We start from the raw sequence: 99,077 nt of genomic DNA on the forward strand, positions 1-99,077 counted from the left end.
AGAGGGCAGTCGTGCTGCCATGTCCCGTGCACCGTTGTTAAGGAAAACCATACCCTCTACCTCTGAATATACAAGGGCTAGGGAGGGGGAAGAATGCAGTGGAGCTAAGCAAACTGCACAATCTGGTTCAGAAGGGTGCAGACCTCGGAAAACTGAAGATCCGGCAGGCGTTTGAGCGGGTGAGGCGATGCTTTGCGGCAGCGCCAGTCAAAGGATTTGGGCTGATGGCAGAGAACGTAGCTGGTTTTTTCAGATTTTTTGCCCCGCGCATTTCCGACAGCAACAGCAAAAGGGTTGTCGGCATTGTATTCCGCGGTTGTCATGGGTAGTCCAATAACCAATGATGTGCGTTCGTTAAATATACGCGGAGACAGCACAAGAAACGGATGCAAATCGCGCATTTCATTACCTGCTTGGGGGTTGCAGTTGATCCAGATGATCTCCTGTCGCTCCGGAACCCAGGCCCGCTTGTCTATAATAGACGGTTTTGCAGGCGCTACCATTTTTCAGCCCCCAACGGTTCGTCGGTTACCATTACTTCGCCGCCATGTTTTACGGGATCAAACCGGGCAAGACGCTGTTCAAGCGTTAGAGGAGTATCGACAAGCGGAGTAATGACCACATGTCCTTCCTCTACGGCAACACGAACCCGTTGATCGATGTGCAGGTGAGCTGCACGAGCGACGTTAACCGGCAGGCGTACCCCCAGATTATTGCCCCATTGTTTCAGATCAAGAATTGCTTCTACTTGTGCCATATTTGTACTCCTTCTTTCACTTTGTTTAGACATAGTTTAAACAAGTGCAACGTTCCAGTCAAATTAAAACCCTTAGTAGTTTTACTCCTGGGTGCCAACCAGGCTGTTCAACCTCCATTTAAAACCCAGTCTCTGAAACAAAAAGATCTGCTATAATTCTTCAATGCCAGAAAATAACGAGAATAATCTGACTCTGCTTGAAAAACTCTTCGAGAACGCTCCGGATGCCACGGTGGTGGTGGACAAACATGGGGTGATCCGCAAAGTGAACAGGCAGACTGAAATGTTTTTCGATTACCGGCGTGATGAACTGATCGGCCGGCATGTCGAAGTGCTGATTCCGAAAAGATTCCGCAAACATCACCGGAACTACCGGCGGGGATATTTCGATGATCCCCGTACGCGTCACATGGGGGTGGGACTGGATCTCTTCGGTCGTACCCGTCAAGGTGTCGAAATCCCGGTGGATATCATGCTCAGCTTTATTGAGATCAATGAAGAGACTCTTGCATTTGCCGTGATCAGGGATGTAACCCAGGCCAAGCTGGGGGAGGCCCGGATCAAAGAACTTAACGTGACACTGCTGCAGCACGCAGACCAGATGGGTGTGATCAACCGGGAGCTGGAATCCTTCTCGTATTCGGTGTCCCATGACCTGCGCGCACCTTTACGTGCCATGGATGGATTCAGCCAGGCCCTGCTCGAAGATTATGGCAGTCAGCTTGACCAGGAGGGGCAAAATTATCTGCAGCGGATTCGTGCAGCATCCCAGAACATGGGTGCGCTTATCGACCAGTTGCTGATGTTGTCACGCCTGTCTCGCACAGAAATGCACCTGGGCGCGGTGAATCTCACGGAGTTGGCGGAAAAAATAGTCGATGAGCTCAGGGAACAGGATCCGGACATCAGGGCGGAGTTCATCATCAGGCCCGGCATGATCGGGTTCGGCGATGCTCCCCTTTTAAAAGTTGCACTTGCCAATCTGCTGGGCAATGCCTGTAAATTTTCCTCAAAGCGGGAATCACCCCGTATCGAGTTTGGCTCCGAGTCGGGTCAGAATGGGGAAACAGTCTACTTTGTCAAAGACAACGGAGCAGGTTTCAACCCCGATTATGCGGACAATCTGTTCCAACCGTTCCAGCGTCTGCATGGCGCTCATGAGTTTTCGGGAACCGGCATCGGCCTGGCAACCGTTCTGCGCGTTATCAATCGCCATGGCGGTAGAATATGGGCCACAGGAGAGCCGGATGTGGGAGCGATCTTTCATTTCACTCTGGGGACGGGCCAACCTTGACAGGTTGTTTGGAGTTGTTATGAGCGAACGAAGAGTTCTTTTGGTTGAAGATAATCCCGACGATGAATTGCTGGTAATGCGAGCCTTCAAAAAAGCCGAGTTCAAGAACGAAATGATCGTCATGCGGGATGGCGCGGCGGCGCTGGATTATCTGTTCGGTACGGGAGAGCATCTTGGCCGTGATGTGAACGATGTGCCGGCAGTGGTGCTGCTGGATCTCAAACTTCCCAAGATTGATGGATTGGGGGTGCTGCGGCGCATCAGGGGAGATGAAAGGCTTAAACATCTGCCGGTCGTGATACTGACATCTTCCCGCGAGCAGGAAGATGTGATCAGAAGTTATGATCTGGGCGCCAACAGTTATGTGCGCAAACCGGTTTCATTCGACAGCTTTGCAGACGCAGTACGGCAGTTGGGGCTCTACTGGCTGGTGCTCAATGAAGCTTATCCATGACATCCGGCACAATCATCGTTTTGCAGGGCATGCGACGATCGACTCCGGCATCCCTTGCGTTCCAGCGCTCTGGCGTTACGGATTCAGGTAGTATCAAGAGGCTGATGAAACTCAGGTTGTTCAAAAATAACGACCTACGCCCCCTTCGGGGCCGATTTTTCGCAGAGTAACTTCAGTAGTGCCGCTTATGTGATTTCAGTAGGTTATGTTGAAGTTACTCAGAAGTCAGATCGTCGCACCCGCAGGAAGCCCCGCGGAGACGTAGCAGCGCTACGTCGCACAAGGTGGCTTTCGAGGATGGCGGCGAGATGGCTGTTTTTCAACAGCCTGTTAAAGCAGTGAGGAGCAGGTTACTTCCATGGTTTCTGTCATCCGTATTCTGAATCTTGAAGATGTTCCCACCGATACCGAACTGATCCTGCTGGAGCTGCGCCGCGAAGGGATAAAGTGCCAGCTTGAGAGGGTGGACAGCAGGACGGCATTCATAGACGCCATCGCCGCCTTCAAGCCCGACCTGATTCTTTCCGATTATGCGCTGCCTGCCTTCAATGGGCTGGAGGCGCTGCGGATTGCGCAGAACCAGGCACCGGATATTCCGTTTGTGTTCATCAGTGGCACTTTGGGAGAGGAACATGCCATTGAGACACTGAAACTGGGAGCAACCGATTATGTGCTGAAACATCGTCTTTCCCGACTTGGTCCGGTGATTCGCAGGGCGTTTGAAGAGTCGGGTGAGCGGGCTGCACGCAGGCAGGCTCAGGAGGCTCTGGCAAAAAGTGAAGAAATGCATCGTCAGATCGTTGAGACGACCCAGGAAGGTATCCTGACGATTGATCTGGAAGGTGCCACTATGTTCGTCAATCGTAGAATGGCAGAGATGCTGGGCTACGGTGTCATCGAAATGATGAATGAGCCCTTTCTTGAATTTCTCGACGAAGACTCTCGGGAGACGGCATCAACGCTGCTGCGGCAGGAATCTTCAACTGCCGGCACTTCCGAAATCATTTTCAAGCACAGGGACGGCTCACCCCGATGGGCCACCATGGCTACCCGCCAACTTTTCGATGACAATGGGGATCATGTCGGCGCCCTGGTGATGATCAACGATATTACGGCACGAAGACAGGCCGAAGATGAGCGGAACAAGCTGTGGGCCGCGGTTGAGACCGGGGAGGACTGGGTACTGATTACCGACGTCGCGGGGAATATCGAGTACGTCAACAGCGCTGTGCAGGAGATATCCGGTTATGGCCGCCAGGAAATTCTGGGCAACAATCCGAGGATGTTCAGGTCAGACAAACAGGATGCCGGCTTCTTCCGGGAAATGTGGAACACGATCCTGTCCGGTCAGGTGTTTCGCTCCATCATCATCAACAGGAAAAAAGATGGTACCTTTTTCTACCTGGACCAAACCATTACCCCTCTTTTGAACGATAAGGACGCAATTGCGAGTTTTGTGGCAACAGGCAAGGACATCAGCGAACGACGGCGGATGGAGGAGCGTCTGGATTACCTCGCTTACAATGACGTCCTTACCGGTCTTGCCAACCGGACACTTTTCTTCGACCGTCTCCACCAGACCCTTTCCATTCCCACTTCGGGTAGCAGGCAAGTAGTGGTGGCAATCGTCGACCCTCAGCGGTTCAAGTACATCAATGAGACCTATGGGGTGCTGGTTGGGGATGAAATGCTGCAGGAGATGGCCAAGAGGCTGAGCACGACGGTTCGGCCCGGTGACACGGTCGCCAGGTATGGCGGGAATTCATTCAGTCTGCTTTTAAATGAAATCGATGCCATGCGGGATGCCATACTTGTCATCGAACGGGTGTTCACCGTACTCTCCACTCCCTACCTGTGCAACGATGAAGAGATCATCATCGGCTTCAGCATGGGGATTGCAGTCAGTCCTTCGGACAGCAATGATTCAAAACGCCTCATGCAGTGTGCAGAGTCGGCTTTGTTCAAGGCCAAGGAACAACGCGGAAACAGCTACCGCTTTTATACATCTGATATGAACATCATGGCTGGGGATTTTCTGGCCATGGAACGGGATTTGTACCATGCCGTGGCCAATAAGGAATTCGTACTTCACTACCAGCGTTATTTCGACATCAAGACCGGTCTGTTAAAAGGGATGGAGGCGCTGATCAGGTGGAACAGGCCCGGAAAAGGTCTTCTGCCGCCTGGAGATTTCATTCATGTACTTGAGGAAACAGGTCTGATTGTAAAGGTGGGTGACTGGGTCATCCAGACAGCCTGCCGTCAGCTTGCGGAATGGCGTGAGGCGGGATTTGATATTGTGCCGGTATCGGTCAATCTCTCTCCCTCCCAGTTCCGACAGGAAAACCTGGTGGAGCGGATCAAGGGGCACCTGGAACAGTCAAAAATTGAAACAGATCTCCTGACGATTGAAATTACTGAGAACATCTTTGTCAGCGACGTAGAGTATACCAGGCGAATTTTTGAACAGCTGCGCGCACTTGGCCTTCGACTCTCCATCGATGATTTCGGCACCGGCTATTCCTCTCTCAGCTATCTGGCTCGCCTGCCGCTTAATAACCTGAAGATAGATGTCTCCTTTATCAGGGATATCGCCCGTGACCCCAAGTCCTATTCGATAGTGAAGGTTATCATATCAATGGCCCGCGAGCTGGGCATGCAGACTATTGCTGAAGGTGTCGAGCATTCTGATCAACTCGCCATTCTTGAAGAGCTGGGCTGCGATCTGGTGCAGGGATACTGTTGCGGTCGCGGGCTGCCGGGAGATGAAACGAAAACTATTTTCAAGCCGGGCCACTTTTAGCAGGTTGTTGAAAAACAGCCATCTCGCCGCCGTCCTCGGTCGCCCTCTTGTGCGACGTAGCGCTGCGGCCCTCACCCAATCCCTCTCCCACAGGGAGAGGGCAAGGCATGCTCTCCCCCAGCGGGGGAGAGATAGAGAGGGGGCTGTCTCCGCGGGGCTTCCTGCGGGTGCGACGATCTGACTATTTTTGAACAACCTGAGTTTTTCAAACAGCCTTCTAATCCTCCGAAAACGGCAAATCCCCCCATCTCCCTTCAAAGGCCCAAAAGGCCTAAAGGGGACCTTTCTAATAAACCTCTTTTACCGCTCTTCTTTCCACCTCTTCATATGCAACGGTTCCGTTGCATTCGATGGCCGTTTTTAACGGCTTTCTCCCCAAACTTAAATACCTGTTGAAGCAAATATCTATAAAGCAAGGTCTTTGGCTCCCCACGCTGATCTTACCTTTCTGGCATGATTGTTGGAACTACCTTGGGTGGACATATCAGGAACTGTCCGAATGAATAGTTCTGTTGCTAAAGGGGGTGATTCCATGCTGTGGACAATAGCTGTAATCCTGATCGTGCTGTGGTTGCTGGGAATGGTTACATCCTATACGGTTGGAGGTCTTATCCACATTTTGCTCGTAATCGCCATAATCATGGTGCTGGTACGCATCATCCAGGGACGTAATCCATTATGAGAGAGGTGCAGGAATGAATGTACTCATGATAAGTGCTGACAACTTTGAAGATACGGAATTGCTGGTTCCTTACTATCGATTCAAGGAAGCAGGATGTACCGTTCATGTCGCTTCAATGAAACATGGGCGCATAACAGGAAAACATGGCTATGAGGTAGCCGTGGACAGGCATCTGAGCGAGATCAGCGGTGACAATTATGATCTGCTGGTGCTCCCGGGAGGCAAGGCGCCGGAGAGCGTGCGCAAAGAGGCAAAGGCTTTGGAAATCGCACGCAGCTTTATGGAGCAAAACCGTCCGGTAGCAGCCATTTGTCATGGTCCGCAAATTCTTGTGAGCGCAGGGCTCCTCAAGGGACGCCATGCCACATGCTACGGCAGCGTGGCGGAAGAACTGAAAGGTGCCGGAGCGCTCTATGAAGATACTGAAGTTGTGGTTGACCGAAACCTGGTCACATCCCGCGAACCAGGCGATCTGCCTGCATTTATGCGCGAGACGATGAAAATGATCAGGAACCCGGAGCTGCGGGCCTCATAATAAATTTACAGGAGAGTGATGCATGGAGAATCAAAAGCAATATGTACTGCCTGAACTTGAATATGGCTATGGAGAATTGGCGCCGTTCATTTCCGAGGATTTACTGAAGTTGCATCACGACAAGCACCATGCCTCTTATGTGAATGGCGCCAATGCCATTCTTCAGAAACTGGATAAAATGAAAGCCGAACCCCGGGAGTTCGATACCAAGGCTACCTATAAGGAGCTTTCTTTCCACATTGGTGGGCATCTGCTTCATTCGCTGTTCTGGAAAAATCTGGCTCCGACTTCCAAGGGGGGCGGTAATCCGTCGGGAGCAGCGGCAGCTCTTATTGATCAGGAGTTTGGTTCATTCGACAATTTCAAGAAGCAGTTCTCCCAGACCGCCATCAGCGCCGAGGGCTCGGGTTGGGCAGCGCTCACCTACTGCAAGCTGACCCGGAGACCGCTTGTCATGCAGGTGGAGAAACACAACACCAATGTGTATCCCATGTTCGGCATTCTGCTGGTCATCGATGTCTGGGAACATGCCTACTACCTTGATTATAAAAATGAAAGGCCCAAATTCGTCGAGGCATTCTGGAATAATGTGAACTGGCAGGAAGTTAACAGGAGGCTTGAGAAAATCAGCAGTGAATAGCAGGAAAAACGGGTGTAATTTTTTGCCGTGGCAAAAAAACGACAATCTATAAGTAGCTGTTATTACAGCTTAAATTTTAAGAGTTTCAGCGGAGGTTAAAATAGTTGTTTCAACTCCTAGTCACTGTTTTGGATCAAGTTACTGTTTTTTTAAGGAAAACTTTGATTCAAAAAGTCGGCATGCTTGCTGCTAAGGACTTTATATTAATGTGGCTGGGGGTTGATTCGCCTTCTTCAGGCTCCCGGCCTTTTTTTTAGCTCGGCCGTGTGCGCCACCATGAAAGGAGAATCCCATGCTGAAATTAAATTCCATTGTAAAACTTATGGTCTGCCTGACTCTCGCAACAGGTTTTGTTGGATGTGCGTCTACTCCAAAGAATGAACCTGCAAAAGATCGAACCGCAGGGGAGGTTCTTGATGACTCGGTTATTACCACCAAGGTTAAATCCGCAATATTTGAGGAGCCGACCCTGAAGGTTTTTCAGATTGCCGTCAAAACGTACCAGGGTCAGGTGCAGCTGAGCGGTTTTGTTGATTCCCAGCAGACTGTTCAGAAAGCGGGAGAAGTCGCCCGTTCAGTACCTGGTGTTGTTTCGGTTGCGAACTCACTTGTCGTTAAATAGTCAGCAACTGCACAATTTCCCTCGCTTTTAAGGGAGGGAAATCCACAGATCAAAAGGGACGGCCTCATGTCGAGAAGAATATCCATATGTGCAGTCATGTTCGTCGGAGCGGTGCTGCTCTCCGTTACGACGCAGGGCAGGGCACAGCAACAGGACCCGACAAAACGTCCGGCGGAAGTCATAAAGGAAGATGCTGATAACACCAAGGTGAATCGCAGGGAAAGCTCCAGAGGAGAGGCTACTGCCGACAAACAGCGGGAGAAGCCTGCGGACCGTATGGTCAGCCAGAGGATCAGGCGGGCAGTGACCAGGAATCCCGAACTTTCAAGCTATGCCCGCAATGTGAAGATTGTTACTCAGGATGGCACGGTGACTCTCAAAGGTCCGGTCAGGTCCGAGAAGGAAAGAAATGCCATCGAGGCGATAGCGGTACAGATGGCCGGCAAAGACAGGGTGACCAATGAAATTCAGATAGCCCCTGAGAAAAATTAATGGAGAAACAACACATGAAAAATATAGCCGTGTACGGAATTTATACAGATCGCAGAATGCTGGAAACAGCAGTGGACACACTCAAGGATGCTGGATTCAGGAACTCCGATATTTCGGTGCTGTTTCCCGATACCCAGGGAACAAAGGAATTCGCTCATCAAAAAGAGACTAAGGCTCCTGAAGGAGCTACGGCCGGGGCAGGAACCGGTGCAATACTTGGTGGCGGCTTAGGCTGGCTGGCCGGCATCGGCATGCTGGCAATCCCCGGTGCAGGCCCATTCATTGCCGCTGGCCCTATCATGGCAGCACTGGCAGGGGCCGGAGCAGGCGGAGTGGTTGGTGGAGTGGCAGGAGCGCTGATCGGAATGGGAATGCCCGAATATGAAGCCAAACGTTATGAGGGGCGGCTCAAAGAGGGTGGCATCCTGCTTTCCGTTCATTCAGACGATTCCGAATGGAAGAAAAAAGCCAAAGAGATAATGGAGCGTACGGGCGCGCGTGATATTGGCGCACAGAGTGAGGAAAAAGTTACCTGAGGACAAATCCAACTCACAGAGGAGATTTCTATGAGTCTAAACCCATTCAAGGAACGCGGCATTCCGATTGACAAGCAGCTTCGACCCTGGTCTGAGCTGAATGTGAAGCCTTATAATAAGAATGAAGTTCATCCCTATACCAGGGCGCGAATAATTCTGATGAATGGCATCGAGGTGGAGGGAGCTATTTTTTCCCATCAGTTTGCCCGTAATCTTTCGGATCAAAAACTGAAGCAGCAGCTAGCCATGACAAGGAGAGTGGAGCAGCAGCAGCAGAAGGCCATCAACTGGCTTTCACCCGGTGATGAGACTCCTCTTGAAACAACCATCGGCTATGAGCAGGTTGCTGTCGATCTGACCGCATTTCTGGCAGCGCATGTTCCTGACCAATACGTTAAGCAGGTTTTTGATTTTGGCCTGCTGGAAGATTTTGACCATCTCTACCGTTATTCAAATCTCCTTCAAATGACCCAGGGACTAAAAGCGGAACAGCTGGTAGGGCGATATACGGAAATAACGCCGGGTCGTCCAACTATCAAGGAGCACCGCCATCCCTTTGACGATGTCCGCAAGCCGACCAGCCGCCATACCTCCGATCCGTTGACCAAGCTCTACATTCTGACACTCATGGCTGGTGAACAACAGACCATGAATTTTTACATGAACCTTGGCAATACGCAGAAAGACGAGGTGGGCAGGGGGCTGTACCAGGAAATCGGCATGATCGAGGAGCAGCATGTCACCCAGTATGAATCGCTGCTCGATCCGAGCACCTCATGGATTGAGAGTGCGCTTCTGCATGAATACAACGAGTGCTGGTTGTATTGGTCGTTCCTCAACGAGGAACGGGACAATAAGGTGAAACAGATCTGGGAATTGCATCTTGGCATGGAGTTAACCCATCTTCAGTCAATCGCCGAGGTTTCCCGAACAATGGGAGTCGAACCCGAACAGGTGGTTCCGGCCAAGTTTCCTGAACCGCTGAAATTTTCATCACAGATCGAGTACGTGCGTCAGATTTTGGAAACGCAGGTTACCTGGAACGCCTTTGAAACCCAGATCGGGTCGCCTGACAAGCTTCCGGAAAATCCGCGCTATGCAGCCTGCCAGCAGATACTTAACAGCGGTGAGGTGCCGAGCGAGGATGTCATCAGCCGCAACCGTAAAGTAAACGGCAGCGAGTATCGGCAGGAAATCGCCGGGGAGCATCCGGTTATGGAGCTTCGTAAAAAATGAACGGCCACTACCAACCGCAGCCGCGATCTCCATGCCGATTTAACTTGTTTTTGTTGTTGAATTTCAGATCTGGGGGTGAGCTATGGAAACAGAGAATGTGAGGCTGGGCAGCGGCAGCACCATTGATGCCGCGATTGGCGAGACACCGTGCAAGCTGGACAAAATCCGGGATGTCATTGCAGACACGCTGCATACCACAGCAGTCAAACTGGATGAAAAGGCTTTTGCCCCGGACGCGCAACCAGGAATGGCCCGCTATGCGAAGAAGGCTTCCGACTGGCTGGAAAATTCTTCGGAACGTGTGCGTGAATATGACTGTGCCAAGACCGATATCAAAATCAGGGACTACGTCAGCCAGAATCCGGGTCGCAGCCTGCTTATGGCAGGAGCTGCCGGACTTTTTGTCGGTATTCTACTGAGGCGCAGGTAAACAGACCGCCAATCGCATACATCTTTAAAATTGATGTTCAGGTTGAAGAACCTGCAAAGGGGATTGCGATGCAACGGGAATCGATAAGCGAATTGCTGACCCAGGTAGCTCATAACTCGGCCACTCTGGTGAGGAATGAGATTGAACTGGCTAAACAGGAAGTGCGTGAAGCTCTTAAGTCAATTAGCACTGGAGTAATGTTGATGGCGATAGGGGGCCTGATTGCCTTTATCGCGCTCCTGGCCTTCTGTGCCGCAATTATTATCGGGCTTGCATCGGTAATGTCACCCGCCATAGCGGCACTTGTCACCGGCATTGCACTTGTTGTCATCGCAGCCATTATTGCCTTCGTGGGCTTGGGGCTGCTTAAAAAATCGCACCTTGCGCCTCAACAGACAATCGAGACGCTGAAGGAGACCAAGAAATGGCTGAAAGAGATGACATGAACGTAAAAAATAATACCCATCGCAGTGCCGAGGAAATACGTCAGGATATTATTGCGGAGCGTGAGGTACTTGCCGATACCGTTGATCAGATCGGAGACCTCATTCATCAGAAACTGGAATGGCGTGGGTACATAAGGCGGTCGCCCTATCTCGCTCTGGGGGCCGCCGCTGGTGCCGGTTTTCTGGTTTCCGGAATGTACAAGCAGCGTACACCCCCTTTGCAGAAGCTTTTGGATGCGGCAGCCGGATCGGTTGCCAAAACCGGAAACCAGGGGGTTGTCAAAATGGCCATGCTTGCCCTTGCCAGTAAGATGGCAACACGCTGGCTTCAAAATGCAGTCACCGAAGGGGTGTTGAACGAACCGGGTCTCGTGGAATCGCCACAACCACGAGCCAAAGTCTCGGAATACAATACACCTTCATCCTTCTCACCAGGCACACTGGGGAGTCATCAACCACTATGAACGGAGGAAAACATGGAAACAGATCAGTTTAAAAATCCGAAACAGACAATGCCGGGTGAATCTGTCAGTAGCTCCAGTCAGCAGGACCTCAGCGAGCGCAGTTCTCAGCTCTACGGCAAGACAAAACAGGCGGTAAGCCAGGCTTATCAGAAGACATCAACCGAGTTGAGCGGTACGTATGACAAGGCCCTTAACTACAGCCGCGAAAATCCCGGCAAAGTGGCATTGATTGCCGCCGGGGCCGGTCTTGGTATCGGGCTTACAATTGCCTCCATGACCAAGAGCCGCAGTCAGCCGAGCCGCTATGCACAGCCTATTGTCAATGCGCTCAGTGATGTGGCACGCGAATATTTCCGCTGATTGACACCATCCCAAGTCCCTCTCCCCTCGTGGGAGAGGGATAGCTGCAATACTTGACTTCGCTGTGATGCCAATGTCCTTTCAATTTTCTGCAGGTCAAACCTCTACTCAAACTCAAATCGGTTCGGCCTCAGCTTATAAGGAGCATGCAATGGACTTCGATTACACGGACCATGAGTATCTTCCCGAATGCACAGATGGCTGCGGTGCATTAACAGATTGGCTTCAAAGCAAGCTCGTGGCGGATCAGGCTGGAAAAAACCACGAACATGAAAAGGGGCATGCCTGCGTTACTCGTGTTCGAATGAGAGCTGAAGAAGGGAGTGCATAATTTCTTTTCTTCTGCTGCTCCACTGTATGTGACGGATTCTGTTGAATATGGCGGATACCGTGGCGGCTTCTGATGGCGAATTAATGCTTCGGTTAGAAATCAACGTAATTTCAGGTCTATGGAGGCATGCGCGTGACTGGCTGCTCTGGCATGGTACTTGGAATTATCAATTTCATCAGAAACCTTCTCTTTCCGGAGATATCTCACGCACAAGGAGAAACCATGAAAACGACACGTATTATTTCAGCAGTCTCACTTATTTTTTCTGCGGCACTGATAGGCATTGTGCCGACAGTATCTTTGGCTCAGGAATATCAGGCGGATGAGGTAATCATCGATTCCCCTTCCGCATATCCGCAGGATCCCTCGATCAATATGTCCCCGGGCATTAATACGAGTCCGGGCGCAGTAGATACTACTCCAGGTGTAATTGATACGACCCCGGGCACTGACACAGCCCCAGGGGCTCCACTGTACAATGACCTCGAAAACCAGAATGATATGGACGATATGGACAACATGGACGATATGGAGCACCTGGACGATACCGATCGTCAGTCCGGGACATCCCGGGATGTCGCTCCGGGTGGTTCGGCCGGCATCTGGAAAGACAGGACCGGCAGCTACATAATGATCAAGGGCGGTATCTACTCTCCCAGCACCAAGGGCGATCTGGACGATATCGACTTCGGGAAAAAGGCCGGTTTTACCGGTGAGGTTGCGGTCGGCCACTACTTCTTCCCTTTCATGGCAGTTGAACTGGGTGCCGGGTACTTCCAGAGCAAGAACTCTCCTGTTCTTCCTGCCGGAACCGATGCAATGCTGCGGGTCGTTCCCCTGGTGGCAACCGGTAAATTACTCCTGCCCCTGGGCGTTTTCGAACCTTACGGCCTGTTCGGTATAGGAGCCTACATATCTGATGCGGATGTCCGCAGAACCAGCTCAGCTTTCAAGGGAGAAACGGATGTCACCTTTGGTTATCATGCGGGTGCCGGCTTTAATATCAACTTCACCGACGTCACTTTCGTTGGTCTGGAAGGAAAATACCTCTGGGCAGAACCTGAATTTGGCGGCAAAGATTTAAAGCTGAACGGATACATCACGACAATTGATGTTGGTTTCAGATTCTGATTTTTTCCAGTATTAGTTGAATCTTATCGGGGAGAGGGCTTCTGATTGCCTCTCCCCGTTATTTCATGGTAGCGTCAATCCCACTTTGAGGGATGCAGATACCATGGAGATCCTATGAAAAAAATCTTTGCCTTTACCAGTTTATTTATTTTTCTGACTCTCTCCCTACAGATGGTCTGGGCCCAGGGTTTGAATGACGAAACAGCCGGAAATGTTCTTTACTCAGTCGGCGAGATTGAAGATTTGGTGGCACCGATCGCCCTTTATCCGGATCCGTTGATCGCCCAGATCCTGCCGGCAGCAACATTTATTGAGCAGTTACATGAAGCCGCGATTCTGGTCAGGCAGTACGGAGGTGGCGCGGCCATAGATGGTCAGGCATGGGATGTAAGCGTCAAGGCGATCGCCCACTATCCTGATGTGCTGTACATGCTGGATCAACAGGAAGAGTGGACAGTTTCTCTGGGCGAGGCATTTGCCAACCAGCAAGCCGAAGTGATGGTTGCAATCCAGACCCTGCGGACAGAAGCACGTGATGCCGGTAACCTGGTTTCTTCCTCTCAGCTCCAGGTGGTCGATGATGGAGGGTATGTCAGGATCTACCCCGCTGAGCCGGAAAGAATCTACATCCCTGTCTATGATCCACAAGTTGTATATTACGAGCCGGCCTATCCATCATATAGCCTGATCAGTTTTGGTATCGGGTTTTCGATTGGTTCCTGGCTGAATCGCGATTGTGACTGGTACGGACGCCGCATCTATTATCACGGCTGGAATGGGGGAGGGTGGGTCCGCCGTTCCAGTCCTTATGTCATCAGGAACACCACCTATGTCAATAACAGGTACCGTACTATCACCATCAACCGGCGTATGCTGCATGACGGTGGACACCGGATCGGTCAGGCCCCCCGTAATCGCCGCCAGCTTCCGGGGCGTCCTGTTCCGCGGGCAACTGGATCGGGAGGCTCACGGGCTCAAGCGCCGCGAACCAAAGCACCCCGCAACAATATTCACAGAAATCAGCCTGATCAGCGTTCCGGTTCTACCACCAGAGGCAGGGATGGGGCCAGCGGGCAAAGAAATGCTCCGGTGTCGCCAGCTACCCCTTCCGTTCCCGCCTTGCCATCTAAATCATTGCCCCATCAGGTTCCTTTGCCGCGACAGGCACCGTTGCCCAGACAGGAGCCGTTGGAACCACCACCGGTTTCAGTTTCTCCGCCGTCTGTCCCTGATGGAGGTTCACCCGGCAGGGGTGGTGGGGAAGTGCGCAGGCGCTAGAAGGTTGTTGAAAAACAGCCATCTCGCCGCCGTCCTCGAAAGCCACCTTGTGCGGCGTAGCGCTGCGGCCCTCACCCAATCCCTCTCCCACAGGGAGAGGGCAAGGCATGCTCTCCCCCAGCGGGGGAGAGATAGAGAGGGGGCTGCCTCCGCGGGGCGTTCTCCGGTTGCGACGATCTGACTATTTTTGAACAACCTGGATTTTTCAACAGCCTCCTAAAGGCTGGAGAACAAAAAACCTGAGTTCATAACTCAAACCTAAATTCGGAGAGACTGACCGTGGAGGGAGTTCATCATATGAAAATTCTTCTGGTTTATCCCTGGTATCCCGATACTTTCTGGAGTTTTCGCCACGCACTCAAATTTATCTCACGCAAGGCAAGCTTTCCACCTCTGGGGCTTCTTACCGTTGCGGCGATGCTTCCTGATGAATGGGAGAAAAAAGTTGTTGATTTGAATGTCAACCCCCTGGAGGATGCTGATATCGCCTGGGCCGACTATGTCTTCATCAGCGCCATGAGTGTCCAGCAGGAATCGGCGCGCCAGGTGATCGAACGCTGCCACACGGCAGATGTCAGGATTGTTGCGGGAGGGCCCCTCTTCACTGCTTATCATGACCAGTTCCCCGGGGTAGATCATCTGGTGCTGGGAGAGGCGGAGGTGAATCTCAAGCCCTTTCTTGATGATCTGCGGCAAGATCAGGCGCGTCGTATCTACAATGATCCTCGTCGCGCCAACCTGGCTGAAACTCCGCTTCCGCTCTGGGAGCTGGTGGATCCACGTCACTATGCTGCCATGAATATTCAGTATGGCCGGGGCTGCCCCTTTGACTGCGAGTTCTGCGACATTACCGTGCTTTTCGGACGCGCTCCCCGGACCAAATTGCTGTCTCAACTGATTGCCGAACTTGATAGTCTTCATCAGCGGGGATGGTGCGGGGCCGTTTTTTTCGTGGATGATAATTTCATCGGGGACCGGAACCGCCTTAAGGAAAAAACGCTGCCGGCACTCATCGACTGGATGGAACAGAATGATTATCCCTTCTACTTTTACACCGAAGCATCCATTGATCTGGCTGATGACGACGAGCTCATGCAGCTGATGGTTCGAGCCGGGTTTGAAGAGGTTTTCATCGGTATCGAAACACCTCATGAGGATGGACTGGCGGAGAGCGGCAAGTCCCCCAACAAAAACCGTGATCTGCTCGCCTCGGTGAAGCATATTCAGCAGGCTGGCCTTCAGGTACATGGAGGATTCATTGTCGGATTTGACAGCGATCCCCCTTCCATTTTCGAGAAACAGATACGGTTTATTCAAGAGAGCGGAATTGTGACCGCCATGGTCGGGGTTCTTTCCGCCATGCGCGGAACCAGGCTGTACGAGCGGCTGGGAAAGGAAGGGCGTTTGATCGGCGAAGGGGGTGGGAGCAATACCTCGGCAGATCTCAATTTCGTGCCGCGCATGGCGCCCGAGCGGCTTATCAACGGGTACCAGGCAATTCTGGATAACATCTATTCACCCGGACAGTTCTACCGGCGGGTAATTCAGCTGCTTAAGGAGTACCGGCCCCAGCCCAAGGGACCTTTTCGCGTGCAGCACGGTTACCTTGGGGCTTTTTTCAAATCAATGCTGTTTCTTGGGATCATCGGCCGGGAACGAGTTCACTTCTGGAAGCTGCTCGCCTGGACTCTTATTCGCAAGCCGCGCCTTTTCCCCCTTTCCATCACCTACGCCATTTACGGTTTCCATTTCCGAAAAGTATCCGAGCAGCTCAAAAGATGTCCTACTTGCTGAAATAGTTGAGATAGGGGTTTAGAATCAGGCGCTACTTTGAGTAACATCTAAAACCCCCTCCCTAGCCCTCCCCCTCCAGGGGAGGGAACACGCTCCTCCCCCAAGCGGGGGGAGGTTGGGAGGGGGGAAGCCCTGTGCGAAAAGGAGTTACAGCGCACTTGCCCGACAAGGAGATGTCATGTCCATATCAGACCGTATAGCACGCATTTTTCCGGCTGCGGATGCTGTTCCTTCCGATGCGAGGCCAACAGCCGTTCCGCTGCATCAGACCGATTATCTTTTGAATGGAGAAATACTTGCCTGGAAGGGAGAGGTGCAGGAGGTGCTGTCTCCTGTCTGTTTTGCCACTTCAGGGGGCGCGGTTCGCCAGGTTTTAGGAAGTTTTCCGCTGATGGGAGAAAAGGAGGCAATGGCGGCTCTGGATGCTGCGGTGACAGCCTATGACAGTGGACGCGGACTCTGGCCGACCATGTCTGTGGCCGACCGCATCACACATGTTCAGGAGTTTATCTGGCGAATGAAGGAAACGCGGGACGAGGTCGTCAAGCTTCTCATGTGGGAGATTGGCAAGCCGCTTGTGGAATCACGGAAGGAATTCGATCGGACGATCGATTACATGGTCGATACTATCGACGCTCTCAAGGAGCTTGATCGTGTCTCCTCGCGTTTTGTGATCGAGCAGGGCATCATTGGACAAATCCGCAGGGCTCCCCTGGGGGTGGCACTCAGCATGGGACCGTACAATTACCCGCTCAATGAAACCTTTACTACACTGCTTCCGGCGCTGATCATGGGTAATACCACCATCGTGAAGCCTCCACGCCATGGGGTACTGCTCTTTCAGCCGCTCTTGCGAGCATTCAGGGATTCCTTCCCGCCGGGTGTTGTCAATACTCTTTATGGCGCCGGTCGGCAGATAACTCCTCCGCTGATGGCCTCGGGCAAAGTGGATGTCCTGGCTTTCATCGGCAGCAGCAAAGCGGCTGATACGCTTCAGAAGGCTCATCCGCGGCCGCACCGTTTGCGGGTCTCGCTGGGGCTGGAAGCAAAAAATCCGGCAATTGTTTTGCCCGATGCACATCTGAGGCTGGCTGTAGATGAATGTATTGCCGGTTCACTTGCTTTTAATGGCCAACGCTGTACTGGGATTAAAATTATTTTTGTGCATGAAAACGTGGTGGATGAATTTCTGAAACTATTCAGCCGGGCCATCGGCAATCTTGGATTCGGCATGCCTTGGGAATGCGCTGTCTCCCTGACGCCGCTGCCGGAAACGGATAAGACCGGTTATCTGACGGAGCTGGTCAAAGACGCGGAGCGTGAAGGTGCCGAGGTGATCAACGAGGCGGGGGGCATGGTCAATGGCACCTTCTTCTATCCTGCGTTATTGTACCCGGTGAACGAACGGATGCGGGTGTATCACGAAGAACAGTTTGGCCCTGTAATCCCTGTGGTCCCGTTTAAAAATATTGAAGATCCCATTCGCTATATGGTTGAATCACCCTACGGACAGCAGGTAAGCCTGTTCGGCCGCGATCGAAAGCAGCTTTCTGCGCTGATCGATCCGCTTGTCAACCAGGTCTGTAGGGTCAACATCAACAGTCAGTGCCAGCGCGGCCCCGATATTTTTCCTTTTACCGGAAGAAAGGATTCTGCCGTGGGGACTCTTTCCGTCTCCGACGCGCTGCGTGCCTTTTCCATACGTACCCTTGTAGCGGCCAAGGATCAGCCTGAGAACAAGGATATGATCGGTGCCATTGTGCGTGAACGTCGTTCCAACTTCTTATCTACAGATTATATTTTATAATGTATAACTTGTTCCCATCCCATCCAGGCCCTCCCCTTGAAAGGGGAGGGTGAGTTCACTTCCACAGGATTGCAATGATACAATCATACTCTTCTCGTGCCCCACGCCTGCTTCTGATCTACCCTGCTACCCATAGATTGGGATGGGAGCGCAACTTTCAGCTTCCCTACCATTCTCTCCAACAAGTTGCAGCAGCGACTCCTTCCCACTGGGAGGTAACGCTTGTGGACGAGCTGCAGGACGAGGTTCCCTATGGCCGCGATTATGACTTGATCGGCATTACGGCCATGACCCACCAGGCCACCCATGCCTATGAAATAGCTGATCGTTACAGAGCCGAAGGGGTACCGGTTATCATGGGGGGCATGCACCCCACGGTTCTTCCTGAAGAAGCGCTGCTTCATGCCGATGCTGTTGTTGTCGGCGAAGCGGAGCCGGTTATGGCTGGATTGCTCGACGATTTTCTGGCAGGCCGGCTGGGCCGCATCTACCACGCCGCACTACCCACCGACGACCTGCTTCGGGTTCCCTGGGCACGACGCGATATCCTGGAAGGCAAACGCTATCTCACCACCCAGACCATCCAGGCCAGCAGAGGGTGCCCCTATGATTGCGACTTCTGCACGGTCACCCCTTATTTCGGCAATCGTTTCCGCTATCGGGATCCGGCAGACATTCTGGCTCAGATCCGTTCGTTCCCTCGCAAGCTGGTGGTGTTTTTAGATGATAACTTGTTGGGAGACACTGCCAAGGCGCGTCCCATTCTTGAAGGAATGGCTGAAATGGGTATCCGTTGGGGTTCGCAAACCTCCCTTCGGTTTGCAGAGGATCCCGAACTTCTCAAGCTGGTGGCTCGTTCCGGCTGCATCGGGCTTTTCGTGGGAATCGAGTCGGTTTCCGGAAAATATTCCAATTTTTCCAAAGCTTCCGGCAGCTCAACCGAGGCTGATCTGATCAAGCGTGTCAGGGATGCAGGCATCATTCTGGAAGCTTCGTTTATTTTCGGTTTTGACGATCATGACGAGAGTGTTTTTGAAAATACGCTCCGCTTTGTACGTGAAGTCTCACCGGGAGTGCCGACTTTCAATCTGCTTACTCCCTATCCCGGCACCGCCTTCTTTCGTCGGTTTCAGCAAGAAGGCCGTCTGCTGCATACGGACTGGAGCCGCTACAACCATTCCGAAGTCGTTTTCCAGCCGAAACTGATGACTGCGGAGCGGCTGCAGCGCGGCTGGCAGGAAGCACGCAGGGAAACCTACACTTGGCCATCCATCTTCTCCAGGGTGTTCAGCATGCCCACCCATCGATTGAATTGCCTTGCCTACAACTTCCTGCGCAAAGGGCCGAATACCCGTCGCGCCAAGGCAGGATCTCCCACCATTTTCGCTGAATCCATTCAGGGACAGGGACAAAATCTGTCTTCGGATCCTTCCTTATGAACACGCCAGACGCTGATGCAATAAACATCCGATTTTACGATCACCTCTGGTCTCGTACCCGCCTGGAAACTCCGGAACGCTTCAATACCTGGCCGTTGATCTCAAGCCTGGTGCAGAATGGATCTCAGCGACTGGAGGTTGGACCAGGTCTGCGTCCCAGGCTGCCGGTTCGTGATTCGCATTTCGTCGATAAAAGTATTGCTGCCGTGGGCCGTTTGCAGGAACAGGGGGGCAGTGCGCAATGTGGTGATGTGTGTGCGCTTCCCTTTGATGAAGGCAGCTTTGATCTGGTTTGCGCCTTTGATGTCATCGAGCATGTGGACAATAGCAGGCTGGCTTTCGCCGAGCTAAGCCGGGTTCTGAAGAAGGGAGGAACCCTGGTGTTTTCCGTACCTCTGCACAAGAGCAGATGGTGTGAATTTGACGCCTTTGTCGGCCACGTCCATCGTTTTGATCCTCAGGAAGTGCTGGCCTTCGTGGCGGAGAATCGCCTTGTTCTGGAGCAAAGTGCGCCTTTTGGAATGCAGCCTGGAAATCCCTGGCTGCTTAAATGTGGCATGTGGTTTTTGCGCCATCAGAGCAGGCAGGCCATTTTCTGGTATAATCGGATTCTAATGCCTCTCGGGCTGTTTTTTCAGAAACCGTTGAATTTTTCCGACGGATTGGGAGATGCCGCCCTGGTCGACGAAATTGTCTGTGTCTGCAGGCGCGGAGGATGACGAACCCTCAACTGCAGGACGCGTTGTGGGGAATGAATGAATGAAGATATAACGGCACAATCGCCGCGTAGAGCCTATATTCCTTCAGAAAGAAAGAGCAGCGAGCAACCGTCATCGCGAACCCATGCCGGCGGCCAGCTTTTTCAGGATGCTTCGCCCCATGAGGGTGCTCTGCAGATGCAGCACGAAGAGCTGGACACGGTAACCGACGGATTCACCTCCCTCCATATTTCTACCGATTTGTTCGATTCCGCGCCAATTGGCTATTTCACCTTTGACACCCTGGGCCGTGTTCGCGGCGCCACTCACACCGCGGCCCATATGTTGGGCACAGATATCAACCCCTTGTTGAACAAGCCGTTCGTGGAGTTTGTGGCGGACCAGGCGGGTCGGGAGATTTTCGTCAACCACCTGAATTGGGTTCTTCATAAGCAGAGCACGCTGAAATGCGAGATAAATCTTACCGGACAGGATGGTTCGATAATCTGCGGCCAATTGCAGAGTGTTGCCATAAACGCCGGCAATAGAAATGGTATTGCGGTCCTTACTTCGATAGTGGATGTGACGGTTCGCAGGCAGTTGGAAGAAAGGCTGCAGAAGGCTAATGACGAACTGGATCTGCGGGTGCGGGAACGAAATGAAGAGTTGTCCCAGGCTAACGAGCGACTTTCCCGGGAAATCGAGGAGCGCAGGAAGGCGGAGGAATCGCTTTCAAATGCCTATGCCGAGATAAAAGAGCTCAAAGATCGACTCCAGGCTGAAAATATCTACCTCCAGCAGGATATTGATCGGGAATATAATTTTGGTGAAATCATCGGCCGCAGTTCGGCTCTGGATTACATCTTCTTCAGAGTGGAGCAGGTAGCGCCCCAGGATACGACCGTGCTTCTGCTGGGAGAAACCGGCACCGGCAAGGGGGTTGTGGCCAGGGCGCTCCATAGCCGAAGTACCCGCAAAGACCGTCCCATGGTCACGGTTCATTGCACCTCGCTCCCGGCGAATCTGATAGAAAGCGAACTTTTTGGCCGTGAAAAAGGGGCCTTTACCGGCTCAAACGACCGCCAGATGGGGCGCTTTGAGTTGGCGGATGGTGGCACCATTTTTTTGGACGAGATCGGAGAAATGCCGATGGAGCTGCAGACAAAGCTGCTCCGTGTCATCCAGGATGGGGAGTTCGAGCGTTTGGGAAGTCCTCGTACCATCAAGGTCAATGTCCGCATAATCGCTGCTACCAACCGAAATCTGGAGGAAGAAATACGTCATGGCCGCTTCCGGGAAGACCTCTTCTACCGCCTGAATGTGTTTCCCATTACTGTCCCGCCGCTACGCAAGCGCAAGGAGGATATACCGCTTCTTGTGAATTACTTTGTTTCCAAGTTCTGCAAGAAAACGGGAAAGACGATCGAGACCGTTTCAAAGGATGTTTTAAACAATCTCGAGGGTTATCACTGGCCTGGCAATGTGCGTGAACTGGAGAGTGTCATCGAAAGGGCGGTTATCACCAGTCCCGGAACAGCTCTTCATCTGCTTGACCGCTTCGAGAATCCTCCGCGGCGGGAAGCCATTGATGAGGTGCAGGGTGTCAAGGCGCTGGATGAGCTGGAGCAGGAGCATATCATCCAGGTGCTTAAAAAAACCAATTGGCGTATCGAAGGGGAGCGGGGGGCAGCGCTTATTTTAGGTCTCAATCCCAGCACACTGCGCGGCCGGATGCGTAAGTTCGGTATCCGGCGGAGTTAAGGATTAGAGCCCATCGCACGCGGAATCTAAAGACTAATTAGCCTCGTGGAAAATCTCGAAAAGGCCGGATTAAATGCTGATTAAAGTCGATCTCACGCAGCCGGAAGTAGGTGCCTCTAGGCAAGGCGCTGAGTATCGCAGAGAAAGGCATGAAGCAAAAACATTAGCCTCACGAAAATTCCTCGAAAAAGCCGGATTAAAGGCCTTGATTCTAATCGATAAATCATTTTTTAAGATTATCCACGGCAAGTTGGCCTCGGGCGGTCGCAGCGGGGCGAGCTGAAAAAACCGTTTTTTAAAAATCCGGCTTTTTCGGGGACGTTTCGTGAGGCAAAATGTTTGTATTTTTCGCCTTTCTCTGCGTGACTCTGCGCCTCTGCGAGAGATTGCCTTTAGCCTGCTCCAACATTTTTGCTGGGACTTCGAAAAGGAGATGCCATGCTTTCCCGCCGTCAATTGCTGCTGATGACAGGGGAAGTCTCGTTGGCTTTGGCCTGTGCCGGGTGCGCGTCAAGTCCTCCCTTGAGAAAGGATGTCTTCGCCGACTTTGGCGATAGCCAGCGTCCTTATCTCGGGATGGCTACTTCGCTGCATGAAGAGCACAGCTACGAAGCAAGGGTCGTGGGAGATATCCCCGCCGCAGTGCGCGGAACCCTTTACCGCAACGGGCCGGGGCTCTTTGACAGGGGTGGATTGCGCAAACGCAACCTTCTGGATGGCGATGGTATGGTGCAGGCTTTTCGCTTTCATGACAATGGGGTCCATTACCAGAACAGGTTTGTTGCCACCGAAAAGTTCACTGACGAAGAGCGGGCCGGCAAATTTCTCTATCCAAGCTGGAGCACCCAGGCTCCCGGCGGAATCTGGAACAACTTTCCCGGAGGGAGTGATCTCAAGCCCCAGGCCGGCATAACGGTCTTCCCCTGGCATGGTCGCCTGTACGCCTTCGATGAATGCTCCTACCCCTACGAGCTTGATCCCGATACCCTGGAAACGAACGGGCTCTCCTACCTTGGCCTCCCCAAGGACCTGACCATCTACGCAGCCCACGCTAAATTTGATCCCCTCACCGGAGAATGGCTCCATTTCGGCATCGCCTACGGTCCCAAGCCGAAGCTGCATGTAACGGTTTTCAACGCCGACGGCCGTTTAAGAACGCATCGTACGATCCCCATGCCGCGCAACATCTACATGCACGACTGGTCCGTTTCGGGTCGATACCTGATCTTCACCCTTCATCCTGTGGACATCGCCTTCTGGGGATTTTTGTTGGGTCAGCGAAGCCTGGCGGAGTCGCTGCGCTGGAAGCCGGAGCAGGGCAATCTGATCATGGTGCTGGAGCGAGACGGCACCCAGCCACCAGTTATGCTGCAGAGTCAGGCTTGTTATATGTGGCATTCATTCAATGCCCATGAACGTGGAGGCCTGATCGAGGTAGATTTCATCGGCTATGACAACCCGGATCATTTTGTGGGAAGCGATCCCGTGGTAACGGCGGTCATGACCGGTCGCGGGGGAAACCATGGGCATCCGGGCAAGGTGCGTCGCTATCTGATAGATCCTGCCCGCAGGACCTTGCGGGAAGAGGTAGTATGCAACGATAATTTTGAATGGCCACGGGTAAATGAACGGCACCGCGGCTATCCCTACCGTTTCGGTTATATGGTCAGAACCAGGCCTGAAGAGTTTTTCTGGACATATGTCTGCCGTATCGACATGTCAACGGGGCGCATTGAAAGTTATGATTTCGGTGCCGGTTCCTACTGCAGTGAGCCGGTGTTCGTACCTCTGCCCGGCTACGACTATCGTCCTGGTGATCCGATAGAGCCGGGCTACCTGATGACGGAAGTCTATGACAGTTCAACCCTTAAAAGTTATTTGGCCCTGTTCAGGGCTGACAGGATCACTGAAGGTCCGGTGGCGGAAATTCACCTGAAACATCATGTTCCTTTCAGCTACCACGGCTGGTGGTGCGCCGCTTCCTGATTCAATTACTTACTCTCCACCTCATCTCCCATTCTCCCTTCTACTGTTTCAGTCAAATGTGAAAGTCCCGTCACATATGAAGAATTATTTAACAGTTTTAATTATATCTTGTTTTTTAGACTGATTTTTTCGGTTTGTTTTCAGCTTATTAAGTCTATTCCGCATATAAACTGCTTTCGGTATGAAAGATGTATTAGTCATGGAAAGTTCAGGATAATCCAAGGAGTTTCCATGCCAGGTGCCCCTTCAGGCAGCGAAGATCTGCTGCGAATCCGGGAGATGACCATTGATGACATTTCCGAGGTGTTTCATATCGGGGAGGAAGTCTTTACCGCAGCCGATGCCCAGAGTCTTTACCGTACCTGGGATGAGTATGAAGTAACCACACTCTTTAATACCGATAGCGATCTATGCCTGGTAGCTGAGGCTGGGGAGAAGATTCTTGGTTTTGCTCTCGGGACGACGGTCAAGAAGCATCACTCCTCCTGGAAGTACGGCTATCTGATCTGGCTTGGGGTGCGCAGGGACCTTCAGAAGGGACAGGTCGGCAGCAAACTGTTCAAGGAGATCAAGCGTCGCATGAAAGAGCAGGGAGTGCGGATGGTTATCGTGGATACCTCTGCCGACAACAGACCGGCGATTCGTTTCTTCGAAAAACAGGGATTCGGCAATGTTCAGGAGCATGTCTACATGACCCATAACATGACGCTCAAAAGTAGAAAGAAACAGGACAAGAAGGCATGAACGCCCGTCTGGATAGAGTCTGGCAGGCGATTAACGCGGAACGCCTGCACAAGATACTCCTTGAGCTGCTGGATATCTATTCTCCCTCCGGAAAAGAAGAGGATATCCTCCTTTATCTGGAAGAACTTTTGAGTCGTGCAGGATGCAAGGTCGAACGGCAGGAAGTGGAGGACCAGCGCTACAATCTGCGCGTTACAATGGGACAAGGTGAGCCGCTTCTATATCTGGTCGGCCATGTGGATACCGTTCCAGCCCGGGATCTGGAGGGTTTTGGCGCCCAAGTGGACAACGGTATTATTCGTGGACTGGGAAGTGCCGACATGAAAGGGGGGTGCGCTTCAATGGTTGAGGCATGGCTGGCCTTGATTGATGCGCTGGAGTCGGCGGAGCTTCCGGCAGTAGGGCTGTTGCTGGTGGTGGGAGAAGAAGAAAACGGCGATGGCAGCATGACTTTTCTTCAGACGTGTCGTGTCCCCTGGGTGGTGATCGGGGAGCCGACAGGGCTTGCGGCCTGTTTCGCCCATTATGGTTATCTGGAAGCAGGTTTTGTTACCAAGGGTCAGACGATACATTCTTCCCTTCCGGAATTGGGACATAATGCCGTGGAATCAATGCTGCGTGTGTTGCTGCATGTGGGCAAAGACTCTTTGTTCGACCGGAAATCTTCGGAAATTGTGTATTCCATTCGTGAGATGAGCTCATCCCAGGGGGGCTTTGTCGTGCCGGACCGATGTGAAACATGGATCGATCTTCACCTTCCTCCAGATATTGATCCGGCAGATGTACAGGAATCACTCAGACGGATTGTTTCCGGTGCTGATCGTTATATTCCGGGCCTCGACCTGAAGATCGCCTTCAATTTCGTGTCCCGTGGTTACAATCTTGGAACTGACAACGAATTGGCCAGACTGCTGGAGGAGGTATACCCAAGGATCAATCTGCCTCTTCGCCTGGATGCTTTCCGTTCCCATTCTGACGGCAACCTCTTTTTTGCGGCCGGTATCAAGCCATTGATACTTGGCCCGGGAATACTTGAAACCGCACACATGCCTGATGAACAGGTAAGTTTTGGCGAGGTACTGGCAGCTGCGCGTATTTATGCAGCATTATGTTTGGGGATGGAAGATGTGGAAACCAAGTCTTGACTGCTACATTTTGATACAAAATGATTATTTGTGATATCGATTGATGCTATTTGTGGGTACGCCTCCAACGGCACATTTGACGGATCGGTCGTATTAGACGGATCCGTCAAATGTCCTGTGGCCACCATCGATTTGACACCGGTTAAATATTGTTTATAATACCAGGACTTGCAGTACAAATGTCCCATGGTGGTCACTGGCATGTTAGTTGTACAAATGACCTTCAGCGGTCATATATAAATTTCAAGGAGGATGCGTAATGAAAAAACTGATGGTACTGGCCTGCATGGCTGCAACAGTCTCCCTGGCAACCGGTTCGGCAATGGCCGACAGTATCAAGGGAAGAGCCGGTGCAACTCTGAGAATCGGCTTCACTGCTCCCAATGACAGTGATTTTGAAAACCTGAGGATCAAACCGGATATCGGCATCATAGGCGGTGGCGGACTCATTTACGGAGTGAACGACACCACGGCAGTAGAGTTTGACATTACCCATTCATCGTACGGCTCGGACTATCCTAATGGAGGAAACGCCGGCGATTTTGATGTGACCAATTTTTCACTTGGCGGACAGTACCGCTTCACTCCTGCAAACAAGCTGGTCCCCTATATTGGTGCCGGCCTTGACATTCTGGTCAGCGACTATAAATCACATGATGTGGATACAACCGTAGGCGTTCATGTCAGTGGCGGCGTTGATTATTTCCTGATGAAATCCCTGGCCGTGACGGCCGAAGTAAAAGCTGTCATAGCTCCTGAGACAGACATCAAGAGCTCAGCTGGTCACGGGAATTTTGATCCCAGCAGCTTGAATACAACTTTTGGCGTGCGCTACTTCTTTTTCTGAGAAAGCAATTGTTTAATTGATGCATCCAGCCGGGCGCTTTTAAAGCTCCCGGCTTTTTAATGTGTGATATGGTTCTAGGCTGTTTTTCAACAACCTGCGGGGGCTAAAATGGATAAAAAAATATATCTGACCATTATTGCTGCCCTGGCCACACTGGCTTTTGCCTGGCTGGTCATTTTGTTGGCGACTCCGGTACTCAAGCCACTTGCCTGGGCACTCATCATCGGCATTGCGACCATTCCCCTTTATGATCGCCTGGCGAAGCGATTTCCGGACCGTCCCGGCACATCTGCCGGAGTGATGGTGCTTATCGTAATAGTTTGCTTTATCCTCCCCGTGGTGGGCCTGATAGTTTCCATTGCCAACAATGCCCCGCAATGGTTTGCTGACGCCAGTAATCTGGTGCAGGAGGTTACCCGGAGCGGAATGGGGGCAATCAGTAAAATTCCTTACCTCAACCGGCTGCTCGAGCTTGCGGAGAGAAACGGCATCAACGTTGCCAAGCATACCGAAGCGATTGTGGCCAATGCCTCAGCCGTTCTGCTTAACGCAGCGGCTACAACTGCCAAGGGGCTGGCCTCGATATTGTTTACTCTGGCCGTAGCACTGTTTATCCTGTTTTTCATATACCGTGACGGACAACGGGTTCTTGCCACTGCGGTCCGGCGGTTTGCAAGTAACGAACAGCGCGTGCGGAGATTCCTCTCCAGAGTTCAGTCCACTGTCTCCGCGGTTTTTTTAGGAACGATTTATACCTGCATAGCACAGGGAACCACTGCGGGAATCGGGTATTATGTTGCCGATGTACCTGCTCCCATCCTTTGGGGAGCACTGACCGCTATTGCCGCTGTTGTTCCTGTTGTGGGCACAGGTGTTATCTGGGTTCCCCTGACTGTTTTTCTTGTTTTGAAGGGGGCTTATCTGACTGCAGGTCTTCTGGCGCTCTGGTGTCTTCTTTTTGTAGGACTTGCGGATAATGCCATCCGACCCCTGGCTGTGGGTGCGCAGGCTGATGTCTCCGCCCTGGCGATCCTGTTGGGAGCAATAGGTGGTGCTACCACAATGGGCATTCTCGGTTTGATTATGGGTCCGGTTGTATTTGCCAGTCTTGTGACCATCTGGCATGAACTGACAGATGAAGAAAATGCGGGTATCATAGTCGCCGAATAGCCAAATTCAAGTCATTCATGGTTGGATAGGACCCATAAGATCTATACGTTTCATAATTCAAAACCAATGTTAAAAACCTTGCCTTTTATAATAGCCTGCCTGCTCTTCTGTCTTGCACTTCCTGTTCATGCCGCTCAGCCGGTGGAACTGGTCGTGGAGGGAGTGGAGGGTCCTGCATTGGATAATGTGCGACTTGCGCTTGCATTGCCCCCCGGCCTGGTGCACGAAGGGAAGGCTAACCGGCTCTGGTTGCAGCGGTTCAGCGGACAGGCCGATGAAAAGGTACGTGCTGCCCTCGAACCTTTTGGCTACTACAACGCAAACGTCACAGTCGTAATGGAACCGCTCGAAAAGGAGCGTTACCGTCTACGTGTGGCAGTGGTTCCGGGTGAGCCGGTGCGGGTGGCGGATGTGCAGGTTGAACTACATGGTTCCGGTTCCGGCCAGAGTTCATTGCAGGGATTGGCAGCTGCTTTCCCGCTGCAAAAAGGCAGCATTCTGCTGCAGCAGGAGTATGAAAAAGCCAAAGCCGTGTTTAAAACCAGAGCAGAGGCATTGGGATATCTCGATGCCGATTTTCCCCAACATGAGATTCGCATCGCACCCGGTGAGACAAGCGCTCGGATCAAGCTGGTCATGGAAACAGGCGAACGATACCTGTTCAACGGCACCAGAATCGAGGGGGCGCCGGATTATCCCGAACCTTTTCTCAAGCGCTATATCTCCTTTGCTCCGGGTGATGTCTTTTCCTATGCTTCACTGGGTGAGACACAGCTCAACTTGACTAACTCCGAACGCTTTAAAGAGGTGGTTGTACTGCCCGAAAAAGCCGAAGCCACAGATTTCAGGGTGCCGGTACTGGTGCAGTTGAAACAGGCGCCCCGTAGAACCCTGCGACCCGGGGTCGGTTACGGTACCGATACCGGAGCGCGCTTCTCGCTTCGTTACCGGGACCTCAACATGTTTCACAAAGGGCATGAACTCAACGCACAATTGTATGTTGCAGAACGCCTGCAGGGGCTGGCCGCCGGCTACATCGTGCCGGATTACCGGGATATCAGAAGCTCCACTACCTTTCAGCTCAACCTGCAGCAGGAGGATGTAACGGCCTATATCAGCAGGTTGGTCGCAGTGGAGGTCGCCAGAAATCACAGTTTCGGCAAGGGTGAACTGGGAACGGTCTACCTCAGGGTTCAGCAGGAAGATTTTACCATAGGCACCCAGGAATCCAGCAGCCGCCTGGTTTTGCCAGGTATCCGGTTCAGTAAGGACAGCTATGACAATCTGATTCATCCCACCTCCGGATTCAGGTTCTCCGTTGATGTGCGCGGCACTCATCAGTTTATCGGCTCTGATACCAGCCTGTTGCAATGTATCGGTGAAGGCAGCCATCTGCTGCCGCTTCCCTGGCGGCTTTCACTCCACTCCCGTGTGAGGGTCGGAACTACCCTGTTCTCCGATCCGTTGGTCGACATTCCGCCAACACTGAGGTTTTTTGCCGGAGGTGACCAGAGCGTGCGGGGGTATTCCTACAAGTCTCTGGGGCCAACCGATTCCAGCGGTAAGGTTGCAGGTGGGAAACAGTTGCTGACCGGCAGTATCGAGCTGGAGCGGGCGCTTTTCCAGAACTGGGGCATCTCGGCTTTTCATGATGCCGGTAATGCTTTTAATACACTTTCCGATGTCACACTTTTTCAGGGAGCCGGCATTGGTCTGCATTACTACAGCCAGGTAGGCGCGATCAACCTTTCCGTGGCCCGACAAATAGGTGTGGATCATCCCGGTTATCGCATCCATTTTACTGTCGGCTTTCAGTTGTAAGGGACCCAGTAGGGCGTATGGCATACGTCCTTGTTTCAATATCCGTTTAAGGCGGGCGCGGTTCGCCCCTCCAACCAATTAGTAAGTTGACAATTGTATCCTCAAGAAGTCTGCATGACTGTTTTTAGACCTTCTCCGTGTCCTCTGTGACTCTGTGGTGAATAAACTTTCTTTGGCCTTTCATGAAAAAGCTGCTGAAACTCATACCGATCACTCTCCTTCTGGCTCTTCTGCTCTGCACGGCAATTTTGGGGTGGATAGTTGGCACCACGAATGGTGCCCGCTGGCTGTTGCGTACCGCTTCCAGTTACAGCGGTATCGGCATTTCCTCCGGGGATGTGCAAGGGCGGCTTGTTGACCGTCTGCATCTTTCAGCCGTGCGTATCGTGATGCCCAAGCTGCAAGTGGAGATGGATAGTCTCGATCTTCGCTGGAAGCCGCTGCTGCTCATGTCAGGTACCCTTGGCATCAATGATCTCATCCTTGCCGGTGTGCGTGTTCAGGACGACAGTCCACCCGGCACCACGCCTCCTGATCTCACCTGGCCAACACCTCCCCATATTGCGGAACTATTTGATGCGACAGTCAACCATCTGCGTATCGACCGGCTCAGCTACCGCCATGATCATGGTGAACCTCTTATCCTGAACAGCATGTCCGGTTCGGTGTCATGGCAGGAAATGCTTCTATCCATTTCAAATCTCGCAATAGTTTCCCCTTCCGGTTCTGTTTCAGGTTCTCTTCAGGCAGGCATGAAAAAACCATCTTTGTCGGCCTCCCTTGCAGCGATGACACCTAAGCCAATTGGCAACTTGAATCGTTTTAACCTGCAGACGCGGCTACTGCCTGCCAGGACGCCGGAGCAGGTTGCAGGCAGCCTTACGGTGACCGCCGTCGGGAAGCAAGAGGGAAAAGAGCAGGCCGTGGCATTGACCGGTGAACTTGGTATGACCCGCAGCTCGTTCAATCTGCGCAAACTGAATCTTGTCAGCAAAGGCCTGGCCGGCACCATAACGGGGGAGGGGAGTCTCAGTCTTGCTGCCAAAGAGCCCCTTCTCAAACTGCAACTGGCCACAGCGGGGCTTGACCTGAAGCCGCTGGTTGATCTGCCGACCGATCTGAATGGAACAGTAACAATCAGTGGTACCGTTGATACCTACAAAGGCAGGTTTGACCTGGCTAACCGGGTGAAAGGCTGGCAAGGGGCACGTCTTGCTGCCGAATTCCAGGGTAACCGGAATGGCCTGACCCTTTCTCCCCTGACCGGTGCCTTGCTGGATGGCTCGCTGCAGGGGAATCTTAAGGCAACCTGGAACGACGGCGTCAAGGTTCACGGTGATCTCAGGGCCAGAAACATCAATCCGGCCCGCCTTGCCAAGGATTGGTCGGGTGTGGCGAATTTCAACCTCGCAGGGGACATGACCTGGCCGAGCAAAGGCGCACCATATGGTGCATTGCACGCCACCATTCTCGAAAGCCGTCTGCACGGGCAGCCTTTGACCGGGGCAATGAAGGCTGAATTTGCAGACGACAATCTGCTTCTCAACAGGCTTGATCTGCAGGGCAAGGGTTTCGACCTGCATGCTGATGGAGAGCTGAAACGACGCCTGAACGTGACCGCCCGGGTGCAGGAGCTATCTAACCTGGTTCCGGGAGCTTCCGGTGCAGTGCGGGCCAACGGCTGGCTGGCGTGGAGAGATGGTCGTGCTGCCGGGGAATTCAGTGCCAGTGGCCGTTCGCTGTCATTGAATGACCTGAAAGTAGCGGGGCTGGATCTTTCCGGACAATTGGGGGCGGGCACCGGCCAGCCGCTTCATCTGACGGCAGATGCCCGTCAGCTGACCTATGGAAATTTCCAGGCAGGGGTTGTAAGGCTGGGGGCAGACGGAACAGTGGCGCAGCACAAGGTGACGTTGGCCATGACTTCTGCCGCAGCCAGAGCCCAGCTTGCCCTGAACGGCGCCTACGGCAGCGGTACCTGGCAAGGTGAGATCACGCGCTTTTCGGGTAGCGACAGCTTCGGAGCCTGGGCCCTTGAGGCGCCTGTTGCCCTTACCATGGGGCAGAAAAATATAACTATTTCCCCACTGGTTATCACGAGTGCCGGATTAGAACGAATCGAGCTTGACGCTAACCTGACCCGTAACCCCCTGCAGGGGGGGATTCGGACGAAATGGCTGGGGGTAAAGCTTTCCCGGGCAGACGCCTGGCTGAAAGATGTGCAATTAAAAGGCTCCAGCAGTGGAAATCTGCGGGTTCACCTTTTGCCTCAAAAGCGCATTAATGTTGCCGGCAATGCTTCTGCCCAGGGTTCAATCACTTCGCAGGGGCACACCATACAATTCAGGCGCAGCGATCTGACACTAACCGGTGACGAGCATGGCCTAAAGGGTGGAATAGAGCTGCAGCTGGATAAAGGAGGTCTGCTCAAGGGGAATCTTGCCTCCTCAACGCCGGCACGCCTGGAGCTTCCTGGGGAGGGAAATATCTCTCTGGAGATGAAGGAGCTCGACCTGGCTCTGCTAAGACCCTGGCTGCCGGAAACAGCTTCTCTGACTGGACGAATCAATGGCCGCGCAACAGGAAAGATGTTGCCGGGGCAGCGTTTCGAGCTGCAGGGGGAAAGCGGGCTGAGCGCGTCAACCGTGCGCTGGAAGCGACCGGAAGGGGAGATGACTGCTGCAGTGCGAACAGCCACTGCTAGGTGGTCGTGGCGCGACGAAGCGCTCTCCGGGGCCTTTAACCTGGCGTTGACAGATGTGGGTCAAGCCAAGGGTGATTTCAATCTGCCACTTCCGGCGCGCCTCCCGATTGCGTTCAAGCCCAATGGGCCACTGCAGGCTTCTTTGAACGGCCAGCTTCGGGAAAAAGGCATCATAACGGCGATGTTCCCGGCGTTAGTTCAGGAAAGCAGCGGTGATGTGGATCTGAACCTGAAAGTTGCCGGGCAATGGGAAAAGCCTTTGATAAACGGCACGGTGCAACTGGCGCGGGCCGCCGCATATCTGCCCAGCGCCGGCATCCATGTAAAGGATGTCCAGCTTGCTGCCCGTGTGGAGAAAGACCTGATCCGCATTGATTCCTTCCGTGCCCGGTCCGGTTCGGGGGCCATCACCGGAAATGCTCTTCTCCAACTCACCGGGTGGCAGCTCTCTTCATACCGCGGCAGCATAAACGGAGACTCGTTTCAGACGGTGTACTTTCCCGAACTCCAGATCCAGAGCTCACCCCAGCTCACTTTTGAAGGAACTCCCAAGACCCTGAAAGTTCGCGGGGAAGTACGTTTGCCGGAGTTCCGCATTACCGGGTCGCCTACCAAGGCCCCCATCGCACCCAGCAGTGATGTGATCCTGGAAGGCAGGAGCAAGCCGGTCGCACCAGAGTCCCCCCTTGAACTGGATGTCCAGGTGCGTCTGGTGCTTGGCGACCGGGTCCTGGTCAAGCTTGAAGGCATTGATGCCCAGCTTGGCGGGAGCATGGATATCGCCATGCACAGCTTGGATAACATCACCAGCAGAGGCGAGATCAAGGTCGTCAAGGGACGTTATCAGACCTACGGAGTAAATTTGAACATCGAGCGCGGTCGGCTCTTTTATGCCGGCGGATCGATCAGCCGGCCGACGCTTGATTTTCTCGCCTTGCGCACGGTTGGGGATGTGAAAGCAGGCGTCACGGTGGGGGGCACATTGCTGGCGCCGGTAATCAAGCTTTATTCCGATCCCGCCATGCCGGATGTGGATATTCTGGCCTATGTGGTTCTGGGACATCCGCTTGGCAGCAGCAGTGGAGAGCAGGCCGGTCTGATGACCAAGGCTGCCGGTGTACTACTCTCTTCGGGACAGTCGGCTGTCCTGCAGGATCAGATCAAGAGTCGTCTCGGATTGAGTACGCTGGAGATTCAGACAGCCGGCAAGGAGAAGTCCGGCCTGATGGGATACAAGCCGATTGAGGTTGCTCCCCCCGGTACTGCGCCGACCACTCAGACCGCCGGCATTTCCCAGACCATGGTAACTGTGGGAAAATACCTGACCCCCAAACTGTATATCAGCTATGGCAGGTCAATTTTTGCAGGAAGCAATCTCTTTCTGCTGCGTTACGATATCTACAAAAACTGGCAGATCGAAACCCAGACCGGCACCGAAAGCGGTGCTGATCTTTACTATAAGATTGAGTTTAAATGAACGGCGGGACAACTTAAAGATGAACACCCTTCCATGAAAATAATCATTATTCCCTTGCGGGATTTTGCTGTTCCTTCACCTCTCACCGGAAGCATCGACACCCATTCGGGGCTTGGCCAGGCCGCAGCCGATGGCCGTGAAATCCACCAACGTGTTCAGAAAAGACGTGCCAAGGCTGATCCGCTCTACCAGGCCGAAGTCCCTATCACCAGTTTATTCGATCGGGATCAGTACTGTTTTCGGGTTGACGGACGCATGGACGGCATCTTTCGTCACGACCCGCCACACATTGAAGAAATCAAAAGCGCTTTCAACCTCGCTGACCTCCAACGCCGATTGTCCGGCAACCCGCTGGAACATCCCTATTCTCTGCAGCTTCTGACATACGGTTATCTGTACTGGCGGGAGCACAGGGTGATTCCTCTGTTGACCCTGCATCTGGTCTCGTCGCGCAGCGGGCAATCTTCCGACCTGGCAGTGGTGCTCGATATTTCCCTGTATGAAGAATGGCTTGAGCGCCGATTGACCGAGTTGACTGCCGAAGCACGGCGTGTCGAGAAACGCACTGCTCGCAGGCGTAAAACTGCGGGTGAGACTATCTTTCCCTTTGCCAACCCACGGCCGGGCCAGGTTGAGCTGATGCAGGAAATCGAGCAGGGGATGAACGAGGGGAGGCCGATGCTTATTCAGGCCCCCACCGGTCTCGGCAAGACGATGGCCGTGCTGTATCCGGTTCTGAAAGAGGCTTTGGAGCGGGGTCAGCAGGTAATCTACGTGACGCCTAAAAACAGTCAGCATGCTGTGGCGGAAGATGCAGTTGTCCGCCTTCAGAAGGCGGGCGTCAAGCTCACCTCCCTGACCATTACCGCCAAGGGAAAAATCTGTTTTAAAAGCGAGCCGCTGTGCAACCCTGAATTCTGCGAATTTGCACGGGATTACTACACCAAGGTTCAGCAGGGGGGGATTCGCGAGCTCCTGTCACGCAAGCGGAAACTGAAAGCACGTCTGTTTCGTACCCTGGGCGAACAGTACCAGGTCTGCCCTTTTGAACTGCAACTGGAGAGCGCGAGGGATGCGGATCTGGTTATCTGCGATTACAACTATGTCTTTGCACCGCGTTCAGCGCTGGGGCGTCTGAATACGCTGGTTGTGGATCAGAGCGGTAAGCCTGACCTAGTGATTGATGAGGCTCATAATCTTCCCGGACGGGCCATGGAGTATTACTCTCCGGAACTTTCCTCCCTGGTGCTGGAAAAGATGCGCGAGGAAATCCACCTGTTGGCGCCCCGTTTCAGGCAAGAAGCCGAGGAACTACTGGATGGCTGCCTCCGCACCATTGCAGCCTGCCGCGCAAAAGAAGCACATGCGGTTCGAATCGATCCACCGGTCGGTGGTTTTCTTGAACAGGATGCTCGCCTAAGGGCGTTTCTGTCACGCTATCTGGAGTCCGATACGGAACTGCGTCATCGGGATGTCATCCTGCGGCTCTGCTTTTATTGGGCCGAGTTCAGTGAGACCCTGGAGTATGCGGCAGATCCTGAGCAGCAGGAGTTCTTCACTACTTACCATTCCCATCCTGCAGGGGGCATGGTGCGCATTACCTGCTGCGATGCATCTGCCATGCTGAAGGATTGCTATGCGGAATTTCAGCAGGTTGTTGGTTTCTCCGCTACACTCAAGCCTTTCGAATACTACGTGCAGTTGTCCGGACTTGATCTGGAAAAAACACGGACAGCCGAGTTCCTCTCTCCCTTTCCAGCATCGAACCGTAAACTTCTGATCATCCCCCAGGTTTCCACTCGCTATGGTTTGAGGGAGCGGAATTACCCGCGCATTGCCGATGCCATACAGCGTATCGTTGCCCTGGCTGCCGGCAATTATCTTGTTTTCCTTCCCAGCTTTCAGTTTCTTGAACGGGTGACAGCATTGTTTCAACCACCGGAAGGATTTACGGTGCTGCGTCAGGAACGGGGAATGAAAGGCGACCAGTTGGAGGCTGTGCTGGATCATCTGCGCGCTGAAGGTACTCCGACCATTGTCTTTGCCGTTCAGGGAGGTTCTTTTTCCGAGGGTGTCGATTATGCTGGTAAGATGATTATCGGCGCCTTTGTGGTCGGGCCGCCTCTGCCGACCTTTGATCTTGAACGAGAACAGATGCGGGAGTGTTACCAGCGACGTTTCGGTGCAGGATTCGAATATGCCTATTCGATCCCGGCCATGGCCAAAGCCATTCAGGCTGCCGGCAGGGTAATCCGTTCCGAGCATGATCGCGGGCTGATTGTGCTCATGGACAGCAGATTCACTGAAGCAAGTTATAGTCGCGCCATGCCGGCCGACTGGTTTGAAACCGATGTGAAGGAATTGATCTCTACCAGTATTCTCAAGGATGTGGCCGAATTCTGGGCGGATCCCGAAGAAAGTAGGTAGGTGTCATTTTAGCTCCTTTCAGCTTTCCATAATTGCAGTAGACTTTACATTGACCTCGTGGTCACACTACCAACTACAGGAGATCATCATGGGAATTATGGATGAAGTTACCAGCAGACTGGGTGGCCAGCAGCAAGGCAGTGACAACAAGACTACATCGCTTCTGGGCGGGGTTATGGAAATGTTTTCCGATCCTCAGTCAGGTGGATTACAGGGACTGGTTCAGTCGTTCCAGCAAAAGGGTCTTGGCGGGATTGTTTCTTCATGGGTCGGCACCGGCCAGAATCAGGCTATTTCTCCGGATCAAATCAGGGAAGGGCTGGGCAGCGAAAGGTTACAAAATCTGGCTGACAAGGCGGGAATCCCCCAGGAAGAGGTTACCTCCAAGCTTTCCGAACACCTGCCCGGTTTTGTAGACAAGTTGACCCCCAACGGTTCTGTTCCGGAAGAGGGAGGAATGCTCTCAAAGGCCATGGACATGCTCAAGGGCAGATAGTCTTAAAAATCTAACCCCCCTCGGTCCCCCCTTATTTAAGGTGAAGTCTCCTCTTCGATAAGGGGCGATTTAGAGGGGGTTATGATTAGTGCCAGCGAAATATCTAAACCCCTTCCCAGGGTTGGGAGGGGGAATGGTGCGAAAAAGAAGAGTACAGAGCTGGCCTGAAGTGGAGGCTAAAATGGAAATTGGTCTGGAAGAGCTGGACAAGGTTGTCGATACATATGCTGAAGCCCGGAAGGTGAGTGGACCGGAACGGGCGCTGGAAGCGCTGAGATTTGCAGTGTATAGCAGGGTTGATCGTTCACAGGTTGGAGAAACCTTTCGCCAGATCGGTTGCGTGGCGAAAAGCTACGCCAAAGTCTGCAGGTTGATGAGCAATCCCCGCTGCGGCATTGAGGTGCCCCTGGCGCTCAGCACGGTCTGTTTCTGTATTGCCAGCATCTTTTTCTCCTACCGCGTCGTCGGGCAGGATAACTACAGGCATTTCAATACAGTCTGGGCCATCATGGCAGCAAACGGCTTTTTTCTCGTCATGTACATCATCAAAGAGATAGCCCGCAAATGGTGCGATTTCATGGTTCTGGCTGCCATTTACGATGAGTTGGCAGAATATGCCTGTCGTGAAACCTGCTGCTAAAACCACTCCGGAACAGGCTTCACAGCATTATTGATACACCACTTCCACCAGCGGGGCCAGAAACTCCCTGTCTGCACTCAGCGTGTCATTGATCACAATCAGACCAGGAGACACGTCAACCGGGTCCCGAGATATCCTGAGCTGAAAATTAACCAGCCCAAGTCGTTGCGCTTCCTGCATAAGTGCAGTTACATCCGTCGCCACATGCTGCTGACGATCCGCCTCTGAAATTGGAGGAGTGATAAGAGTGGCAATCAGAGTGGGAAGCTGGGTGCGGTCAAAATCAGTAGCAATTAACGGTGGCTCGTAAGAGACTAGTTCGATACGAATTGGTATGTTGTTATTCAGCGGCAGGGGAATGATATCTTCAAGGAATAAGTCAAGTTTGGCTGAAACGATAACGGCATTATCCGGAATTCCGCTGGCATTTCTCAATGGAAAATTAAGGAAGGTGCGGTATTCATCGCCTGTGTCAGGGTGGATTCCGGCAAATAGTATTTCTGCATTTCCTTGAACAAGGGTTGGTTGTCCCTGCAAGCTGAGCGCAATATCCCCATCAAGGGCTGGATTGCTCAGGATTTGTGTGGTAGAGGTCGCCGCCACACCGCCTCCGCCACCACCATTGCCCGTGTCGCCCCCGGCTGTTCCATCACTACCGCCGCCTCCGCCACAGGCGGTGAGTGCAAAGATCATGCAGAGTAGTATTCCGACAAAAAGATTCCTTTTCATAAAATCCTCCCGGGTCAACTGCTGGCGACCTCCAATCATTCCGGAACGGTAGCCGGCAGCAGTTCCAGCACTTCATCCCCTGTCAGACTTTTCCGTTCCAGCAGCGCTTCAGCTACTTTCACAATCTGTTCCCAGATACCATTGTCAAAGTAATGTTTCAGCGCGCTGCCAATATCGATAACGACATTCTGAATTTCAGCGCTTGAAAGCCCTTCCGAAGTCAGCAGGGCCTGAAAGCGATCGATGTCATGGGCAGCCTGCTCCCGTAACTTTGGCAGGAGCGGTTCTAGTTCCAGTCCGCTACGAAAGATGTTTTCGCACTCGGCAAAAAATCCGCTGTAGGCGATAAGGCCGTTCTCGAATACCGTGGTCTGCATCTTGTGAAAGCGAACGCCTCCTGTCAGACCTTCCATGGAGGTATTGAGTTCATCGCACATCTCATCGATTTCGGTTATGGCCACTGCAGTTTCACTTATAAATACCTCTTGAACGATGCCGCGACGAATCAAGGTAGCCATAGCCGTATGAGCGGCTTCATGGATGGCGCTTTGCCTCAGTTTCAAAGGGAAATCATCATCCTCGCCATATTGGGAGAAAAACAGGTTCCCGTCGTTACGGGTTATCCTGTTGAGGGTGCTGCTCAAAGCCACTGAAGTGGTGAAAATTCCAGATGCAGTTGTGTCCGGCGTCATATGTGTTCCTTTCCCGGCAGATGCCGGGCAGATTTATAACTTTATTCGTCTTCCTCGGGCCGTGGAACAAAATAGCGCTTGAAAACATCTGCAGGATCACCATCCAGCTCTTGTGTGTTCCTGTTGCTGACAGCCAGAAAGAACATGACCGAAACAAGCATTTCCATGCCGTGCTCCTGGATGATGCTTTCAATTACCGAGCGTTTCGCTTCACTGAAGGCGCTGAGCATGAAGGCCATCGACTCGGGATTGGCATCCATTTGTGAGCCCATGTAGACACCGCCCCCCTTCATTCCGACAAAGACGGCAACTGAGCCGATTTCTGCGTCTTGAGGCACGCCGGCCAGCAGCTTTGCCATGGGAATTGAACAGGTAAGATCCCCTTTTTTCATGTGCCTCCCTTAGCAGGTTGTTGAAAAACAGCCATCTCACCGCTGTCCTCGAAAGCCACCTTGTGCGACGTAGCGCTGCTGCGCCTCCGCGGGTCTTTCTCCGGGTGCGATGATCTGACTATTTTTGAACAACCTGAACAGCCTCTTAATTGTCTTGTCTGTAAGTATAGTTGGAGATAGAGGATCTGCAATGCGAGAGGTATATCATTGTCCAGCTGATTGGTGATAAATTGCTAACGAACAGGTTTTGAATCAATTGTTCTCAAAAGATACGCGCTGGATGACCAGTAACCCCCTGTTCTTTGCCGGGAAGCCTGCTAAATTATAAGGATGAATTCCGTCATCAAACAACGACATGTGAAATAAATAGAGGAGGCTGGCCGTGAATAAAGCTCTCAAGATCGCAGGGATAACGGGAGGCGTGATTGTGGCACTGCTTGCCGGAGTCCTTCTCCTGGCAAAGATGATAATCACACCCGAGCGGGTAAAAAAAACGGTGATTCCCCTGGCGCAGAAGGCGCTGCATCGGCCGGTGCGTCTTGGAGACATAAAAGTAAGTATCTTTTCCGGCATTGTACTCAACAATGTGGTGATTATGGAAAAGGAGGGAGAAGAGACTTTTGTGGCTGTCGATCTGGTCAAGCTGCGTTATCAGTTCTGGCCGCTGCTTTCAAAACGGATCGTAGTTGATGAGATCAGCATGGAAACACCCCGCATCAGGATCGTCAAACTGCCGGATGGAAGTTTCAACTTTTCAGATATCATGAAGAAAGAAAAGACTGCACCGGTAGAACAGCCTAAAGAGAAGGCAGATATTGATCTGCTGGTATCCACCGTGGCGGTTTCAAAGGGTGAACTTGTGTATGAAGACAAGTCGAAACAGGCTGCTGCTCCATCTCGCTACACATTGAGCGCAGTAGAGTTTACATCCAATGACATTTCCCCCAAAAAGCCGATTCCCTTCAAGGCAAAAGCATCATTCTCCGGTGCTTCGCTGGAAGTTGAGGGCAAGATAGCCGATGCTACTGAAAAGCCGGCTCTGGATGCTGTCTTCCGGGTAGTTGATGCTGATCTGAAGAAGTTAATGGCCGGCATGCCGGCTGAGTTGGCTGCAAAAGCAAAAGCATATGACCCTGCCGGCATCATAAATGTGAGTCTGACCCTGGCGGGACCAGTGGCGGCACCAAAAGAACTGCTGAAGAGTGGCGAGGTGCGCATGAAGGATGTCAGCTTTAGCGTTTCAGGGCAGCGCCCGGTCCTGTCAGGAAAACTTGTTCTGAAGGGGGATACAGTCACTTCGGAAGATCTTGTGCTCAGCCTGGGAAAAGAGCGGCTTACCATCGCGCTTGCTGCTGCCAATCTGTTTGGAAAACCGGTTTCGATAACAAGCACGGTCAAGGCTGACAAATTTGACCTGGCGCCCTTTATAAGTAAGAAGGAATCGGCTGAAGGGACTGCAGGAGCCGCAAAGCCGGAGCCGGCGCCCATGAAGCTTCCCGTGAAGGCAACCGGTTCGGTCAGTCTGGGACAGACCTCCTACAAAGGGCTGCCGGTTAGCCAGCTTCTCTTGAAATATCGTCTGGCCAATAATGTCCTGGATATTGACCAGTTCAGCGGTCAGGTGGCGGGCGGCACGTTCAGCGATACTGCCCGCATTGACCTGGGCCGTCAGGGCTATGTTTATTCGACCCGCCTCACGGTGCAGGGGGTGCAAGCCGACCCTGTGGTCACCGCATTTTCTCCGAAAGCAGCCGGAACGATTTTCGGAACAATGGCCTTGAATGCACAGCTCAATGGCAGTGGGATCCGGGATGCTTCGCTTAAAAAGAATCTCGCCGGGCAGGGAGATTTTGCTGTTACCAATGGAAAGTTGACCGGGGCCGGTATGGTGCAGAAACTTGCCACGTTCCTGAATCTCGAACAGCTGCGGGTGATACGCTTCAACAAGTTTGCCGGCACCTTCCGGGTTTCCGGTGGCAAGGCCGTCCTGGACAGCGACGTTGCCGGCAGTGATGTGAGACTCACCCCCACAGGCACAGTGGGGCTCGACAAGAGTCTCGATATGTCCCTGGTCACACGCATCTCTCCCGAGCTGACCGGCAAGGTGGCGCGGGGTAACATTGGTGGCAACATTGGTCAGTTTCTCACCGATGAAAAAGGGTGGGGCGTCCTTCCGGTCAAGGTCGGAGGAACAACCTCAGCGCCGAAATTCCGCCTCGACGCAAGCATGGTGGGAGGGCAGTTGAGGACAAAAGCACGGGAAAAGCTGCAGCAGACGATCGAGCAGAAGCTGATGAAACGAAAGGAAGGGGAGCCGAAAGCTCCCGAGCAGGAGCTTATCGAGCGCGGCTTGAAAGGGATCTTTGGTCGGTAGGATCTTAAGGTAAATCTAAATCAAGTAAATATAAGTAAGTTTAGGGGACATTCCTAAGGGGTGTCCCTTTTTATATGTGCTCAGGTCCTCATGATGTTTCTTAACTACCTTGCAAGGTGATTATATTCCACCAAACAGAGCAGGTATTGGGAAAGCGTGCTATGCAGCCTTCAAAAGTGGCTGTACTTGTTGCACCCTCTGTACCATTGCTTTTTGAGCGATCTTAAGGTCAAAGCTGGTTTGCAAGTTCATCCAGTAGGTCGGTGTCTGGCCGAATATTTTGCCGAAAAGAACTGCCAGCTCTGCTGTAACAGGACGCGAGCCTTTGATAACATAAGATATTCGCATGGGTGAGACGCCAATTGCATGAGCAAAAGCATTCTGCGACATGCCAAGTTCATCAAGAATTTCCTTCAGGAAGACCCCTGGATGTATGGGGGGGAGTCCGTTTTTGATAGCCATAAAGTTTCTCCTAGCCCAGATAAACTGGATAAGTGCGTTAACGAAATCTTTTTCTGTTTAAAATCACAGAAAAAGATTTCTAACTAATAATGGTAGTCGGTTATTTCGACTTCTGATGCTTCACCGTTGATAAACCGAAAGCATATTCGCCACTGGTCATTAATCCTGATACTCCACTGCCCCGCCCTGTCGCCGGAGAGGGTCTCAAGGCGGTTTGACGGGGGTAATAGCAAATCAGTAATTTCGCATGCACTGTCTAGTTGCGTCAAGCGCATGATCGAACGGGTGATGATTTCCGGAGGAAGTTTTTTGGACTTCCCCGTTGTAAAGAGTTTTTCCGTTTCTTTGTTCGCGAATGACGAAATCATGAACACAATATAAACAATTTGTTTATATGAGTCAAGTCCCAGAGAAAATGAATAGGACACAGTAGGTGTCAGCTACACGCTACACAGAATAAGAAACACTTCGTACATAAAGGGACATTCCTAAGGGGTGTCCCTTTTTTGATGGTGTGCGGGCCTCTGCCCTATCTTCGCTTTACTCTACATCTTTTAATTAGCTTTAGTTTCAGCTTGCTCTTGCAAGCAACTGGTCGAACAGCTATTCTGTCGCCTCGTTACCTGCGGGAGGAATACACGCATTGATCAAGCATGTGGTTAACGCGGTAGTTGAAGCATGAGATAAGGTGAGCGGAGAAATGTTCCGTTTGGGAAGATGAGCGATTCACGCGCGCGCGTGAACCGCTCAATTATGAGTTGGTCAAAGGCAAAATAAAGCTGAAAAACCCTAGTTAGCGGAAGAGCCGAAGGTGGCGTAATGAGGCGGTACCATAATGGCGGCAGAGAAATATATGGTTGTAACCGCCGGGGAAAACCGAATGAAAACCAAATGAAAGGATCGTTACACAGATCGGTTTAGTAGCGACAAACATCTTATGACCACTGAAATTCCCACAGTAACTATTCAACGAAGAGCAATAATGGGGTCAGCCCTTGAATATGTGAATATAAGAGCAATAATGGGGTCAGCCCTTGAATATGGAATAAGGGAAGAGTTGTCCTAACCAGCTCCATGGACGCTGACCATCCGAAAAATCTGGTCTGGCAGGTCATGGGGGCACTCCGTTGGCTCTGAACAACAACCTGCTACATTGCAAAGGAAAATTTTCGATTGGAAGATCTGGTTAAAATTATGCTGGCATCCGGCAAGGCTGGTCTGGATCTCGCATTTTACGTACTGTTGCCGGTACTGGTAATTATGATGGCCATCATGAAAGTGATGGAGGCTCGCGGCATTTTGGCTCTGGTTGCCCGGACCGTACAGCCGTTGTTGAGGCTTTTCGGTATTCCGGGAGCCGGAGCCTTTGCCATCGTGCAGATGCTGCTGGTCAGTTTTGCTGCTCCGCTCGCAACATTCTCGATTATGGAAAAAGATGGCACATCGAAACGGCAGATTGCGGCTACCCTGGCCATGGTTCTGACTCTCTCCCAGGCCAATGTGGTATTCCCCATGGTGGCTGTCGGACTGAACCTGGGGGTAATTATGTTGACCTCTATTGTCGGGGGATTGGCAGCGGCTGCGGCGACATACTATCTATTTGCCCGATCCGTAGATGATACGGGCCACACTGAGGTTGCCCTCCAACCGGTTCAGGAAAAGGCGCGCAAGACAACGATACTGAACCTCATGATAGTTGGTGGTCAGGAAGCGGTGAAGGTCATTCTCGACACTATTCCGATGCTGATTCTGGCGATCTTTCTGGTCAATATTCTCAAGACCACTGGCGCCATTGCTCTGCTGGAGACAATACTGACCCCGCTGTTCCATCTAATCGGCTTCCCGGCGGTTGCCGTCTTACCTCTTGCCACGAAATATCTGGCAGGTGGTACAGCAATGATGGGGGTTACCATCAATCTGCTTAAGGAGGGTGCCATAACTACCCAGGAACTAAACAGGATGGCTGGTTTTATGACAAACCCCTGTGATCTTGTCGGTGTTGCTGTTCTGATCTCGGCGGGTCAACGTTGCGCTTCAGTGGCAAGGCCGGCAATTGCCGGTTTCGTGGTAGGATTACTCATTCGCGGGGTACTGCATTTACTGTTATTTTGATAAGCCCGTAGGAAGATTTTTCAAACCGATACCAACTTTTCATACATTACTGAACGGTCGTTCCCCTTCCTCCGCGAATTTTTCCGATAACCCCGCGAAAATATCTGACAGTCTTGGGCAGTACAATCAGCGAAATTATAAGGCCGATCACAACCACCACGACCAGCAGTAGCGGATTGAATGCCGCAAGCAGTATCGATCCGACAGCAACGACGTCCTCCATCAGACTTGCAATCATATTGGTCGCCGGTTCCGGGGAGGTATTGATAACAGCCCGTGTAGAAGCTTTTGTGCCATGGGAGCTTAACGCCAAACCTCCTCCAAGCAGAAATGCAACAGCTTGCACCCCCTGGTTAAAATCTCCGAATGCAGCCATAGCAAGTACTGCCCCGGCAGGAATTCTGATGAAGGTGTGGATCAGGTCCCAACTGGTGTCCACCAATGGAACCTTGTCGGCTATAAACTCGATCAGATACAGGAACAGTGCGACTCCGATAACCCACCAATTGGTCAGTACCGCCAGTTCGCCGGGCAGCGTAAGATTGGCAAATCTGCCAAGTAGCCCCAGGGTGGCCACGGAGGCATACAAGTTAATTCCCGAGACCCATGAACTGCCCATTGCAAGAGCGAGTGTGCTGAGTAATGACATGGCTTTATTCCCTCGTATTAGTACTCTTCCTGATAGGCAGGTATTTCAACCGAAAACCCGGAATCCAGGGGGCCTGTTGCGGGCTGCGTGCTTCACTGGGAAACGAAAAATCGGCTCCACATAGTTGTGGCTTGTATCAGATTTTAATGCACGACTTCGGTGATGCAACAATTGACTTTCTGAAAATTATAACTCGGTGATTCTTGCCATGTGGGATAAAATTAACGCGCTCCTATACAAAACTATAAAACAAAAATAAAACTGGACAGTTGATTAGATATTAAAGGAGATAGTCTATGTCGGAAATTTTTGCCCGACCCGATAAAAAATCTGCGGAAAGCTGATATTCACCTAAAGGGCATAACCGCTTATCTTTCCCAGGCAGAAAGTCATCAGATCATTTTCATGGAGTTTGATGAGGATGTCGAACTGCAGGAACATTCGCATGAAAGTCAGTGGGGAGTGGTTCTGGAAGGTGGAATTGACCTGGTGATCGATGGAGTAAAGCAGTCATATGCCAAGGGTGACCGTTATTTTATTCCGCAGGGGGTTCGGCATTCCGGCAGGATCTATGCCGGCTATGCCGACATGACTTTTTTCAATCAGCCGGATCGGTATTAGCTGATTGAATTTTGAATTCCCTCTGACCGTTTCGGAAACCAGGCTGCCGTCAAGGCGATGCCTCCCGCATCATGAATAATACAAAAAATGAATAAAAGGAAATCAACATGATCACAGCACTTGTCATGATTGACATTCAAAATGACTATTTCCCCGGCGGCAATATGGAGCTTGTGGGAGCTGAGGCTGCCGGCCAACGGGCTAAAGAGGTACTCGACTGCTTCCGCAACCACAACCTGCCGGTTATTCACATTCGGCACATCTCGAGCCGCCCCGACGCAACATTTTTCCTTCCCGGGACACCCGGCAGCGAAATCCATCCAAGTGTGGCGCCGTTGGCGGGGGAGATTGTTTTCGTCAAGAATTTCCCCAACAGTTTTCGCGAGACGCCGCTGCTGGAGTATCTGCGCGGTTTGGGCATCGAAAAGTTAGTGCTGGCCGGAATGATGACTTCGATGTGTGTGGACGCCACAGCCCGCGCCTCCTTCGATCTTGGCTTTCAAAATATCTTGCTGCATGACGCCATGGCGACCCGCAATCTGAGTTTTAATGGCGCAACCATCCCGGCAGCCGAGGTGCATGGCGCTTTTCTGGCTGCTTTGGGTAGTGTGTATGGGCGGGTAATCGGCGTGACGGAGTTTTTGGAAGCCAGTCCCGTAAACCGGAATTAGAAACTGTCTTGGAATTGCAGTAGATATAGGAGATCAGCATGTCCAAAACCGACCTGAAAAAGGATCTGAAACACCTCTACTCCGCCTCCGTCAAGGACCACGAGATCTACCTGAGCGACCCCCGCCGAACGGCGCCTGAAAAATTGAAGACCATCATCAGGCAGCCGGTAAGTTAAGGCTGGACCATCAGGGAGGCCGCTGAGAGAAGGTTATTGAAGTCTGGCGTGAAGAGTTCTAATAGCATCAATACAATGTTTAAACATTTATTGACAGTACATACTATTGTGCATACAATTCAATTATGAAAATCACCTGGGACTCAACAAAGGCTGCATCAAACCCCAAGAATCATGACGGTGTGACCTTTGATGAGGCCCAACATGTTCTCCTTGATCCTTTTGCGTTGACACGCGAGGACAGCGACTCAGGAAATGAGCAACGGTACGTTACTTTAGGAGTCTGTCGAACTTAGGGTAAATCTACTGCAAATCCGTCTGGACGGACCATATTTAGTCGCTTTATTGGTCAATAGAACAACTATTGACCTGCAAAATCGTCAAAATCTGTCCTCGCCCAGCCGAATTTTCGTTACGACTTCCTAAGTCCGACAAACTCCTAGGTATTGGAAGCAAAACCCGAATCCTGATGGTCGTCTACACTTACAGGGAAGAAACAATTCGAATCATCTCGGCTTGGAAAGCGAATGAGCCGCAACGGAGGCGCTATGAAAGCCAGTTCTGACAAAATGTACGACAAATACAAAGATTTTGATTTTTCCGATGCCAATCCGGTTGCCGATACGCCACACCTTGCAAAGCTTCAGGCTGAGGCTGGCGGCAAATCCCGGATAACCATGAGGGTTGACAACGATGTGCTGGCGACCTTCAAGGCACGGGCAGAGATGCTCGGCGGCAACTACCAGACACTTATGAATGATGCTCTGAAACAGTTCGCCCAAGGTTTGAGACTATCGGACGTGGTACGCGAAGCAATCCATGAAACGTGGGAAACATGCCTAACCACGCGCTCAACCGGGCGCACCAAAAAACAGCGCGTCGATTAGCGCTGAAGCCGTTTGAACGGGAAAGAATGAAGATAGGAGATCTTCAGGGAACCCAACCAAAGCCGTTACGGTATGGAGCGGGGGCAATTCTTGAAAAATCAGCAGCCGGTAGGTAGGCCCCTGAAAATATTTTTGAACAAATAAACCTTTTCCCACTCCAAGCCTATAGTAGCCCCGGCAGCCAAACAGGTTGCCGGGGCTATTGTTTTTACAGGCTGGCTTGCTGATTAAAACAAGCAACCGCCGCTGCGTTAATTCTTGACACTGACCAATCAAGAGAATATTGTTCTGTTATTATGAGTATGCCAAGAACAATAGACGAAATAGACCTCCAGATACTGCACATTCTTCAGGAAAAAGCGCGCATCCCCAATGCGGAGGTCTCCCGCCAGGTCGGGATGGCGCCATCGGCTGTGCTGGAACGCATTCGCAAGCTGGAGGAGCACGGCATCATTGAAGGGTATGAGGTGCGTCTTAACCCGGTGGCCTTTGCTCAGGGACTGGCAGCTTTCCTGTTTATCGAGGTCGATCCCGCCGGCAACGGCCAGCTTGGCGAGCGTCTCTCACTGGTGGCTGGAGTGCAGGAGGTCCACCAGGTGGCTGGTCCTGACGGCTATCTGGTCAAGCTTCGCGCCGCTGACACGGGAGAACTCGGCCGGATTCTGCGCGAAGAGATTCAGCATTTTCCCGGAGTCCGCGCCACCCGCACCCAAATCGTTCTTAACACGGTGAAGGAGACGCGTCGGATCGATCTGGATGTACAAGATGAGGCTGAGCCTTAAATCGAGTTTTCACCCCTGCAATTACATTTTCGATATCCCATAACATACAAGGAGAACTGCCATGCCCATGTCCCAATCTTTCAAAGACCGTCTTTTTCCAATCCTGCCGCAACTTGCCGCACATTACGGCACTCCCTTTCACATCTACGACGAGGCCGGAATACGTGCCACCGGCGAAGAGCTTAATAAGGCTTTTTCCGGCATCCCCGGTTTCCGTGAATATTATGCGGTCAAGGCGCTTCCCAACCGCAGCATTCTTGAGATCATGTACGACCTCGGTTTCGGCTTCGACTGCTCCTCGATCCCCGAGTTAATCCTCTCTCGCCAGGTTGGAGCGCGCGGAGAGGACATCATGTTCACCTCGAACAATACCAGCCTGGAGGAATACAATTTTGCCGAAGCTGATGGTGGTTGTGTGCTCAATCTTGACGACATCAGCCTGATTGCCAAAGTACCGCAATTTCCTGACCTGATCAGTTTCCGCTACAATCCCGGCCCGCGCCGGACCGGCAATATCATCATCGGTAACCCTGTCGAGGCCAAGTACGGTGTTGCCCATGAACAGCTGGTTGATGCTTATCGCTTATCCCGCGAGCGCGGGACCACACGTTTTGGTCTGCACACCATGGTCGCATCCAACGAGCGGGACTACACCTACATCGTCGAAACCGCGCGAATGCTCCTCGACCTGACCGCCCTGGTTAAAGCAGAACTCGGTATTGAGCTGGAGTTCGTCAACATCGGCGGCGGACTCGGCATTCCCTACCGTCCGGAGCAGGAAGCTCTCAATCTCGCAGCAATGGCCAAGGAGATCACCGCGCTCTTTGACGAATTCCGCAGCGCCAACGGCTTTGCGCCGAAGATGTTGATGGAGAGCGGACGCTTTATTACCGGCCCCCACGGTTGTCTGGTCACGACGGCAATCAACGCCAAGCAGACTTACCGCAACTACGTCGGTGTTGACGCCTGCATGTCGTCCTTGATGCGGCCGGCTCTTTATGACGCCTACCATCACATCGATGTGCTCGGAAAAGAGAACCTGCCCAAGAGCGAAACCTACGATGTGGTCGGCTCTCTCTGTGAGAACAATGATAAATTCGCGGTGCAGCGAGAATTGCCGCCGATTGTAGATGGCGATATCCTGGTCATCCACGACACCGGCGCCCACGGTCATGCCATGGGCTTCCAGTATAATGGCCGGTTGCGCCCCATGGAACTGCTGCTGCGCACTGACGGCACGGTCGAGCTGATCCGGCGCGCCGAAACGGTTGAGGATTACTTTGTCACCTATAACTTCACGCCTGATCTTTTTGTGCCGAGTGGGGAATAATATAGGGGCGAGGGGGCGGTGGAGAGATAACTGCTGATTCAACTTTCAAACAATGGCCGATTCCTATGGGATCGGCCATTGTTGCTTAAAAAACATTTCCTTCGGCGACTGGTTATCCCTTCATTGCTCTTACCAATAGCTCGTAATCCTCCAGTAGTGACTGCAGATCCTCTTCATGCTCTACTTCCTGCTGAAGAATGGTCAGCACCATGTTGTAGGTAACCGGGTCCTTGTCTCTGGTTATGTCCATCAGCCGCTTGTAAACTCCGATGGCACACTGTTCGCCTTTGATGTTCTGCTCCAGCAATACCTTGACGTAGGGATCATCCGGGGCATCGTAACCGCAGTTGGAATGCTGGTACCACTCTTCCGGTTTGGTGACCGGCGTGCCACCAAGCTGGATGATGCGCATGGCCACCATGTCCGCATGCATCAGCTCTTCAGTAGCGTGCTGCAAAAGTTCAGCCCCTACGGCATCCTTCATCGGCCCTTTGACAAGTTTTGCGCCCAGCCAGTACTGATAGTAGGCCAGCCACTCGTCGGAATATGCGCGGCGCAGTAGCCCCAGCAATTCCTCTACATCCATCCCAATAATTTCGCGTCCTTTCGATCCCATCCGTTTCTCCTTTCAATGATGTGTTGGCTGTCCTTACCCGGAAAAGGCGTGGTGGTGAGTCAAAACCTGCTGAACAGGCACGGGCGACTATGGCCAAGTCTTGCATAGCTGTGGATTTATAGCATGGAACATTTGAACAAAACAATTTTAATGATGGGCCCTGCATCTGTGAGCTCTCGAGGGCGCGGGTCCAGTAAGGGAATTTCTTTTTTCTCCCTGGACATGCTTGATGCTTACTTGCATAATACAACTAAATTTGGCGTCAATTGGGAGAAGGCAATGGAATCGGTCCGGGAAAAGCTGCAGATATTTGTACGCCGCTTCGGTTTATTGAATGCAGCCTGCTGTGATGAATGCTGCGGAGAGCAGGTCACCATGGCCCAAAGCCATATACTCTTCGAGATCAGGAGAAAGGTCGCTCCATCCATGCAACAAATAGCGGAAGAACTGGGTATGGATGTGACCACCTTCAGCCGCCAGGTCAAAGGACTAGAAGGGAGAGGGCTGGTTGTGCGCACGGTTTCTCCCGGGGATCGTCGGGTGAGTATTCTTGGTTTGACCGCAGCCGGGGCAGATGTTTTGGCACGGATCGACACCTATATGGCGGGAAGAATAGAAGACATTTTTTCGTTCATGACCCCTTTCGAACGGAAGACTGTGATCAGATCGCTGGGGCTGTTGAATGAGGCGGTGGCCAAGGCAGGAGAACAGAAAGGAGTAATTGCATGTCGCAACTAAACGATGGACCGAAAGCCCCCTTCAAGATCAAGAGCATCAGAAAGCTGGAAACCAAAGCTGCAGCTGGTGCCTGTTCCATTGAGGCCGGCGACGGGACCGACAAGCCACCCTGCTGAGGCCCACCTACCTCCGCCGGTGGCGGGGAAATTACCGACAAGGTACCCGGTTTTATCGATTGGATGGAGACTCCGGCAGGCCGTGTGGCACGAATCTCTTCCGTGCTCGGTCCGGGCGATCACTTAGGCGCCTGCCTGGCGCGCTGGGGCATTGGTCGCATGAGCTATATGGTGCCTGCTGGTCTCTATGCCCTGGGGAACCCGGCAGCGGCTGATCCGATACTGGTGACCGCCAACTACAAGATGAGCTACGACAGCGTCCGCCAAGCCCTGGTCGGGCGCAATTGCTGGCTGCTGGTGCTGGAGACCTATGGCATCAACGTCTGGTGCGCAGCCGGCAAGGGTACTTTTGGCACCGGAGAGCTGGTGAACAGGATCACGTCGAGCAGGTTGGCGAATATTGTCAGCCATCGCCGGGTGATCCTGCCGATCCTGGGCGCGCCGGGAGTGTCGGCCCACGAGGTTGCCCGGCGCAGCGGCTTTAGTGTCAGCTATGCAGCCATTCGGGCCAATGATTTACCGGAGTACCTGGATAAGGGCCTGACCACCACTCCGGCGATGCAGAGCCTCAACTTTAATTTCTACGATCGTCTGGTGTTGATACCGGTTGAACTGGTGCTGGCGCTAAAGTCGATTGCTGTGGCAGGTGGAGGATTGTTTGTGTCGTTTGCAGTGACAAGCGGCCTTGGAGCGGGATTGACTGCTTTTTTAGGCTGGCTGGGGGCCTGTCTGGCCGGGATTGTCGTTGGGCCGCTGCTGCTGCCCTGGCTCCCGGGGCGGAGTTTTGCCGTGAAGGGGGCCGTGGCCGGGTTGGTCTGGAGCGTGTTGTTTTTTCTACTCGTTGGAGGCCAAGCCTGGGGAGCGGGGCCGACGATAGCGGCATTTCTGGCCCTGCCGGCAGTCAGCGCCTTCCATACGCTCAACTTTACCGGCTGTTCCCCCTATACTTCGCGATCCGGTGTAAAGAAGGAGATGCGTATGGCCATACCGGCAATGGGAGGCGCTGTTGTGGTGAGCCTGCTTGTACTGCTGGTGGGGCGTTTTTTGTAACTCATTGAACGGAGTGAGTATGAAAGGTTTTCGATATCTGAAAGATGTAGCTACCCTGAACCTGGACCAGCCGACCTGCATCGGCTGTGGACGCTGCCTGGAGGTATGTCCGCACCAGGTTTTCTCTTTGGTCGGGAAGCAAGCCTCCATAGTTGATCGGGATGCCTGCATGGAGTGTGGTGCCTGCGCCCTTAATTGTCCGGTCAAGGCCATCACGGTTGATTGCGGAGTTGGCTGTGCTTCGGGAATGATCAACGAATGGCTGCAGGAGCGCAAATTGGGCAAGCTGGGGGGCGGGAACTGCTGCTCCTGACACTCCCTATTAGATCAAAACTCTGACGTTATTTGCCGCTGCTGCTGATGTTCAATTTGTCGGTGATATTGTTCTTGATCCATGAAGGATCCCACCATTCGACCGGGCTTACCTCCTGCCCTGAAACCAGCACGCCGAAATGGAGATGATCGCCGGCAGCCATGCCGGTGGCACCGGTATTCCCGATTATCTGACCTTTTTCCACATTGTCCCCTGCCTTGACCGCCATACGGCTCAGATGTCCATACAGTGTCTGCAACCCCAGGCCGTGATCGATGATTATGCACTGCCCATAGATGCCGAGATCACCTGCAAAGACTATGGTGCCGTTGTTGGCGGCCGGCACCGGAGCATGAACAACCGAAGCAAGGTCAAAACCGAGATGATCCTGCTGATCAACTTTCTGCTTGTTGTGGAGGTAGATGCGGGTCTGGGCAAAACCGCCCAAGGGGGCAGCATTGGGCATGCGCAGAAATGTCCCCTGCCAGAGCGGCTTGGGCGAGGTCTGCCCCCCGTATTCATACAGGGATTTTACATTCTGGGCTCGTAGCTCACCGTTTGCCTTCAAAAATATCTCCAGCGGTGTCTGTGCCTGGGGAAATTTGGTTTTAAATTCCGCAGCTACTTTCTCAAGGAAGGGTTCGGTAAGGTTTATGCGATCAATGGAAAATGGTTTGACGAGCAGATGGAAGTTAATCCCTGCCAGGCGCTCGTTGCCCGCCTTGTCGACCGCGATTACCCGGGGCACGTAGCTGTTCTGATCAATGTTGTAGGGGAAGGGAAAGAGGCAGACAAAAAGCTCTCCCTGCTGACGATAGCCGGGAACAAAACGATCACCGAAGACCACACCCGTTCGTTCCACATCTTCTGAAACCGTATAGGTTACAAGCCCTGCACCTCCCTTGATGATATTGTGCGCTGTAGTCAGCACTGCCACAACCGGCGGCTTGGTATCCATGATAAAGGAATGGCTTTGGGAGGTGCTCCTGCCACTGTAACCCTGGGTTGATGCCTTTGTTTCTATCTGCAGGTTGAAAGGGCCATCCTGAAGTCCCGCTTTCTGGAGATCAACATTTTCCCGGGCTGTGCGTGTATCGCCGGAATAACGCTTCGTCAGCACGGTAACCTTTTTATCCCCCTGATTAACGGAGACCGTCAGCATCCTCAGACCACCCCGGGGCGCCTGTAGTGTCAGTGCCAGAGGCCGTGCGGTGGATACCGGCCCCGAATCAGGGGTCAGGGTAAGCGCAGGTCCGGAAGTGCTCCAGAAGAAAATGAATACTGCCGCTAGAATTGCGATGATAACTGCGAGTATTGAAAAGAAAGCTTTCATTGTAACCTCCGGCTGAATAATCCATTTCAAACCGTATTACTGCGGCAAATTAAAAACAAGGCAGGGGCTTCCTGGTCCAAACGGACACGGCGAGCCGTGACCCTACATCTGTGTTTATATATTTAATTGCCGGAGTAATAGTGAAGCTGATATTGACAAGTGTATCAGAGCGGCGTCAGTTGTCAGATGCGCGGGGCAGGCCGTTGAATGAGCGGAAAATCTTCTGCGGAGGGGGACTATTTTAAAAATCTTGTAATCATTTAATATTGCTGTATATTTATGGTGTTTGATGGAATTCTAATCCAAGGAGGTTCGTATGCTGAAAGAATTCAAAGAATTTGCATTGAAAGGGAATGTAGTCGATCTTGCAGTTGCCGTGATCATCGGTGGTGCGTTCGGCAAAATTATCACTTCTTTTGTCAGTGATATCCTCATGCCCCCCCTGGGGATGGTCCTCGGCAAGGTTGATTTCACCAATCTCTTCATCAACCTGTCCGGCACCCCCTTCGCGACACTCAAAGAGGCCAAGGCTGCCGGAGCGCCGGTCATCAGCTACGGCGTTTTCATCAACACGGTAATTGACTTCACTCTGGTGGCCTTTGCCATTTTCATTGCCCTCAAATGGCTTTCAAAATTGAAAAAAGAGCCGCTTCCCGCGCCTCCTAACACCAAGGAATGCGGTTTCTGCTACTCGAGCATTCCCGTTAAGGCTAGTCGGTGTCCTCAATGCACCTCGGAGCTCAAAGCATAACCCGCAAATGAAACTAGAAAGTGTGATGATATACTAATGGTCAGAAACAGGTCAGCGTCAAGCTGGCCTGTTTTTTTGACGAATCCTTTGTGGGCGGACCGACCATGAATCAACTTGAAAAGGAAGCGATCAGGAAACGCATGAGGCGCCTGGCCTGGCTGATGGACAGCTCCATCACTGTTCCCGGTACAAACACAACGATCGGTGTGGATCCCCTGCTGGGGCTTTTTCCCTGGTTTGGGGATACGGTTGGGGCGGTACTGTCCAGCTTTATCATGGCCGAGGCTGCGCGACTGGGAGCCCCGAAATCTGTGCTTTTAAAGATGGCATTTAATGTTGCTGTTGATGCGCTGGTTGGTGCCGTGCCACTCGCAGGAGATATGTTCGATTTTGTCTGGAAAGCCAACCAGCGCAATGTTCAGATACTTGACGATTATCTTGAAAGGCCGCATCATACGGCAGTCACCAGCAGACTGTTCGTGATAGTGCTTATTCTCCTTTTGGGTGGATTCGTTATTTTTGTCGGATTAATGGGATTCCTTGCGTTGCGCGCACTGTGGATCGCAGTCAGCGGCTTCTGATGGACTTCAGCAGTTCCTCTGCACGTGGCACGTCTTCCTCGGCCACATGAACCTGCATGGGTCCAATGCCTCTATCAGGCACGCGGTGCAAAAAATACTCTATTCCCCCTGACTTCAGAACCGCTTCCACTCGCTCCATGTCAGTTGCGTCCTTCGGATCGTAGAATTTCATGGTGACCCCCTTCATGATTGTTTTCCACCATTATCAATTGTACCACCGTGCCCCCTGTCTGCATCCGATACATGGCAGGTTATTGAAAAACAGCCATCTCGCCGCCATCCTCGAAAGCCACCTTGTGCGGCGTAGCGCTGCTACGCCTTTGCGGGGCGTTCTCCGGTTGCGACGATCCGACTATTTTTGAACAACCTGAGTTTTTCAACAGCCTGTTAGTCGCAGCCGTCATGCGGTATTTTTTTGAACGTTGTTCAAGAATATCACAGATAATGTCAGTCCATTCGTCAAGCCCATTGGCTAACATATCGTGAAATGTTAAAATGCAGACCTCGACAGAAAGGGGCTCACAATGTTTCCCGTAAAATTATCCGGCGCACTGCCTCAGGATCAAAACGCTTCCCTCGAACCCGCCCTTTATGAGGCTATCATCTCGGCAATAGGTACTGGTGTGACGGTACAGGATCGTGGTTTCCGCGTTATCTATCAAAACAATGTCCTTCGAGAGCTTTTTGGTGATTGCGTAGGAAGTTACTGCTACCAGGCCTATAAAGATTGCAGTTCTGTCTGCGCCGACTGTCCGGTTGCGAAATGCTTTGCGGATGGTGCTATTCACACCTCGGAACGACGTCTTTCTATCAAAGGGCAGCTGTGCATATTTGAAAACACGGCGTCACCGATCAGGGATGCAAACGGCAATATTGTCGCGGCGGTTGAAGTATTGCACGACGTTACCCGTAACAAGAAAACCGAAGAGCGACTGACGTGCTTCATGGATATGTATGCGGCTCTGAACCAGACCAATAAAGCCATTATGGAGAGCGCTTCCCGGGAGGAGATGTTCAACCGGGTCTGCAATACGGCTGTAGAGTTCGGTAAATTCACCCTGGCAGTCATAGGGCTGACTGATTCAGATGGTGTAATACGATCGGTAGCTCATTGCGGAGTTGCTTCACGGTATCTTGATACCCTTGTCATTCATGCGGATGCCCGCAAAGAGGAGGGACGCGGCCCCACCGGAAAAGCCATTCGGGAGGGTGTGCCCTACGTCTGTAATGACTTTCACAGCGATCCGCTCACTACCCAGTGGCGCATTGCTGCCCAGGATCATGGTATCCACGCATCGGCTGCATTTCCACTCAAGCTCCAGGGAGCGGTAATCGGTGTCTTGAAGGTGTACTCTGATTATGCTGGGTACTTTGATGAACAAATCGTCGACCTGCTAACGGAAATGGCGGCCAACATTTCCTTTGGTCTTGAGAACTTCTTACGGGAAGAGCAGCGCAGGCAGTCTGAAGAAGCTCTTCGCGTCAGTGAAAAACAGTTGAAGATGGTTCTGGAGGGAAGTAACGACGGCTTCTGTGACTGGCACATACCTACATCCACGGTGCGAATGAGTGTACGGTATCTTGAAATGCTCGGTTATGCCCAGGGGGAGCTTGAACAGACACCCGAAACGGTGAAAAATCTGGTGCACCCGGAAGACTGGTGGCGGGTAGAGGAGCTTCTGGACGAAGAACTGGCCAGCAGGCATCCTTATTTCGAGATTGAGACCCGGATGCAGACGAAAAGTGGAGAGTGGAAATGGGTGCTTCACCGCGGTAAGGTTGTTGAATGGAATGAAAACAATATGCCTGAACGTGTGGCAGGCACCTGCACGGATATAACCCAGAAGAAAATGTACGAAGAACAGCTCAAGTATGCCAGCACCCATGATCAGCTGACAGGCCTCTATAATCGAGCTTTTTTCGACGCGGAATTTGCCCGCATCAAAGTAGGGCGCAGTTTTCCAGTGAGCCTTGTCATTGCCGATATTGATGGCCTTAAGCTGGTTAATGATAGTTTCGGCCATGCCGAAGGTGATCGATTGATACAGATGGCAGCTCAGGCGATGAAGGAATCTTTCCGCGCTGAGGATGTGGTCGCACGAATCGGAGGGGACGAATTTGCGGTTATTCTTCCAAATGCCGATGCGGAGGTCGTCAGGGAAGCTTTCAAACGGGTCCATTCCTATCAGGCAGACAGCGATCCTGCCGAGAATTACGTATTGAGCATTTCAATCGGGGCGGCCACCGCTGACAATCCAGAACAGCTTAATGAGGCGCTTAAGCAGGCGGATTCCAGAATGTACTATTACAAATTTCGTAAGAAATCGGGGCAGACAGCACGAAACTCTGAATCGTGATGAAGCAGTTCCTGGCATTGGCGCATGCGTGCCGATTTCGAAGGGAGAATAATCAGTTATAAACGAACATACCGTTCCGGTTCGATCTGCTTTCGAAATATCCACAGGAACTCTCCCCTGCGTGATGGCCATGTCTCGGCGTCTGCCTTTTTGAACATTTCAATGGGGAACAACAATCACAAACAGACCCAGGAACAATCCATCCAAAAGGCTAAAAATGCGAGTAGCTTCTTTGCTGTCTCTTTCATGATGTTTTCGTGATACAGCGCCTGATTTCCTCGTTCAGCACCCTGAATTCCAGAGGTTTGGATACATACCCGTCAAAGCCATGGTTAAGGAACTTTTCCTGGTCGTCGTGCATTGCGTGTGCAGTAAGAGCGATGATCGGTATGTGGCGCCCGGTCTCAATTTCACGCTTCCTGATAATGTGTGTGGCTTCGAGGCCATCCATTTCGGGCATCTGTATGTCCATCAGTATAATGTCAAAATCCTTCTGTTCGCATTTCGTCAGAACTTCCCTGCCGTTATTGGCAGTTTCCAGCGTATGACCGATTTTGTTCAGAAATTGCACGAACACGCTCCGGTTTACTTCGTTATCTTCAGCCAGCAGAATGTGTAGAGGTTTCCCATTCCAGGCGATGGATTGAACACATGTGCTGCTGCGGTCCCGGCGTTCGAGCTGGACATCACTTACTATAAAAGGGATCACGACATGGAATGTGCTGCCGACACCTTCAAAGCTGTCAACGTCAAATTGCCCCCCCATCAGATTCGTGAGTCTCGTACATATGGAAAGACCCAGACCGGTTCCGCCGAAATTCCTGGTGGTTGAGGCATCAGCCTGGATGAAGGGAGCAAATATCTTCTCCTTAACCGCCGGCTTTATGCCGATACCGGTATCGGCAACGCTGAAACGAAGCAGAGCCGCATCATTCTCACGTTCATCAATGGTCACGGATACGATAATACTTCCCTTTTCAGTGAACTTGATCGCGTTGCTTATGAGGTTGAGCAGAATCTGTTTCAGGCGCAGTTGATCGCCGGTGAGAGTGTCCGGCACCTGAACAGGTATCTCCATCCTGATAATAAGCCCTTTGCCATGGATCACGGATAACTGGGGTTTGATGAGATCTCCGATACTTCTTCTCAAGCTGAATGTTGTTCGTTCCAGTTCGATCTTGCCCGCCTCGATCTTCGACAGGTCGAGTACATCACTAATCAGGGTCAGCAGATTCTCCGCAGAAGCCTGGATCGCTCCAAGGCATTCCCTCTGTTTTGTTGAAAGATCGGTGAGTTCCATAAGCTGCACCATACCCATGATTCCGTTCATGGGGGTGCGGATTTCATGGCTCATGTTGGCAAGAAACTCGCTTTTGGCACGATTGGCAAGCTCAGCGGCCTCTTTGGCGGTGGCAAGCTCGGCTTCGTTCCGTTTCTGCTCGGTGACATCGCGTGCCACGCCATATATGAGATGTACATCTTCATTGTAAAAAGCATTCCAGGATAGCCATCGGAAAGAACCGTCTTTGCAGAGGTAGCGATTTTCAAATCGAGTTGTAACAAGTGCCCCGCTAAGTTGTTTGGCTATTTCATCATACGTCCGTTTGCGATCATCAGGGTGGATGAATTCGATGATTGGCTTCGCCAGTAACTCCTTTCCGGTATAGCCCAGCGTATGGGAAAAAAATGGATTAACTTTTTTGAAGTAGCCGTCGGTCCCAGCGATACACATCACTTCTGAGGAGGTGGAGAAAAATTTGAAATACTGCTCGCGTTCCAATTCAATCAGTTTGCGCTCAGTGATGTCGGTGATCATGGCTTGTTTTGAGATGGTGCCGTTGGCATTATGGATGGGAGTATTTGAAATGGCATACCAACGATCGTCTTTAGGGCTTTTTATTTCCCAGTTGATGGTTTTGCCGGCAAACACTTTTTCGTTAGGGCACCAGGAACAGACAGCATCCAACCCGTGGATGACTTTGAAACAAAACTCTCCTGTGGCATCGTAGCCGGTGCGCTCCATGAACCGCTTGTTCATGTATTCAATGCGGTAATCGGCTGAGCAGATGTAGACGAATCCTACAAAAGCCTCGATCATTGCCCGGTACCGCTCTTTGCTTAAGCGCAGAGCCGCATCCAGTTTTTTACGTTCTGGGAGATCACATCCTGTTGCTCCCAGGCAGGATGCTGCAATGTCAGTGTTAAATTCTGAAATATGGTCCAACATCTGCTGATCGCTTACAGAATCCATATCATCTCCTCAACCTCAATGGATTAAACGCAAAATCAATTACATGCACATCTTCGACAATTATCAATCCATATCACATTAACTAATACTCAATAAAGATTTTTATCTTAGGCCTTTGGTTCCTTTATCGTCGTTTCTGAGATGTCAGCTGGCTTGACTGGTGGTAGGCATCAAGGGAGCATTTATGGGTGATTGAAATCAAAGGGATGGGGGGACTTGATGGATAGGGAGGGTGATGAGTGGACAGATACCAGTATATTGCAGGGAACTTTTTACTGTCGGCCAGGGTGCCCTAAAGGTTTTGGAATCAGGGACCCTGGCCTGAGCTTGATATCAAGAGTTACACGATTCTAGACCGTGCTTACGGAGAAGTTCCTGAAAACTTTGATGCATGACCGGCTTGGTGAGGTAGTCATCACAGCCGCCTGACATCAGTGCTTCGATCATATCATCCGGGGAGCTGCTTGCTGTTACCATGAAAACTTTGGCAACCGAGCCCGGGTGAGCGGCTTCCAGGCTGCGAATATTTTTGAGGGTTTCATGGCCATCCATTCCGGGCATGGAAATATCCAGGCAGATCAGGTCAAAATTGCCCCCCTTTTGCAACGCTTCTTCGACCATCCCGAGCGCCTGCTCGCCACTTTCTGCAAAAGTAACCAACGCTATTCCTTCAAGATGAATTGCCAGCAGTTCGCGATTCATTTCAACATCATCAACTATCAGAGCCTTCATTTATCCTCCGCTGTGGCTATCAATCTTTATGTTGTTCCAGAAGCTTTGCCTGGATAAAGGTTTTTTCAATCGCCTGAGCCTTGAACGAGAGTGCTGTCATACCCAGGAAGCGAAAGCCTCCGTCGATGGTGTTCTCGATCATCGAGAGTGGTCCTTTGCGTTCTTCACGAATGTTATCGCTCAGCATGCCAAGTGTTATGTTGACGCCTTCATACAGATTTTTGCGGACATTGATTTTGGGGTTGCATATTTCATAGGTGCGTGTGCGCACCTCCTGGATCCGTTCAGTGATCAAAGTGCGATTCTTGGCAAATTGTTGGGGATCAGTTTCCCCTTTGGGGGCAGCGCTGAAATCAGCAATTAGTTGTTTAAGCTCGTTGAACAGCTGATTGAGCTCCTCCAGATCATTGTAGTTAACACCGGCAATCACGCGTGTACGCAAAGAAGATACGTTGCCGATGCTACCGCTCTCAATGCCTGCCAATGCGATGCATTCGCCTCCCGCCAGTCCTCCTTTATTGATATATACCGCTCCCAGACATCGGATCTGGCAATTCCTTACCTCAACTTCCACAGAGATGTTACCCGAACATTCAATCGCAGTCTCGTAGATGAAATTGGCGCCAAGCGATCCTGCACACTTGATTTTAGCTTTTCCCTGACCGTTCATGCCGCTGAAGAAGATATCTCCACCGGATTCAATGGTACAGACGCCGATGTTGCCGTGAATCTTGATTCCCTTGGTCGCTTTGATCGTGAAGCCGTCCAAGACATCGCCTTTGACCTCGACAAAGCCCTTAAAGGTAATGTTACCGACCTTGAAATCCACATCACCGGAAATGACGTAAAGATCTTCAACTGAAATTTCGTTGCCACGACAATATACGCGTCCCATTGCTTCGGCATAGATAGTTGCTCCGTCTTCACTCAGACGAATGTTTTGCCCCAGCAGAAGTTTGACCGGTGTGCCTCCCTGCGGTGGAATTACTTTGCCGTAGATCGTCATGCCGGCAAGTCCTTCCCCTGGCAGGTGTATCGTAGCCACCAGATCGTCGGCCTCCACATTCAAAAACGATTGGACATGACGCAGGTCTACAGTGCCGCCATCATCGTCGGATGGAGGTTCTCCCTCCAGATCATCGTTAACGGCCAACGCAATATAGCCATCATTACCGGGAACCATCGCCTCGCCATGGGCCAGCAAGAGGCCGGTCAAGGCTCTGCCGCTGGCAGCTGCATTCAAGAGGGCAGCGGTGGCCTCGGGAATAAGTCCGGTGGTGATTTTGAACTGTGCAAGAAAACCCTGCAATTCGATTTCTGTAAGTGGTGTTCCTCCAGTCGTGGTCGGTGTATAGGAACAATGGCACTCCACACAATCAGCGCTGACCAGAAACTCAAGCAGATACCCATAGCGCTTGATTTCCAGGCTGGTTTCCTTTTCCGTGGCTTTTATAAAAGTATTCTCGGCCATTTCAGTTACCTGTTGATTGCTACAAGATAGTCAAATTGATGCCACGTTAGCACGACAGCTTGGAATATTAAACCAAGATTAAAATAAATGGTCAGGGACAAACTTAAACTGCAATTCCCAAAGCGCTGATAGTCTCTGTAAAGGTGCGGTATTCCTGGTGTAACATTGCAAGCCGCTGAGGCACTTCTGTAAGATCACCCTCTTTGGCCGTTGTTTCCATTGTTGCAGCTAGCTGCTGTATCCGCAGAGCGGAGATATTTGCCGCCGCACCTTTGATAGCGTGAGCGTGCCGCCGCACTCCGTCTGCATCTTCTGCTGCCAGCGCCGTAACTAACCCTTCCAGCTGGGGCAGGACACCTTTGCAAAAGAGTCCCACGAAGCGGGGAATCATCTCTGGTCGTCCGCCAAGCCGTTCCAGTAAATCGTCTTGATCAAAAACTGCAATTGCTCCGTTCAATTCATTTGCTGCCGCCGCTGTTGCTAAACCGCCACCTGTTAATTCCACAGCAGAGCCTGTGGGACCGGCACAATATTTATTCAACAGCTGCACCAACTGGAGCGGTTTGATCGGTTTGGTCAGGTAGTCATTCATTCCAGCATCAATGCAGACCTGACGATCCTCATTCCCTGCAAAAGCAGTCATGGCCAGGATTGGTGCTGGAACCTCACGGCCGTACTCGCGCTCGAATTCCCGAATTGCTCGGCTCGCTTGCAGTCCATCCATCTCCGGCATCTGAATATCCATTAAAACAACATCAAAAGCCCTGGATGTATAGGCCTCAAGTGCTTTCCTGCCATTCTCGGCACATATGACCACGTGCCCATGGGGCTCCAGAATGGCCTGAACCAGGGTCCGGTTTATTTCCACATCTTCAGCAAGAAGAATCGTCAGGGGAGTCTGTCTGGCGGAGCTGGAGTCGGTTATAGCCTCTTCATCGATCAGCAGCTTTTCGTCCCCCAGCAGGAATTGTGAGGTGAAATGAAAACAGCTTCCCGTTCCCACCTGGCTCTCTACCCAGATTTCTCCATCCATCAGCTCCACCAGCTTTTTGCAGATGGCCAGGCCAAGTCCGGTTCCTCCGAATTTTCGTGTGGTGGAACTGTCCGCTTGCTCAAACTGATTAAAGATTCGCTGGCAGGCCTCTTCCGGAATGCCGATGCCGGTATCGTTCACCCGGATATGCAGAACGACCTTGTCTGCATTGTTGGATTTCAGACCCACTTCGACGGAAATATTGCCGTGCTGGCAGAACTTGATCGCATTGCCCACCAGGTTGGTCAAAACCTGGCGCAGCCGCCCCTGGTCGCCCACCAGGCAGGCCGGCACCGCCGAATCAACCTGGTGAAACATCTGGAGTCCCTTTTCCTCGGCCCTCACGGAAAGTATCCCCAGGCAGCGTTTCACCGCATCACGTGGACAGAAGGGTTTGTTCTCCAGTGTAAATTTGCCGGCTTCGATCTTTGAAAAATCAAGGATGTCATTGATGATCAGCATAAGACTGTCAGCTGAATCCTTGATTGCATTCAAGTACTGTTTTTCCTTCTGTGGAGTGAGCCCCCCCTGCAGCATCAGCTCGGTCATCCCGATCACCCCGTTCATGGGAGTGCGGATCTCATGGCTCATGTTGGCAAGAAAATCACTCTTGGCCAGGCTGGCTGCCTCGGCTTGCAGGCGGGCTTCTTCCAGATCACGGGTCCTCAACTGTACCCGCTCTTCCAGGTGCTGGGTATGATCATGCAGCATGCCGTACAAAACGGTACTCTCCAAGGCATAGGCGCAGGTGTGCAACACGATGGTAAGGGCATTTAAGGAAGGAGCATCCAGTGCCGCCGAGTTACCAGGCAGCGTAGCGACAAACATTCCCCTGACACGGGACTGGGTGGCCACAACCTGTAATATCAGGGTTTCTCCCGTTTCAGTCGGAACCAGTACGGCCTGGTTACGGTTGAGCGCCCACGCAAAGGTACCATCCATCATGCGTGTATCAATCAAAGATTGCAGGGTATCCTGGGCAATGGCGGGATCAGCCGCCAGCAGTTCAAAGCTGCCGTCTGATTCGCAGGAAAGAAAACCGATCGATTGGAACGGAAAAAGCCGTCGCAGCTGGCAGATAGTGGCCCTGTAAATCGCTTCTTCGTCTTTAGCCCGACTGAGATCGCCTTGATATTCACTGCTGGAGGCGAGCATCTCAAAGATCGATATGAAGCGCAGGTTGGATTCCTCGAGATAGCTGATTCTTTCCTGGAGGAATTCGGGGGACCTGGAGATGTTCTGGTCAGACATCCATCCCTCCCGAAAGAATCGAAAAAGTCTCGCTGATCTGGGGCTCCGACTGTTTCAGGACGGTTTCCAATACATGGGCCGACAATCCCAACCGTTCCCAGGCGCGCTCATCAAGCGGCGGTACCCCCCTCTCGGCTCCCTGTCCCATCTCCATGGCCTCGCACATTATATCCGCAAGGTGAATCAGAGCTGTTTCAAGGTGGAACTGCTCGGCAGCCCCAGGGGTATGATGACACGCTACCGGCTCAACGATACTGGCAGGGATTTTCCATTTTTTCAGGAGCGCTCCGCCTAGTTCGGCGTGATCAAAGCCAAGTCGTTCCCGTTCCAGCTCCAGATAAAACCTGCCGTTATCTTGCTGTGTTTCCAGAAGTTCACGGCTCATCTCGGGCCGTGATGCAGCCAGAACAATCTGGCCCACATCGTGAAGCATGCCGGCGACAAACATCCGCTCCACGTTTGACTCGCGCAGATAGATTGCCAGACTGCGGGCAATGATGCCGCAAGCGACACAGTGTCGCCAGAACGAAGTCATGTTCAGCAGGTTTTCCGGAATGCCTTTGAAAACTCCCATTATCGAGGCAGCCAATGCCAGATCCCGTAACTGCTGGGTTCCGATGATGGTCACCGCCTTTGTGATCGAATCGACCTTCGCATAACAGCCAAACATCGGGCTGTTGGAGAGCCGCAGCAGTCGTGCAGTGAGTCCCTGATCCTCGGTGATGATTTTGGAGATGTCATCAACGGAGCTGCGAGGATGATTTATCGTCTCATTCAAACGTTCATAGAACAAAGGGAGCGAATAAACCGTGCCGGTTTCTTCCACCAGCCGGTCAAGGGTGGTGACCGGATAATTAGACAAAGCCATGGTGCACCTTTCGTAACGCCGCAACCCGTATGAGCTCTATGATCGCAGGATGTTCCCGATTGGTATGCCTGAAAAGCGGGTCCAAAGCCTGTTCGGCAGCCGCAAGTTCCTGGGGATCAACGTCCGCTGGTATCAGATCCGCGGCTTCATCAGCCCCCTGGCCGACAATATCGGCTTCCAACACTCCCCACGTCCGGAAAATGACAAGATGTTTCGGAGTTAATTCCGCTCCGGCTCCCAATAGCATGCGCCCGGAGCGATCAAGAACATCAGCGGCCAGCACCATGCCGGTTTCAATGTTTTCTATAGCAATCTTTCCCACATGCCCCCCAAAGGTTTGACATGGCGTGACGGAGTAGAGTCGAACCAGCCAGTGAAGCCGACTCATTATTAATGAAAAGAGGGAATTTTACCACTACTAACAGCATGGTAGAGGGTAGGAGGGATGCTACGGTAAGATGGGAATTAAGGGGTTTGAGGTGGTTTGTAAAATGAAAGTGCTCAGACTCGAAAGAAAGCTCAGTATCCTCCAAATAACGGCCCTGCGGGCGAGGCGGGACAACTCCCGCATCGCCCGCTGCCAACTATGCTCGCAGGAACTCAAGCAGCGCCTTGTTCACCTCTTCCGGATGGGTCCAGTTCAGGCCATGGGGGCCTCCCGGCACGACGACCAGACGGCTGGTCTCGGCAAAGCGGCTCATCCGCTCTCCTGTGACCGCCAACGGCAGTGTCCGGTCATTGTCCCCATGGATGACCAGGGTGGGGATGCGGATCTTCCGCAGATCGGCGCGGAAGTCGGTCAGCCATGACCTGACGCAGTCATGGGTGGCCACAGGCGAAGCTGCGGCGGCAATGTTCCAGCTGAGCCGGAGCGCTTCCTCGCTGATCCGCTTTCCTTTCAATGCTTCTGCGCTGTAAAACTTGTCGAGAAATGCCGTGAGAAAAGCCGGACGGTCTTCGAAAACAGCCTTCTGAATTCCGGTGAACACACTTTCTTCTATCCCTTCAGGGTTGTCGGAGGTCTTCAGCAGGAAAGGTGTGACGGCCGCCATGAAGACTGCCCGCTTCACTCGCTCGGAGCCGTGAGTCCCGAGGTAGCGGGCAACTTCGCCTCCTCCCATGGAAAATCCGACCAGCGTGGCGTCCCGGATGTCCAGCTTTTCCATCAGCGTGTGAAGGTCGCTGGTGAGGGTGTCATAGTCGTAGCCAGTGGTCGGTTTGGAAGAATGGCCGAAGCCCCTGCGGTCATAGGTTATCACCCGATAGCCGGATTTCACCAGGACCGGTACCTGCTTCTCCCACGACGCGCTGGAGAGCGGCCAGCCATGGATCAGTATTACCGGTTCTCCTGAACCGTGGTCTTCGTAGTAGAGATCGATGTTGCCGGAATTTTCCCGGCCGACGGTAATGAAGTTCATAGAGCATCTCCTTGTTCGCATCCGACGTGTCCTGCTCTTGAAGCGTACCACCTCCTGAGGCAAGGTCAAAAAAAGGTGGTGGAGCCACATTTCCCGCTTCACCGCAAGTATGCAACCTGCGTTGTCAGATTGATGGAGGCGGAAGGTTACGGCGCTGGAACTGCATCGGTGAGAAGCGGCGGGATTGCGGGGGAAGGGGGAGTGACTATGCTGTCCTCTTGTTCTGCTTCGGTTTCCTTGTGGCGCATCTGCTCAATTCTTGCTTCAGAGACACCCGCATTCAGCAGATCATCATCGTTGGCAGCACCCAGACGATACATCTTGCACAGGATGACCCGCAGGTATTCCTGCCACCCACGGCCTACCTTCGAAAGGGGATCCGTGGGCCAGTTTTTCGGACGAGCTATTATGGAAGCGAGAAACGCCGACTCCACTGGTGACAGTTTTGCGGGGCTCTTGCCGAAATAGTAGCGCGAAGCGGGACCAATGCCGTAGATGCCGTCTCCCCATTCGATAATGTTCAGGTAGATCTCCATCATCCGCTTTTTGTCCAGGTTCTGCTCGAGCGCCACGGTGATGAGGACCTCCTCAAGTTTTCGACTTAACGTACGTTCAGGGGACAGGAAAAGATTCTTTGCCAATTGCATGGAGATCGTACTGGCACCACGGACAACTCTGCCGGCTTTCAGGTTGTCTACCAACGCGCCCCTGATGTGCCTTGTGCTGAATCCCCTGTGAGAGAAAAAGCGAGGATCCTCCGCCGCCATCACTGCGCTTTTGAGAGAAAAGGGTATCTTTGCATAAGGGATGAAATCAGGGTTTTCGGGGCTGAGCAGGATCGGAATTTCTTTTTCCGGCTTCATCCTTACCTTGTGGAGAAACTCACCCTTCAGGCGTTTTATGTCGATCTCCCCGCCCAGGTTCAGGATCCCCAGCCGGTCTGTGTGGCCGGTGAAGCGGTAGTCCAGGCTATCCGGTTCCGCCATGTCCAGATGAATTCTGAATATCCCCGTCATGCTGCCGGAGAGCCTGATTGCTGGCAGGCTGGGGCGAAGCGAGGGGGGTAAGGCGTCGATCGCATTGTCATAGGAAAAATTCTGGAACTTTGTCGTCAGGTCTATCACCGGTTTGTCCCATCCCTGAATGTTCCCCTGAACGAGAGCCCTTTCACCTGCCAGGCTGATGGTGGCGGCCAGGTTTTCAATTCCGCTGCCGGTAAGATCAGCCTTCAGGTCAAAAGGGAGATGGAAGCCATCGACGGTTTTGGAAGATATCAACGGAGAGCGGAGTCCCTGGGTTACCAGGGTGCCGCTCCCCTTGATGGCGAAGTTTTTATCGTCATTCGTGGTTGCTGTGAGATTGCCGGTTACGGCCAGGTTTGCAAGGGGGAGATGGACAGTTGATACTGGCGCAAGGAGTGCAATTGAAAAGTTGTCCGCATGCAGGTGATACTGTTTCGCTGTTCCCTGTATCAGCGTTATCCGTGCCGATTCCTGGTCTCCTGAAAGTTTCAGGCTTACGGAGTGCTTGGCGGGATCAAGATCAGCTTCGAGGCTTTTGTAGAAGCGGGTTGATTCTCCTGCTCCGGTTTTTACCAGGATAGTGACGTTGGTGAACGATAACCGGCGGGGGAACGCTATACCCTCCTGTGCGGTACCGCGGATTTTTCGGGAGGCTGCAAGCTGGGGAGAATTCCATTCTCCGCGGTCATTCCGGGTAAGAGTCAGCTTTATCTGGTCACCGTAAAGGGTTCCAAAAATGTCGCTTTGCGCACTGTTCTTCTGCAGGTAACGGCGGAGATTGACTTGTGAGTGGATCTCCTTTGCTTCGAACAAAGGTTCTCCTGAGGTCGAACAAATGGTGATGTCAGATGCCTTGATGCCCCAGGGAAAGCAGGGACCAACCGATGATACGACACAATTCATGCCGGTAAGTGACCCGGCAAGCGCTGAAGCTTTGTTGCTCAGATAATTGAAGGCACCAAAGGCAGCCAGAGCACTCGCAAGCATTGCAATGACAACAATTGCAAGACTCCGTTGAAAGCGGGTGCGAGAGTCTTGGGGGTGCAGTTCCATGATTCTTCCGTAGGAGAGGCCTGGCATACAGGAATGGTACCTCCCTTCGTGGAAGAATCAAGAAAGCCTGCTCCGTGTCGGTTCCTCAGCGGTTTCCCCGAATTCACGCAGAAACGAAGAGGGCGGCCCGTTTGGCCGCCCTAATAAGTACTCCTCAATTCTTAAGCCCACCGATTCCAGCGGATTTTATCCCGCTGAAGGGCAGCCTCTGGAAGTGGCGTTTTTTGTTCCGCCGGGTGCCCGATGCCGATGATACAGGTCACCTTTACCTGCTCCGGCAACCCCAGCACTTCCTGTACATACTTCTCGGCCGACTTCACATCGTCATGCTGGCGATTGCGCATCTGCGCCCAGCAACTGCCAAGCCCAAGCGACACCGCAGTCAGCTGAATGACGATGGCGGCGATGGAGCAGTCTTCCACCCAGACATCGGACTTGGTGCTGTCGGCACAGACCACGATGGCCAGCGGCGCGTTCTTCAGAAAGTCTGAGCCGTGCTGCTTGGCCTTTGCCAGTTTCCTGATCGTCTCGGGATCGTCCACCAGAATGAATTCCCACGGGTTGATTCCCCGTGAAGATGGTGCCCTCAGCGCAGCTTCAATGAGGATGTCCACAGCCTCCCGGGCGATTTTTTGAGGGGTAAACTGCCGGAAGCTGCGGCGTATGCGGAGTAGATCGATGAACATGGGACCTCCCTGAAGTGTCATACGCTGAAATCATATAGAAAACTGATCAGCTATGCCATTTAAAGTACATTCATCAGTTTATTGCCGGTATCCTACGCGGAATGAGAGTTTTCATAACCCTACCTGTCCTCCCCTTATCTTAAGGGGAGGGACGCATGGTTTTGGCTATGGTGGCGTTTGGGACGTTTCGGCCCGTTTTTCAGATAAATTACCAGTGATTTGCTAGCACGTTCCCCCTCTTGAGGCAAGAGGGGGACAGGGGGAGTTATGAGAGTTATGAGGTGTTTAAGCTTATGAGCTTCCTGAAAAACGATCCATATTTGAAAAATCGCCGCTGCAAACTGCGCCGCACACAGACCGATGCCGAAAGGGCTTTCTGGAGCAAGGTGCGGAACGGACAGTTTTTCGGGCTGAAGTTTTTCCGGCAGTACAGTGTCGGTCTGTACATTCTGGATTTCTATTGTCCGGCTAAAAAAGTGGCCGTAGAACTGGACGGTGGTCAGCATAATCTGTCCGATGGCAGAGAATACGACGATGAGCGAACTGCTTATTTGAACGGCCACGGAATTGTAGTTGTGCGGTTTTGGAATAATGAGGTGTTGCAAGAGATTGAAGGGGTGCTTTCTCGATTGGCGATGGAAACTGGAAACGGCTAAACCCCAGTTCATAACCCCACCTGTCCTCCTTTAGGCCCTGTGGGTCCCTTATCTTAAGGGGAGGGACGCATGGTTTTGGCTATGGTGGCGTTTGGGACGTTTCGGCCCGTTTTTCAGATGAATTACCAGTGAGTTTGCTAGCACGTTCCCCCTCTTGAGGCAAGAGGGGGACAGGGGGAGTTATGAACCTGTGGTGAGGCACGAACCACATCGTCTTTGCGTCTTTGCGGGATGAAATGCAGATGTCAGGTTCATTTATTCAGCCCTTCAGCGATGCCATATCGATGGAGAAGCGGTACTTCACATCCGACCTGACCATTCTCTCGTAGGCTTCGTTTACTTTCTGAATGGGGATGACTTCGACATCGGCGGTGATGTTATGTGCGCCGCAGAAATCAAGCATTTCCTGGGTTTCCGGGATGCCGCCGATGATCGAGCCGGAGAGGCTGCGGCGGCCGAACAGCAGGGCGAATGCGGAGACCTGGAGCGGTGTTTCTGGCGCGCCGACCAGGGTGATGTTGCCGTCGCGGCCGAGCATGTTGATGTAGGCGTTGATGTCGTGATCCGCGGCGATGGTGTCGAGGATGAAATTGAAGCTGCCGGCGTGCTGCTGCATTTCTTTAGCGTTGGTGGAAATGATGACCTCATCGGCACCCAGGCGCAGTGCATCCTCTTTCTTGCCGGGTGAGGTGGTGAAGACAACGACGTGGGCGCCGAAGGCCTTGGCGAATTTGACCCCCATGTGCCCCAGTCCCCCCAGGCCGACCACGCCAACCTTCTTGCGCGTGATGTCGCCCCAACGGCGAATCGGTGAGTAAGTGGTGATCCCGGCGCAGAGCAGGGGGGCGACGCCGGCAAGATTGAGGTTGGTGGGAACGCGAAGCACAAAGTGTTCATCGACGACAATGCTTTCGGAGTATCCGCCGTAGGTAACCGGAGCCGTCTGATGTTTGTCCGTGCCATTGAAGGTGAGGGTCTGGTTGGGGCATAGCTGCTCCAGGCCATCCTTGCAATTGGGGCAGGTGTGGTCCGAATCCACCAGGCAGCCCACCGCCGCCAGCTCGCCCGGCTTGAATTTGGTGACGCCTGGGCCGACCTTGGTGACACGGCCGACAATTTCGTGGCCGGGAACAATTGGATAGACCGTGGGCATTATGCTGTGCCACTCGTCACGCACCGAGTGGAGGTCGGAATGGCAGATGCCGCAGAAGAGGATTTCGATCTGCACGTCGCGGTCAGTGGTGTCGCGCCGCTGGATGGTGGTAGAGGCCAGGGGGGATGTTGCGCTGGCTGCTGAATAGGCTTTGGCTTTGTACATGGTGTGTTCTCCTGTTTAGTTTGAGTTTGGCGTCATTATTTCAGTGTATTGCTCCATAACCCCACCTGTCCTCCCCTTAGCTTAAGGGGAGGGACGATACAAAGTGAATATTGGTGAAATTCCAGCCTTAGTGACAATGGAACGTTCCCCCGCTTGAGACAAGAGGGGGACAGGGGGAGTTATGATTCGATGCTGAATAGTTTCGCGTGCTCACCGCCCGGTCAGCTGTTCCAATTTCTCAGGATACCGGGCTCCTTCCACTTTGATCTTTTCGGCGGCGCTGTCAATTTCGCGCAGATCGTTGGCGGTCAGTTCAATGGTAACTGCTCCAATATTCTCGTCCAGACGCTCCAGTTTGGTCGTGCCCGGGATCGGCGCAATCCACGGCTTCTGGGCCAGCAGCCAGGCAAGCGCTATCTGGGCTGGTGTGGCCTTTTTACGATCCGCAATAGTGCCGAGCAGATCGATCATTGCCTGGTTCGCCTTGCGGGCTTCCGGTGTAAAGCGGGGGAGGGTGGTGCGGAAGTCGGTGCTGTCGAAGGTTGTGCTTTCGTCGATCTTTCCCGTAAGGAAACCCTTGCCCAGGGGGCTGTAAGGGACAAGGCCTATGCCGAGTTCTTCGAGTGTCTGCAGCAGTCCTTCTTCAGGGCGCCGGAACCACAGTGAGTATTCGTTCTGTACACAGGCCACCGGCTGCACTGCGTGAGCCCGGCGAACGGTCTCGATGCCTGCTTCCGACAGGCCGAAATGCTTGACCTTGCCTTCCTGAATCAGCTGCTTCACTGCGCCGGCTACCTCTTCAATCGGCACGTCCGGGTCGACCCGGTGTTGATAGAACAGATCGATCACATCGGTCCTCAGCCGTTTGAGGGAGGCTTCGGCCACCTCCCTGATGTGTGCCGGCCTGCTGTTGAGGACCGGCCCAGCACCTTTCATCGCCCTTGGATCGACACTGGTGTCGAAACCGAATTTGGTGGCAATCACCACCCGGTCTCGCAGGGGAGCTAGTGCCTCTCCAACCAGCTCCTCGTTGGTGAAGGGACCATAGACCTCTGCCGTATCAAAGAATGTTACACCCCGTTCCACCGCCGTGCGGAGGAGCGAAATCATCTCTTGCTTGTCCTTGGGAGGACCGTAGGAAAAGCTCATTCCCATGCATCCCAATCCTATTGCTGAAACTTCCAGGCCGCTTTTTCCCAAGATACGTTTTTGCATTGTTTTCTCCTCTGATTTGCCTAAAAGCACCTACTGGTGCGTCGTAGCGTGAAACAAGTTTTTGTTTCGACTTCGTCTCGTCCAAGACCTCGCGCTTTGTTGAATTGTATCCTACCCCTGAACAAATAAAAGAAGGTAGACCGATCCTGCTGGTTTCTTGCCTAATCGTGCGATGGTTTGGATAATGTTTGTAATAGAAGATGGAGAAGTAACTAAGAAATTGTGCTAAAAGCAGGAGTGTTGCCCGTTTGACCGGCAAAGGCGAGTTGCACATAACGCTGTCACGGGTTCGTTTTATTGCTTGATTGGGTGAGATGGATATAACCCAACAACGAGGCTGACAGTGTGCAGGAACGGCGGAGATCATGATAGAAATAGTGTAAGCCAACCACTACAAGAGGAGAAAGACACATGAACGTCATCGGAATCAACGGAAGTCCACGGAAGCAATGGAACACAGCTACACTCGTGGCTCAGGCACTGGAAGGAGCCGCAGCACTAGGGGCTACAACGGAGCTGTTTCATCTTTACGATCTGAACTTTAAGGGTTGTATAAGCTGCTTCGCTTGCAAGACACGCGGAGGTAAAAGTTACGGAAAATGCGTCCTGAATGATGACCTGGCACCGGTGCTGGAAAAAATAGCTGCTGCCGATGCCCTTGTCATCGGTTCGCCGATATACTTCGGTACAGTTACCGGTGAAACGCGCAGCTTTCTCGAGCGCCTGCTTTTCCAGTACCGTGGCACAAGTTTGCCGTGGCTGTGACCGGTGCAGGTGGCGGAGCGTTCGGCTTGCCGGCTCTGACGATAGAGTTGCCGCTCTCCACGGCTATCATGCTCCGGTCAATCGCCGACATTGCCCGCAGCGAAGGAGAGGATTTGGATCACGCCGATTCAAAACTGCAATGTGTCCATGTTCTGGCTCTTGGCGGCACTACAAAAGGCGACGACAGTTCTGAAACAGGTTATTTTGCAGCACGGGCCGCGCTTGCCAAGTCCATCTCTGAAGCGGCGGCGCATGTAACAAAGATGGGCTTGTCGCAAAAAAGTGCTCCTGCCATTGTCAGACTGATAACCCAGGTCGCATCAAGGTTTTCGATTGTCGTATCTGAAAAAGCGGCAGCACAGGCAGTGCCTCTTGTTGGGGCAGTCGGTGGCGCTGCAATAAACGCGCTATTCATTGACCATTTTCAGGACATGGCAAGAGGCCATTTCATTGTTCGCAGGCTGGAGCGGATTCATGGCCAGGAAATGGTCCGTCGGCATTATGATGAATTATAAGCCAGAATGAAATGAGCTAAAACTTTAGAAAGAACACGGACCAATAGCCAATCCTCTCGATTTATTGCCTGATAGTACGGACTGCTGGATAACTGTTGTCGCATTAAATGCGGTCAGGTAGTATTTGGTCAGGAGGAATATATGATAAACAAACCAGTTATAAAGGAAATCAAGGATAACAGGCTGGAAGACTCGATCTTGAACTTAGGCGAAAGCATTGCCCGATTGACCGAAAAAGGAGATCTGCACACAACAGCCGTTCGGGGCTTGTCGCTGTTTCGGCGGGAGGAAGTGACCGAGCCGACCACCGGTATGTACGAACCGAGCATTTGTCTGGTTGCCCAAGGGGCTAAACGGGTCCTGCTGGGAGATGACGCCTTTGTGTATGATGCGCACCATTATCTGATTACGGCAGTAAATTTACCCACGGTTGTACAAATTATCGAAGCAAGTCCGGAGAGGCCTTACCTGGGGCTCAGGTTGAAATTTGACCTGCATGAAATAACCCAGATGATGGTAGACAATAATCTTCCCAAACCGCGTACACAACAATCCAGCCGTGGCATGGCGACCGGAGAAGTAACGCTGCCACTTCTCACCGCCATTCAGCGCTTGATCGATCTGCTTGCCGACCCGCAGGATATACCGATACTTGCACCAATAATTCAGCGGGAAATCATCTACCGGTTACTTGTGGGTGATCAGGGTGAGCGCTTGCGCCAGATTGCGACGGCGGGGAGTCAGAGTAATCAGATAGCGCGGGCAATCGATTGGTTGAAAGGCAATTTTACACAGCCGTTAAGTATCGATGACCTCGCAGCGCAATCAAGCATGAGTACTTCATCCTTTCATAATCACTTCCGGACGATGACTGCTCTCGGCCCATTACAGTTCCAGAAACAGCTCCGCTTGCAGGAAGCCAGGCGTCTGATGCTGGCAGAACGAATGGATGCTGCAAACGCGGCGTTTCAGGTCGGCTACGAAAGTCCTTCCCAGTTCAGCCGTGAGTACAACCGCATGTTTGGGGCGCCACCATTGCGGGACATAACTCATTTACGTCAAATGGCTGCTGCGTAATAGACAAGTGTTACCTCTGGAAGGTAGACGTCCCTTTGAGTTGGGGCAACGATTGGCAGGTGCGGAGAGCATAGCAGCTTAATAGTGTGAAAGTGAGGCCGATCCTGTTTCAGGAGATATCTGCGTCAGCTTTTCACAAGTCCCAGCAGGAATTTTGCCACCGGAATACAATGAATCCTGCCACCAGCGGTATCGATCACATCTTGATAATCGTTGGTCACTAGTATCGATTCTGCCGCTTCATGGCCCTCCAAAGGTTTTTGGAAACAGGCCAGCTCTCGGTCCGGTATGCTGGTCACTGATGCATCTTCATACCAGACTTGAATCCGCTTGGTGATCTTCATCCCCTCTTTGACCACAAAGTCAGTTTCGCTACCGCCCGTGTGATAGTAGACTTCCTCATGAAGTCGCTTCAGGTGGCAGAAGACCACATTTTCCACCAGCCAGCCCATATCTTCGGAAAACGCGAAGGCGATCCGGTTGCGCAGCCCGGTATCGATGGCATACGGCTTGAACCCGGCCCGCATAGTGCTTTTGAGCGAATAGGAAAACATCTGCAGTTGAAACAGCAAATAGCTTTCCATTATGGCCGATACATAGTTTTCGGTCTTGTCCTGGGAGATGGTGAAGTTGTTCTTCAGTTTGGTGATGCTGGTCAGTTTGGCGACGTTGGTCAGCAGATACACCGCCAGGTTGCGCAGGTTGGAAACATCTCTGATTTCGTAGCGAGTAACGATATCCCGGTAGAGCAGATCCTCGAAATAGTTCTTGAGCAGGAGCTCTTTGTCATCGGTTGATTCTCTCAACACCACTTCCGGAAATCCGCCGTATTTCAGGTAGTCGTTGAACGATTTTCGGACAGTCGCTTTCCGGGACGTATAATCAAGCTCGCTCCCGACTTCCAGATTACCGAACCGCAGAAATTCCTGAAACGAAAGCGGGTAGACTTCAAACGACACATGCCTGCCGGTCAGCTTGGTGCCGATCTCGCGGGAGAGCATCTGTGACGATGACCCGGTGACGAATATCTTGATATCTTCTGTTTCACTGCGCCCCCGTACCCAGCTCTCCCAGCCGGGTACATTCTGCACTTCATCCATGAAGAGCCAGCATTTCTCTTCCGGCTGCACCCGTTCCCGATAGGTGCGATATATCTGCTCCAGCAGTTCCACAGAATATTCCGAGGAGAAAAGCGGCTCTTCCAGGTTGACCCGCAGGATAGAGGTCGGCTGCACATTACGGGCAAGCAGTTCCCCAATTACCTGCGCCATGAGGGTTGACTTGCCGCACCGTCGCACCCCTTTGAGGACAACAATTTCCTTGGAATCAAGCTGGCCGAGGCAGTCAGCGAGAAGATCTCTCGTGATACCGGCATCGATGTCGCCAGTGGTCCAATATCGATTGTAGGAGGAGAGGATTTCGTAAAGTTTGGTCGTTTGCATAACTTATCACCGGTATACTGAGTATTTTATGTAACATTATAATCGGTATACCGGTGAGTCAAGGGGTTTTTGAAATTGTTTAAAACTGAGGACTGGCTGTACTGACGTAGGGGGGGTGATGTTCCTCTGTCGGGAGACCCGCCACTTCAGGGTTTCGCGCTCGAAAATTATTGACGTGGGTGGGGCGAGGGGGTAGTTAATGTCGGAAGGCAAAAATAGAAATAAGCGCTGCTCCTGTGGCAGCGGTAAGAAGTTTAAAAATTGCTGCTTCCTGAACCGCAAAACAAGAACAACGAGTATTACGGTGGATATGGGGAGACCGGTTGCAATTGACGCTGTCAGAGTGACCCCATAGGGCGAAGTTGCATTCTTTCATAAAGGTCAACAGTTAACGCCGGTGCAGGCTAACTTGGAAACTTCATATGAAAGAGCGAAAAAGCCAAAGGTTCTCCATAAATCACAAATACAAGCTGATGAATTACGAACTGATATTCATGTCGCGCTCTGCAATTACGACCTATTTTACGTGATTGATACCAACACCAAGATCATAAATAACAATAAGATATCTGTTGCCTGTGTTATTTTATGCAAATTCAGGCCAAATGATGACATGACGTTAGCTTTCTTTGCCCCCATTCATGCTCTAGAGTTTTGGAATATTCCGCATAAACCAGAAAATACAGCGTGGCGAGAAGCAATACTTGCGATTATGGCCAATCCTTATTTTAAGGAAGATTTTAAAGTAGGACTTTTAGTTGATTCAGATCTTGGAGACATTCCCGCCTATAATTTAAGAGATAAACCTATTATCGATGATTTTTTCTTACCTACTAATTTTGAGTTGATTTACGCGAGCTCTGACGCTGGCAAAGAATACTTTGTTAACAAGTTGATTTCAGAGTGCGATAAAGAGTCAAGCAAGATTTTTGAACTGATTGAATCTACCCCACATGACCATCCAACACTAATTGCTGTTGAAGATAAACCTTTTTCACATTTAAGAGTATGGAACAAGTCTTAATCTAACATGCGGCGACAGCCGGCCTTCGCTTCGCTCCACCGCTCCGCTTTGATTACCAAGAATAAAAATGACCGAATTGTTTTGCTGACTTGAGTTCGGACTAACATCAAGAAACTGAAGGAGTAAAGGTGTCGTCACTAATTTTCTATACCAATGAAAGTCAAGCATTAATTGCCACCGACACACTTGCTACATCAAACAAGATACCAGGTGTCCCTTTTAAATTCACCACCAAGGCTTTTATCGTTCCACACCTACGCATGGTCATTGCTGGAACAGGATGCGGCGGATTCTGCGATAGGTGGTTTCTTCACATAAATGACAGAATGATTGTCAAAGGTATCGTCAACCTCGACTATCACACACCTAAAAACCTTGCCTTGCTCTGGAGTAGCTACAAAAAAGAGTTCTCCATTCCTGACAACGCTACAACGACTATTTTCCATTTTGGTTTCTCCGAAGAAGATCAAAAACTGTATCCGATCATGTACAGTTCTGCGGACAATTTTGAATCAAAAGTCATCCCATATGGATTGTCAGGAAAACCAGAGTTTAACTGCCCAGAATCATACGAACTACCAAAAGACTTCAAAACCATGATGAACAGCCAAAGAGAACTGCAATCATCTGAAACCAAAGAAAACAAAATTTATATCGGAGGAGAAATTCTACTGATTCGGCTTGAGATAGACGGATTTATTGTGCAGTCCCTCGGCAGGTTTGACGACTATGATTCAGATAAGTCGGCAATTTACAGCAATTACGGGAAGGTATAGCCAGCCGGTTAGACACCGCCCCAAAACTGGGGGGATCAACCTATTCGGATTCCTTTCGGATTCCGGGCAGTGCCCCAAGGAATTTCTCCCGTGCTGACGGCGAGGATTGCTACAGCTGGGTGCCGGTAGAATTTGCTCCGCTACCAAAAGCGTAGGTAAATTTCTGAAAAAGATTATTTGAAGGGGAACAAGATGACCGGACATATGATTGACCTTCGCAGCGATACCGTGACCCGGCCGACACCGGAAATGCGCGCGGCCATGATGGCAGCCGAGGTGGGCGATGACCCCACAGTAAGCAGGTTGCAGGCCGCCGTGGCGGAGCGCAGCGGCAAGGAGGCCGCCCTGTTCCTGCCCAGCGGGCACCCAGAGCAACCTGGCGGCGTTGATGGCCCATTGCGAACGAGGCGACGAGTACATCGTCGGCCAGCTTGCCCATGCCTACAAGTTCGAGGGGGGCGGCGCGGCGATCCTCGGTTCCATCGTGCCCCAGCCCATAGAGAATGCGGCCGATGGTTTGCTGCTGCTGGACAAGGTGGCTGGTGCCATCAAGCATCACGGCCCCGGCCTGGGGGCGCACTTTGCCCGCACCCGGCTGCTGGCGCTGGAAAACACCTTCAACGGCCAGGTGTTGCCGGCCGACTACGTGCGCCAGGCCGTGGCCCTGGCCCGGGGGCTAGCCACGCACCTTGACGGCGCCCGTATCTGCAAAGCTGCGGTGATAAAAACGAATAAGTTATGACACCACAACAGGGCGCCTTGATAGGCGCCCTCCTCATTACCTCAATCCCCAAAAAAAAGGCCCGCATGGAGCGGGCCCTGTAATCAGTCATTCCTCATTTCAACCTATCTTCTCCATTTCCTAAACCCGACAGACTCCGGGATTTTTCTATTCTACCCAATCGTCATCCTCTTCCATAGGTGCGAAGCCCCGGCGCATGGTGTTTTCGGTAACCACCCGCGGATCCATGAAATGCAGCAGATAATCAGGGCCGCCGGCCTTGGTGCCGACACCTGACATGCGTGCTCCGCCGAAGGGCTGGCGCTGAACCAGGGCGCCGGTGTTGTTGCGGTTGATGTAGAGGTTGCCGACGCGCAGTTCGCGCCTGGCCTGGGCCAGATGCTCCGGCGAGCGGCTGAAGATGCCGCCGGTCAGGGCGAAGCGAGTGGAGTTGGCCCATTCGATGGCCTGGTCGAAGTCCTTGGCGCGCATCACAGCCAGTACCGGTCCGAAGACCTCCTCCTGGGCCAGGCGATGCTCCGGCCGGATGCCGCCGATGATGGTCATCGGCACCCAGAAGCCTTCCCCCTGCGGGGTCGGGCTCATGTAGAGCACCTGGCCTTCCTGCTTGCCGATGTTGATGTATTCCAGAATGCTCTTCATGGCCTTGTCGTCGGACACAGCCCCCATGTAGTGGGCGGGATCTTCGGAAGGCCCGACGCTGGTGGCCTTGGCCATGGCCAGCAGGCGCTCCATGAAACGGTCGTACACTGCATCCAGTACGATCAGGCGTGAACAGGCCGAACATTTCTGCCCCTGGAAGCCGAAGGCTGAATAGAGCACGTGCGGCACCGCCTCGTCCAGATCGGCGTCATCGTCGATGATGACGGCGTTCTTTCCCCCCATCTCGGAGATGATCTTTTTGACATTTGGCTGTCCGGGGTGGACCTTGGCGGCACGCTCGACGATGCGTAGGCCAACCTCCATGGAGCCGGTGAAGGCGATCAGGCTGATATCGGGGTGGTCCACCAGGAAGTCACCCATCACGCTGCCCCGTCCCGGTACGAAGTTGAAGACGCCGTCGGGCAGGCCGGCTTCGCGGAAGATCTCGACCAGGTGATGGCCGATGATGCCGGTAATTGCCGATGGTTTGAATACCACAGGATTGCCGGTGACGATGGCGGCCGAAGCCATGCCCATGCTGATGGCCAGGGGGAAGTTCCAGGGTGCGATGATTGCCGCCAGCCCCTTGGGTTCGTAGAAGTAATGGTTCAGTTCTCCCGGGGCGTGTCCCACCCGCTGGGGCTTGCCTAGCCGGATCATCTCCCGGGCGTAGTATTCGAGGAAATCGATGGCCTCGGCCACATCGGCGTAAGCCTGGTCCCACTGTTTCCCGATCTCCAGCACCTGCCAGGCGGACAGTTCGAAAGCGCGCTTCCGGGCGATTTCGGCTGCCTTGAGCAGGTAACCGGCACGCACTTCTGGTGGAGTGTCACGCCAGGCCGGAAAGGCGGATTTGGCTGCGGCTATGGCCTTTTCCACTTCCGGTATGCCGGCCTGGCAGATGAGACCGAGTACCTCGGAGGGTTTGGCCGGGTTGACGGTGGGGATGGTGTCGCTGGTGGTGACTTCCCGGCCATTGATGAACAGCGGGTAGGTCTTGCCCAGCTGGGCGCGAACGGAGCTGATGGCTGCGGGGAAGGCCGCGCGATGCTCGGCACGGGTGAAATCAACCATGGCCATGTTGTTGAAGCGGGACAGGCCGCCCGGGCCGCTGTGTGATTTTTTCGGTTTGGCCGCACGGGCTGTGCGTTCCCGTTCCGCCGTCACTGCCGGGTCTTCCAGCAGGCGCTCGATCTGGGCTTCTTCGGCAAAGCTCTGGCGCAGGAAGGACTCATTGGCTGTGTTTTCCAGCAGCCTGCGCACCAGGTAGCCCATGCCGGGCACCATGTCGCCGTAGGGGCAGTACAGGCGGACGCGGCCGGCCACCTTGAGTATGCCTTTGCGAACCGGTTCGGCCATGCCGTAGAGCACCTGGAACTCGTAGCGCTCGTCGGGCACGCCCAGCTCTTTGGCGATTTCCAGCACTGCCGAGATGCTGCGGATGTTGTGGGAGGCGCAGGCGAAATGGCAGATGTCGTGGTTCTCCAGGATCATGCGCGACTGGCGTTCGAAAGCGGCATCCGACTCGGCTTTGATTGTCCAGACCGGGATCTCCCAGTCATTCTGCTTGGCCTTGACGGTCTCGTAGTCCCAGTAGGCTCCCTTGACCAGGCGCACCGACAGCATCACCTTCTGCTGCCGTGCCCAGGCCAGCAGATCGGCCAGGTCCTTGTCGGTATCCTTCAGGTAGGCCTGCAGTACGATGCCCAGGTGGGGGTAATCGCGGTATTTGAGACGCAGGCGGCGGTACACCTCCAGGATGATCTCCTTGTGGCGGTAGGATTCCATGTCGATGCACAGAAAGCCGTTCAGCTCCATGGTCTTGATCAGTATGCGCTCCATGCGTGCCATGATGGCGACAACAGATCCTTCGAAATCCTGGGGGTTGGCCAGGCAGAACAGGGCGGTGGGCTTGACGGCGATGTTGACTTTGGGGGCGTGTCCCCAGTCCAGCTTGCTGTCTCCCCCTTTACCGGCCAGACCGCTCCAGCTGCCCTGTTCCTTCTTCATGGCCTCCAGTAGTTCCAGATAGGTATTCACGTAGGTTTCAGCCTCGGCTTCGGAAAGAGTTGCCTCACCGAGCACGTCCATGACGGCCGTAAAACCCTCCTTGCGCAGCTTTTCCAGGTTCTTGATGGCTTCTTTGGTGGTCTCGCCCACGATGAACTGCCGGGCCATTTCCTGGATATTGGCAGAAATGGCCTTGTTGAGCACCGCTCCCCCCAGTGAACCGAACATGCCGGCCACCTTGGCGCCGGTGGAAAGGAAGGAGGGCATCTCCTTCTCGTTGCCGAAGTACTCCCTGATGTGATCGGTCAGCAGTTTGCCGTTGGTCAGGGCCGGGAAAACGTCCACAAAGCGGAACATCTGTACCTTGAACTGTTCGTTCTTCATGCTCCAGTCCATCGCCTTGCCCATCCAGGCGCCTTTGTTGAACAGCGACGGTTTCTCGCCGCTGATGGAGTTGAAAAATTCCTTGCCCCTGCCGATGATTTTGGCGTTCAACGCTGGTTCCATATTGTTCTCCTTGTTCCAAGTATTATATCATCATCTTGAATATGCGCGAATGGTTTAACCATTCGTAAAATTTTTGCCGCTGATTGTCAAGAAATTCCTGCTGCCTCTTGTCCTGGGAGCAGGTCTGATGTATAAGGAACGACAATTTAAAGGAAAACACATGTTCAAACAGGTCAGACAAAACAAGGCATATCAGGGCGTAGTAGAACAGATCGAGGAGACCATCGTTGCCGGCACCCTCAAGCCGGGCAGCCTGCTGCCCGCCGAGCGCGAGCTGAAAGAACAGTTCGGTGTCAGCCGGGGGACGCTGCGCGAGGCATTGCGGGTGCTGGAGCAGAAAGGGCTGATCGAGATCCGCACCGGTGTTTCCGGCGGCTCGGTTGTCCGGGAAGTCAACGGCGACAAACTCAGCGAAAACATCGGCCTGCTGATCCGCAACCGTACCGTATCGCTGCAGGACCTGGCCACCTTCCGTGAAGGGATCGAGGGGGGCGTGGCTGCCCTGGCGGCCCAGCGAGCCAGCGAAGGGGATATAGCTTTCCTGCGGGAGCTGTTGGGGGAGGCCGAAGGCCATCTCAAGCTGGGGCGCAAGGGATGGAACGCTTTCATCCGCACCGATGAAAAGCTGCACATGGCCCTGGCGCGCATCAGCGCCAACCAGCTGTACATAAGCGTGCTGGAGAGCGTCTATAGCAACATCCACACCTATTACGACAACTATCTGAGCTATGGCAAGCAGAGGCTGCAGGAGAACTATGACGATCTGCGCGGCATTGTCGAGGCAGTGGCGGCCGGCGAAGGAGAAAAGGCCCGTAAGCTGGCCCAGGGGCATGTGGAACGCTTTAATGCCTATATGGAGAAGAAAGGCGCGACTTGAACAGCAAACCTCCGACTAGTCAGGCAGGTCAGACCAGTCCGACAAGTCCGATTGAATCCACATTCAGAATTTATTGCGTATGATTTCAACCGAGCAATGCGCATTAATAGCGACGGCCAGAGCGACGGAGCCCAGAAACAGATATCGAATAGCCCCCGTGCCGTTGGATCCGAGCACGATCAGATCGGCACCCCAGCGTTCCGCCTCGTCCAGAATGACTTCCTTGGGCAGTCCCTCCAACAGCACAGGTGTAACACGAATGTCGGCGCGTTGTTCAAGGTGCGCTGCGGCATCGTGCAGGCGCTTGGCAGCTTCCCCTCCTTGTTGTTTGAAAACATCATCAAAAACTTCGGGATGATGAAATTTCTCGCGAAACAGCATTGATTCCAGTGGAGTCATCACGGTTATGATGCGAACCTCACTCTCAGCTGGCCAGGGCCGTCGGCATACTTCTGCTACTGCTGCGTCACTGCTCGGTGATCCATCAATTGCAAGTAGAATTCTCATGGCGATACCTCGTTACACAGATTCAATTCAAAATATGCGCATCAGGTTCAACTGGCTATACCGCCACGGTTCCCCCTGACAGCTCGGCTCTGACCCGTTCCCGTTCACGGTCGATCTGTTCGTCGGTAGCACCAAGCTTGCGCAGCATGTGCTCCGTCATGTTGAGCGCAATCTCTCCTTCTCCCGAAAAGACGGCATTGGCTCCAGCCCGGCGCAGGGCCGGAATATCCCGCAGATACGCCGCACGTGCAAAGATGCGGAGGTTGGGATTAAGGCTCCGCGATATTCGGATGACCTCTTCGGTTCCCTGCATTCCCGCAGAGGTGAGGATAAGGGCAAAAGCAGTTTCCACCCCGGCTTGTTTCAGGGTTTCCTGAAGCGAAGCATCACCGTAGATGACCGCAATGCCTTCGGTCTGGAGATGGCGGACGCTGTGGAGGTTCATCTCCACGACGATGGGATCGATACCGTTCTCGTCGAGCAGTCGTGCCAGAGTCCTTCCTGTCGGTCCATATCCCACAATGATTGCGCTATCCCGTGAAACAGGCATGTCACTGGGAATGGTTTCTGCTCCCTCCAGCTTGTGTGGCTTTGACCGGGCTTCAAGCATCTGCCACAGACGGGTGTGCTTGACCCGGTTTTCCAGAGGGGCGATGAGACGGTACAGGAGCGGATTGATGCTTATTGAGATGATCGAGGCGGCGATGAGCGTGTTGGCTTCACTTTCACCCAGAACTCCCAGGCTTCTGCCGAGAGTAGCCAGGATGAAGGAAAATTCTCCGATCTGGGCCAGGGCCACGGCAACAGAGAGTGCGACACGCGGGGCATACCCGAGGACAAGGACGATAACAAGCGCGGCTAGCGGTTTCCCCACCAGAATGATGGCAAGGGTGGTAAACACGAGGCCGGGAGATTCCATCAGGTGGGCAGGATTGAAGAGCATTCCCACCGAGACGAAGAAAAGGACCGCAAAGGCGTCCCGCATCGGCAGCGCCTCGGAAGCAGCACGAAAGCTGAAATCAGACTGCCGTACCACCATGCCGGCCAGAAAGGCTCCGAGAGCCATGGAAACACCGAACATCTGGGCGGAACCAACTGCAATTCCCAGGGCAAGAACCAGGACCGTGAGGGTAAACAGCTCCCGTGAACGGGTGGCGGCAACGTGCTCCAGCAGCCAGGGGATCAACCGGCCGCCAATCAGAAAAGTCAGGGCGACGAGGAGGATTATTTTTCCCAGAGAGATGGCGATGGCCAGGGGAAGGCCCGTGGCGCCGCTAACGGCAGGGCCGAACAGTACGGGGAGAATTACCAGCAGTAAAACTGTGAACAGGTCTTCAACCACCAGCCATCCAACAGCAATGTGTCCGGTGGGCGTATGGAGTTCATTGTGATCCACCAGCACGCGCAGGAGCACCACCGTACTGGCAACGGACACGGCAAAACCGAAGACGATCCCGGCAGACCAACTCCAACCCAGCCATCGTGCGACCATGACACTCAGCAGGGTGGCAACGAGACTCTGGAACACGGCTCCGGGTACCGCCACACGGCGCACCTCCAGCAGTTCCTTGACATGGAATTGGAGGCCGACGCCGAACATGAGCAGAATAACCCCGATTTCGGCAAACTGCTCGGCCATGGCGCGATCGGCAACAAAACCGGGAGTATTCGCTCCAACCGCGATTCCGGCCAGCAGATAGCCGACAATTGGTGACAAGCCCAGGCGGTGGGTCAGGTAGCCGAAAATCAGCGCCGCCGTTAAACCACCTGTCAATGTTATGATCAAATCAAGTTCGTGCATGTATCCAACCTTTCCTTTTTAAATATTCCATCCGTTCACACAACTCGAACAGGTTGTGGTCGGTTAGTTTGAATTGAGCATTCTTTTCCTTTTAATCAAAAAGAAGTGCATGAAAGCAGGTAACGTTACAAGGGTGAACAGTGTTGTTGCAGCAATACCAAAGTTGGTTGCCCATCCTATAGATGCCAGAGCACCATAATCAGTTAAAGCAAGTGAGCCAAATCCGGCTATGGTTGTAAGCGCTGAAAGGAGAACAGCTCTACCGGACTGAGTAAACCGACGCTGATATTCTTCCTCGACGCAGTTCCTGACCCTGTGAGCAATATGAAGACCGTAATCGCTCCCCATCCCGAGAATCGTCACCAATACCATCACGTTCATAAAATTGAGTCGCATTTCAAAAGCGGCCATCAATCCAAGCATAGCAATTACTCCGGAGAAAACCGGAAATAAAGAGCAGAAAATTCCTACCGGATCATTGAAGTGAGAAACAAGCAGCAGAAAGACAATTGCTCCACCAAGGATCAGTGCCCACACAAAGCTGTGTCTGACTGAATCGGTGAGTTGCTTGCTCACCAAGTCTACGCTCGTCGCACGGGCCAGAGGATCGATATCTGTCAACGCGCTGGAAAATGCAGCCTGCTTAAATTCTGCTCCTCGGTAATTCAGGTAAGTAAGCAGATGATACCCGTTTGTGTTATGGGTCAGATGCCTTTCCACAATGCCTCTGAACGGAGATTTGGACATCTCGGCAAGCCCATCGCTAACTGGCAAGAGCTTGGCTTGGGAAAGACTGGCAAGGTTCTGTATATAGTTATGGAAAGGTTCAATCGCGAAATCGTGCTGTGTCAGTGATTGTTCCAGGTCAGCGATAAGCTTGGTGCTGTTAAGACCAACTGACAGGGCCTCTACGATAGGGCGTTGTGTATTGGTTTCATTGATGACCTGCCCCAGAGAAGCATAGGAAACCAATTCACCACGCTGTTGAAGCTGTTCTGCCAGTACATCCAGTTTGCTTCCCCGTGACAGAACATCAGAAAGGTCTGTTCCTTCAATGGCAATGATCATCTGTTTTGGGCTTACGCTCAAATGCTGCTCCACCTTTTCCTGGGTGAGAAATGCTTCAGATGTGCGGGGCTGCATATTCTTTAATTCGGATTCGAAAGAGATGCCGGTAGCCGCAAATAATAGACAAATCACCATCAGCAGTGACAGGGCAATGTTGGGTCGCCAGTACCTCTGACCTATCTTCCAGATGCTGCCAAGACAGAAACCGGGTAACGGCTTGTACTCCTTGAGGGGATATTTCTTCTCCATGAAGATCAACAGTGGCGGCAAGAAAAAGAACGTTGCGTACAGGGAGAAAATTACTCCCAGCCCAACCAGAAGTCCCAGTTCGGCAAGAGCACGCACATCTGATACAACCAGGGCGAGGAATGGGAAGGCTGTTGTGCCGGCAGCGGTGAAGAGGGCATGGCCGGTGTCCACGTTCGCGAGTTGGAGAGATTCATTGGATGTTTTTCCGCTATTGCGTTCGAAATGAAAACGATCATAAAGATGAATTGAATAGTCTGTACCCAGGCCGATTATGAGAGAGGTAAATGCGAAAGATATGATGCTAATGGTCGGGAAGAATAAACCCGCCGAGCCCACGGCCAGCACAACTCCATATACCAGAATGAGTGGGATCAGCAGAGTCGGCAGTATTCTCCGATAGGAAATAAAGAAAAGAGCCAGGACAACCACCAGAGTCGAAATCAGTCCGGTGATAACATTCTCTTTCATGATGGACTCATCTGTAACCGCGCTCAGGTGGGCGCCGGCACAAGATATCTGGACGGTGGCTCCTTCGCGAGCCTTGTTGATAGCCGCCACCAGCTTTCTGGCAAAAGCAATTTCAGTCACCGGCTTGCTAGGTTCGGCGATAATGATCAGCACCTTGCCATCACGCGAAAGGAAATAAGGAGAAGAGGTGTCCAGATCAAGTGCCTGGGAGGCTGTCTTTAATCGCGGCAAAATAAGGTCACGCAGATAAAGTGGATCGGCTGCGATAAGGCCGCTAAAACTTCCTGGAGCGGCCAGCTCTGTTTTGGCTTTACGAAGAGATTGATCGATTAAATCAGGCTGGAGAAGCTGCTTGTAACGGGCAACATCCGAAGGAGACACAAAAAGCTGCGGGTGGGTAACCGCGTAGTTTAGGAATTCAGTAAATGGCTCAGCCTCAGTAGGATCAAAAATACGATATTTAACGTTATTGAAACCGGGAGTTCCATCCACAGAGAGATTTTGAAGTTTAACAGCGAAAACTTCAGCTTCTTTGATTATCGATTCCTTGTCCCCTTCGAGCAAAAAATAGACGTTTCCAGCGCTCCCTGTCCATTCAATTGTGTCCATGAAAAGAGCAAGCGGTCCCTTTTGAGGGAACAATTTGAAAATATCAGCTTCGAAATGGATCCTGCTGATTGAAAACAGGGAAAGTACGAAAACCAGGCAACATACGATAAATACTGCCGCTGGTTTGGTAGTCGTGACGAAGGAAATCCACTGCAGATGCCTCCGTATCAAAGCGTTGGAGGTGGAGACAATTTTACTTGATAGGTTTTTAATCATATGGGATCCGTTTGAAATGGAACATTTTATCAGTGCAAGAATTTTAGCTGATGTGCTTAACACCAGCATTGAAGGAGAGAGGTTTCAGATTTCTGCTTGAGTCATTTCCGGAAGGTTAATTTTCTTCCGTCGATTTTCCAGCTCCAGGACTATCGGGCTTGCTATAAATATTGATGAATAGGTTGCGATGACAATCCCTGCAACCAGGGCCAATGCAAAATCATGAATGACTTCACCGCCAAATAGTAATAATGAAATTGCTGCCAGGAAGGTGGTTAATGAGGTGATCACAGTCCGGGAGAGAACTTCATTAATGCTGTTGTTGAACGTGTTCGCCAGGGATTCCATTGAAGTTTTATTGAGATTTTCCCTGATGCGGTCAAATATTACCACCGTATCCGTCAGGGAGTACCCGGCAATGGTCAAAACGGCGGTAATGAAGAGGAGATTGATTTCCTTATCCATAATGTAAAACAGTGCAATCATAGCCAGCACGTCATGAAGTGTGGCGACTATGGCGCCCACGCCAAATTTAAAATCAAAACGCCAGGCTATATAAATAACTATTCCGATCATGGAGATAGCTACTGCCTTCAGGGTATCCTTCTTAAGTTTGTCACCGATTGAAGGACCAATCTCAGATGAACTTTCTTCTACAAAGGTATTTTCGGGAAATTCTTTTTTGAAGACTTCTTTGATGGTATCGGAAACCCTTCCTGTCGCCAGAGTAGTTTTTCCAACTTTAATAAGCAGCTTGTTTCCCTCTTTTATCTCCTGCAAGCTAGCCTCTTTGAGGTTGTTGCCGGCAAGAGCAGTCCGTGCTTTTTCCAAAGAAACCGGTTGTTGGAAATTGAGTTGGATTGATGTTCCTCCGGAAAAATCAATACCCATGTTAGCGGCGTTTCTGGCGATCTGTATAATGCCAATAATGCCTATAATCGCGATGATGCTTGAAATGATGAAGGTGATCTTGCTCTTACCGATAAAGTCAATTTCTGTTTTTTTTATGAATTGCATAATTTCCCCTGAATGCTGAGTTTTGATTTATATGCAGCTAAGTACACTATAATTTTATGGGATTTCAGTAGCTTGAGAGAAACATTCTACTTTCAGCCACAGCAGATAGAACTCTGCTGTGAGGTGTCCCTAGCTGACAGCAAAAAATGTTTGTAGTGAACGTACCCTCAGGCAAAAGCTGAGGGACCTTTCAAGCTAAGATATGGGGTGTTTGGAGAGATTAGGCGGGTGGTGCTCTTGCGGAAACAACTGAAATAGCGGTAAAGCTAAAGGAAGAAGATTTATTCTTTCTACTTGAAAGATATGTGACAGGACTTTTTACCTGATGATCAAAGTTTATAAAAACTAAGTACTGTGCAGATTTTTTTGTTGTTTTGAGTTGTGAAGATTGTAGCAGGGTTTTGGTAATTGCAGTTGTAGATGGTTTGCCTTTTTGTAAACTTGAAAGCTTCGGCTCCTGCGGATTTGAAATTTTTGATAGATTTATACCTTGGGATATAAATAGCACTGCGGCCACTATCACGAATGGCAGCATAAATTTCCTGTTTGTGGAATAAAACTCAAAAATATTCATGGTCAAAAGCTATACTAAATCATATTCAGGAGCAAGCAATATTAGCTGAGGTTTTGATCTGGTCATGGTCTGCAGGCCTGCATAAACAGTAAGCGCGGGATACAATTCTTAAATCATGGAGTAATAAAAAGGCTTTAACCTGTTCAGGGTTAAAGCCTTTGGATAAATTATATGTCAGGAGTCGTGACTATTTGGCTACCGGCAATCCATCGCTTTTCCAGTCTGCAAAGATCATCTCAGCAATGTTGGGGTAGGCCAGTTTCTGCAGTTTTCGATAGGCAGGGATTACAGCATTTCCTTATAGGGCCAGCCCTGCATGCCATCTTTCAGGATGAATATCCGTTTGTCGGAAATCCCTTTCTCCTTGAGGTACTCATAAGTGTTCTTTGCACCGCCACCGCCTCTGGGGCACACAACAACGATATCCGACTTCCCTGCTGCGAGCAGTGGAATAATTTTGTCCAGCTTCTGTTTCTCTTCGGTACTTTTGGCAGGAAAAGCATTCGTTTCAAGAGAACCTTTGAAATGGTGCTTCTGAAACTGCGCAGGCACTTGAATGTCGACGATATTCATGGCTTTACCGCTCTCCAGCCATTGTTTGAATTGTCCAGGGGCAACGTAGTTGTAGTCAGCCGCTACGGCTGGCACTACAAAGGCAAGCATGGATGCTATCAACAGGCACACAAGGTTCTTCATTTTCTCTCCATGGTCGTAGGTTTTAATTTCATTAATATGAGGGAGAGTGCCTGGTTCGTCAAATTCTTAATATCGATATTTTGATGTATATGGATTGCTTTTATTAATGCTATGCGCCCGTTCGTTGTGGTTAGATCTGTCTGGATGAAGGTTCATTTGCCATTGAAGGTAAACTGATCCTTGTCATCAAGAGGGGGAGTGCTGGTTCCTATCATTTTCAACTTCTTGATCAGATTGGTATTGGCCTCCTTAAGGGAGGAATTGGCCCTTGTATCAGCAGACCAGCCTTCAGGGTCCACTTCATCTGAACCTTCAACATACCCGGTTACTTTTCCGCTCCAGATGACCTTGTTATCTCTCAAGCTTGTCAAGGTTACGTCATCCAGAACAGTAGTGCCTTCATAATCACACCCAAAATTGTGAGGCTCAAAATTCCATCATAAAATTTCATTGGCAAACCTTCAAAACCAACATACATTTGTATCAGTTACCAAATCAGGAGGAAGGAAATGATACTCATGCCGGCAATTAAACGCACAATCTCCGCGTTAAGTCTCCTGCTGCTTGCTTCTGCATCGGCGGATGCTTTCGTGTTCGATGTCTGGAAATCAGGTATGAAAACCGATCGGGTCATTGAAGCAGGGAAAAAGAAGGGAGTTGCCGTCAAGTTGGATAGTGGCGGATTGTTTTCAAAAAAGGAACCTGAGGATTTGGCCGTAAAGGTTGAATATCACTGCAATACCAAGCTGATGGGGTATGATGCAAAGATACTTTTTTCCTTTGCGCCCTTGAGTCGAGTGCTGCACACGCTGCGGGTGACGGTAAAACTGCCGATGTCTTCGGAAAAGGCGGACATGGATGTTCTGGCTGACAGCATTGCCCGGCAACTGGATGTTAAATACAAGGAACAGGGCGAGCCTGCAGCCGAAAGCATGATAGGAGGAATGGTCGACAAGATGCGTGATGTCAAGCGTCGCAGCTGGAAGAGCGGCAGCGATACGGTAACGATGGAATCGCAATGGAAAATGGTCGGCGGCGAGGTGGCCGTCCTCTATGTTGACGACAAGCTTGCAGAAAAGGCAGGGGTTGAAGACCGCCAGGTCCGCGAGAAAAAACTGGAGCGTTCTTCAGGCAGCGACCGGAGCAAATTCTAAGAATGGAAGCTTAAATTCCGGACTTGATATGATTACTGGTGGTGAGCAAAGAGCCTTGGCTGAAAAAGCGAAGGCTCTTTTTTTCTGGGTAAATGCCGTAAGTGGATCCTATTGCGTTAATGCAAACTCGGCCATTTGCGCGACAAAGAAACGTGCGTCTTAAGCAAAAGAAGATCCAAAAATCCTGAAATTGACCAGAGAGGAGCCGAAAAAATGTGAAGGAGGTCTCCTTGGGTTGACTTTCCGGAAATGTGCGGGAGTCTACTTGACAGAGAAGCTTACGATAAAGGTAAAATTTAACAGCTTCTACGAGTACAAATATGGCAGATCTAGTTATAATTACTCCACATCTCAAAACTCATCTTGGAGGATGTGGCAAATACAGTTGTCAACTTGCAGCAACTATCATATCTAAATATTCAAACCATAGATCTATAGTTATTGAAGTTAATTTTGATGATGGAATAACCGCTGATTCACTGGTTGCCTGCGTTCAAGATGATTTAGGATTTAACGATCCGATATTTGGCTTTTCTCTTCTGATAAGTTCAAGTGCCGCCGATTATTTATTTATCTCTCGGGAATTAAAACGAAGAGGGTATAAAACTTTTATTGCGGGGGCAGAAATTGACTATGTATACCTACCCGAAGTAGGACACAGAACACATGAACATCGTTTTCAAGGAAACACAACGGAATTTGACTTTCTATTTGAAGGACCTGCTGAACATATTATTCCCGTTTTAGATGATATCCAAGATTGCAAAGAATATGCTGGAAGACCAGGTGTAACAACAGTAAGGGACTCCGAGGTTATAAGAGGAAATCAACCACAGTATTGTATTGAAAAACTAGTAGAAGTGGATTGGGGAAATCTCCTGATTTTAGGTGAGGATTTAAATAAGCGTGAAATTCAATCCGGTGTTGTTTTGGCACAGCGAGGATGTCCGTATGGTTCGCAATCAAAACTATTGGCAATAGATCCACCTATTGGGATAGATTTACCTCCCTATGAAATCCAAACCAAGGGTTGTAGTTTCTGTCATTATGGGGGACCGCTTACAATTCCACTTGAACACGTGCTTTCTCAAATAAGAAATATTCCATTATCAAATGGAAGGAGAAATTTCTATCTAAGTCACCAAAATCCATTTCCACTACTCCCCAAACTAATTGAGCAAGCAGAAGACATAGGTACTATCCATCTCATGTCATTGCCAGGGTTTATAAGAAATCATGCAGATAGAGTAAGGAGTACTATTATACAAGCTCAGAAAAAAAGAATTATATTAGATTTGTCGTGTATTGGTTTTGAAAGTTTTACTCCAAATGTCTTAAGAAATTTAAACAAAAACACGTCAGTTGAGCAAAATATGAGAGAAATAGAAATAATGATAGATCTGGAAGATAATTTTCGAAATTTTAATATTACTCCAGGTTGCCACGGTCTAATTGTACCAACTCCCTGGCACACATCAGACGATTTGGCTAAGGAATTCGCCCTGCTTAAAGAGAATGACAGGTTGAAAAGAACATACGGTGGGGCAATATTTTGCCGCCAATTAAGAATAACTCACACAGGGGGGCTTTCCAATTGGATAAGGTTTGTGGAAGAAAATGCTGGAGTAAACTATAAAAGGAACAGTTTCGGACAAATCGAATGGCATACAGATGCTGCCGAAACTTGGCCCTTTGAGTATAGTAGAAAAAACAAGACCGACGTTGTTGTCACTGATGATTAAAATATTACCCCGCCTTTAAAGACCTGATCAAGCGGCATTGAGTTGTTGTCCCTGCCTCCTTACTCGCCAGTCTCGCAAAACTGGTGAGTCCTTTTTATCCCTAAATTTCAATCTTTTTGAATTTGCAAATTGCAGGCAAAGTATAACGCGTAAAATAGTTAATAAAAACACTGTCTTACCAATAGATTTCTAAATTGAACACAGATTGGCTTCCTCATTTTTGACAGGTGTTCAGCAACTGATATGCTTATTCTAATACGTTAAGAAGGGACTATTAAAGCGATGCAGGCGCAACCATTTGAAAGCATTGCGACTCATCCCGGAAAAGTGGAGGAATACTATGAATGAATTAAAAGACATAACTGATCAGCTGGAATCTGTTTCATTTGAAGACAGCACAAAAGAGTTATTAGCAGCAGAAAACGCTCTTGTAATAGTAGGTAATGTACAGAAGCTAAAAAATTCAGAAGACTATATTATTGTTTCGCCATTGAATGATTGTAAAAGAAAATTTCAATTTAAAATTCAAGATCTAGAAAGAATCGAAAAAATAGAAAATCAGGTTTTTAGAGTATACATAAAGGTTGACTCGAGTTGTATAGAAATGACTAATGCAAGAACTACAAAATCTAATGCCGGAACTAGAAGGAAGAAAAGATTTGACTTTGAAAATATGAAATTCCTTTCTTATAGATCGGATGTATCTCCGTGCTACCTTATCTGTGACAGTCGTTGTGACATTAACTGTGACAGTTGTTACACTGACTGTTATTGCACATGTATCTGTGACTGTAATTATGTTGCGTGAATTAATTTAGGAATATCAACCTGGTGGCACAGGCTTCCTCGCCTGTGCGATAAAGAAGTCTATTTTTACAGCTTATTTTGTTTAAGTTGTCTCAATGATAGATGCTGTATTCACCTGATTTCATGAATAAAGCGTGTTAAAGGAGTATATTGTGAATTTGAGCTTGCCTACCCAAATACAATTTGAAATAACGGATAAATGTAATTTGAAGTGCCCTCATTGTTTTAATTACTCTACTTGTTCTTATGGGATGGATGAATCTAAAGATCTGGATTTTTATGAAATGGATACTATTGCTAAAATTATTGTAGAAAACAAAATATATTCTGTCGTGCTAACGGGTGGAGAGCCTCTAACTAAACCGGATTTATTGTTTAGATTGTTATCCTATTTTATAAAAAATGATGTAACTGTTTCTATTAATACCAATCTTTTATTATTGGACCAACCGATAATTGATAAATTAAAAACGGTTGTAACAGGAGGTATTTTAGTATCATGTCCTTCTTCTGATCCTAAAACATATAATAAGATGACGGGGGGAGGAAATTATAGTGTCTTTAAAAGAAAATTAAAACTATTGGTTGATTCTGGATTATTCTTTTCAGTAAATATGGTTGTTAATAAAAATAACATTAATCAAATTAAAACAACAGCCAGGGCCCTGCAGGAAATTGGCATAAAGTCATTCGGAGCCACCCCTATGGGATTAGTGACGGGAAATTCTCAATATGAAGATGTTTTAGACAAAGCTGAAATTATATCTCTTGTGAACGACTTGCTTTGGTTAAAGCAGGAGTTATCTCTTAATGTTGATATTTTTACTTCTTTACCAAAATGTTCTTTTCCGGAAGAAATACATGGAAAAAAAATAGGCTTTTTGGCTAGAAGTTGTCAAGCAGGGAAATCATCAACTACAGTGTCAAATATCGGCGATATCAGACCTTGTTCTCACAGTTCTGAAGTATATGGTAATCTCTTAGTAGAATCTTTTAAAAATATTTATGCCAAAATGGAGGATTGGAGAGCTTTAAAAAATGTTCCTGATGAGTGTTTGGAATGCAAAGTTTTAAACAAGTGTTTCGGGGGGTGTAGGGTTGCAGCGGTAGCTGCGTTTGGGGATTGTAAAAGCAAGGATGTCTGGATGGGAAAACCTTTTGTTGATGACCCCTTTTTCCAGGATCAGGGTGATATGAAAAACGTCAACATAAATTCTGATGCCGTAATAGCTATATCTGGAAAGTTCAGGTTTAGAAAAGAAGAGCAGCAGCTATATCTTATTTTTAACGAAAATAAATCTACAACTCCTGTCAATGAAGAGTTGTTTGAATTTTTAGAATACTTAAATGGAAAAGGTAATATAAAAGTTGAAGATCTGGCTGACGATATTTCCATCGACATTAAAGATGAAAATTTCAATAGGATTTTACAAGTATTACTTCATAAAAAAATTATCGCCATGTATCCCTCTCAATAGGTCAAGAGAAATCCGGGTGCGACTATTCTTATGAATAAAAGTGATAATCAAGAGAGGCAGGAGAAGCTGCTTCTCATTTCCATGCCTTTTGCAACATTAGATGCTCCCTCAATTCAATTGGGAGCCTTATCCGGCTATCTCAAAAATAAAGGTATCCCTGTAGATGTTCATCATGCTTATGTGAGATGCGCTGAAATCCTGGATCCGGAATTGTATCGTGTTATCAGTTATTCAATGCGGGATGAAATCTTTTATCCCCATTTTTTATATCCGGAAAATTTCGAGCGATACAGATACATGATAACCAGTTGCTTTAATAACTTTGTAAAATATCGACCGATTTCATTGGAAACTGTTCTGGGTAGGTTGAATTCATTTAATGAAGAGCTGCTTGTCAGGTTAGACTTTTCAAAGTATTCACTTATCGGCTTTAGTGTTACCTACGACCAATTAAAATCTTCAATTTTCCTGAGCCGAAGAATAAAGCAGCGCTATCCTGATATTCCCATTGTGTTTGGCGGTGCCTACTGTAATGGAGATCTTGGGATAAGCCTGCTCAAAACTTTTCCAGAAATAGATTTCATTGTCAGTGGTGAGGGCGAAGAAACTCTCACTGCCCTTTTTAAAAACTTAGCTAAAAAGAAATTTGCTGCCATAAAAGGTCTTGGCTGGAGAGATAATGGCAGTGTTAAATTTAACGGCTTCCCTGAAAAATTACCTTTAGACAGCCTTCCTATGCCGGAATATGAAGATTATTTTCACGAATTGGAAAATTGTTCCCCTAAGTTGCAAAACGCTGTCAGATATCAGCTTTTTATTCCTATTGAAGGATCGAGAGGATGTTGGTGGAATAAATGCACTTTTTGTAATCTCAATTCGCAATATCATGATTATCGGGAAAAATCTGTGGCGCGTGTTATTGAGGAAGTCAAGAAACAAGTTAATAAGTATCAGTGCCATTCCATAAGTTTTGTGGATAATATTCAAAGAATTAAGAATTTCGACAAATTGATGTCAGGATTAAAAGAACTGCATCAGGATCTGAATATTTTTTTACAAACACGGGCCGGCCATTTAAAAAAAACGGATTATGCCCTCATGCGGGATGCTGGAGTGACGAAAGTACAGATAGGCATTGAAGCCTTCGGCAGCAGCTATTTAAAAAAGATGAACAAGGGAGTCACAACCATTGAGAATCTAGCTGCTATTAAATATTGCCAGGAGTTTGGTATCTTGGTTATTTACAACTTAATCACTAACTATCCAAATGAAGATCAGGATGATTTGCAGGAAGCATCAGAAAATATAAAGTTCTTAAAAAGTTACATTCCTCCTTGGGCTATCATTCCCTTGGGAATATATCATGGAAGTCCAGTGTATCGTAATGCTAAGGATTTTAATATAAAGGAGATAAAAATTCCGGATCATAACTTGTGGCGTTTTCCTCAAAAAATATGGGAAACTCTTATTTCTTTTTATTATGACTATACTTGCATAAATGATGTAAAAGACAGAAGATTGTCATGGCAAGAAATTCTTAGAACATGGCAGCACATAGGTAGGGACAGGATTCATAGACCTCTCCTTTATTATCAAGATACGGGGGATTTTTTGACAATAACAGACCAGTTGTCGGAGAATAATTTTAAAAAGATATTAAAAGGTGTTGAGCGTGAATTATATCTGTTCTGTGATAGTGTTCAAACAAGATCGGCTATACTTAAAAAGTTCACAGAATTTTTGCCAGATCATTTGGAAAGTATCTTAGTAAAATGGATTGCCAATCGATGGATGTTTAGAGAAGAGGACAACTTTCTCAGCCTCGCCGTCAGGATGAGCCCCAGGATTTCAGCAGTATCATCTTTATCCAATAACCAATATAACTACTTAATGAAAAATTGGGGTCCGCCACCCCCTCGATCCTATGCCCAAAAGGATCAAACTTCAACGCCGATTATCAATGTAGATCGTTGATATTATTTATAATTTTCATTGGAAAATTTCTCTAAGCTCGTATTTCCCACCAACTTGTTTCAAATCGAATTTACTTCCTTTCTGCCATCCGCCTCTTGTTCCCTCTGAATCCACTTGTGGTTTTTACTACCCCCACTACTACTACCTTTCTTCCTGAAAACACTCTCACTTGACTTGCGAGAAACTTACGACTATGCTTTTGATCTGAAACAGGAGCAGAGCCATGACCCCCAAACAGAAGAAGGTTTTTGATTTCATCACCACGTATCAGGAGCGCCACGGCTACGCGCCTTCCCAGCAGGAGATCGCCAGGGGGTGCGGGTTTGAATCCCTCGGCACGGTCCAGCACTACCTGAAGCTGCTGGAGCGGGACGGCTTCCTCTCCCGACGCTGGAACGGCCGTCGCAGCATTGAATTGAACAAGCCTGCCCAGGCGGTTGCGGCAGGTATGGAGCTTCCCTTTGTGGGCATCGTTGCTGCCGGACGGCCGATCGAGGCATTTCAGCAGGCCGAGGTGGTGGAAGTTCCTTCGGCCATGGCCGGAACGGGCAATGTTGTCTATGAGGTGCGTGGCGATTCCATGATCGATCAAGGCATCATGGACGGCGATTACGTGACCGTGCATAGTCAGCCGACCGCAGAGAACGGCCAGACTGTGATCGCTGAACTGAACGGCTCCATCACCATCAAGCGTTTCGTCAGGAAAGGTAACAGCATCGAGCTGCATCCGGCCAACCCGACCATGACTCCGATCATGGTGCAGGAGTCGGACGAGTTTCATATCCGGGGTATTCTGGTCGGTTCCATGCGGTTTTACAAAAAATGGAAAGGCAAATAGTTCATCTTGTCATTCCCGCATTTCCCATTGCCCTGGCCCGTGCCACCGACAACCGTCTGTCTGGACGACCGGTGGCTGTGGCGCCGGGCAATTCCGAACGCAGCCTGCTCCAGTGCATATCCAGCGAAGCGGCGGCTGAAGGGCTCTTTCCCGGTCAGCCGGTTTACCGTGCCCGCAGGATCTGCCCGGCCCTGACGGTTATTCCTCCCGACCCCCTCTTGCTTGCCAAAGGCACCCGCCTGCTGTTCGAGTTGTCTGCCGAATTTTCTCCGCTGGTGGAACCCTCCAATGGCCGGGTGTTTCTGGACATGACCGGCTCCAGGCGCCTGTTCGGCCCGGCCCGCGATGTGGCCGGCCGCCTTGAAAGCAGGATCGTCAGGCGCATGGGATTGACCGCCATGGCCGGCACGGCCGCCAACAAGCTTGTTTCGCGCATTGCCGCCGATGCCATGCCCGAGCCGGGAGTTTACGATGTCTTCAGCGGCGCCGAGCAATCGTTCATGGCTCCTTTTCCGGTGTCGGTGATTCCCGGTATCGGCAACGAGCGGGAAGCGCTGCTGCTGCGCGACCTGAACCTGCGCCGGGTGGAGGATCTGGCCGCCTTGAGCGTTGCCCAGCTGCGTCTGGCAGTGGGGCCGGTTGCGCCGCTGCTCCACGAACGGGCCCGGGGCATTGACCGTTCTCCGGTCCAGCCGCCCCGGATCAGTACCGAAATCATGGAGGAGTCATTCCTGGAGCAGGAAGAAAACGATGACGAAATCCTGCTGGCCGAGCTGCTACGGCTGGTAGAGGGCTGCGGTTTCAGGCTGCGCAGGGTCGGCAGGGAAACCTCACGACTGAACTTGACCGTCTGTTACGCCGATGGCGTTACGGAGCAGGGGCACAAAAAACTTTCCGCACCGCAGGCGCTGGACATCCCGCTCTTCATTGCCGCCGAAGAACTTTTCCGCAGCACCTGCCGCAGACGGGTGCGCGTGAAGGCGCTGAAACTGAGCTGCGCCTCTGCGGCTGAACAACATGGCCAGCTGGATCTGTTTGCGTCGGCCGCTTCAAGCTCCCGACGGGACACTGCGCTGCAGGATGCGCTGGATGGATTGCGCAGCAGGTACGGAAGCCAGTCCCTGCGCTGGGGGCGCAGCTTTGCCGGTGTGGCGGGGCAGTTAGGGGATGGCTCGTCGCTTTCTTCTGTTTCTACGGATCTGTCTGAGTATCGGTATCATACGGATACCCGGCGGGGAGGGTGAAGGCCCCCTCTCCCCAGCCTCTCCCACTTGTATAGACTGGGGACATAGGTAACAACTGTTCGGGGACATAGGTAACACATTATTATCAAGACACGGCTTTCCAAA

The 99,077-nt window shown here is 51.4% G+C and carries 95 protein-coding genes; 64 read left to right on the forward strand and 31 right to left on the reverse strand.

What is annotated here, in order from left to right:
• Positions 1-104: 104 nt before the first annotated feature.
• Both KJB30_RS13800 and KJB30_RS13805 read right to left on the reverse strand, forming a co-directional pair.
• A complete protein-coding gene (locus KJB30_RS13800) occupies positions 105-503 on the reverse strand; it encodes a type II toxin-antitoxin system PemK/MazF family toxin (protein ID WP_214300314.1) in 399 nt (132 codons plus the stop codon).
• Positions 497-757, reverse strand: a complete 261-nt coding sequence (locus tag KJB30_RS13805) for an AbrB/MazE/SpoVT family DNA-binding domain-containing protein (RefSeq protein WP_214300324.1) — start codon at positions 755-757, stop codon at positions 497-499. The genes KJB30_RS13800 and KJB30_RS13805 overlap by 7 nt, the downstream gene beginning before the upstream one ends.
• Before the next feature lie 163 nt (positions 758-920).
• On the opposite strand from KJB30_RS13805, the gene KJB30_RS13810 reads away from it, so the two are divergent.
• The 33 genes from KJB30_RS13810 (at position 921) to KJB30_RS13970 (ending at position 37,447) form a co-directional block, all read left to right on the forward strand.
• Positions 921-2,051 (forward strand): sensor histidine kinase, encoded by a 1,131-nt coding sequence (locus tag KJB30_RS13810; protein ID WP_214300326.1) that lies wholly within the window; start codon positions 921-923, stop codon positions 2,049-2,051.
• A gap of 19 nt (positions 2,052-2,070) precedes the next feature.
• Positions 2,071-2,505, forward strand: coding sequence for a response regulator (locus KJB30_RS13815; protein WP_214300328.1), 435 nt, complete (start codon positions 2,071-2,073; stop codon positions 2,503-2,505).
• Positions 2,506-2,863: 358 nt separating this feature from the next.
• Positions 2,864-5,308 (forward strand): EAL domain-containing protein, encoded by a 2,445-nt coding sequence (locus KJB30_RS13820; RefSeq protein ID WP_214300330.1) that lies wholly within the window; start codon positions 2,864-2,866, stop codon positions 5,306-5,308.
• 499 nt (positions 5,309-5,807) lie between these two features.
• The gene (locus KJB30_RS13825) at positions 5,808-5,990 is read left to right on the forward strand and encodes a lmo0937 family membrane protein (RefSeq protein WP_281415652.1); all 183 of its coding nucleotides are present in this window, start codon (positions 5,808-5,810) and stop codon (positions 5,988-5,990) included.
• Between the two features lie 13 nt (positions 5,991-6,003).
• Positions 6,004-6,525 (forward strand): type 1 glutamine amidotransferase domain-containing protein, encoded by a 522-nt coding sequence (locus KJB30_RS13830; protein ID WP_214300332.1) that lies wholly within the window; start codon positions 6,004-6,006, stop codon positions 6,523-6,525.
• 22 nt (positions 6,526-6,547) lie between these two features.
• On the forward strand, positions 6,548-7,165 hold the full coding sequence (locus KJB30_RS13835) for a superoxide dismutase (RefSeq protein ID WP_214300334.1): 618 nt from the start codon (positions 6,548-6,550) through the stop codon (positions 7,163-7,165).
• Between the two features lie 292 nt (positions 7,166-7,457).
• The gene (locus KJB30_RS13840; protein WP_214300335.1) at positions 7,458-7,787 is read left to right on the forward strand and encodes a BON domain-containing protein; all 330 of its coding nucleotides are present in this window, start codon (positions 7,458-7,460) and stop codon (positions 7,785-7,787) included.
• Positions 7,788-7,853: 66 nt separating this feature from the next.
• Positions 7,854-8,279 carry a BON domain-containing protein gene (locus KJB30_RS13845; protein ID WP_214300336.1) on the forward strand — a complete coding sequence of 142 codons (426 nt, stop codon included), beginning with the start codon at positions 7,854-7,856 and terminating at the stop codon, positions 8,277-8,279.
• Positions 8,280-8,293: 14 nt separating this feature from the next.
• Complete coding sequence (locus KJB30_RS13850; protein ID WP_214300337.1) at positions 8,294-8,815, forward strand: quinol:electron acceptor oxidoreductase subunit ActD; 522 nt, start codon at positions 8,294-8,296, stop codon at positions 8,813-8,815.
• A 30-nt stretch (positions 8,816-8,845) separates the two neighbouring features.
• Positions 8,846-10,051, forward strand: a complete 1,206-nt coding sequence (locus KJB30_RS13855) for a hypothetical protein (RefSeq protein WP_214300339.1) — start codon at positions 8,846-8,848, stop codon at positions 10,049-10,051.
• 82 nt (positions 10,052-10,133) lie between these two features.
• On the forward strand, positions 10,134-10,481 hold the full coding sequence (locus KJB30_RS13860; protein ID WP_214300340.1) for a DUF883 C-terminal domain-containing protein: 348 nt from the start codon (positions 10,134-10,136) through the stop codon (positions 10,479-10,481).
• Between the two features lie 68 nt (positions 10,482-10,549).
• A complete protein-coding gene (locus tag KJB30_RS13865; RefSeq protein WP_214300341.1) occupies positions 10,550-10,927 on the forward strand; it encodes a phage holin family protein in 378 nt (125 codons plus the stop codon).
• A complete protein-coding gene (locus tag KJB30_RS13870; RefSeq protein WP_214300342.1) occupies positions 10,906-11,391 on the forward strand; it encodes a DUF3618 domain-containing protein in 486 nt (161 codons plus the stop codon). Before KJB30_RS13865 ends, KJB30_RS13870 begins: the two co-directional genes overlap by 22 nt.
• A 12-nt stretch (positions 11,392-11,403) precedes the next feature.
• Positions 11,404-11,751 (forward strand): hypothetical protein, encoded by a 348-nt coding sequence (locus KJB30_RS13875; protein WP_214300343.1) that lies wholly within the window; start codon positions 11,404-11,406, stop codon positions 11,749-11,751.
• A 151-nt stretch (positions 11,752-11,902) separates the two neighbouring features.
• A complete protein-coding gene (locus KJB30_RS13880) occupies positions 11,903-12,082 on the forward strand; it encodes a hypothetical protein (protein ID WP_214300344.1) in 180 nt (59 codons plus the stop codon).
• Positions 12,083-12,304: 222 nt separating this feature from the next.
• Positions 12,305-13,213, forward strand: a complete 909-nt coding sequence (locus KJB30_RS13885) for an outer membrane beta-barrel protein (protein WP_214300345.1) — start codon at positions 12,305-12,307, stop codon at positions 13,211-13,213.
• A gap of 114 nt (positions 13,214-13,327) precedes the next feature.
• A complete protein-coding gene (locus tag KJB30_RS13890; RefSeq protein WP_214300347.1) occupies positions 13,328-14,491 on the forward strand; it encodes a DUF3300 domain-containing protein in 1,164 nt (387 codons plus the stop codon).
• 297 nt (positions 14,492-14,788) lie between these two features.
• A complete protein-coding gene (locus KJB30_RS13895) occupies positions 14,789-16,285 on the forward strand; it encodes a B12-binding domain-containing radical SAM protein (RefSeq protein WP_214300349.1) in 1,497 nt (498 codons plus the stop codon).
• Between the two features lie 178 nt (positions 16,286-16,463).
• Entirely contained in the window at positions 16,464-18,092 is a 1,629-nt protein-coding gene (locus KJB30_RS13900) for an NADP-dependent glyceraldehyde-3-phosphate dehydrogenase (protein ID WP_214300351.1), read from the forward strand.
• A 74-nt stretch (positions 18,093-18,166) separates the two neighbouring features.
• Positions 18,167-19,531, forward strand: a complete 1,365-nt coding sequence (locus KJB30_RS13905) for a B12-binding domain-containing radical SAM protein (protein WP_214300353.1) — start codon at positions 18,167-18,169, stop codon at positions 19,529-19,531.
• On the forward strand, positions 19,528-20,250 hold the full coding sequence (locus KJB30_RS13910; protein WP_214300355.1) for a class I SAM-dependent methyltransferase: 723 nt from the start codon (positions 19,528-19,530) through the stop codon (positions 20,248-20,250). Before KJB30_RS13905 ends, KJB30_RS13910 begins: the two co-directional genes overlap by 4 nt.
• A 36-nt stretch (positions 20,251-20,286) precedes the next feature.
• A complete protein-coding gene (locus KJB30_RS13915) occupies positions 20,287-21,990 on the forward strand; it encodes a sigma 54-interacting transcriptional regulator (protein WP_246545703.1) in 1,704 nt (567 codons plus the stop codon).
• A 73-nt stretch (positions 21,991-22,063) separates the two neighbouring features.
• Positions 22,064-22,273, forward strand: coding sequence for a hypothetical protein (locus KJB30_RS13920; RefSeq protein ID WP_214300357.1), 210 nt, complete (start codon positions 22,064-22,066; stop codon positions 22,271-22,273).
• A 155-nt stretch (positions 22,274-22,428) separates the two neighbouring features.
• Positions 22,429-23,976 (forward strand): carotenoid oxygenase family protein, encoded by a 1,548-nt coding sequence (locus tag KJB30_RS13925; protein ID WP_214300359.1) that lies wholly within the window; start codon positions 22,429-22,431, stop codon positions 23,974-23,976.
• A gap of 231 nt (positions 23,977-24,207) precedes the next feature.
• Complete coding sequence (locus KJB30_RS13930; RefSeq protein ID WP_214300361.1) at positions 24,208-24,720, forward strand: GNAT family N-acetyltransferase; 513 nt, start codon at positions 24,208-24,210, stop codon at positions 24,718-24,720.
• Positions 24,717-25,865: a M20 family metallopeptidase gene (locus KJB30_RS13935; protein WP_214300363.1), complete on the forward strand. Its 1,149-nt coding sequence runs from the start codon at positions 24,717-24,719 to the stop codon at positions 25,863-25,865. The genes KJB30_RS13930 and KJB30_RS13935 overlap by 4 nt, the downstream gene beginning before the upstream one ends.
• A 259-nt stretch (positions 25,866-26,124) precedes the next feature.
• Positions 26,125-26,712, forward strand: coding sequence for an outer membrane beta-barrel protein (locus KJB30_RS13940; RefSeq protein ID WP_214300365.1), 588 nt, complete (start codon positions 26,125-26,127; stop codon positions 26,710-26,712).
• Positions 26,713-26,820: 108 nt separating this feature from the next.
• Positions 26,821-27,882, forward strand: a complete 1,062-nt coding sequence (locus KJB30_RS13945) for an AI-2E family transporter (RefSeq protein WP_214300367.1) — start codon at positions 26,821-26,823, stop codon at positions 27,880-27,882.
• 78 nt (positions 27,883-27,960) lie between these two features.
• A complete protein-coding gene (locus KJB30_RS13950; protein WP_246545704.1) occupies positions 27,961-29,703 on the forward strand; it encodes an autotransporter assembly complex protein TamA in 1,743 nt (580 codons plus the stop codon).
• A 182-nt stretch (positions 29,704-29,885) separates the two neighbouring features.
• Positions 29,886-33,884, forward strand: a complete 3,999-nt coding sequence (locus KJB30_RS13955; protein ID WP_214300371.1) for a translocation/assembly module TamB domain-containing protein — start codon at positions 29,886-29,888, stop codon at positions 33,882-33,884.
• A gap of 33 nt (positions 33,885-33,917) precedes the next feature.
• Positions 33,918-36,311, forward strand: coding sequence for an ATP-dependent DNA helicase (locus KJB30_RS13960; protein WP_214300373.1), 2,394 nt, complete (start codon positions 33,918-33,920; stop codon positions 36,309-36,311).
• 88 nt (positions 36,312-36,399) lie between these two features.
• Complete coding sequence (locus tag KJB30_RS13965; protein WP_214300375.1) at positions 36,400-36,807, forward strand: YidB family protein; 408 nt, start codon at positions 36,400-36,402, stop codon at positions 36,805-36,807.
• Between the two features lie 133 nt (positions 36,808-36,940).
• Positions 36,941-37,447 (forward strand): GSU0071 family protein, encoded by a 507-nt coding sequence (locus KJB30_RS13970; RefSeq protein WP_214300377.1) that lies wholly within the window; start codon positions 36,941-36,943, stop codon positions 37,445-37,447.
• Between the two features lie 27 nt (positions 37,448-37,474).
• Here the strand turns inward: KJB30_RS13970 and KJB30_RS13975 are convergent, their stop codons facing one another.
• The 3 genes from KJB30_RS13975 to KJB30_RS13985 are packed head-to-tail and all read right to left on the reverse strand — an operon-like array spanning position 37,475 to position 39,260.
• Entirely contained in the window at positions 37,475-38,176 is a 702-nt protein-coding gene (locus tag KJB30_RS13975) for a hypothetical protein (protein ID WP_214300379.1), read from the reverse strand.
• Positions 38,177-38,211: 35 nt separating this feature from the next.
• Positions 38,212-38,868 carry a hypothetical protein gene (locus KJB30_RS13980; RefSeq protein ID WP_214300381.1) on the reverse strand — a complete coding sequence of 219 codons (657 nt, stop codon included), beginning with the start codon at positions 38,866-38,868 and terminating at the stop codon, positions 38,212-38,214.
• 41 nt (positions 38,869-38,909) lie between these two features.
• Positions 38,910-39,260 (reverse strand): hypothetical protein, encoded by a 351-nt coding sequence (locus tag KJB30_RS13985; RefSeq protein WP_214300383.1) that lies wholly within the window; start codon positions 39,258-39,260, stop codon positions 38,910-38,912.
• A gap of 382 nt (positions 39,261-39,642) precedes the next feature.
• Here KJB30_RS13985 and KJB30_RS13990 point away from each other — a divergent pair, with 382 nt between their 5' ends.
• Positions 39,643-41,634, forward strand: coding sequence for an AsmA family protein (locus KJB30_RS13990; RefSeq protein WP_214300385.1), 1,992 nt, complete (start codon positions 39,643-39,645; stop codon positions 41,632-41,634).
• A 159-nt stretch (positions 41,635-41,793) separates the two neighbouring features.
• Here KJB30_RS13990 and KJB30_RS13995 read toward each other — a convergent pair whose 3' ends face one another.
• Both KJB30_RS13995 and KJB30_RS14000 read right to left on the reverse strand, forming a co-directional pair.
• Positions 41,794-42,096: a HigA family addiction module antitoxin gene (locus tag KJB30_RS13995; protein WP_214300387.1), complete on the reverse strand. Its 303-nt coding sequence runs from the start codon at positions 42,094-42,096 to the stop codon at positions 41,794-41,796.
• 83 nt (positions 42,097-42,179) lie between these two features.
• The gene (locus KJB30_RS14000) at positions 42,180-42,464 is read right to left on the reverse strand and encodes a type II toxin-antitoxin system RelE/ParE family toxin (RefSeq protein ID WP_214300389.1); all 285 of its coding nucleotides are present in this window, start codon (positions 42,462-42,464) and stop codon (positions 42,180-42,182) included.
• An 805-nt stretch (positions 42,465-43,269) separates the two neighbouring features.
• Here KJB30_RS14000 and KJB30_RS14005 point away from each other — a divergent pair.
• The gene (locus KJB30_RS14005; protein WP_214300391.1) at positions 43,270-44,208 is read left to right on the forward strand and encodes a nucleoside recognition domain-containing protein; all 939 of its coding nucleotides are present in this window, start codon (positions 43,270-43,272) and stop codon (positions 44,206-44,208) included.
• Positions 44,209-44,254: 46 nt separating this feature from the next.
• Here the strand turns inward: KJB30_RS14005 and KJB30_RS14010 are convergent, their stop codons facing one another.
• Entirely contained in the window at positions 44,255-44,857 is a 603-nt protein-coding gene (locus KJB30_RS14010) for a DUF4126 domain-containing protein (RefSeq protein WP_214300393.1), read from the reverse strand.
• 309 nt (positions 44,858-45,166) lie between these two features.
• On the opposite strand from KJB30_RS14010, the gene KJB30_RS14015 reads away from it, so the two are divergent.
• From KJB30_RS14015 to KJB30_RS14050, 7 genes are all read left to right on the forward strand, one after another.
• Positions 45,167-45,478, forward strand: coding sequence for a cupin domain-containing protein (locus tag KJB30_RS14015; protein WP_214300395.1), 312 nt, complete (start codon positions 45,167-45,169; stop codon positions 45,476-45,478).
• Positions 45,479-45,585: 107 nt separating this feature from the next.
• A complete protein-coding gene (locus tag KJB30_RS14020; RefSeq protein WP_214300397.1) occupies positions 45,586-46,149 on the forward strand; it encodes a cysteine hydrolase family protein in 564 nt (187 codons plus the stop codon).
• 38 nt (positions 46,150-46,187) lie between these two features.
• Positions 46,188-46,325, forward strand: a complete 138-nt coding sequence (locus KJB30_RS18665; protein WP_214300499.1) for a hypothetical protein — start codon at positions 46,188-46,190, stop codon at positions 46,323-46,325.
• A gap of 125 nt (positions 46,326-46,450) precedes the next feature.
• Positions 46,451-46,621 carry a BrnT family toxin gene (locus tag KJB30_RS18490; protein WP_214300399.1) on the forward strand — a complete coding sequence of 57 codons (171 nt, stop codon included), beginning with the start codon at positions 46,451-46,453 and terminating at the stop codon, positions 46,619-46,621.
• A 252-nt stretch (positions 46,622-46,873) separates the two neighbouring features.
• Positions 46,874-47,212, forward strand: a complete 339-nt coding sequence (locus KJB30_RS14040) for a BrnA antitoxin family protein (RefSeq protein ID WP_246545705.1) — start codon at positions 46,874-46,876, stop codon at positions 47,210-47,212.
• A 302-nt stretch (positions 47,213-47,514) separates the two neighbouring features.
• Complete coding sequence (locus KJB30_RS14045) at positions 47,515-47,994, forward strand: Lrp/AsnC family transcriptional regulator (protein ID WP_214300403.1); 480 nt, start codon at positions 47,515-47,517, stop codon at positions 47,992-47,994.
• Positions 47,995-48,055: 61 nt separating this feature from the next.
• Complete coding sequence (locus KJB30_RS14050; protein WP_214300411.1) at positions 48,056-49,324, forward strand: diaminopimelate decarboxylase; 1,269 nt, start codon at positions 48,056-48,058, stop codon at positions 49,322-49,324.
• A 112-nt stretch (positions 49,325-49,436) separates the two neighbouring features.
• Here KJB30_RS14050 and KJB30_RS14055 read toward each other — a convergent pair whose 3' ends face one another.
• The gene (locus tag KJB30_RS14055; RefSeq protein WP_214300413.1) at positions 49,437-49,940 is read right to left on the reverse strand and encodes a ferritin-like domain-containing protein; all 504 of its coding nucleotides are present in this window, start codon (positions 49,938-49,940) and stop codon (positions 49,437-49,439) included.
• A gap of 279 nt (positions 49,941-50,219) precedes the next feature.
• On the opposite strand from KJB30_RS14055, the gene KJB30_RS14060 reads away from it, so the two are divergent.
• Genes KJB30_RS14060 through hgcB form a run of 3 tightly spaced genes read left to right on the forward strand, consistent with a single transcriptional unit; the run spans position 50,220 to position 52,157 of the window.
• Entirely contained in the window at positions 50,220-50,678 is a 459-nt protein-coding gene (locus KJB30_RS14060; RefSeq protein WP_214300415.1) for a MarR family winged helix-turn-helix transcriptional regulator, read from the forward strand.
• On the forward strand, positions 50,666-51,844 hold the full coding sequence (gene hgcA / locus KJB30_RS14065; protein WP_264175404.1) for a mercury methylation corrinoid protein HgcA: 1,179 nt from the start codon (positions 50,666-50,668) through the stop codon (positions 51,842-51,844). The genes KJB30_RS14060 and hgcA overlap by 13 nt, the downstream gene beginning before the upstream one ends.
• A 19-nt stretch (positions 51,845-51,863) precedes the next feature.
• Positions 51,864-52,157, forward strand: a complete 294-nt coding sequence (hgcB, locus tag KJB30_RS14070) for a mercury methylation ferredoxin HgcB (protein ID WP_214300419.1) — start codon at positions 51,864-51,866, stop codon at positions 52,155-52,157.
• Between the two features lie 28 nt (positions 52,158-52,185).
• On the opposite strand, the gene KJB30_RS14075 is transcribed toward hgcB, so the two are convergent.
• Positions 52,186-53,490 (reverse strand): M23 family metallopeptidase, encoded by a 1,305-nt coding sequence (locus tag KJB30_RS14075; RefSeq protein ID WP_214300421.1) that lies wholly within the window; start codon positions 53,488-53,490, stop codon positions 52,186-52,188.
• 316 nt (positions 53,491-53,806) lie between these two features.
• Between KJB30_RS14075 and mscL the strand changes: the two genes are divergently transcribed.
• Entirely contained in the window at positions 53,807-54,241 is a 435-nt protein-coding gene (mscL, locus tag KJB30_RS14080; protein ID WP_214300423.1) for a large conductance mechanosensitive channel protein MscL, read from the forward strand.
• 104 nt (positions 54,242-54,345) lie between these two features.
• Positions 54,346-54,822: a DUF4112 domain-containing protein gene (locus KJB30_RS14085; RefSeq protein WP_214300425.1), complete on the forward strand. Its 477-nt coding sequence runs from the start codon at positions 54,346-54,348 to the stop codon at positions 54,820-54,822.
• Here the strand turns inward: KJB30_RS14085 and KJB30_RS14090 are convergent.
• Positions 54,809-54,994 carry a putative signal transducing protein gene (locus KJB30_RS14090; protein WP_214300427.1) on the reverse strand — a complete coding sequence of 62 codons (186 nt, stop codon included), beginning with the start codon at positions 54,992-54,994 and terminating at the stop codon, positions 54,809-54,811. The genes KJB30_RS14085 and KJB30_RS14090 overlap by 14 nt on opposite strands.
• A 352-nt stretch (positions 54,995-55,346) precedes the next feature.
• Here KJB30_RS14090 and KJB30_RS14095 point away from each other — a divergent pair, with 352 nt between their 5' ends.
• Positions 55,347-57,179, forward strand: a complete 1,833-nt coding sequence (locus KJB30_RS14095) for a diguanylate cyclase (RefSeq protein WP_214300429.1) — start codon at positions 55,347-55,349, stop codon at positions 57,177-57,179.
• Between the two features lie 244 nt (positions 57,180-57,423).
• On the opposite strand, the gene KJB30_RS14100 is transcribed toward KJB30_RS14095, so the two are convergent.
• The 9 genes from KJB30_RS14100 to KJB30_RS14140 all read right to left on the reverse strand — a co-directional run bounded on the left by KJB30_RS14100 (position 57,424) and on the right by KJB30_RS14140 (position 68,964).
• Complete coding sequence (locus KJB30_RS14100) at positions 57,424-59,430, reverse strand: ATP-binding protein (RefSeq protein WP_214300431.1); 2,007 nt, start codon at positions 59,428-59,430, stop codon at positions 57,424-57,426.
• Positions 59,431-59,763: 333 nt separating this feature from the next.
• On the reverse strand, positions 59,764-60,162 hold the full coding sequence (locus tag KJB30_RS14105) for a response regulator (protein WP_214300433.1): 399 nt from the start codon (positions 60,160-60,162) through the stop codon (positions 59,764-59,766).
• A 19-nt stretch (positions 60,163-60,181) separates the two neighbouring features.
• Positions 60,182-61,633, reverse strand: coding sequence for a flagellar assembly protein A (locus KJB30_RS14110; RefSeq protein ID WP_214300435.1), 1,452 nt, complete (start codon positions 61,631-61,633; stop codon positions 60,182-60,184).
• Positions 61,634-61,736: 103 nt separating this feature from the next.
• Entirely contained in the window at positions 61,737-63,917 is a 2,181-nt protein-coding gene (locus tag KJB30_RS14115) for an ATP-binding protein (RefSeq protein WP_214300437.1), read from the reverse strand.
• Positions 63,910-64,785 (reverse strand): HDOD domain-containing protein, encoded by an 876-nt coding sequence (locus KJB30_RS14120; RefSeq protein WP_214300439.1) that lies wholly within the window; start codon positions 64,783-64,785, stop codon positions 63,910-63,912. Before KJB30_RS14120 ends, KJB30_RS14115 begins: the two co-directional genes overlap by 8 nt.
• A complete protein-coding gene (locus KJB30_RS14125) occupies positions 64,772-65,107 on the reverse strand; it encodes a hypothetical protein (protein ID WP_214300441.1) in 336 nt (111 codons plus the stop codon). The genes KJB30_RS14120 and KJB30_RS14125 overlap by 14 nt, the downstream gene beginning before the upstream one ends.
• 262 nt (positions 65,108-65,369) lie before the next feature.
• A complete protein-coding gene (locus KJB30_RS14130) occupies positions 65,370-66,203 on the reverse strand; it encodes an alpha/beta fold hydrolase (protein WP_214300443.1) in 834 nt (277 codons plus the stop codon).
• Between the two features lie 146 nt (positions 66,204-66,349).
• Entirely contained in the window at positions 66,350-68,278 is a 1,929-nt protein-coding gene (locus tag KJB30_RS14135) for a biosynthetic peptidoglycan transglycosylase (protein WP_214300445.1), read from the reverse strand.
• Between the two features lie 161 nt (positions 68,279-68,439).
• A complete protein-coding gene (locus KJB30_RS14140; protein WP_214300447.1) occupies positions 68,440-68,964 on the reverse strand; it encodes a nitroreductase family protein in 525 nt (174 codons plus the stop codon).
• Between the two features lie 293 nt (positions 68,965-69,257).
• On the opposite strand from KJB30_RS14140, the gene KJB30_RS14145 reads away from it, so the two are divergent.
• Entirely contained in the window at positions 69,258-69,620 is a 363-nt protein-coding gene (locus tag KJB30_RS14145) for an endonuclease domain-containing protein (RefSeq protein ID WP_214300449.1), read from the forward strand.
• 259 nt (positions 69,621-69,879) lie between these two features.
• On the opposite strand, the gene KJB30_RS14150 is transcribed toward KJB30_RS14145, so the two are convergent.
• Both KJB30_RS14150 and KJB30_RS14155 read right to left on the reverse strand, forming a co-directional pair.
• The gene (locus KJB30_RS14150) at positions 69,880-70,938 is read right to left on the reverse strand and encodes an NAD(P)-dependent alcohol dehydrogenase (protein ID WP_214300451.1); all 1,059 of its coding nucleotides are present in this window, start codon (positions 70,936-70,938) and stop codon (positions 69,880-69,882) included.
• Between the two features lie 210 nt (positions 70,939-71,148).
• Positions 71,149-72,153 carry an aldo/keto reductase gene (locus tag KJB30_RS14155; protein ID WP_214300453.1) on the reverse strand — a complete coding sequence of 335 codons (1,005 nt, stop codon included), beginning with the start codon at positions 72,151-72,153 and terminating at the stop codon, positions 71,149-71,151.
• Between the two features lie 411 nt (positions 72,154-72,564).
• Here KJB30_RS14155 and KJB30_RS14160 point away from each other — a divergent pair, with 411 nt between their 5' ends.
• From KJB30_RS14160 to KJB30_RS14170, 3 genes are all read left to right on the forward strand, one after another.
• Entirely contained in the window at positions 72,565-72,918 is a 354-nt protein-coding gene (locus KJB30_RS14160; RefSeq protein ID WP_496198535.1) for a flavodoxin family protein, read from the forward strand.
• Entirely contained in the window at positions 72,909-73,433 is a 525-nt protein-coding gene (locus KJB30_RS14165) for an EcsC family protein (RefSeq protein WP_214300454.1), read from the forward strand. The genes KJB30_RS14160 and KJB30_RS14165 overlap by 10 nt, the downstream gene beginning before the upstream one ends.
• Before the next feature lie 141 nt (positions 73,434-73,574).
• Positions 73,575-74,510 (forward strand): AraC family transcriptional regulator, encoded by a 936-nt coding sequence (locus KJB30_RS14170; RefSeq protein ID WP_214300455.1) that lies wholly within the window; start codon positions 73,575-73,577, stop codon positions 74,508-74,510.
• Positions 74,511-74,635: 125 nt separating this feature from the next.
• Here KJB30_RS14170 and KJB30_RS14175 read toward each other — a convergent pair whose 3' ends face one another.
• Positions 74,636-75,952 carry an ATP-binding protein gene (locus tag KJB30_RS14175; protein ID WP_214300456.1) on the reverse strand — a complete coding sequence of 439 codons (1,317 nt, stop codon included), beginning with the start codon at positions 75,950-75,952 and terminating at the stop codon, positions 74,636-74,638.
• Positions 75,953-76,151: 199 nt separating this feature from the next.
• On the opposite strand from KJB30_RS14175, the gene KJB30_RS18495 reads away from it, so the two are divergent.
• From KJB30_RS18495 to KJB30_RS18670, 4 genes are all read left to right on the forward strand, one after another.
• Positions 76,152-76,307, forward strand: a complete 156-nt coding sequence (locus KJB30_RS18495) for an SEC-C metal-binding domain-containing protein (RefSeq protein WP_214300457.1) — start codon at positions 76,152-76,154, stop codon at positions 76,305-76,307.
• Between the two features lie 54 nt (positions 76,308-76,361).
• On the forward strand, positions 76,362-76,976 hold the full coding sequence (locus KJB30_RS14185; protein WP_214300458.1) for a hypothetical protein: 615 nt from the start codon (positions 76,362-76,364) through the stop codon (positions 76,974-76,976).
• A 128-nt stretch (positions 76,977-77,104) separates the two neighbouring features.
• Positions 77,105-77,752 carry a hypothetical protein gene (locus KJB30_RS14190; protein WP_214300459.1) on the forward strand — a complete coding sequence of 216 codons (648 nt, stop codon included), beginning with the start codon at positions 77,105-77,107 and terminating at the stop codon, positions 77,750-77,752.
• Positions 77,753-78,140: 388 nt separating this feature from the next.
• Positions 78,141-78,494, forward strand: coding sequence for a beta-eliminating lyase-related protein (locus KJB30_RS18670; protein WP_281415658.1), 354 nt, complete (start codon positions 78,141-78,143; stop codon positions 78,492-78,494).
• A gap of 147 nt (positions 78,495-78,641) precedes the next feature.
• On the opposite strand, the gene pruA is transcribed toward KJB30_RS18670, so the two are convergent.
• Entirely contained in the window at positions 78,642-81,653 is a 3,012-nt protein-coding gene (pruA, locus tag KJB30_RS14200; protein ID WP_214300460.1) for an L-glutamate gamma-semialdehyde dehydrogenase, read from the reverse strand.
• Positions 81,654-81,780: 127 nt separating this feature from the next.
• On the opposite strand from pruA, the gene KJB30_RS14205 reads away from it, so the two are divergent.
• Complete coding sequence (locus tag KJB30_RS14205; RefSeq protein WP_246545706.1) at positions 81,781-82,530, forward strand: FadR/GntR family transcriptional regulator; 750 nt, start codon at positions 81,781-81,783, stop codon at positions 82,528-82,530.
• Positions 82,531-82,593: 63 nt separating this feature from the next.
• Here KJB30_RS14205 and KJB30_RS14210 read toward each other — a convergent pair whose 3' ends face one another.
• From KJB30_RS14210 to KJB30_RS14240, 7 genes are all read right to left on the reverse strand, one after another.
• Entirely contained in the window at positions 82,594-83,037 is a 444-nt protein-coding gene (locus tag KJB30_RS14210) for a universal stress protein (protein WP_214300462.1), read from the reverse strand.
• Positions 83,038-83,092: 55 nt separating this feature from the next.
• Positions 83,093-84,838, reverse strand: coding sequence for a cation:proton antiporter (locus tag KJB30_RS14215; protein ID WP_214300464.1), 1,746 nt, complete (start codon positions 84,836-84,838; stop codon positions 83,093-83,095).
• Positions 84,839-84,901: 63 nt separating this feature from the next.
• Entirely contained in the window at positions 84,902-87,448 is a 2,547-nt protein-coding gene (locus KJB30_RS14220; RefSeq protein ID WP_214300467.1) for an efflux RND transporter permease subunit, read from the reverse strand.
• Positions 87,449-87,532: 84 nt separating this feature from the next.
• On the reverse strand, positions 87,533-88,465 hold the full coding sequence (secF, locus tag KJB30_RS14225; protein WP_214300469.1) for a protein translocase subunit SecF: 933 nt from the start codon (positions 88,463-88,465) through the stop codon (positions 87,533-87,535).
• A 220-nt stretch (positions 88,466-88,685) separates the two neighbouring features.
• Positions 88,686-89,000: a hypothetical protein gene (locus KJB30_RS14230; RefSeq protein ID WP_214300471.1), complete on the reverse strand. Its 315-nt coding sequence runs from the start codon at positions 88,998-89,000 to the stop codon at positions 88,686-88,688.
• 324 nt (positions 89,001-89,324) lie between these two features.
• Complete coding sequence (locus tag KJB30_RS14235; protein WP_214300473.1) at positions 89,325-89,735, reverse strand: rhodanese-like domain-containing protein; 411 nt, start codon at positions 89,733-89,735, stop codon at positions 89,325-89,327.
• A 152-nt stretch (positions 89,736-89,887) separates the two neighbouring features.
• The gene (locus KJB30_RS14240; protein WP_214300475.1) at positions 89,888-90,106 is read right to left on the reverse strand and encodes a hypothetical protein; all 219 of its coding nucleotides are present in this window, start codon (positions 90,104-90,106) and stop codon (positions 89,888-89,890) included.
• A 138-nt stretch (positions 90,107-90,244) separates the two neighbouring features.
• Between KJB30_RS14240 and KJB30_RS14245 the strand changes: the two genes are divergently transcribed.
• The 7 genes from KJB30_RS14245 to KJB30_RS14275 all read left to right on the forward strand — a co-directional run bounded on the left by KJB30_RS14245 (position 90,245) and on the right by KJB30_RS14275 (position 98,972).
• Positions 90,245-90,889 carry a hypothetical protein gene (locus tag KJB30_RS14245; RefSeq protein WP_214300477.1) on the forward strand — a complete coding sequence of 215 codons (645 nt, stop codon included), beginning with the start codon at positions 90,245-90,247 and terminating at the stop codon, positions 90,887-90,889.
• 320 nt (positions 90,890-91,209) lie between these two features.
• Positions 91,210-92,631, forward strand: coding sequence for a radical SAM protein (locus KJB30_RS14250; RefSeq protein ID WP_214300479.1), 1,422 nt, complete (start codon positions 91,210-91,212; stop codon positions 92,629-92,631).
• 340 nt (positions 92,632-92,971) lie between these two features.
• Positions 92,972-93,439, forward strand: coding sequence for a hypothetical protein (locus KJB30_RS14255; protein WP_214300481.1), 468 nt, complete (start codon positions 92,972-92,974; stop codon positions 93,437-93,439).
• A 151-nt stretch (positions 93,440-93,590) separates the two neighbouring features.
• Entirely contained in the window at positions 93,591-94,916 is a 1,326-nt protein-coding gene (locus tag KJB30_RS14260) for a radical SAM/SPASM domain-containing protein (RefSeq protein ID WP_214300483.1), read from the forward strand.
• Positions 94,917-94,946: 30 nt separating this feature from the next.
• Positions 94,947-96,890, forward strand: a complete 1,944-nt coding sequence (locus tag KJB30_RS14265) for a RiPP maturation radical SAM C-methyltransferase (RefSeq protein ID WP_214300485.1) — start codon at positions 94,947-94,949, stop codon at positions 96,888-96,890.
• Between the two features lie 223 nt (positions 96,891-97,113).
• The gene (gene lexA, locus KJB30_RS14270; RefSeq protein WP_214300487.1) at positions 97,114-97,728 is read left to right on the forward strand and encodes a transcriptional repressor LexA; all 615 of its coding nucleotides are present in this window, start codon (positions 97,114-97,116) and stop codon (positions 97,726-97,728) included.
• Positions 97,713-98,972 carry a DNA polymerase Y family protein gene (locus tag KJB30_RS14275; RefSeq protein ID WP_214300489.1) on the forward strand — a complete coding sequence of 420 codons (1,260 nt, stop codon included), beginning with the start codon at positions 97,713-97,715 and terminating at the stop codon, positions 98,970-98,972. Before lexA ends, KJB30_RS14275 begins: the two co-directional genes overlap by 16 nt.
• Positions 98,973-99,077: the final 105 nt, after the last annotated feature.

It is taken from the genome of Pelotalea chapellei (assembly GCF_018531195.1).
GTDB classification, from domain to species: domain Bacteria; phylum Desulfobacterota; class Desulfuromonadia; order Geobacterales; family Pseudopelobacteraceae; genus Pelotalea; species Pelotalea chapellei.

Bases quoted from the DNA above. Each gene is read 5' to 3' on its own strand.
- KJB30_RS13900 (WP_214300351.1), top strand. From the start codon at position 16,464: ATGTCCATATCAGACCGTATAGCACGCATTTTTCCGGCTGCGGATGCT.
- KJB30_RS13925 (WP_214300359.1), top strand. From the start codon at position 22,429: ATGCTTTCCCGCCGTCAATTGCTGCTGATGACAGGGGAAGTCTCGTTG.
- KJB30_RS13980 (WP_214300381.1), bottom strand. From the start codon at position 38,868: ATGACGCCGGACACAACTGCATCTGGAATTTTCACCACTTCAGTGGCT.
- KJB30_RS14105 (WP_214300433.1), bottom strand. From the start codon at position 60,162: ATGAAGGCTCTGATAGTTGATGATGTTGAAATGAATCGCGAACTGCTG.
- KJB30_RS14050 (WP_214300411.1), top strand. From the start codon at position 48,056: ATGCCCATGTCCCAATCTTTCAAAGACCGTCTTTTTCCAATCCTGCCG.
- KJB30_RS13855 (WP_214300339.1), top strand. From the start codon at position 8,846: ATGAGTCTAAACCCATTCAAGGAACGCGGCATTCCGATTGACAAGCAG.
- KJB30_RS13880 (WP_214300344.1), top strand. From the start codon at position 11,903: ATGGACTTCGATTACACGGACCATGAGTATCTTCCCGAATGCACAGAT.
- pruA (WP_214300460.1), bottom strand. From the start codon at position 81,653: ATGGAACCAGCGTTGAACGCCAAAATCATCGGCAGGGGCAAGGAATTT.
- KJB30_RS13975 (WP_214300379.1), bottom strand. From the start codon at position 38,176: ATGAAAAGGAATCTTTTTGTCGGAATACTACTCTGCATGATCTTTGCA.
- KJB30_RS13820 (WP_214300330.1), top strand. From the start codon at position 2,864: ATGGTTTCTGTCATCCGTATTCTGAATCTTGAAGATGTTCCCACCGAT.
- KJB30_RS14250 (WP_214300479.1), top strand. From the start codon at position 91,210: ATGGCAGATCTAGTTATAATTACTCCACATCTCAAAACTCATCTTGGA.
- KJB30_RS13935 (WP_214300363.1), top strand. From the start codon at position 24,717: ATGAACGCCCGTCTGGATAGAGTCTGGCAGGCGATTAACGCGGAACGC.
- KJB30_RS13960 (WP_214300373.1), top strand. From the start codon at position 33,918: ATGAAAATAATCATTATTCCCTTGCGGGATTTTGCTGTTCCTTCACCT.
- KJB30_RS14115 (WP_214300437.1), bottom strand. From the start codon at position 63,917: ATGTCTGACCAGAACATCTCCAGGTCCCCCGAATTCCTCCAGGAAAGA.
- KJB30_RS13865 (WP_214300341.1), top strand. From the start codon at position 10,550: ATGCAACGGGAATCGATAAGCGAATTGCTGACCCAGGTAGCTCATAAC.
- KJB30_RS13995 (WP_214300387.1), bottom strand. From the start codon at position 42,096: ATGGCTATCAAAAACGGACTCCCCCCCATACATCCAGGGGTCTTCCTG.
- KJB30_RS18495 (WP_214300457.1), top strand. From the start codon at position 76,152: ATGTCGGAAGGCAAAAATAGAAATAAGCGCTGCTCCTGTGGCAGCGGT.
- KJB30_RS13870 (WP_214300342.1), top strand. From the start codon at position 10,906: ATGGCTGAAAGAGATGACATGAACGTAAAAAATAATACCCATCGCAGT.
- hgcB (WP_214300419.1), top strand. From the start codon at position 51,864: ATGAAAGGTTTTCGATATCTGAAAGATGTAGCTACCCTGAACCTGGAC.
- KJB30_RS13825 (WP_281415652.1), top strand. From the start codon at position 5,808: ATGAATAGTTCTGTTGCTAAAGGGGGTGATTCCATGCTGTGGACAATA.
- KJB30_RS14265 (WP_214300485.1), top strand. From the start codon at position 94,947: ATGAATAAAAGTGATAATCAAGAGAGGCAGGAGAAGCTGCTTCTCATT.
- KJB30_RS13985 (WP_214300383.1), bottom strand. From the start codon at position 39,260: ATGAAAAAAGGGGATCTTACCTGTTCAATTCCCATGGCAAAGCTGCTG.
- KJB30_RS13955 (WP_214300371.1), top strand. From the start codon at position 29,886: ATGAAAAAGCTGCTGAAACTCATACCGATCACTCTCCTTCTGGCTCTT.
- KJB30_RS14100 (WP_214300431.1), bottom strand. From the start codon at position 59,430: ATGGATTCTGTAAGCGATCAGCAGATGTTGGACCATATTTCAGAATTT.
- mscL (WP_214300423.1), top strand. From the start codon at position 53,807: ATGCTGAAAGAATTCAAAGAATTTGCATTGAAAGGGAATGTAGTCGAT.
- KJB30_RS13930 (WP_214300361.1), top strand. From the start codon at position 24,208: ATGCCAGGTGCCCCTTCAGGCAGCGAAGATCTGCTGCGAATCCGGGAG.
- KJB30_RS14140 (WP_214300447.1), bottom strand. From the start codon at position 68,964: ATGTTCATCGATCTACTCCGCATACGCCGCAGCTTCCGGCAGTTTACC.
- KJB30_RS14055 (WP_214300413.1), bottom strand. From the start codon at position 49,940: ATGGGATCGAAAGGACGCGAAATTATTGGGATGGATGTAGAGGAATTG.
- secF (WP_214300469.1), bottom strand. From the start codon at position 88,465: ATGCAATTCATAAAAAAAACAGAAATTGACTTTATCGGTAAGAGCAAG.
- lexA (WP_214300487.1), top strand. From the start codon at position 97,114: ATGACCCCCAAACAGAAGAAGGTTTTTGATTTCATCACCACGTATCAG.
- KJB30_RS13860 (WP_214300340.1), top strand. From the start codon at position 10,134: ATGGAAACAGAGAATGTGAGGCTGGGCAGCGGCAGCACCATTGATGCC.
- KJB30_RS13800 (WP_214300314.1), bottom strand. From the start codon at position 503: ATGGTAGCGCCTGCAAAACCGTCTATTATAGACAAGCGGGCCTGGGTT.
- KJB30_RS18670 (WP_281415658.1), top strand. From the start codon at position 78,141: ATGGCCCATTGCGAACGAGGCGACGAGTACATCGTCGGCCAGCTTGCC.
- KJB30_RS14255 (WP_214300481.1), top strand. From the start codon at position 92,972: ATGAATGAATTAAAAGACATAACTGATCAGCTGGAATCTGTTTCATTT.
- KJB30_RS14060 (WP_214300415.1), top strand. From the start codon at position 50,220: ATGGAATCGGTCCGGGAAAAGCTGCAGATATTTGTACGCCGCTTCGGT.
- KJB30_RS14155 (WP_214300453.1), bottom strand. From the start codon at position 72,153: ATGCAAAAACGTATCTTGGGAAAAAGCGGCCTGGAAGTTTCAGCAATA.
- KJB30_RS14145 (WP_214300449.1), top strand. From the start codon at position 69,258: ATGAGCTTCCTGAAAAACGATCCATATTTGAAAAATCGCCGCTGCAAA.
- KJB30_RS13920 (WP_214300357.1), top strand. From the start codon at position 22,064: ATGCTGATTAAAGTCGATCTCACGCAGCCGGAAGTAGGTGCCTCTAGG.
- KJB30_RS14000 (WP_214300389.1), bottom strand. From the start codon at position 42,464: ATGATTTCGTCATTCGCGAACAAAGAAACGGAAAAACTCTTTACAACG.
- KJB30_RS13875 (WP_214300343.1), top strand. From the start codon at position 11,404: ATGGAAACAGATCAGTTTAAAAATCCGAAACAGACAATGCCGGGTGAA.
- KJB30_RS14245 (WP_214300477.1), top strand. From the start codon at position 90,245: ATGATACTCATGCCGGCAATTAAACGCACAATCTCCGCGTTAAGTCTC.
- KJB30_RS13940 (WP_214300365.1), top strand. From the start codon at position 26,125: ATGAAAAAACTGATGGTACTGGCCTGCATGGCTGCAACAGTCTCCCTG.
- KJB30_RS14040 (WP_246545705.1), top strand. From the start codon at position 46,874: ATGAAAGCCAGTTCTGACAAAATGTACGACAAATACAAAGATTTTGAT.
- KJB30_RS13910 (WP_214300355.1), top strand. From the start codon at position 19,528: ATGAACACGCCAGACGCTGATGCAATAAACATCCGATTTTACGATCAC.
- KJB30_RS14220 (WP_214300467.1), bottom strand. From the start codon at position 87,448: ATGATTAAAAACCTATCAAGTAAAATTGTCTCCACCTCCAACGCTTTG.
- KJB30_RS14130 (WP_214300443.1), bottom strand. From the start codon at position 66,203: ATGAACTTCATTACCGTCGGCCGGGAAAATTCCGGCAACATCGATCTC.
- KJB30_RS18665 (WP_214300499.1), top strand. From the start codon at position 46,188: ATGTCCAAAACCGACCTGAAAAAGGATCTGAAACACCTCTACTCCGCC.
- KJB30_RS13895 (WP_214300349.1), top strand. From the start codon at position 14,789: ATGAAAATTCTTCTGGTTTATCCCTGGTATCCCGATACTTTCTGGAGT.
- KJB30_RS14085 (WP_214300425.1), top strand. From the start codon at position 54,346: ATGAATCAACTTGAAAAGGAAGCGATCAGGAAACGCATGAGGCGCCTG.
- KJB30_RS13815 (WP_214300328.1), top strand. From the start codon at position 2,071: ATGAGCGAACGAAGAGTTCTTTTGGTTGAAGATAATCCCGACGATGAA.
- KJB30_RS13890 (WP_214300347.1), top strand. From the start codon at position 13,328: ATGAAAAAAATCTTTGCCTTTACCAGTTTATTTATTTTTCTGACTCTC.
- KJB30_RS13965 (WP_214300375.1), top strand. From the start codon at position 36,400: ATGGGAATTATGGATGAAGTTACCAGCAGACTGGGTGGCCAGCAGCAA.
- KJB30_RS14075 (WP_214300421.1), bottom strand. From the start codon at position 53,490: ATGAAAGCTTTCTTTTCAATACTCGCAGTTATCATCGCAATTCTAGCG.
- KJB30_RS13805 (WP_214300324.1), bottom strand. From the start codon at position 757: ATGGCACAAGTAGAAGCAATTCTTGATCTGAAACAATGGGGCAATAAT.
- KJB30_RS13970 (WP_214300377.1), top strand. From the start codon at position 36,941: ATGGTGCGAAAAAGAAGAGTACAGAGCTGGCCTGAAGTGGAGGCTAAA.
- KJB30_RS14160 (WP_496198535.1), top strand. From the start codon at position 72,565: ATGAACGTCATCGGAATCAACGGAAGTCCACGGAAGCAATGGAACACA.
- KJB30_RS14235 (WP_214300473.1), bottom strand. From the start codon at position 89,735: ATGAAGAACCTTGTGTGCCTGTTGATAGCATCCATGCTTGCCTTTGTA.
- KJB30_RS14110 (WP_214300435.1), bottom strand. From the start codon at position 61,633: ATGGCCGAGAATACTTTTATAAAAGCCACGGAAAAGGAAACCAGCCTG.
- KJB30_RS14210 (WP_214300462.1), bottom strand. From the start codon at position 83,037: ATGAGAATTCTACTTGCAATTGATGGATCACCGAGCAGTGACGCAGCA.
- KJB30_RS14205 (WP_246545706.1), top strand. From the start codon at position 81,781: ATGTATAAGGAACGACAATTTAAAGGAAAACACATGTTCAAACAGGTC.
- KJB30_RS14170 (WP_214300455.1), top strand. From the start codon at position 73,575: ATGATAAACAAACCAGTTATAAAGGAAATCAAGGATAACAGGCTGGAA.
- KJB30_RS13885 (WP_214300345.1), top strand. From the start codon at position 12,305: ATGAAAACGACACGTATTATTTCAGCAGTCTCACTTATTTTTTCTGCG.
- KJB30_RS14090 (WP_214300427.1), bottom strand. From the start codon at position 54,994: ATGAAATTCTACGATCCGAAGGACGCAACTGACATGGAGCGAGTGGAA.
- KJB30_RS14150 (WP_214300451.1), bottom strand. From the start codon at position 70,938: ATGTACAAAGCCAAAGCCTATTCAGCAGCCAGCGCAACATCCCCCCTG.
- KJB30_RS14010 (WP_214300393.1), bottom strand. From the start codon at position 44,857: ATGTCATTACTCAGCACACTCGCTCTTGCAATGGGCAGTTCATGGGTC.
- KJB30_RS13915 (WP_246545703.1), top strand. From the start codon at position 20,287: ATGAATGAAGATATAACGGCACAATCGCCGCGTAGAGCCTATATTCCT.
- KJB30_RS13850 (WP_214300337.1), top strand. From the start codon at position 8,294: ATGAAAAATATAGCCGTGTACGGAATTTATACAGATCGCAGAATGCTG.
- KJB30_RS14045 (WP_214300403.1), top strand. From the start codon at position 47,515: ATGCCAAGAACAATAGACGAAATAGACCTCCAGATACTGCACATTCTT.
- KJB30_RS14095 (WP_214300429.1), top strand. From the start codon at position 55,347: ATGTTTCCCGTAAAATTATCCGGCGCACTGCCTCAGGATCAAAACGCT.
- KJB30_RS13810 (WP_214300326.1), top strand. From the start codon at position 921: ATGCCAGAAAATAACGAGAATAATCTGACTCTGCTTGAAAAACTCTTC.
- KJB30_RS13905 (WP_214300353.1), top strand. From the start codon at position 18,167: ATGATACAATCATACTCTTCTCGTGCCCCACGCCTGCTTCTGATCTAC.
- KJB30_RS13835 (WP_214300334.1), top strand. From the start codon at position 6,548: ATGGAGAATCAAAAGCAATATGTACTGCCTGAACTTGAATATGGCTAT.
- KJB30_RS18490 (WP_214300399.1), top strand. From the start codon at position 46,451: ATGAAAATCACCTGGGACTCAACAAAGGCTGCATCAAACCCCAAGAAT.
- KJB30_RS13840 (WP_214300335.1), top strand. From the start codon at position 7,458: ATGCTGAAATTAAATTCCATTGTAAAACTTATGGTCTGCCTGACTCTC.
- KJB30_RS13945 (WP_214300367.1), top strand. From the start codon at position 26,821: ATGGATAAAAAAATATATCTGACCATTATTGCTGCCCTGGCCACACTG.
- KJB30_RS14215 (WP_214300464.1), bottom strand. From the start codon at position 84,838: ATGCACGAACTTGATTTGATCATAACATTGACAGGTGGTTTAACGGCG.
- KJB30_RS13845 (WP_214300336.1), top strand. From the start codon at position 7,854: ATGTCGAGAAGAATATCCATATGTGCAGTCATGTTCGTCGGAGCGGTG.
- KJB30_RS14135 (WP_214300445.1), bottom strand. From the start codon at position 68,278: ATGGAACTGCACCCCCAAGACTCTCGCACCCGCTTTCAACGGAGTCTT.
- KJB30_RS13830 (WP_214300332.1), top strand. From the start codon at position 6,004: ATGAATGTACTCATGATAAGTGCTGACAACTTTGAAGATACGGAATTG.
- KJB30_RS14175 (WP_214300456.1), bottom strand. From the start codon at position 75,952: ATGCAAACGACCAAACTTTACGAAATCCTCTCCTCCTACAATCGATAT.
- KJB30_RS14020 (WP_214300397.1), top strand. From the start codon at position 45,586: ATGATCACAGCACTTGTCATGATTGACATTCAAAATGACTATTTCCCC.
- KJB30_RS14230 (WP_214300471.1), bottom strand. From the start codon at position 89,000: ATGCTGCCATTCGTGATAGTGGCCGCAGTGCTATTTATATCCCAAGGT.
- KJB30_RS14120 (WP_214300439.1), bottom strand. From the start codon at position 64,785: ATGGCTTTGTCTAATTATCCGGTCACCACCCTTGACCGGCTGGTGGAA.
- KJB30_RS14275 (WP_214300489.1), top strand. From the start codon at position 97,713: ATGGAAAGGCAAATAGTTCATCTTGTCATTCCCGCATTTCCCATTGCC.